Genomic DNA, 111,855 nt, shown 5'->3' with positions numbered 1-111,855 from the left:
TCCGGTCGCCAGGTGCCAGCGTCCCGCGGCCTCGGCGAGCGAGATCTTGACGAGGCAGCCGACGACGGCCGCCCACAGCAGGGTGTAGCCGAACCTGCCGCCCGCGATGAGCGTGGCCACGAGGTCGCCGGCGCCGACGCCGGTGGCCGCCACGACGATGCCGGGCCCGATGTACCGCCAGCTCGCCTTCCGCGGCGCGGGTGTCTGCCGGCCGTCGGGGCCGGGGCCGCCGGGGGCCGGGCCGCCGTGGTGCGGTCCCCCGCCGTCGCGGTCCGGCCGCCGGCCGGGCGTGGTGTCCGCGGTGTCCGCCATGCGCTGTCCGCCTTCCCCTCGTCCACTCGTGCCACGTCACGAAAGCGGGTGCGCGGTGATCGCGCAAGAGGGGTGGGCCTTCTGGCCGTGGCCGAAGGGGCGGTCCGCCCGTGACCGAAGGGCCATCTTGACGCGCTCATGCCATACGCGCATCCTGCGTCCCACGGGGACACCACCCCGACCCCCACCCAGGAGACAGCATGCGACTACGCATCAGAGGCGGACGGTCCGTCACCCTCGCGGCCGCCCTCGCCCTCGCCGTTGTGGCACCGCTCACCGCCGCCACGACCTCCGGCGCGGCCCCCACCCCGCCCGCCGCCCCGGCCGCCGCGGCGGAGGAGGTCATCCGCCAGTACGAGATCCACGGCCCCTCCACCCCCGCCGAGCGGTCCGCCGTCGCCGCCACCGGCGTCTCCGTCGACGAGGTCGACGACCACGCGGTCGTGGTGAGCGCCAACGCCGCCCAGGCCAAGCGCCTCCGCGCGCTCGGCCACACCCTGGAGCCGCTGCCCGGACCCCCGAACCGCACCGGCGGCGCCCCCGTCTCCCCCATGGACTTCCCCTCGGCGGACTCCCGCTACCACACCTACGCGGAGATGAACGCGGAGATCGCCCAGCGGCTCCAGCAGTATCCGAACATCATGAGCCGCCGCGTCATCGGCAAGTCGTACCAGGGCCGCGACATCGTGGCCATCAAGATCAGCGACAACGTGGCGACGGACGAGAACGAGCCGGAGGTCCTCTTCACGCACCACCAGCACGCCCGGGAGCACCTGACCGTCGAGATGGCGCTGTACCTGCTGCGCGAACTCGGGGCCGGCTACGGCTCCGACGCCCGCGTCACCAACGCCGTCAACAGCCGCGAGCTCTGGATCATCCCCGACCTCAACCCCGACGGCGGCGAGTACGACATCGCCACCGGCTCCTACCGCAGCTGGCGCAAGAACCGGCAGCCCAACACGGGCTCGTCCTACGTCGGCACCGACATGAACCGCAACTGGGACTACAAGTGGGGCTGCTGCGGCGGCTCCTCGAGCTCGCCGAGCTCGGACACCTACCGGGGCCGCGCCCCCGAGTCGGCGCCCGAGGTGAAGGTCGTCGCCGACTTCGTCCGCTCGCGGGCCGTCGGCGGGAAGCAGCAGATCCGGGCCGCCATCGACTTCCACACGTACAGCGAGCTGGTCCTGTGGCCGTTCGGCTACACGTACGCCGACACGGCCCCCGGCATGACCCAGGACGACCGGGACGCCTTCGCGGCGGTCGGCCGCAAGATGGCCGCGAGCAACGGCTACACCCCCCAGCAGTCGAGTGACCTGTACGTGACGGACGGGTCCATCGACGACTTCCTGTGGGGCACGCACAAGATCTTCGGCTACACCTTCGAGATGTACCCGCGCTCGGCCTCCGGCGGCGGTTTCTACCCGCCCGACGAGGTCATCGAGCGCGAGACCAGCCGCAACCGCGACGCGGTCCTCCAGCTCGTGGAGAACGCCGACTGCATGTACCGGTCGATCGGCAAGGAGCAGCAGTACTGCGCTGCCGCCTCCTGAGCACCGGCGCGCCTCCCGCGCCGGCCGTTTCCTGCTGAATCGTTCCTGCGGTGACACGGGGAACCGTGTCACCGCAGGGGCGGTCACGGACCGGTGTGCGGCGTCGCGTCGCGGGCTGCCCTGCTGCCGGGGGTCCGCGGGAGGGGACGGCGGTATGACGGGGGCAGGGCTGCCGCTGGTGCGCCCCTGCCTCGCCGTGGAGCCCTCGGACCGGCCGCGCCCGGCGGACGTGCTGGACCGGTTCCTGGCGGAGCTGCGCCGCCTGCCGACCCCGCGCGGCGGGAGCCGCCGGCTGCCGCCGCGCTGGACGGAGCCGATCGCCACGTACGAGCGGCGCGGCGAGGAGTGGCGGCGCGCCCTGCCCGCCGGCCCCGGGACGCCGCCGGCGGCGGACGACCGCGCGGCCCCGGTCCCGCCCCCCGGCCCGACGCGCGCCGACACCGGGCAACGGGAGCGGGAACGCGAGCGGCAGCGCGCGGAGGCGCAGCAGCGGGAGGCGGAGCAGGAGCGGGCCCGGCAACGGGAGGCGGAGCCCGGACGGCCGCGTCGACCGCGGGAACGACGGCGCCCGGTACGGGTACTGGGCGGTGGACGACGGGCGCGCCGTGGTCTGCGCGCGGGTGCGGTGAGGCCCCGGCGTCAGCCGAGGACCGCGAGGGCGTCGATCTCCACGAGGAGCCCGGTGGGCAGGCCGACGTAGACGGTGGTGCGGGCGGGCGGGACGGCGACGCCCGCGAGGTACTCGTCGTAGAGGGCGTTCAGCTCGGCGAAGTGGTCGGTGTGCGTGAGGTAGACGCGCGTCATCACCACGTCGTCCCAGGTGGCGCCGCCCTCCCGGAGGACGGCCTCGACGTTGGCGAGGGTCTGGAGGGTCTGCTCGCGCAGGGTCGGCCCGGCGACGGCGGGCGGCTCGCCGGGGGCGGCCGGGAGGAAGCCGACCTGGCCGGCGACCTGGAGCAGGCCGCCCTTGCGCACGCCGTGGGAGAAGCGGGCCGGAGGGGTGGTGTGGGTGGGCGGGGTGACGGCGGTCTTCTCGCTCATGCGGCGTCCTTCGGTGGGGTGGTGCCGGAGTGGTCGTGGCCGGCGGCCTCGGCGGTGCGGCGCACCAGGGGCAGGAGCGCGAGGAGTCCGTCGGCCGTGACGACCACGTTGGGCGCGGAGATCGACAGGGCGGCGGCGACACGCCCGTCGGGTCCCCGGACCGGTGCGGCGACGCAGTTGATGGACTCCTCGTGGCCGCCGAGGTCCGCGGCCCAGCCCTGCTCGCGGACGGTGGCCAGCTCGGTCCGGAAGGCGGCGGCGTTCGGCGTCGAACGCGGCGTGTACGGCGGGTAGTCGAGCCGGTCGGTGAGCGCGTGGCGCTCCGGCTCGGGCAGGTCGGCGAGGAGGACCTTCGCGACGGCGGCGACGGTGATCGCGACGGGGCGGCCGATCCGCGAGTACATGCGCACGGGGTACCGGCTGTCGATCTTGTCGACGTACACGACCTCGTCCCCCTCGCGCACCGCGAGGTGCACGGTGTGGCCGGTCTCCTCGTTGAGGCGTACGAGGTGCGGGCGGGCGCTCTCCCGGACGTCCAGGCTCTCCGCGGCCTCCTGGGCGAGCGCGAAGAGGCGGGCGCCGAGCCGGTACCGCTGGTCCTGCCGGCGGTGGACGAGTCCGTGCTCGTGGAGCGTGCGCAGCAGCCGCAGGGCGGTCGACTTGTGGACGCCGAGCCGCTCGGCGACCTGCCCGAGGTCGGCGGGGCCCCGGGCGAGCAGCGGCAGGATGCTCAAAGCCCGGTCGACGCTCTGGCTCATCGCGTGCGTACCTCCTCGTCGTCCGGTCCCGCGTCCGTCCAGCCGGGACCGAGACGCAGTCTCCCCCACGCGGTCCCGTCCAGCCCGGCCAGCCGGTCGACGAGGGCGCCGTCCGGGACGGGGGCGAGGTCGCCGGGGGCGGTGAGCGCGGCGGCGGCGGCCAGGTGGCCGTGGCGCAGCCGGGCGGCGAGCGGCAGCCCCCGCAGCGTCGCCCCCAGGAACCCGGCGGCGAACGCGTCGCTGGCGCCGGCGTACGAGACGACGTCGACACGGGGCGCGGGGACGGAGATCCGCACGTCGGGGATGCGGAGGGGGGCGCCCGCCGAGGTGGCCCGGCGCGTGGCGGCGCCACCCGCAGGGGCCTTGGCGGTGGCCCCGGGCACGGTGGCCCCGCGCGCGGTGGCTCCGGGCGCGGTGGCTCCGGGCGGGGCGGCCGTCACCGCGCGGGTGGGTGGGGGGCCGGTGGGCGGGGTGCGGGCGAAGAGGGTCGCGCCGCGGGCGCCCTCCTTGACGACCAGCACGTCCGGTTCGGGGAGCGCCGCGCGCAACGCGTCCGCGCCGCGCGGTCCGAGGGCTTGCGCGGCCTCGTCGGCCCCGGCGAAGACCAGGTCGGCGCCGCGGGCCGCCCCGCCCAGGGCGCGGCGGGCGGTCGCCGGGTCCGGCCACAGGGCCGGTCGGTGGTTGAGGTCGAAGGAGACCAGGGGCCGGGGCCGGCCGGGGCGGCGCGCGGTGAGGGCGGCCACCAGGGCGCGGCAGCCCGGCGAGAGCGCCGCGGTGATGCCGGACAGGTGCAGGACGCGACCCGCGGCGGCCTCCTCGTACGGGACCGTGTGCGGGGACATCGCCGACGCGGCCGAGCCGGCCCGGTGGTAGACGACCTCGTACGCGGGGTCGGCCCGGTCCGCGGCGGTGCGGAAGTAGACGCCGGTCGGGCGGTGGGGGTCCCGGCGGACGGCCGAGACGTCCACGCCGTGCGCGGCGACCGCGGCGAGCAGGTGGTCGCCGAAGCCGTCGGCGCCCACGCGGCTGATCCAGCGGACACGGTGTCCGGCGGCGGCCAGGGCGCAGGCGACGTTGGACTCGGCACCGCCGACGGACCGGGTGAAGGAGGGGGTGTCGGCGAGGCGGCCGGGACGGGACGGCAGGAGGGCCACCATGGACTCGCCCAGGCAGACCACGTCGACGTCGGGTGCTGCCGTCACGGTCGCCTCCTCCGGGGCCGGGGCCGTTGACCCCGCGCCGGCCGGGATGTTAGACACCGGTCAGCGACCGACGCAATGACCGTTGCGCGACACGCAACGGGGAGGGAGGCCGGATGGCCGCCGGACAGCCGGGCCCGGACGTGCTCGCCGCACGCTTGGCGGACGAGCGGCTGGATCACCGCTTCAAGGGGCTCCCGCCGGACGCCGACGGCCTCACGGTCGGCGAACTGGCCGCCCAGCGGCGCAACGTCTTCACCGACGGCTTCACCACGCCGGTCCTGACCCTCTCCGCCGGGGCGCTGGAGCACAACCTGGCCCTGCTCGGGGCGTACTCCGCCCGTCACGGCCTGGCCTTCGCGCCGCACGGCAAGACGACGATGGCTCCTGGGCTGTTCGCCCGTCAGCTGGCCCACGGGGCCTGGGGCATCACGGTGGCCGTCCCGCACCAGGTACGGGTGTGCCGGGCGTTCGGGGTGCGGCGGGTGTTCCTCGCCAACGAGCTGGTCGACGCGGCCGCCCTGCGCTGGATCACCGGGCAGCTGGCGGCCGACCCGGAGTTCCGGTTCGTCTGCTACGTCGACTCGGTGCGCGGCGTCGAGCTGATGGACCGCGCGCTGGCCGGGTCGCCGCGGCCGGTGGACGTCGTGGTGGAGCTGGCGGCGGGCGAGGGCGCGCGGACCGGGGTGCGCACGGAGGCGGAGGCCGTCGAGGTCGCCGGGGCGGTGGCGGGCGCGGCGGCGCTACGGCTGGTCGGCGTCGCCGGGTACGAGGCGCAGGTGCCGGGGGCGTCGCCGGAGACGGTGCGGGCGTGGCTGCGGCGGCTGACCGGGCTCGCGGTCCGGCTGGACGGCGCGGGGCTGTTCGCGGACGCGGGCGAGATCGTGGTGAGCGCGGGCGGCAGCGAGTGGTTCGACGCCGTCGCCGACGTCCTCGCCGAGCTGCCGCCGCTGTCGGCGCCCGTGCTGAGGCTGCTGCGTTCGGGCGCGTACGTCTCGCACGACCACGGGCACTACGAGCGGCTGACGCCGTTCAACCGGGTCCCGGAGGAGGGGGCGCTGGAGCCGGCGTTCCTGCTGTGGGCGCAGGTGGTGTCACGGCCGACGCCGGACGAGGCGTTCCTCAACGCCGGCAAGCGGGACGTGTCGTACGACCTGGCGCTGCCCGTGCCGCGGCGGGTGCGCTCCGGCCGGGACGGCACCGAGCGCGCGGCGGACGGGCTGACGGTGACCGCGCTGTCGGACCAGCACGCGTGGGTGCGCGCCGAGCCCGGGGGCGCGCTGCCGGAGGTCGGCGACTGGGTGGCCCTCGGGCTGGCCCACCCGTGCACGGTGTTCGAGAAGTGGCCGCTCATCCCCCTGGTGGAGGGCGACGGCACGGTCGTCGACTACGTCCGCACCTTCTTCTGACCACCACGGCGGACGCGGGACGCACGGCGCGGGAGGGGCGGCGGACGCGGGACGCACGGCGGGCACGAGGCACGGCGGTGACGCGCGGGGCGGCGGGAGGGGCGGCGGGCGGTGGAGCTGGTCATCAGGGACGCACGGGTCGTCGACGGCACCGGCGGCCGGGCCTACCGCGCGGACGTCGGCGTCGACCGGGGCCGGATCGCCGCGGTGCGCCGCGAGGGCGAGCCGGCGCTGTTCGGCGCACGCGTCCTGGACGCGGCGGGGCTCGCCCTCTCCCCCGGCTTCGTCGACATGCACGCCCACAGCGACCTGGCCCTGCTGCGCGATCCGGCGCACGAGGCGAAGGTCGCGCAGGGCGTGACGCTGGAGGTCCTGGGCCAGGACGGCCTGTCGTACGCGCCGGTGGACGACCGCACGCTCGACGAGGTCCGCGCGGCGATCGGCGGCTGGAACGGCGACGGCGCCGACGTCGACGTGGACTGGCGGACCGTCGGCGGGTACCTGGACCGGCTGGACCGGGGCTTCGACGGCGAGGGCGTCGCCGTGAACGCCGCCTACCTGGTGCCCCAGGGCACGGTCCGCGCGTACGCCGTCGGCTGGACGGACCGCCCGGCGACCGGCGCCGAGCTGGACCGGATGCGGCGGCTGGTCGCCGAGGGCCTGGCACAGGGCGCGGTCGGCATGTCGTCGGGGCTGACGTACCCGCCCGGCATGTACGCGGACGGCGCCGAACTGGCCGCGCTGTGCCGGGTCGTGGCCCGGCACGGCGGCTACTACTGCCCGCACCACCGCTCGTACGGGGCGGGCGCCCTGGCGGCGTACGCCGAGATGCTGGACCTGGCGCGGGCGACGGGCTGCCCGCTGCACCTGGCGCACGCGACGCTGAACTTCGGCGTCAACGAGGGCCGGGCGCCCGAGCTGCTGACGCTGCTGGACGCGGCGCTCGCGGACGGCGTCGACGTCTCGCTGGACACCTACCCGTACACGCCGGGCTGCACGACGCTCGCCGCGCTCCTGCCCGGCTGGGCCCACGAGGGCGGCCCGCGGGCGCTGCTGGCCCGGCTGCGGGACGACGCGACGGCCGAGCGGATCCGGTACGCCCTGGAGGTGACCGGCTCGGACGGCTGCCACGGCGTGCCGGTCGACTGGGCGTCCGTCGAGGTGTCGGGCGTGTCCGACCCGGCGCTGGCGGCGTACGTCGGCACGCGGTTGCCCGGCTGGGCGGCGGCCCGGCGGCTGCTGGTCGCCGACCGGCTCGGCACGGCGGTCCTCCAGCACGTCGGCCACGAGGGGAACGTACGGGCGATCATGCGCCACCGGGCGCACACCGGCGGCTCGGACGGCATCCTGCACGGCGCGAAGCCCCACCCGCGCGCCTACGGCACGTTCCCGCACTACCTGGGGCGGTACGTGCGGGAGCTGGCCGTGCTGTCGCTGGAGGAGGCCGTCGCCCACCTGACGTCCCGTCCGGCGGCGCGGCTGCGGCTGCCGGACCGGGGGCTCGTACGGGTCGGGTACCGCGCGGACCTGGTGCTGTTCGACCCGGACACGGTGGCGGCGGGTGCCACGTTCGCCGCGCCGCGCACCCTGCCGGTGGGGATCCCGCACGTCCTGGTCGACGGGCGGTTCGCGGTGCGCGACGGGCGGCGTACCGACGTGCTGGCGGGGCGCTCGGTCCGCCGCACGCCGTGACCGCGCCGCCGGGCGCCCCGGGCGGGGGTACGGGTACGGGCCGGGGTCAGGCGCGGGAGGGCTCGCGGTCCTCGGGGCGGCGCGGGGACGGCAGCCACACGCCGGCGGCGAAGTCGGAGCGGCGCAGCAGCAGCTGCCCGCCGATCACGCACGCCACGACGGCCAGGGCGAACCCGTAGGCGGGGGTGCGGCCGTCGGGCGCCGTCACGTACACGAGGGCCGCCGACAGGATGGCGAGCGCGCGGCCCGCGCGGCCGTTCCAGGCGGTCGCGGCGAGCAGCGGCACGGCCCACAGGACGTACCAGGGCTGCACCATCGGGGAGAGCGCGACCAGGGCGAGGAGGGCGAGGCCGAGCGCGTGCAGCGGGTCGAGCATGCGGCGGGCCGTGCACGAGGCGAGGTAGGCGATGAGGGCGAGGGCGAGCGTGAGGCCCATGGCCTGGACGGCGCGCTTGACGGGGTCCGTCTCGGCGCCGGACAGGAAGTACATGGTCTCGCCGAGGGCGACGCCGAGGTCGCTGGTGAGGGAGAGCGCGGTGTGGATGCTCCCGGCGACGCTCTGGGTGCGCAGCCAGCCGAAGCCGGTGCCGGCGCACAGCGTGGCGCCGACGGCGACGGCCGCGGCCACGGCGCCCGGCCCGAGGACGCCCTTGGCGGCCCTCCGTATGAGGGGGCCGGCCGTCTCCCGGCCGACGACGACGCCGATGAAGAGCAGCGCCAGCGCCGCCGGTGACTTGATCATCACGGCGAGGGCGACCAGGGCGCTCCCCGCGACCCAGCGGCCGCGGCGCACGGCGAGGGCGGTGCCGGCGAGGAGCAGGCCCACCATCAGGCCGTCGTTGTGCAGTCCGCCGACGACGTGGAGGAGGAGCAGGGGGTTGAGGACGCCGAGCCAGAGGGCCCCCGCGGTGGAGGCGCGCGGCGCGAGCCGCAGCACGGCCCAGAAGAGCAGGGCGAGCGCGGCGAGCGACAGCAGCCGCAGGGCCAGGACGGCGGGCAGCAGGTGTCCGGCGGTGGCCGCGGCGACCGCCTTGGCGAGGAGGAGGAAGACCGGCCCGTACGGGGCGGGCGTCTCGGTCCAGTGGCCGCCGACGCTCGCGGCCGCGGCCCCGCCGATGCCGTCGGGGGCGAGGACGGACGGGCCGTGGCGGTACACGTCGTGCCCCTCCAGGACCATGGCGCCCTGGGCGACGTAGCTGTACACGTCGGCGCTGTAGAGCGGCGGGGCGAGGAGGAGCGGGGCGGTCCACCACACGAGCGTGACGGCGGTGGACCGGACCCGGACGTCGGCGCCGTCGGCGACCAGCCGGCCGTACCGCCACCAGGCGACGACGAGGAGCGTCAGCCCGGCCAGGGCCAGCAGGACGCCGGGGCGGGCCGTGTCGGCGGCGCGCGGGAACCACAGGCCGAAGGGGTCGCGGGCCGGCATGGTGCCGGCCGCCCACCCGCCGAGGGCGACGGCCAGCGAGCCGACCGCGCCCAGGTGCCTGCAACCGGCGACGCTCCTCAAGGACCACATGACGTGTCAACCTACCCGGGCGCCGCCGGTCCCCTCCCGCCGTGTCCGGATCCGGCCGCCGTGACGCCGCTTACGGCTTGGGCAGGGCGCAGCCGGGGCGGCCGAGGTCGACGGCGTTGCCGGTGCCGACGCAGGCGGCGACGGTGTACGTCTGCTGGGCGTAGTTGATGCCGCGGCGCACGGTCACCGTGCCGTTCGCGTCGACCTCGCAGGGGTTGTTGAGGGTGCAGCGGCCGCCGGACTCGTTGCCGGTGTTGTTCACGGCGACGACCTTGCCCGTCGCGGTGTCGATCACCGGGGAGCCGGAGGTGCCGCCGACGGTGTCGCACGCGGCGGTGTACCGGACGGAGTCCTTCCAGGTCCAGTCGCCCTCCTGGAGGCGGTGGGCGAAGCCGTCGACGGCGCAGGTGTAGACGCGCTTCCAGTAGCCGGAGACGACCGCGATGCCGGCGCCCTGGGCGGGCCGGACGGTGTCGAGTTCGAGGGCGCGGACGCGGTGGCGGTCCTCTATCTGCCGGTAGGTGCTGGTCAGCTCGTACAGGGCGAGGTCGGTGTCGGTCATCGTGGCGTAGGCGATCCTGCCGGCCCGGAGGGTGGCGACGCGGGTGCCGGCGGCGTTCAGGAGGCTGAAGCTGCGGGTCGAGGGCCGGTTGACGACGACGACGCCGGGGCCGGGCATGCCGGACTCCAGGCAGTGGCCGTTGGAGAGCACCAGCGCGCGGTCGTCGGGGCGCGACTGGGGCAGCCGCACGACGGAGCCGGAGCAGTTGCTGAGCGCCACGGTGCCGGCGAAGTCGACGGCGGCGGCCGGGGCGGCGGCCGCGGCCGGGGCGGTGGGGGTGGTGGACGCGGTGGTGGCCGCGGGCGGTGCGGGGGGCCGCGGGCCCGCCGCCTCCGCCGGCGCGGAGCCGAGGCCGAGCAGTGCCAGGGCGAGCAGCGCACCGGCGAGGGGCTTCTTCATGTGGGGGGTCCCTCCTGCGACGGATGGTCACGCGCATTCTCAGGAATGGGCATGTCCGCGACAAGAGAGGGTTTTCGGCCGCACCCCCGGCCCGCCGCCCGTTCGGGCGAGCGGAAGGGGCCGCGCCCCGACGCCCCCCGCCCCGACCGGACGCCCGCCGGACGCCCGCCCAGGGCCCGCGCCGCACGCCCGCTCGGGCACGGCCGGACGTCCGCCGGCCACGTCCGCCGGGGAGGGACGTGGCACAAAACACGAGGCGCGCCCACCGCCGCGACCGTAAGCTCGCGGGCATGCAGGTCATCCAGTCCACGAAGCTCGCCAACGTCTGTTACGAAATCCGCGGCCCCGTGCTGGACGAGGCGATGCGGCTGGAGGCGGCGGGCCACCGCGTCCTGAAGCTGAACACCGGCAACCCCGCCGCCTTCGGCTTCGAGTGCCCGCCCGCCATCCTCGAGGACATGCTCCGCAACCTCGGCGACGCGCACGGCTACGGGGACGCCAAGGGCCTGCTCGCGGCGCGCCGCGCGGTCATGAGCCACTACGAGACGCGGGGCATCCCGCTCTCCGTCGAGGACGTCTACATCGGCAACGGCGTCTCCGAGCTCATCCAGATGGCGATGCAGGCGCTGCTCGACGACGGCGACGAGGTCCTCGTCCCGGCGCCGGACTACCCGCTGTGGACGGCCTCCGTGGCCCTGTCGGGCGGCACTCCGGTGCACTACCGGTGCGACGAGCAGTCGGACTGGATGCCGGACCTCGCCGACATCGAGCGCAAGATCACCGATCGCACCAAGGCGCTCGTCATCATCAACCCGAACAACCCGACGGGCGCCGTCTACGACGACGAGATGCTGCGCGACCTCACGGAGATCGCCCGCCGCCACAACCTCGTGGTCTGCTCGGACGAGATCTACGACAAGATCCTGTACGACGGCACCACCCACACGCCGACCGCCGCCATCGCCCCCGACCTGCTGTGCCTCACCTTCAACGGCATGTCGAAGAACTACCGGGTGGCGGGGTACCGCAGCGGCTGGCTGGCGGTCTGCGGCCCGAAGGGGCACGCCTCCTCGTACATCGAGGGGCTGACGATCCTCGCCAACATGCGACTGTGCGCCAACATGCCGGCGCAGCACGCCATCGCCGCCGCCCTCCAGGGCCGCCAGTCGATCGAGGCGCTGGTGGCGCCGGGCGGCCGCCTGCTGGAGCAGCGCGACGCGGCGTACGAGCGGCTGATCGACATCCCGGGCGTGAGCTGTGTGAAGCCGAAGGGCGCGCTGTACCTCTTCCCGCGCCTCGACCCGGCCGTCTACAAGATCAAGGACGACCGCCAGATGGTCCTCGACCTGCTGCGGGCCGAGAAGATCATGGTGGTCCACGGCACCGGCTTCAACTGGCGCGAGCCGGACCACTTCCGCATCGTGACGCTCCCCAACACCAAGGACCTCACCGACGCCGTGACCCGTATCGGCACCTTCCTGGACGGCTACGGCCAGCACTGACGGGCAGTGGCGACGCCACCTTGGGCCCGACTCAACTTTAGACTGGATCCAATGTAGGATGGTCTCCTGTCAGTCAGCAGGAGGCCGTCCCATGTACGAACCGATCCGCACCAAGTCGGTCCACCGGATGGCCGACGACGACCACGGCACCTTCCCGCACCGCTCGCGCGAGGAGGAGCTGGACATCCAGCTCGCCGGGCACCTGTCGGCGCTGCTGGCCGTCACCGACGAGCTCGGTGACCCGGCCGCGGAGCGCATCGCCCGGCAGGTGGCCCGACTGCGCGGCGCCCCGCCGGCCCGGCACGCCGGGCTGACCGGCGCCGACGCGTCCTCGCTGCACCGCCGCGCCCACGCGCTGGCCGGACGGGCCCTGGTCGTCGCGGCCTCCCGTGCCGACACCGCCGCCGCGATCCTCGCCGCCGAACGGATGGACGCGCACGCCGCCGCGTCCGGCGAGGGCAGCTTCGTCGGCGCCCCCTGACGGCCCCGGTCCGCGACCGACGAGGCACGCGGACCGGGTGCCACCCTCCCCGCCGCGCCCACCGGGCACCCGGCGGGCCCGCACGCCGCCCTGCCCGCGGCCCGGCCCGGCGCGGCGCGGACGGCGCCGGCGGCGTCCCGCGCCCGCGCCCGCACGCGAAAGACCCCCGGAACGACGCCGATGTCGTTCCGGGGGTCGTCAGCCGCGGCCGGCCGGGATGACTCCACAGGTCAGGGCGTTGTCGTACGGCCCGGCCGCGGGTCCGGGGTGGGCCGCGTCAGCCCAGGCGCGCGACGAGCGCGCGGTACTCGTCCCACAGCTCCTTCGGGGTGTGGTCGCCGAAGGTCTCCAGGTGCCCGGGGATCAGGGCGGCCTCCTCGCGCCAGACCTCGGGGTCGACCTTGAGCAGGAAGTCGAGGTCCTCCTCGGGCAGGTCGAGACCGGCGGTGTCCAGGGCCTCCCGGGTCGGCAGGACGCCGATCGGCGTCTCGACGCCCTCGGCGCGGCCGTCGAGACGCTCGACGATCCACTTCAGGACGCGGCTGTTCTCGCCGAAGCCGGGCCAGACGAACCGGCCCGCGTCGTCCTTGCGGAACCAGTTCACGTAGTAGATCTTCGGCAGCTTCGACGCGTCCGCGTCCTTGCCGACCTTGATCCAGTGGGCCATGTAGTCGCCCATGTTGTACCCGCAGAACGGCAGCATCGCGAAGGGGTCGCGGCGCAGCTCGCCGACCTTGCCCTCGGCGGCGGCGGTCTTCTCGGAGGCGACGTTCGCGCCGAGGAAGACGCCGTGCTGCCAGTCGAACGACTCGGTGACCAGCGGGACCGCGGAGGCGCGGCGGCCGCCGAAGAGGATCGCCGAGATCGGCACGCCCTTGGGGTCCTCCCACTCGGGCGCGATGATCGGGCACTGCGCGGCGGGCACGGTGAAGCGGGCGTTGGGGTGGGCGGCCGGCGTCGCGGACTCGGGCGTCCAGTCGTTGCCCTTCCAGTCCGTGAGGTGCTTCGGCGCCTCCTCGGTCATGCCCTCCCACCACACGTCGCCGTCGTCGGTGAGCGCGACGTTGGTGAAGACGGCGTTGCCCCACAGGGTCTTCATGGCGTTGGCGTTGGTGTGCTCGCCGGTGCCGGGCGCGACGCCGAAGAAGCCGGCCTCGGGGTTGATGGCATAGAGGCGGCCGTCCTCGCCGAAGCGCATCCAGGCGATGTCGTCGCCGATCGTCTCGACGGTCCAGCCGGAGATCGTGGGCTCCAGCATCGCGAGGTTCGTCTTGCCGCACGCGGACGGGAAGGCGGCGGCGACGTACTTCGACTCGCCCTGCGGCGGGGTCAGCTTCAGGATGAGCATGTGCTCGGCGAGCCAGCCCTCGTCGCGGGCCATGACGGACGCGATGCGCAGGGCGTAGCACTTCTTGCCGAGCAGGGCGTTGCCGCCGTAGCCGGAGCCGTAGGACCAGATCTCGCGGGTCTCGGGGAAGTGGGAGATGTACTTCGTGCTGTTGCACGGCCACGGCACGTCGGCCTGGCCGGGCTCCAGCGGGGCGCCGAGGGTGTGCACGGCCTTGACGAAGAAGCCGTCGTCGCCCAGCTCGTCCAGGACGTCCCGGCCCATGCGGGTCATGGTGCGCATCGAGACGGCGACGTACGCGGAGTCGGTGATCTCGACGCCGATCGCGGAGAGCGGCGAACCGACGGGGCCCATGCAGAACGGCACCACGTACATCGTGCGGCCGCGCATCGCGCCGCGGAAGATGCCCCGCTCGCCGGCGAAGAGCTCCTTCATCTCCGCCGGGGCCTTCCAGTGGTTGGTCGGGCCGGCGTCCTCCTCCTTCTCGGAGCAGATGAAGGTGCGGTCCTCGACGCGCGCGACGTCGGTCGGGTCGGACGCGGCGTAGTACGAGTTCGGGCGCAGCGTCGGGTCCAGCTTCCGGAAGGTGCCCTTGGCGACGAGCTCCTCGCACAGGCGCTCGTACTCGGCCTCGGACCCGTCGCACCACACGACTGCGTCGGGCTGGGTGATCGCTGCGATCTCGTCGACCCAGGCGACGAGCGCCTGGTGCTGGGTGGGGGCCGGGGTGCTGGGAGCCGCGTTGTCGCGCGCCACGGTTGCTCCTTGTTGAGGGGTTTGTGGTTGTTGCCCCGTGGGGGCTGCGACCCGGACGCTGCGCTGTTCTCGCTACCCCTTGCGCTCATCCGGTGCCGACCGCACTCATTTGATCATCCGACGTGAATGCGCATATGTCCAGAGGGCCTCTCACGTGAGCATCGCCACTTGTGTCCGCTGCCCCGTGCGGGCGGCTACTGGACCGTAGGTAGCATTTCGGCATGACCGCCGCCGCCGTGACCGACGAGACCGACTCCGACAGCGCGACGACCGCGTCCCTGCTGAAACCGCTGCTCCGGGGCTGGCTGCACGCCGCGATGTTCCCGGCCGTGCTGGTCGCCGGGCTCGCCCTCACGGCACTCGCCGACTCCGCGCGAGGCCGGCTCGCCTGCGCCGTCTACACGCTCACCGCCTGCCTCCTCTTCGGCATCAGCGCGCTGTACCACCGGGGCGACTGGGGGCCGCGCGCCACGGCGGTGCTGCGCCGACTGGACCACGCCAACATCTTCCTGATCATCGCGGGCACGTATACCCCGCTGACGCTGCTCCTGCTCCCCGGGTCCACCGGCCGGGTGCTGCTGTGGGCCGTCTGGGCGGCGGCGGTGGCGGGCATAGCCTTCCGCGTCTTCTGGGTCGGGGCGCCCCGCTGGCTGTACACGCCGTGCTACATCGCGATGGGGTGGGCGGCCGTCTTCTTCCTGCCGGACTTCCTGCGGACGGGCGGCGTCGCCGTCCTCGTCCTGGTCGTGGTCGGCGGGCTCCTCTACAGCGCCGGCGGCGTGGTGTACGGGATCAAGCGGCCGAACCCCTCGCCCCGCTGGTTCGGCTTCCACGAGGTGTTCCACCTGCTCACGCTGGCCGCGTTCGTCGTCCACTACGTGGGCATCTCGCTCGTGGCCTACCGCCACGCGTAGCCCCGCGCGGCGGCGGACCACGGCACAGCAGCAAGGCGCGGCACGGGCGTTACGGCACGAGCGGCACGAGCGGCACGAGCGGCACGAGCGGCACGAGCGGCACGGCGACGGCCCCCGGGGCGTCCCGGGGGCCGTCGCCGTGCGGTGCCGCGCGGTCAGCGGGAGAGCAGCTCCGCCAGCCGGTCCGGGTCGGTCGTCGGGGCGTCGCAGGTGAAGTGGCGGCACACGTACGCCGCGGGCCTGCCGTCCACCAGGGGCCGGTCGCGCAGCAGCGGGAACTCCTCACCGTCCGGCTCCCCCACGGCGACCACCGCGCCCGGGGCCGTGCCGAGCAGCGCGGCCCGGTGCAGCGCGCGCGTGGCGTCCTCGCCGCGCGGACCGGCGACCGCGACCTCTCGCGGGCCGTCCAGCACCGCCTCCGCCACCGCCAGCCCCCAGCCGACGAACCGGGGCGCGCGCGGCCCGAGCGCCTGCACCACGCCGAGCGCCCGCTCCGCGGCGGTGCGGTGGGGCTCCGACCCGGTCTGCGCCGCGTACGACAGCAGCGCCCCGGCCGCGGCGGTCCACCCGGACGGCGTGGCGTTGTCGGTGGGGTCCTGCGGGCGGCGGATCAGCGCCTCGGCGTCGTGGGCGGTGTCGTACAGCTGCCCGCCCTCGCCGGTGAAGCGGTCCAGCACGTGGTCCAGGAGGAAGCCGGCGAAGTCCAGCCAGACGCCCTCCCCGGTGACCGCCGCCAGCGCGAGGAAGCCCTCCGCGACGTCCCCGTAGTCCTCCAGCACCCCGGCGTTCGCGCCCCGCCGCCCGTCCTTCGACGTGCGCGCCAGTCGCCCCGCCTCGTCGAGGTGGAGCCGTACCAGCAGGTCGGCGGCCTCGGTGGCCCGCTCGACGAGGTCGGGCCGGTCGAAGTACGCGCCGGTCTCGGCGAGCGCGGCGACGGCCAGGCCGTTCCACGCGGCGACGACCTTGTCGTCCCGCCCGGGCCGGGCCCGCTCCGCCCGCGCGGCGAGCAGCCGCTCCCGGATCCGGCCGAGCCGCTCGGCGTCCGCCACCCCGGCGTCCTGCGGCAGCCGCAGCACGGAGGCACCCTCCTCGAAGGTGCCCTCCTCGGTGACGCCGTAGTGGTGCGCCGCGTACGCGGCGTCGTCGTCGCCCAGCACCTCGCGCAACCGGGCGGGGGTCCACACGTAGAAGGCGCCCTCGACGTGCCGGCCCGTGCCGTCGTCGGAGTCGGCGTCCAGCGCGGACGCGAAGCCGCCCTCGGCGGTGCGCAGCTCGCGCACCATGAAGTCGGCCGTCTCCAGGGCGACCCGCCGGGCGAGGTCGCTCCCGGTGGCCCGCCACAGATGGGCGTAGACCCGGCACAGCAGGGCGTTGTCGTAGAGCATCTTCTCGAAGTGGGGCACCACCCACTCGCGGTCCACGGAGTACCGGGCGAAGCCCCCGCCCAGCTGGTCGTAGATGCCGCCGCGCGCCATCGCCTCGCAGGTGTCGGCGGCCATCTGCAGGGCGCCCTCGGCGCCCGTGCGGGCGTGGTGGCGCAGCAGGAACTCCACGGTCATCGACGGCGGGAACTTCGGCGCCCCGCCGAAGCCGCCGTGCCGCTCGTCGTACTCGCGGGTGAGGCCGAGGAGGGCCTGCGCCAGCTCCTGCTCGCCGGGCACGCCCTTTCCGGCGACCGCGAGCGACCGGCCGGACAGCTCGCGCACGATGTTCCCCGCGACCTCGCCCACCTCGTCGCGCCGGTCCCGCCAGGCCACCGCGACGCCCTCCAGCACCTGCGGGAAGGACGGGGAGCCGTGGCGCGGCTCGGGCGGGAAGTAGGTACCGAAGTAGAAGGGCTCGGCGTCCGGGGTCATGAAGACCGTCATCGGCCAGCCCCCGTGCCCGGTGGCGGCCTGCACGGCCTCCATGTACACGGCGTCCACGTCCGGCCGCTCCTCGCGGTCGACCTTGACGGGGACGAAGTGCTCGTTGAGGTACGCCGCGGTCTTCTCGTCCTCGAAGGACTCGTGCGCCATGACGTGGCACCAGTGGCACGCCGAGTACCCGACCGACAAGAGAACGGGCACGTCACGCCGTCGCGCCTCCTCGAACGCTTCCGGCGTCCAGGGCCACCAGTCGACGGGATTGTCGGCATGCTGAAGCAGATACGGCGAGGTCACACCAGCCAACCGGTTCATGTGATCCAGCCTCTCACAACGCCCTACCGGGTCGGTGGGACCCGCACGGGCCCTTCCCGGATCCGCCGGTGCGCCGGGACGGGGGACGCGGCGCAGAGGGGGAGGCGAGCGCGCTCCTGCGGCATCGCGCGGCTCGGCGTCGCAGGCCGTTGGGCTGAAGCCCGGCAGCGCGGAACTGTCGAGGCTCCTCGAAGGAGGCACCATGACCGCCGAGATGGTGGCGCCCGCGTGGAGCACGCCCAGATCAGCGCGGAGCAGTACGACGCGTCGAGATCCCGCCCTTGACCTGCAGGGCCACGGAGTCCGCTGTCCGCCGGCCGTCCTGCACGAAGGTGACGTGCAGGTCCTCGCCGTGGTCGTTACCGCCGTCGATCTCCTGCACGATGTGCCCGTGCCGCTCCAGCAGCGCACGCACCTCGTTCACGGCCATGCGTCCGACCCGCCGGCTCTCGGGCACCTTCGGCATCCCGCCCCCTCGCTTGGCGGGGACAAGGCTGAGACGACCGCTGACGCCCGCCTGCCGTCGCGGGCGGGGGAGCCGGATCGGAGCCGCGCGGGTGTACCGCCGGGCGCCCGCGACGGGGTCTCGCGAGTCAGCCGCGTCCGGGCGCGCCGGGCCGGCGCGGGGGCGGGCGGGCCCCGGCGCCGGCCCGGCTGCGGCGGTCACGTCCGCGCGGCGGTCACTCCTGCGCGGCGGGCGCCTTGCCGGTGGTGGAGGCGCCCCGCTCGGGAGCCTCCTCGAAGTCGACCCGGTTCATGTGCCGGTTCATCGACTTCATCAGGGCCCACACCGCCACGGCCATGACGGCGAAGACGACGAAGCCGAGGACGCCGGGGGTCACCTTGTTCTTGTCCAGCTCGGCGGCGAGCGGGACGAGCTGGGTCAGTGCCTGGTGTGCGCTCATGTCAGGCATTGTCCCGGATGCCCGCGAAGAGGTCGCTCTCGGGGAGGGACGTACCGACGAGCGACTTCGCGAGCTCGTACTCCTCGGTCGGCCAGACCTCCTGCTGGAGGTCCATCGGGACGCGGAACCAGCCGCCGTCCGGGTCGATCTGCGTGCGGTGGGCGATCAGCGCCTTGTCGCGGGTCTCGAAGAACTCCGCGCACGGCACGTACGTGGTGAGGGTGCGCTCGGAGCGCTGGAACTCGTCCCACCGCTTGAGCCACTCCCCGTACGGCGACTCCAGGCCGCGCGCCTCCATCGCCTCGTGCAGGGCGACGGTGCGCGGGCGGTTGAAGCCCTGGTTGTAGTAGAGCTTCAGGGGCTGCCAGACCGGGCCGAACTCCTCCTCCGGGTACGCCTCCGCGTCGGCCGCGCCGTCGAACGCCACCATCGAGATCTTGTGGGTCATGATGTGGTCCGGATGCGGGTAGCCGCCGTTCTCGTCGTAGGTGGTGATCACCTGCGGGCGGAACGCGCGGATGGAGCGGACCAGGCGCCCGGCCGCCTCGTCGACGTCCTCCAGCGCGAAGCACCCCTGCGGCAGCGGGGGCAGCGGGTCGCCCTCGGGCAGACCGGAGTCGACGAAGCCGAGCCACTCCTGTGCCACGCCCAGGATCGCCCGCGCCTCGTCCATCTCCTTGCGGCGCACCTCGTGGATGTTCTCCTCGATGTACGGGTCGCCCTGGAGCTTGGGGTTGAGGACGGAGCCGCGCTCGCCGCCCGTGCACGTGACCACGAGCACGTCCACCCCCTCGGACACGTACTTGGCCATGGTGGCCGCGCCCTTGCTCGACTCGTCGTCGGGGTGCGCGTGCACTGCCATCAGTCGCAGCTGCTCAGTCAAGACGGGATCCTCAATGATTGGTCAGGGTCGCTCGGCTTCTATAGTGACGGAATCGACGCAGCGGATATTCCGTCGTTCGGCGCACGAGAGGAACGATCATGGGCGTGACGGGCGGGCGGCCCCCCGAGGGCCGGTACGGCCGCGCGGCGGAGGAGCGCACGGACCGCGGGCTCAGGATCGTCGGCGCGGTGCTGGGCGCCGGACTCGTCGCCTTGGTCGCCTGGTTCGGGTACGACTACGTGGCCGGCGAGAAGGTCAGCGCCGAGATGATCAAGTTCGACGTCGTCGACGCGGGCCGTGTGGACGTGCACCTGGAGGTGCGCAAGGACGACGGCGCGAAGGGCTTCTGCACGGTCCGGGCCCTCGCGGAGAGCGGTGCCGAGGTGGGGCGCAAGGAGGTCCGCTTCGACCAGCCGGCGTCCCGCGTCGACGAGGTGATCACCGTGCGCACCACGGAGCGCGCCACCGCCGCCGAGCTGCTCGGCTGCACCTCGGACTGACCCGCCCGCCCCGCCCCCGCGCCCGCGCCGCCGGGCGCACACGCCGGCGGCGGACGCCCGGCCGTCCGGGGTGACCTGCGGAGTCCTCGGTTCCATGACATTCGTCCTCCCCCTTTGGGCAGGTAATTGTTAGGCTCGTGGTTTCGCCCTCCGGTTCAGGCCGCATGCTTCTGGTAGGGCGATGCTTTGTATTCCCAGCACCGACGAGGAGCACCTGTGACCCAGACCAGCGACAACGTCACCTGGCTCACCCAGGAGGCGTACAACCAGCTCAGGGCCGAGCTGGAGTACCTGTCTGGTCCCGCGCGAACCGAGATCGCTGCCAAGATCGCGGCGGCGCGCGAGGAGGGCGACCTGCGGGAGAACGGCGGGTACCACGCGGCCAAGGAGGAGCAAGGCAAGCAGGAGCTGCGCGTCCGCCAGCTCACCCAGCTCCTGGAGCACGCGAAGGTGGGCGAGGCCCCCGCGGCGAGCGGCGTGGTCGCCCCCGGCATGGTCGTGACCATCGCCTTCGACGGCGACGAGGACGACACGCTGGTGTTCCTGCTCGCCTCCCGCGAGTACGCGAGCTCCGACATCGAGACGTACTCCCCGCAGTCCCCGCTGGGGTCGGGCGTGAACGGCAAGAAGGTCGGCGAGGACGCCGAGTACGAGCTGCCGAACGGGAAGAAGGCCTCGGTCCGGATCCTGGACGCGAAGCCGTACTCGGCCTGACGCCCGGAGCGGGTACGGACACCGGAGGGCCGGGTCGCGCGAGGTGCGCGGCCCGGCCCTCCGTCGTGTCCGGCCTCCCGCGGGTCAGGAGGCGGAGCGGTACTTGCGCACGGCCAGGGTGCGGAAGACCGCGATGATGAGCAGCGACCAGATGATCGACGCCCACACCGGGTGCTGCATGGGCCAGGCCGTCGACTCCGAGACGCCCGGGTTGCCGAACAGCTCGCGGCACGCCTGGACGGTGGCGCTGAACGGGTTCCACTCCGCGACGTGCCGCAGCCACGGCGTCATCCGGGACGAGTCCACGAACGCGTTGGACAGGAACGTCACGGGGAAGAGCCAGATCAGACCACCGGACGTGGCCGCCTCGGGCGTGCGCACGGAGAGGCCGATCAGCGCGCCGATCCAGGAGAAGGCGTAGCCGAGCAGGAGCAGCAGCACGAAGGCGCCGAGCGCCTTGGGCACGCCCTCGTGGATGCGCCAGCCGACGAGCAGGGCGACGACCGTGAGCACGACGACGGTGAGCGCGGTCTGCACGAGGTCCGCGAGGGTACGGCCGGTGAGGACCGCGCCGCGGGCCATGGGCAGCGACCGGAAGCGGTCGATGAGGCCCTTGTGCATGTCGTCGGCGATGCCCGCGCCCGCGCCGGCCGTGGCGAAGGTGACGGTCTGGGCGAAGATGCCGGCCATCAGGAAGTTGCGGTAGACGTCGGGGTCCGTGGTGCCGCCGATGTTCATCGAGCCGCCGAAGACGTAGCTGAACAGCACCACGAACATGATCGGCTGGATGAGCCCGAAGATGATCATCTCGGGGATCCGGGACATGCGGATGAGGTTGCGCCGGGCGATGACGAGGGAGTCGGCGACCGACTGCGCGATGCCGCCGCGCGGTGTGGGCGCGGCGAGGCGGGGGCCGGTCTCGGACACGGTGCTCACGCGACACCCTCCTTGCGGTCGGCGTCGCGGTCGGCGTCGCGGTCGTCCCGGGGGCCGCCGCTGCCACCGTCTCGCCGGCCGTCCCGCCGGCCGCGGCCGGGGGCGCCGCTCTCGGGGCCGCCCTCCTCGTCCCGCTCGGCGGCGTGGCCGGTGAGGGAGATGAACACGTCGTCGAGGGTGGGCCGGCGCAGGCCGATGTCGTCGATCCCGACGCCGCGCGAGTCCAGCTCGCGGATGACCTCGGCGAGCAGCTTGGCGCCGCCGGTCACCGGGACGGTGAGCTTGCGGGTGTGCGTCTCGACGGCTACCTCGCCCTTGCCGAAGCCGGTGAGGACGGCGCGGGCCGGCTCGATCTGCTCGGGCCGGTGGACGACGACCTCGACGCGCTCGCCGCCGGTGCGGACCTTCAGCTGGTCGGCGGTGCCGCGGGCGATGACCTTGCCGTGGTCGACGACGCAGATGTCGTGGGCGAGGTGGTCGGCCTCCTCCAGGTACTGCGTGGTGAGCAGCACGGTCGTGCCGCCCGCGACCAGTTCCTGGATGACGTCCCACAGCTGCTGCCGGTTGCGCGGGTCGAGGCCGGTGGTCGGCTCGTCCATGAACATCACGGGGGGCGACACCACGAGCGCGGCGGCGAGGTCGAGGCGGCGGCGCATGCCGCCGGAGTAGGTCTTGGCGGGGCGGTCGGCGGCGTCGGCGAGGTGGAAGCGGTCCAGCAGCTCCACCGCGCGGGCCTTCGCGGCCCGGCCGGACATCTGGTAGAGCTGGCCGACCATGTGGAGGTTCTCACGGCCGGTGAGGTACTCGTCGACGGCGGCGAACTGGCCGGACAGGCCGATCGCCCGGCGGACCTCGTTGGGGTGCTTGAGGACGTCGATCCCCGCGACGACCGCCTTGCCGCTGTCCGGCCTGAGCAGCGTGGTGAGGACGCGCACGGTGGTGGTCTTCCCCGCGCCGTTGGGGCCGAGCAGCCCCAGGACGGTCCCTTCGGGGACGTCGAGGTCCACGCCGTCCAGAGCCCGTACGTCGCCGAAGGTCTTCACCAGACCTTCGGCGTGGATTGCGCCTGGCATGTGGGTTCTCCCGTTGATGGGGTGAATCGCTACCCGAAGCCTAGGGACGGGGGGCCGGACGCGCGCGCGAATATGTGGGCGCGGCCACAGGCGCGCGGGACCGCGCGGTCCCGCGCGGTCCCGCGCCCTGGGGTCGTCAGGACATCACCGTGTGGCCCGCCTCCCGCAGGGCCGCGGCGACCTCCTCGCAGTGTTCGGGGCCCTTGGTCTCCAGGTGGAGCTCCACCTCCACCTCCGTCAGGCCCAGCCGCGGGTCCGTACGGACGTGGCCGACGTCCAGGACGTTCGCGTCGACCCCGGTCAGCACGCCCAGCAGGTTCGCCAGGGCGCCCGGCCGGTCCGGCAGGCGCAGCCGCAGGCTCAGGTAGCGGCCCGCGGCGGCCATGCCGTGGCGCAGGGTCCGCTGGAGGACCAGCGGGTCGATGTTGCCGCCCGACAACACGGCCACGACCGGGCCGTCGAACGCCTCCGGGTCGGCGAGGAGCGCGGCGACCGGGCTCGCTCCCGCCGGCTCGACGACCAGCTTGGCCCGCTCCAGGCAGAGCAGCAGCGCGGCGGACAGGGCGTCCTCGGAGACCGTGCGCACCTCGTCCACCACGTCCTGGACCAGCGCGAACGGCACGTCGCCCGGCCGCCCCACCATGATCCCGTCCGCCATGGTCGGCCCGCAGTCCACGGCGACCGGGCGGCCCGCCGCGAGCGACCCGGGGTAGGCGGCCGCGGCCCGCGCCTGCACGCCGACCACGCGGACGTCGGGCCGCAGCGCCTTCACCGCGACGCCGATCCCCGCCGCGAGCCCGCCGCCGCCCATGCCGACGACAATCGTCCGCACCTCCGGACACTGCTCCAGGATCTCCAGGCCGACCGTGCCCTGACCGGCGATGACGTCGGGGTGGTCGAAGGGGTGGATGAAGACGGCGCCCGTGTCGCGCGCGTACGCCTGGGCCGCGGCCAGCGTCTCGTCCACGACCTGCCCGCGCAGCCGCACCTCGGCGCCGTACTCGCGGGTCGCGGCGACCTTCGGCAGCGGGGCGCCGACCGGCATGAAGACCGTCGAGCGCACGCCGAGGAGGGAGGAGGCCAGCGCCACGCCCTGGGCGTGGTTGCCGGCGGACGCCGCGACCACCCCGGCCGCCCGCTCCTCCGGCCGCAGCCCGGAGATCCGCACGTACGCGCCGCGGAGCTTGAACGAGCCGGTCCGCTGGAGGTTCTCGCACTTGAGGTGCACCGGGGCGCCGACCAGCGCCGACAGGTGCCGGCTGCCTTCCAGCGCGGTCGTCCGCGCGACCCCGGAGAGCATCTTCTGCGCACCCCTGACGTCATCGAGCAGGACGGTGTGCAAGGGGCGAGTGGTGCGGAAGCTCATGACAGCAAGTCTCGCAGCTCGGGAAGTGCTCCATATCGTTTCCGCAGCGCCGGTACGGAGGCGCGGCGGGCCGCGTACTCTGTCCCCCACCACCACACCGACCGCCGCACGAGAGAGCCCCAGCCATGCCCACTTCACAGGACATGACGACTGATCTTGACTCCGGTCTCCTCGATGCCCTCCAGCACCAGGTGGCCGTCTTCGCCCGGCGGGCCGAGCAGACCCGCCTCGGTGGGACCGGTCAGCTCCGCAACTCGATGGACCGGGCCGCGTACCTGCTGCTCAACCGGCTCGACCAGGAAGGCCCGATGGGCGTCAAGGCGCTCGCGGCCGGGATGGGCATCGACTCCTCGACGGTCACCCGCCAGGTCGCGCCGCTGGTCGACACCGGCCTGGTGAAGCGGACCTCGCACCCGGAGGACGGGCGTGCTGTCGTGCTCCAGTTGTCGCCGCGCGGCCAGGCCCGCCTGGAGGAGGTGCGCAGTTCCCGCCGCGACCTGATGGCCCGGGTGACGGAGGGCTGGACCCCCGACGAGCGGGAGTCGTTCTGCACCCTGCTCACCCGCTTCAACTCCGCGCTCTCCGCCCGCCAGCTGGGGCTGCCCCCGGCCGACCCGGAGACGGACCAGCCCTCCTGACGGGGGCGCACGCCTCCTGACGGGCGCACGCGCGTGATCGACGGGGCCCACGGCCCTGCCGAAGGGTGCGCGCCCTTGAGGGACGGGGTCCACGCCCCCGGCGCACAGGGTTCCGCCCCCCTGGTGCACGGGGTTCCGCCCCCCCTGGTGCACGGGGTTCCGCGTCCCTGGTGGACAGGGAGCGTCCTCGGCGGACGGGTGCCCGCCCCTGGCGGAGGGGTGGGTGCGGGAGTCTTGACCGCGCCGGACCGCTGGACTCTGATGAGGACGTGGTCGCACAGGACTTCGGGTTCGGGGCGTTCGTGGCCGGGACGGCGGGCCGGCTGCTGCACGTCGCCACGCTCCTGACGAGCGAGCCCGCCCGGCCCTCCGGCGCCAACCCGCACGCCCAGCGGCTCGTGGCGGCCGCGTTCGGGGCGACGTACGCCCACTGGGACCGGATGCGCGACGAGGACCCGTACGTGTACGCCCGGCGTGAGCTCGCGGTGCGGTTCGCACGCGCGGCCCGGCGGTTCCGGCGCGGGCGGGGCGGCCCGCTCTCGGCGCTCACGCCGCGCGAGCGGCTCGCCGTGGTGCTGCGGCTGTACGAGGGGCTCTACGAGGAACAGGTCGCCGCGCTGCTCGGGCTGTCCGTGGAACGGGTGCGCGCCTTGTGCGAGCACGCCGTCGGGACGCTGCGCAGCACCCCGCGCCGGGCGGTGGCCCGGTGAGCCCGGCGGACGGGACCGGTACGGGCGCCGGCGCGGGGACGCCCGGCATGGGCGCGGGCGCCGCCGACCCGACCGGCGCGGGCGCGGACGGCGCCGGGGGCGGGGCGGTGGTCGGCGGCGGGGACCGCAAGGAGCAGGAGGTGCGCCGCCTGCTCGCCGCGGCGGCCCGCCCGCGCGTACCGCCCGACCTGCTCGCCCGGGCGCTCGCCCACGGCGGCCGCGCCCGCCGCCACGAGCGGTGGCGGCGCCTGCTGCTGTGGCTGGTGCTGACCGCCGCGGCCGTGGCGTTCACGGTGTGGGCCTGGACCGTGGAGCCCTGGGAGGCGCCCCCCATGCGGACGACGCCGCCCCTGGAGCCCTGGTGATCCCGGCCGGTGATCCACGGGGCGGCCCCGGCCGGCGGGATCCGGCCGGTGGTCCGTGGCCGGTGGCGCGTGGCTCAGCCCAGCGCCTGGCGCAGGTCGGCGAGGAGGTCGTCGACGTTCTCGATGCCGACGGAGAGCCGCACGAGGTCCGCCGGGACCTCCAGCAGCGACCCGGCGACGCTCGCGTGCGTCATCCGGCCCGGGTGCTCGATCAGCGACTCCACGCCGCCCAGCGACTCACCGAGCGTGAAGAGCCGCGCGCGGTTGCAGACCTCGACGGCCGCCTCCTCGCCGCCCTCCACCCGGAACGAGACCATGCCGCCGAAGGACCGCATCTGCTTGGCGGCCACCTCGTGGCCCGGGTGCTCGGGCAGGCCCGGGTAGAGGACCTGCGTGACCTTCGGGTGCGAGGTCAGCATCTCGGCCACGCGCGAGGCGTTCTCGCCGTGCCGGTCCATGCGCACGGCGAGGGTCTTGATGCCGCGCAGCACGATCCACGAGTCGAACGGGCCGGCGACCGCGCCCATGGCGTTCTGGTGGTACGCGAGCTGCTCGCCGAGCGTCTCGTCCGCGGTGACCAGCGCGCCGCCCACCACGTCCGAGTGGCCGCCCATGTACTTGGTCAGCGAGTGCACCACGACGTCCGCGCCCAGCGCCAGCGGCTGCTGGAGGTACGGCGAGGCGAAGGTGTTGTCGACGACCAGCTTGACGCCCGCCGTGCGGGCCACGTCCGCGAGGGCCGCGATGTCGGTGATGCCGAGCAGCGGGTTCGAGGGCGTCTCGACCCAGATCAGCTTCGTGCGGTCGGTGAGCGCGTCCCGCACCGCCGCCGGGTCGGAGGTGTCGGCGACCGACCACTCCACGCCCCAGCGGGAGACGACCTGCGCGAAGAGGCGGAAGGTGCCGCCGTAGGCGTCGTTGGGGATCACGACGTGGTCGCCGGGGACCAGCAGCGCGCGCAGCAGGCAGTCCTCGGCGGCGAGCCCCGACGCGAAGGCCAGACCGCGGCGACCGCCCTCCAGCGCCGCGAGGTTCTCCTCCAGCGCCGTGCGGGTCGGGTTCGCGCTGCGGCTGTACTCGTAACCGCCGCGCAGCCCGCCCACGCCGTCCTGCTTGTAGGTGGACACCTGGTAGATCGGCGGGACGACCGCGCCGGTCAGCGGGTCGGCGGTGTTGCCCGCGTGGATGGCGCGGGTCTCGAAGTTCTGGTGGATGTGCTCGTCGCTCATGGTGCGAGCGTAGTGCGAGCGGTCCGCCCGGCGCCTTCCGGCGGCCGTCCGGGACAATGGGCGCATGGTGGAGATTCTCTGGTTCCTGTTCGCCGTCGGCCTGATCGCCGCGGTCGTCGCGCCGTGGCTGCTGCGCCGCCGCTCCGGCGGCATCCGCCTGGCCGAGCCCGGCGCGCCCGACGCGGCCGACCCGCTCGCGTACGGCTTCGTGCGGCAGGAACTGCTCGACGTCCGCATGCCGGGTCCGGACGAGGACCTGGTGGAGGTGCTGGACGTCGTGCAGCGCACCCAGGACTGGCGGGCCGCCTCGCAGCTGCTGGCGGGCACGCCCAAGGAGGGCGAGGCGCGCTGGCAGCGGGTGCAGGCGTTCGCCGGGGCGGCGTCGCTGGAACTCCGGCAGCGGCCCGGCGTCGGCGGCGCGTGGCTGCGGTCGTGGCGGGCGGAGGCCCCGAAGGACGCGGGGGGCGCGGCGGTGCACGCCGAGTTCCTGGTGCAGCAGGCGTGGCGGACGGCGACGGTCGGGACGGACGAGTTCCGGATCATCCTGGAGGAGGCGCGGACGGTGTGCGGCGAGGCCGCGCTGCTGGCGCCCGGCGACCCCGTGCCGTACATCGTCGAACTGGCCGTCGCCCGCGGCCTCGGCTACCCGCACGAGCGGTTCGACCAGGTGTGGGCGAAGGTGATGGACCGCGACCCCGGGCACATGGGCGCGCACATCGCGGCGCTGCACTACTGGTGCGAGAAGTGGCACGGTACGCGGCAGGACGCCGACCGGTTCGCCACGTCCGCCGCGGCGCGCGCCCCGCAGGGCTCGCTGCTGGCGGCGCTGCCGCTGTTCGCCGTGTGGGAGCACCTGCCCGACCTGGCGCTGGTGCGTGACTTCTACGGGACGCGCGTGGTGTCGCAGGCGATGGAGGGCGCGCTGTACGCCGTGCACTCGGCGCGGCCCGACGACCCGATGCTGGCCCACGTGCGGCACCTGCTGATCCACTTCCTGGTGGGCGCACAGCGCTGGAGTGAGGCGATGCACCAGATCGTCCAGGTCGACGGGCACGTCGGGGCCCTGCCGTGGACGATGAGCGAGGACCCGGCGGCCGAGTACGCGGTGTACCGGGCGCTCGCGGTCGCCGGGTACGAGGCGAACGGCGGCAGCCCGGCGACACTGCCCCGCTGAGGCGCGGCCCGCGGCGCCGGTCCCGCCCGTACCGCGGCCCGGGCCCACGGGCGGGAACGCGTTTGCGAAGTGACCCTCTGCCAGGTGATACTCCGCTTCCCCCCACGCCGCTTCGCCATGCCGTTTTCGGCTCCGCATTCTTTCTCATCCCGTGGGGGGACCCTGCCCGATGGGCGCTTTCCTGCGCGCGCTGCGCGCCTCCGTGCTGCTCGCCGGCTTCTATCTGCTCGGCCTCGGCCTGCTCGCCGCGCTGGCCGTCGCCGACTGGGCCGCGTACACCTGGACTCCCAGCAGCCTCGCCCTGAAGCTGTACGTCGTCAGCGCGCTGCTGGCCGTGCCGATCGTCCGCGGCATGTTCATGCTCCGCACGCCGAAGGGCGACGAGGCGCACGGCGTCCTCGTCACCGAGGAGCGGGAGCCCCGGCTGTGGCGGGCCGTGCGCGACCTCGCCGACGGGGTCGGCACGCGCGCTCCCGACGAGATCCGGCTGACCGCGGACATGAACGCCGCCGTCAGCGAGGACGCCCGCTTCCTCGGCCTCCTCGGCGGCACCCGCCGCCTCTACCTGGGCCTGCCGCTGATGGCGGGCCTCACCGAGGCGCAGCTGCGGGCCGTCCTCGCCCACGAGATGGGCCACTACGGCAACGCCGACACCCGGCTGTCCGCCATCACCGTCCGCGGCCGCGTCCAGGTCGCCCGCACCATCGCCCACTTCGAGGAGCGGGCCGGTGGCAAGGTCGCCAAGGAGCGGGCCAAGCAGGAGAAGAGGAACGCCAGGAAACTCGCCCGGGGCAAGGACGCCAAGGAGGTCGACACCACCGGCGTCGGCCTCACCTACCGGGCCATGGCCCGGATCTACCGCGCGTACGGCCACTTCTACCTGCGCGCCACCCTGGCCGCCTCGCGCCGCCAGGAGCTGGCCGCCGACCTGGCCGCCGCCCGGATCGCCGGCCGGGACGCCACCGCGGCGGCCCTGCGCGGACTCCCCGCCCTGGACGCCGCGCACGGCTTCTACATGAGCTCGTACGCGACGCTGGGCGTCGGCGCCGGGCTGCTGCCGCCGCGCGGCGAGGTCTTCGGCGGCGTCCGCCACCTGCTGGCCGCCCGCGCGGACGAACTGGCGGCCATGCGCCGCGACCTGCCGACCGAGCCTGCGTCCCCGTACGACTCGCACCCGCCGGTCGCCGAGCGGGTCGCCCGCCTGGAGTCCCTGCCCGACGACGGCCGCGCCTCCGAGCCGGCGCTGCCCGCGCTGGGCCTGCTCGGCGACGCGCACGCGGCGCTGGCCGCCGTGGAGGACGTCTCGCTCACCCCGGAGGCGCTGCGGATGCGCCGCGTCGAGTGGCCCGAGCTGGTCCACGAGTCGATGACCGCGCACTTCGCGCGGGAGGCCGAGCCGCTGCGGCGGGCGACCGCCGAGGTGACCGGCGGCGAGGGCTCACTGACGTCGCTGCTGAACGCGCTCGACCTGGGCGTCGGCTGGGAGATCGCCGACCACCTGCCGAAGTCGGAGCAGGCCGGCGCGGCGAAGGGGCGCGCGGCCCGCGAGTTCGCCCGTCCCGTGCTGCGCAGGGGCCTGGCCCGGCTCGTCGCCGGCGAGCTGATCGCCCGGGGGGTCGCCCGCTGGGAGCTGTCCTGGTCGGAGCCCGCGGCGCTGGTCATGCCGGACGCGTACGAGGAGCGGCTGCCGGACGCCCTGGACGCGGCGGTCGCCGACCGCCCCGACACGGCGCCGCTGCGCGCCCTGCTCGCCACCCCCGCCTGACCAGCGGGCGGCCGGGACGCCGGTGGCTCCCCACCGCCACCCCAGGCACCACGGGCACCCCCGGGCACGCAGGCCCGCAGGCACACAGGCACACAGGCACACAGGCACACAGGCACACAGGCACACAGGCACACAGGCACCAGAAGACCAGTACCAGCACCACAGTCACGACCCACACCACTCGCACCGCCCACCTCCCACACCCCCGAGGCCACCCACCGTGAAGATCCTGCTCTGGGTCGTCCTGACCCCCGTCGTCCTCCTGGTCCTGGGGGTCGGCGTCTACTTCCTCAAGGCGATCGTGCAGGGCGCGATCGAGGGGTGGCGCTCCGACCCCGACGCCGAGGAGGCGACCGCGCGGGCCGCCGAACGCGTCGCCGCGCTCGGCCTGCTGCCGCCCGAGCGGCAGCACACCAAGCTCGCCGCACCGCAGCCGCAGGCCCTGACCGTCGCCGTCGCCGCCGCTCGCGCCGGCGACTGGGAGCCCGCCGCCGCCCTCTTCGAGGAGACGGCCGCCGCCCGTGACTGGGAGCGCCGCACCGCGTACTGCGAGAAGCTCGCCGACGTCGCCGCCGAGGACGACACCTGGCTGCTCGCCTGGGAGGCGGCCCACCCCGACGACCCGGGCGCGGCGCTCGTACGGGCCCGCAGCTCGGTCTTCCTGGCGTGGCGGATCCGCGGCGCGAAGCGCGCCCAGTACACGACGTCCGAGCAGTTCGAGGGCTTCCACCGCACCCTGGCCCGCACCCGTGGCGAGCACGCGCGCGCGGCGGAGCTGGCCCCGCACGACGACCCCTCCCCGTACGTGGGCGAGATCTGGACGGCGATCGGCCTCGGCTACCCGCACGAGGAGATGCACCGCATCTGGCGGGACATCACCAGCCGCGCCCCGCACCACTACGAGGCGCACTTCTCCGCGCTCCAGTACTGGTGCGGCAAGTGGCACGGCTCGGAGGAGCTGGCGCGGGCGTTCGCCGTGCGCGCGGCGGCGCAGGCGCCCCCCGGCACGCTGATGCGGGCGTTCCCGCTGATCGCGCACTTCGAGCACGACGAGTCGGACTCCGCCGACGTGGACCGCACCCCGGAGATGTACGCGGCCGTGGACGCCGCCCTCGCCGACGCGGCCGCCGCCGACCCCGACCACCCCCGCCTGGCGGAGGTCCGCCACCTCCTCGCGTACTACCTGTACCTCCAGGACCGGTGGGAGCCGGCCCTGGAGCAGTTCCGCCTGGTCGACGGCTACGTCGACGCGCTCCCGTGGCGGTACAAGGGCGACCCGGCGGGCGAGTTCTGCCGGATGCGCGACGAGTCCGCGGTGAACGCCGCCGACGGGCGGGCCGCCGCGTGACCGTGGAGATCGCCCGCGTCCTCGCCCTCGTCCTCGCGGTCGCGGTGGGCGTCGTGGTGTACCGGCGGGTCGTCGGCCCCTCCGAGCGCCCGGCGTCGACCGGCGTGGCGGAGGAGCTGGGCCTCCTCCCCCGCTCCCGGCAGAACACGCTCCTGTCGACCCCCGCGCCCGCCCTGGAGCGCGCCCTGGCCGCCGCCGCCCACGGCGGCTGGGAACCGGCCGCCCGTCTGATGGCGGCGACCCGGGAGGACCGCGACTGGTCGCTGCGCTGCGGCTACGCCCGCGCCCTCGGCGACGCGGCCGCCGAGGGCGACGGGGCGTGGCTGGAGACCTGGACGCACGTCGCCGGGCCCGACGACCCGGACGTCGCGGTGGTCCGCGCCCACGCGACGGTCTCCGTGGCGTGGCGCCTGCGGGGCGCGGCATACGCGAAGGACACCAGCCGGGAGCAGTTCGCCGGTTTCCACCGCACGCTCGCCCAGGCACCGGCGGAGATCGAGTGCGCCGCCGAGCTGAACCCGGCGGACCCCACCCCGTACGTCGCGGAGCTCCACACCGCCCGCGGCCTGGGCTACCCGCACGCGCGGGTGCACCGGATCTGGGCGGAGGTCACGGCCCGGGACCCGTACCACTTCGACGCCCACACCTCGGCGCTCCAGTACTGGTGCGCCAAGTGGCACGGCTCCGCCGAGCTGGCGGAGTCCTTCGCGCGCTCGGCGGCCGCGGCGGCCCCGGCCGGCAGCCTCCTGGCGGTACTGCCGCTGGTGGCCTGGTGGGAGCACCACGACGACGGCGCGAAGGCCGGCGACTACCGGACCCCGCAGCTCGTCGCGCTGGTCGACGCGGCCCTGGCGGACGTCGCGGCCGCCCCGCCCGGCCACCCGCGGGCGGCGACCGTGCGGCACGTCCTGGCGTACTTCCTGACGCGGCAGGGCCGCCACGAGGCCGCGCTCGAGCAGTTCCGCCTGGTCGACGGCCACGTCGGGGCCTTCCCGTGGGCGTACCACGGCGACCCGGCGGCGGCGTACTGCCGGTGGCGGGAGGAGGCGGCCAAGGGGGCGCGCCGGCGCTGAGGAATCCCCGGCCGGGCGCGGGCGTTCCCCCCACGAGCCCCTCTGGAGGAGACGCGATGTTCTCGTACCGCCGTACGCCCGAGATGCCCACGCCCGAGCAGGCGCCGAAGGGCCGCCCGGACCCGGAGTTCACCCTCCCCGACCGCCACACCGTCCTGGGCAACCCCCTGCGGGGCCCCTACCCGGACGGCCTGGAGGTCGCGGACTTCGCCCTGGGCTGCTTCTGGGGCGCGGAGCGCGTCTTCTGGCGGACGCCCGGCGTGTGGACCACCCTCGTCGGCTACCAGGGCGGCATCACGCCGAACCCGTCGTACGAGGAGGTCTGCTCGGGCCTGACCGGCCACACGGAGGCCGTCCGGGTGGTCTTCGACCCGTCCGTCGTCCCGTACGAGCGGCTCCTCAAGGTCTTCTGGGAGGCCCACGACCCCACGCAGGGCCACCGCCAGGGCAACGACGTGGGCACCCAGTACCGCTCCGCCGTCTTCACCCACACCCCGGCGCAGGCCGAGGCCGCCGCGGCGTCCCGCGACGCGTACCAGCACGTCCTGACGTCCGCCGGCCACGGGGCGATCACCACGGAACTGCGGCCGGCGACCGCCCACCCCTTCCACCCGGCCGAGCCGTACCACCAGCAGTACCTGGACAAGAACCCGGCGGGCTACTGCGGCATCGGCGGCACGGGCGTCTCCTGCCCGGTCGGCGTCGCGAAGGCTGACGGCTGACCCGCTCCCGCCGGGCGCGGCACTGACGCCGGGCGCGTTCCTCGCCGGCCCCGCCCCCGTGAGCGGCGCCGGGCGGGGCGGCTCAGCGCGGGGTCAGGGGAGCTGGGCCAGGCGGAGCGCCGCGGCCGTCGTCGCCGGGTCGTAGTCCGGGGCTAGGCCGTCGATGAGCAGGACGTCGCCGTCCATGTGGCGGGTGCGCAGCGGCAGCAGGGCCTGATAGGCCTCCGATGCGTACCAGTCGCGGGCGTGGACCAGGGACGGGAAGCCGATGATCACCAGGGCTTCCGGCCAGTCGCCCTCCAGGACCTCGCGCGCGGGTGCGCCGTGCACCAGGAAGCGGCCGTCGAACGGGTCCAGCGTGGACTGGATCCGTTCCATGTAGGTGAGGACCTCCTCGTGGAGCGTCCTGGGCGGGCGCAGCCTGGCTATCGCGTACGCGGGCATGGAGTCCCCTCTCCTCGATCCGCCTGCCGCCAGGCGGAGTCGATCCACCAGACTGCCCGACGGCGGGGGTGAGGGGAAGGGCCGTCGATCATCGGGGACGGGCGGCCGGCACCCCTCGGGGGAGGCGCCGGCCGCCCGCGCGGCAGGGGACGCCGCGCCGTCAGATCGTCGCGGTGTCGATGACGAAGCGGTAGCGGACGTCGCTCGCGAGGACGCGCTCGTACGCCTCGTTGATCCGGTCGGCGCTGATCACCTCGACCTCGGCGCCCAGGCCGTGCTCGGCGCAGAAGTCCAGCATCTTCTGGGTCTCCGCGATGCCGCCGATCATGGAGCCGGCGAGCGTCCTGCGGCCGTTGATGAGGGAGAAGAGGTTGAGGGAGACGGGCTCCTCCGGGGCGCCGACGTTCACGAGCGCGCCGTCCGTCTTCAGCAGTCCGAGGTAGGCGCCGAAGTCCAGCGGGGCGGAGACCGTGGAGACGATCAGGTCGAAGGTGCCGGCCAGCCGCTCGAAGGTGGCGGGGTCGCTCGTCGCGTGGAAGTGGTCGGCGCCGAGCTTGCGGCCGTCCGCCTCCTTGCGGAGGGTCTGGCTGAGGACGGTCACCTCGGCGCCCATGGCGTGGGCGATCTTCACGCCCATGTGGCCCAGGCCGCCCAGGCCGACGATGGCGACCTTCTTGCCGGGGCCCGCCTGCCAGCGCGCGAGCGGCGAGTACAGGGTGATGCCGGCGCACAGCAGGGGCGCGGCCTCGTCGAGGGGGAGCGCGTCGGGGATGCGGACGGTGTAGTTCTCGTCGACGACGATGTGCGTCGAGTAGCCGCCGTAGGTGGGCTCGCCGTTCTTGTCGAGGGCGTTGTAGGTGCCGGTCATGCCGCGCACGCAGTACTGCTCCAGGCCCTGGCGGCAGTACGCGCACTCGCGGCAGGAGTCGACGAAGCAGCCGACGCCGACGCGGTCGCCGACGCGGAACCGCGTCACGGACGGGCCGACCCCGGTCACCACGCCGGCTATCTCGTGGCCGGGCACCATCGGGTAGATGCCCTGGCCCCACCCGTCGCGGGCCTGGTGGATGTCGGAGTGGCAGATGCCCGCGTACCGGATCTCGATGAGGACGTCGTGCTCCCCCACCGCGCGGCGCGGCACGGTGGTGCGCTCCAGCGGGGCCTTGGGGGCGGGGGCGGCGTATGCGGGTACGTTCGTGGTCATACCGTCGATCCTGCCTCCCACCTGCGGATCCACCCAGCCCTCTGCTGTTCGTACCACCGGCGTTCCTACCACTGGCGGGGACAGGGACAGGGAGCCGACCGGGCCGGGCGGCCGGGATACTGGGGGTATGGACCAGCGTGCCGAGCTCAGCGAGTTCCTCCGCTCCCGGCGTGCCCGGTTGAAGCCCGAGGACGTCGGACTGCCCGCCGTGGGGCGGCTGCGGCGCGTGCCGGGGCTGCGCCGGGAGGAGCTGGCGCTGCTGGCCGGGGTGTCCGTCGCGTACTACACGCGGCTGGAGCAGGGGAACGGGCAGAACGTCTCCACCGAGGTGCTGGACGCCATCGCCCGCGCGCTGCGCCTGACGGACGCCGAGCGGGACCACCTGCTGCACCTGGCGAAGCCCGCGCACAAGAAGCGGAAGCGGTCGCGCAGCTTCCGACAGCAGACCGTACGGCCCGCCGTGCGCCATCTGCTGGACTCCATGGACTCGGTGCCCGCCCTCGTCCTGGGGCAGCGGCTGGACGTGCTCGCGTGGAACCGGCTCGCCCAGGCCCTGTTCGGCGACTTCGCCGCGCTGGAACCGCAGGAGCGGAACATGGCCCGGCACGTCTTCCTCTCCCCCGTCGCGCGCGACCTGTACGTGGACTGGGAGGCGAAGGCGACCGAGGTGGTGAGCGTGCTGCGGATGTACGCCGGGTGCTCCGCCGACGACCCGCAGCTCGCGACGCTGGTCGGGGACCTGTCCGTGCGGAGCCCCGAGTTCCGGTCGTTGTGGGCCGCGCACACGGTGCAGGAGAAGGGGCACGGGGTGAAGCGGCTGCGCCACCCGCTGGTCGGGGAGCTGACCCTGTCGTACGAGACGCTGCGGATCCCCGGCGACCACGACCAGAGCCTGCTGGCGTACACGGCCGAGCCGGGCTCCCCCGCCGCGGAGTCGCTGCGGCTGCTGGCGAACTGGGGCGTGGACGCCTCCGCCGCAGCGGACGCCTCGACCACCACGCACGTCACGTCCACCTCCGTGGCCCCGGCCGACCCGCGCGACCCCTGAGCCCCCTGCCCCACTCCGGCCCGGTCCCGTCCGGACGGACAGGACTGGGCGGGGCGGGGCGGGACAGGACGTGCCGGCGACGCGCGGAGGGTGGAACGGCGGGAGGGCGGACTACCGGCGGTACCGAGCGGCGCGGGCGGTGCCGGCGGTGCGCCACGGGTGGTAGTGGTCCGGACGGTCGGGCCGGCGCGTGGACGACGGAGGCGGCGGTGCCCTCCCGGGGTGCACCGCCGCCTCCGTCATGCCGTGGCCCGGACCCCGCGTGCGCCGAAAGCGCCGGGGCGTCGGACGGGCGCGGGTCAGAGCGCCGAGCCGGCCTTCCAGTCGGCCCAGTTCATGTTCCAGCCGTTGAGGCCGTTGTCCGGCTTGATCGTCTTGTCCTTGGAGTTCTTGACGATCACCACGTCGCCGATGAGCGAGTTGTCGTAGAACCACGCACCGGGCTGGTTCGGGTCGCCGGCGCCCTTCACGTCGTTGAGGCCCACGCAGCCGTGGCTGGTGTTGACGTTGCCGAAGACGGAGTCGGAGCCCCAGTAGTTGCCGTGGATGAAGGTGCCCGACGTGGACAGCCGCATGGCGTGCGGCACGTCCTTGATGTCGTACTCGCCCTCGCCGTCGTCGTCCGTGAACCCGACGGTCGCACCGTTCATCCGGGTCTCCTTGAACTTCTCGGAGATCACCATCTGACCGTTGTAGGTCGGGTTGTCCGGGGAGCCGGCGGAGATCGGGATCGTCTTGATCGTCTTGCCGTCCTGCTGGACGGTCATCTTCTTGGTGGCGACGTCCACCGTCGAGACCTGGTTGCGGCCGACCTTGAAGGTGACGGTCTTCTGCTGGACGCCGATGACGCCGTCCGCGCCCTCGACCCCGTCGAGCTTGAGCTTCAGCGTGACCGTGGAGCCCTCGTTCCAGTACTGCTCGGGGCGGAAGTCGACGCGCTGGTTGTTGAACCAGTGGCCGACGACCTCCTGGCCGCTGGAGGAGGACACCTCGATGGCCGACTGCACGGCCTTGCGGTCGGTGATCGGCTTGTTGAAGGTGATCGAGACCGGCATGCCGACGCCGACGGTGGAGCCGTCCTCCGGCGTGAAGTTGCCGATGAAGCTGTTGTCCTTGGAGACGGTGGTGAAGGAGGAGTTCTCGTGGGCCTCCCGGCCCTCGGAGTCCTTCGCCGTCGCGGCGATCTTGTACGTCGTCGCGCGTTCCAGCTGCTCGGAGGGGGCCCAGCTCTTGCCGTCGGCGGACATCTCGCCCTTGACCGGCTCGCCCCCGGGGGAGGTCATGACGACGGAGGTGAGCGTCCCGTCGGCGACGGTGACCTTGGCGTCGTTGTTGATCGACGCGTTGTTCGCGCCGTTCTTCGGGGTGATCGTTATTCGGGCCTGCGAGGTCTTCTGCGCGGCTGCCTCGTCGACCTGGGCCTGTGAGCTGTCCGGACTCCCGCTGCTTCCGTTGGCGGCGTCGGCCTTGTCACCGTCGTTGCAGGCCGTGAGCGCCAGCACGCCGCTCAGCAGTGCGGACGCGGCCACCAGGCCCCTGCGCCGCTTACCGTCCGTCATCACACGCTTCTCCATCGTCGCGGATATCCTGCTCGCCTCTTCACCAGAACACCCTTATCACCCTGCCCCGTTCCCCCCTCGGGCAAGGTGTGGGGAACACCACTGATCGACGCACGAGCGGGCGGGTCGGTTCCCGGCAGGGTGTGGCCCCGGCCACACGCGCCGGGGGCGCGGTTTGCCGGGGCCCGCAGGATGTCACGCCGACGGCTCAGCCGCGCCGCCCGTCCACGATGCGACCGTCGCCGGCGCGGCTGTCGCCCCGCCCCTCGCCGGGCCCGCCCTGGTCGGCGTCGCCGTCACCGTCGTCGTCGAAGTCGAAGTCCTCGTCGTCGACGAGGAAGGCGTCCACGTCGGGGTCGTACGCGGTCTGCTCGCTGCTCCACGACGCCTGGACGAGCTCCACCCCGGGCACCTCGCCGACGAGCTGGAAGGGCTCGACGAGGTACGCGAGCGCTTCCGCTTCGTCCTCGCGGACGGTCGTTCCGGCGTGCGCCCGCTCCTCGTCGGGCATGTACTCGTCGTCGCCGATCCGTCGCAGTGCGGCGTCGGTCAGCTCGTCCCGTTCGGTCACCTCCAGCACCAGGTCCACGCGAAGCCGTACATATCGTGAGGTCTCAGAAGAGGTCATATGACGGAGGGTAAGCCGCCCGAGCCCGCGACTTTTCTGCGACCCGCTGTGTTCACTAGCATCTGCGCAACACCCAATTCTCGGTTCCGCAAGGGGATCTGAATCTGTGTCCGTCGCACGCCGACCTCTGCTGACCGCCACCGCCGCCGGGACGCTGCTCGGCGCCCTGTGGTTCGTGCCCTCGGCCAACGCCACCGGCGAGGAGCCGGGCGCCTCGGAGTCCACCCGGCGGAAGGCGGCGGACGCCTCCGACGTGCGCGCCGCGGCGGCCGGCGGCGCGCCGGGCGCCGGGTCCGGGACGGCCGCGCAGCAGCTGCGGCTGGCCGACACGGGCACCGGCGTCGACGCCTCGCCGTACCTGCTCGGCGGCACGGCGTTCCTCGCCGTCGGCGTCGGCCTGGTGACCTTCGCGGTACGGCGCGGGGCACCGGCGTCGTCCTGACGCGTACGCCCGGCACCCGCACCGCCCGCCGGGCGCGTGGGCCCCGACCGGACGGCGCCGCTCCGGCCGGAGACGAACCCTGGGAGGCTGCCCCCTGGAGACGAACCCCCAGGAGGCGAACGCCCGGGAGTCGCCCCCCGGAGGCGAATCGCCGGGAGGCGTACCCCCCCCCCCGGAGGCGAACCCCCGGGAGGCGGGACCCGGGAGCCGGCCCCGGAGGCGAACCCCCGCAGGCGCCCCCCGGGAGGCAGGCCCTTCGGACGCGCGGCCCGAAGTCGCCCCGGAGGCGGGCCGCCCCCTCCGGGACGGTCCCGCCTCCAGGGGTGTCAGGCGAGCGGCCCGGTGACCTGCTCGGCGGCCGCGACGACCCCGCCCGCCCGGACGAACGCGTCGGCGGCCTCCAGGTCGGGCGCCAGGAACCGGTCCGGGCCGGGGCCCTCGACGCCGGCGGCGCGCAGCGCGTGGATGACGGCGCGGGAGGCCGGGGCCGGGGTCAGGCCGTGGCGCAGCTCGATCGCGCGGGTCGCCGCGTACAGCTCGACGGCGAGGATCCGGTTGAGGTTGCCGATGGCCGTGCGCAGCTTGCGGGCCGCGGACCAGCCCATGGAGACGTGGTCCTCCTGCATGGCCGACGACGGGATGGAGTCGGCGGAGGCCGGGACGGCGAGCCGCTTCATCTCGCTGACCAGCGCGGCCTGCGTGTACTGGGCGATCATGAGACCGGAGTCGACGCCCGCGTCGTCGGCGAGGAACGGCGGCAGGCCGTGGCTGCGGTTCTTGTCGAGGAGCCGGTCGGTGCGCCGCTCGGCGATGGAGCCGAGGTCGGCGGCGGCGACGGCGAGGAAGTCGAGGACGTACGCGACCGGGGCGCCGTGGAAGTTGCCGTTGGACTCGACGCGGCCGTCGGACAGGACGACGGGGTTGTCGACGGCGGAGGCGAGCTCGCGCTCGGCGACGAGCCGGGCGTGCGCCAGGGTGTCCCGGCCCGCGCCGGCGACCTGGGGGGCGCAGCGCACCGAGTAGGCGTCCTGCACACGGGGCGCCTCGTCGGCCTGGTAGTGCCCGACGAGGCCGGAGCCGTCGAGGACGGCGAGCATGTTGGCGGCGGCCGCGCCCTGTCCGGGGTGCGGGCGGATGGCGTGCAGCTCGGGCCGCAGGACCCTGTCGGTGCCGAGCAGGGCCTCCAGGGAGAGCGCGGCGGTGACGTCGGCCGTCTTGTACAGGGTGTCCAGGTCGGCCAGGGCCATGACGAGCATGCCGAGCATGCCGTCGGTGCCGTTGAGGAGGGCGAGCCCCTCCTTCTCCCGCAGCTCGACGGGGGTGATGCCGTGGGCGGCGAGCAGCTCGGCGGCGGGGCGGACCTCGCCGTCGGGACCCTCGGCGTCGCCCTCGCCCATGAGGGTGAGCGCGCAGTGGGAGAGCGGCGCGAGGTCGCCGGAGCAGCCGAGCGAGCCGTACTCGTGGACGACGGGGGTGATGCCGGCGTTGAGGACGTCGGCCATGGTCCGGGCGACGTGCGGGCGCACGCCGGTGTGCCCGGAGGCGACGGTCTTCAGACGCAGGAACATCAGGGCCCGGACGACCTCCCGCTCGACGCGCGGGCCCATGCCGGCGGCGTGCGAGCGGACGATGTTGCGCTGGAGCCGGCCGCGCAGGTCCTGGTCGATGTGCCGCGTGGCGAGCGCCCCGAACCCGGTCGAGACGCCGTAGACCGGCTCCGGCTTGGCGGCGAGGGCGTCCACGATCTCCCGGGCGCGGGCGAGGGCGTCGAGGGCCTCCTGGGACAGCTCGACGCGGGCGTTGCCGCGGGCGACGGCGATGACGTCGGCGGCGGTGGTACCGGACGTCCCCACCACGACAGTGTGCATATCCATATTCAGCACCCTACGGACTGAATCCCAACGTGTCACTACCCTGCGGCGAGGCAGCCCCTTACCCCCGACCGCCCCTCACCCCCGAGCCTGCCCCCCACCACCGGGCGCACCCCACCCGGACGGCGGCGCCCCCCACCCGCCCACACACCCGCCGGGCGGGCCCCCGGTCAGCCACCCGGGCGGGCGTCGCGGAAGCGCCGGCGGTCGCGGTGGCCGGCCGGCGGGGCGTCGGCGAGCCGTACGACGGAGCCGTCCCGCCCGGCGACCACCGGCTTCGGCGACCGGGCGGCCTTCGCGCGGTACTGGGCGGCGTCGGCGAGCCGGAACAGCCGCCGGGCGGACCGCACGGGCCCGATCGGGTCGCCCGTCGACGCCACCCCGCACGCCACGCCCTCGCCGAACTCCAGTTCGCCGGCGCGTACGCACAACTCGTCGGCGGCCGCGACCACCTCGTCGGCCTCCGGCCCCACCGCGAGCAGGCAGAACTCGTCCCCGCCGAGACGCGCGGCCAGCGCCCCGGGCAGCCGCGCCCCGCAGCAGGAGAGCAGCGACCCGAAGCGCTCCAGGAGGCGGTCGCCGACGGCGTGCCCGTGGGTGTCGTTGACGTGCTTGAGCCCGTTCAGGTCGCACACGACGAGGCTGACGACGGCCCCGTCGGTGAGGAAGCGGTCGACCGCCTCGTCCAGGCGGGTGTCGACGGCCCTGCGGTTGGCCAGCCCGGTCAGCGGGTCGGTGAAGGCCAGCTTCCTGACCTCCTCCAGCCGTTCGGTCTGGGCGATGCCGGCGGCCACCACGGAGGCCAGCACGGTCGCGAAGTCGGCGTCGTCCCGGTCGAAGGCCGGCGCCCCGACCGGGCGGGCGACGTACAGCTCGCCCCACGCCCGTCCGTGCAGCACGATCGGCGCGACCACGCAGCTGCCGCGCCCGCGCCGGCGCAGCGCCGCCACCCGGCCCCAGGACCGCGGTTCCGCCCGGCCGGGGAGGCCGCCGGGCCGGACGGGGCCGCCGCCCGGGCCGCCGACGGAACCGCCCCGGCCGTACGCGCCCGGCGCGGGGTCGCCGTCGTCGGCGGTCTCCACCCAGGCGTTCGGCTCGCCCCCGCCCGCCCACCGGTCGTGCAGGAACTCGGTGATCTCGGAGAACTGGTGCACGGGGTACGTCTCGGAGTCGGGGAACTCCTCCTCGTCGGGCGTCCGCCGACCGGCGTTCACGAGGACCTTCAGCCGGCCCAGGTCCCGCTGCCAGGTGGACAGCGCCGCGAACGTTCCGCCGAGCGCGTCGCACGCGCCCAGCGCCGCGGCCCGCCAGCACTCCCGCGGCGTGTGCGCCGCCGCCATGGCCTGCGCCAGCGCCACCACGGCCTGCAGTCGGACATCCTCACGCATTCCTCAAGCTTAGGGAGGTGTCCGAACTTTTCACCCAAGGGCCCCACTGGTTACTCCAGGTGACCACGCGCCCCGCGGCACCCGCCGGGCCGGGAGCCCACGCGGGGGCCCGAAACCCACGCCAAAGCCGCGGCCGGGGCGGGACCCGGGGCCGACCCCCGCGCCCGCGCCGGAACCCACGCCGGATCCGGGCCGGGCCGGGAGCCGGCCCCCGCGCCCGCCCCCGGACCCCGGCCGCGGGCCCCGGGCCGAGGCCCGAGCCGGCGGCGTCCTACTCCCCCGGCCAGCTCGGCGGGCGCTTCTCGTTGAAGGCGGCGACGCCCTCCTTGCGGTCGCCGGAGAAGGCGACGGACCGCCACGCCGCGTCCTCGACCTCCAGCCCGGCCCGCAGGTCCAGCCCCTGCCCCAGCCGCAGGGCGCGCTTGGCGGCGCGCAGCCCGACGGGCGAGTTCGCCGCGATGCGGGCGCCCAGCTCCAGCGCGGCGCCGCGCGCGTCGTCCTCGACCAGCTCGTCGACCAGGCCGAGGGCGGCCGCCTCGGCGGCGGCCACGCGGCGGGCCGTGAAGACCAGCTCGGCGGCGCGGGCGGCGCCCACGCGGCGCGGCAGCAGCTGCGTGCCCCCGCCGCCGGGAATGACGCCGACGGACACCTCGGGCAGCCCGACGACCGCGGTGGCGTCGGCGACGATCAGGTCGCAGGCGAGCGCCAGCTCGAAGCCGCCGCCCAGCGCGAAGCCGCGCACGGCGGCGACGGTCGGCATCGGCAGCTCCAGCACGCCCGTGTAGGCGGCGCGCGCGGTGGGCCGCTGGCGCAGCAGCTCGGCGTCGGTGAAGGAGTTGCGCTCCTTCAGGTCGGCGCCGACGCAGAAGGCCCGGTCATGGGTGGAGGTCAGCACCGTGACGCGCACCGACGGGTCGGCGGCGAGCGCGTCGCAGGCGGCGCCGATGGAGCGGGCCATGGCGGTGGAGACGGCGTTCATGGCCTGCGGCCGGTCGAGGACCAGCTCGGCCGTGAAGCCGTGCCGCCGGACGGCGACGAACTCGCCGTACCGCTCCTCCTCCGCCGCGCCGGCGGCTCCCCCCGGCGCCCCGGCTCCGGCCCGGTCCTCGGTCTGCTGCTCGGACATGTGGCGCCCACCCTCCCGGTTAACGAGCGTTATCGCGTCTCACCGGGGATCTTAGGCTCCCGCCGCGACAGCAGCCAGGGTTCGATGACGCCGAGGCCGCGGACCGGCCGCTGCCACATGGGCTGGAGGGCGAAGCGGTACGGGGCCGGGGCCCGGCCCTCCTTCTCCGCGCGGGCCGCCTCCTCCGCCGCCTGCGCCTCGGACACGGGCGCCTCGCCCGTACGGGCCAGCTCCTCCGCCAGGGCCCCGTCGACCAGCACGGCGTCCTTCGGCGCTATCGACGTGAGCCGGCTCGCGAGGTTCACCGTCGTGCCGAAGACGTCGCCCATGCGGGTGGTGACCGTGCCGAAGGCGATGCCGACGCGGAGGGCGGGCATGGTGTCGTCGCCCCGCAGCGTCTCGATGAGCCGCAGGGAGATCTCGGCGGCGGTCCCCGCGTCGTCGGCGGCGAAGAGCACCTCGTCCCCGAGGGTCTTGATCAGCCGGCCGCCGTGCGCGGCGACGAGGTCGGCGCAGGTGGTCTCGAACGCCTCGACCAGCTCGCCGAGCTCCTCCTCCTCCAGCCGGCGCGTCAGCCGGGTGAAGCCGACGAGGTCCGCGAAGCCCACGGCGAGCCGCCGGTCGACCATCTCGTCGTCGTCACCCGCCTGGACGACCCGGCCGGTCGCCGCGGCGAGCTGCCGCCGCCACACGTACACCAGGAACTCCTGGAGTTCCGGCAGCAGCAGCTCCACCAGGGGGTACGTGACCTCGGTGCGGGTCATCCCCGGCTCGGGCGGCTCGGTCAGCCCCTCCAGGAAGGAGTCGATCTGCCATTCGGCGAGCCGCGCCGTGGTCTGCCCCGTCGACCGGGCCACCTGGACGGCCATCGGCTCGCTGAGCAGCCCCGCCTCGACCAGGCCGGCCAGCCGCCGCAGGGCCAGGACGTCCGCCTCGGTGAGCGCCTTGGCCTGCCCGATGTCCGCGAAGCCCATCGCCCGCCAGAAGCGGGAGGCGAGGTCCATGGAGACGCCGGCCGTGCGGGCCGCCTGAAAGGGGGTGTAGCGCCGCTCGGCGCCGAGGATCAGCTGCTCCAGGCGGATGGCCAGGGGGTTGTCGGTCGGCTCCGCCGTGTGGTCGACGACATGGTGGGGGGTGGGATGTTCCGCTCCGCCCGCGTTCGCGTCGTCGACGGTCACCGGCCGCCTCCTGCCCGATCCGTACGCACTGCCCTGCCTGCCGTTCTGTCGCGACCCGCCAGGTCGACGCCCTCGTCGACCGCCTCGGCGAACCCGGTCGGCGAATCGCCTCAACGATACGGCAGGTGTGCCCTGGCTCACGTCCGCACGGGCCTGCGCGTTCAGCCGGCCGGGCGCAGGTGGACGACGTCGCCCGCCCCGACCGCCTCGCGGGAGCCGTCGGCGGTGGCCACGACGAGCCGCCCGTCGCCGTCGACGGCGACGGCCTCACCGGTCAGCTCGCGGTCGCCGGGCAGCTCCGCCCGGACGGTCCTGCCGAGCGTCGCGCAGCCGGCCGCGTAGGCCGCCTGGAGCCCGCTCGCCGCCGGGTCGCCGCCGGCCGCGGTCCAGCGGCGGTACCACTCCTCCACCGAGCGGAGCACGGCCCGCAGCAGCGGGTCCCGGTCGGTGCAGACGGCGTCGGCCAGCGCGAGGGACCCGGCGGTGGGCACGGGCAGCTCGTCGGCACGGAGGGTGACGTTGAGGCCGATGCCGACCACGACCCCGTGGTCGCCGGCCCGCTCGGCGAGGATGCCGCCGGCCTTGCGCTCCTCCCCGCCCACCCGGACGAGCAGGTCGTTGGGCCACTTCAGGGCCGTGTCGACGCCGGCCGCCCGGGCGAGGCCGGTGGCGACCGCGACGCCGGTGAGGAGCGGCAGCCAGGCCAGCCGTCCGACCGGCACGTCCGGGGTGAGGAGGACGGAGAGGAAGAGGCCCGAGCGGGCCGGCGCCGACCAGGCCCGGTCGAGCCGGCCGCGCCCCGCGGTCTGCTCCTCGGCGACCAGGACGGCGCCCTCCGGCAGCCCGGCGGCGCGGGCGACCAGGTCGGAGTTGGTCGAGCCGGTCGCGCCCACGACGTCGAGCGAGGTCCACAGCGCTCCGGGGCGGACCAGGGCCCGGCGCAGCGCGGGGGCGTTCAGCGGGGGTCGTTCGAGGTCGCTCCAGCGGCCGGCCGAGCCGGTGACTGGACCAAGTGGGGGCGTCATGCAACCCAGCCTAGGTGTGGCAAAGACCGCACTGCCGAACGGCATCCCCGCCGATACGCTACGGGCCAGTAGCCACCGTACCCGTGACCACACGTGACCAGGCAGGGAGCCGCATCCCGATGTCCGAGCGTCAAGAGATCGACATTCACACGACCGCGGGGAAGCTCGCGGATCTGCAGCGCCGAATCGAGGAGGCGACGCACGCGAGTTCCGAGCGTGCCGTCGAGAAGCAGCACGCGAAGGGCAAGTTGACGGCCCGCGAACGGATCGCCCTCCTCCTGGACGAGGACTCCTTCGTCGAGCTGGACGAGTTCGCCAGGCACCGCTCCACCAACTTCGGGCTGGAGCGCAACCGCCCCTACGGCGACGGTGTGGTGACCGGGTACGGGACGGTCGACGGCCGCCCGGTGGCGGTGTTCTCGCAGGACTTCACCGTGTTCGGCGGCGCGCTCGGCGAGACCTTCGGCCAGAAGATCATCAAGGTGATGGACTTCGCGTTGAAGACGGGCTGCCCCGTGATCGGCATCAACGACTCCGGCGGCGCCCGCATCCAGGAGGGCGTCAGCGCGCTCGGCATGTACGGCGAGATCTTCCGCCGCAACACCCACGCCTCCGGGGTGATCCCGCAGATCAGCCTGGTGGTGGGCCCGTGCGCGGGCGGCGCCGTGTACTCCCCCGCGATCACCGACTTCACGGTCATGGTGGACCGGACGTCGCACATGTTCATCACCGGGCCCGACGTCATCAAGACGGTGACCGGCGAGGACGTCGGCTTCGAGGAGCTCGGCGGCGCCCGGACGCACAACACGACGTCGGGCGTGGCCCACCACATGGCGGCGGACGAGAAGGACGCGATCGAGTACGTCAAGTCGCTGCTGTCCTACCTGCCGTCGAACAACCTCTCCGAGCCGCCCGCCTTCCCGGAGGAGGCGGACCTCGACGTGACGGACGAGGACCGCGAGCTCGACACGCTCGTCCCGGACTCGGCGAACCAGCCGTACGACATCCACACGGTCATCGAGCACGTCGTGGACGACGGCGAGTTCCTGGAGGTCCAGGGGCTGTTCGCGCCGAACATCGTCACCGGCTTCGGCCGCGTCGAGGGCTTCCCGGTCGGCGTCGTCGCCAACCAGCCGATGCAGTTCGCCGGGTGCCTGGACATCAACGCCAGCGAGAAGGCCGCGCGCTTCGTCCGCACCTGCGACGCGTTCAACATCCCGGTCCTGACCTTCGTCGACGTCCCCGGCTTCCTGCCCGGCGTGGACCAGGAGTACGGCGGCATCATCCGGCGCGGCGCCAAGCTGATCTACGCGTACGCGGAGGCCACGGTCCCGCTGATCACGGTGATCACGCGCAAGGCGTTCGGCGGCGCGTACGACGTCATGGGCTCCAAGCACCTCGGCGCGGACCTCAACCTCGCCTGGCCGACCGCGCAGATCGCGGTGATGGGCGCCCAGGGCGCGGTCAACATCCTGCACCGCCGGGCCATCGCCGCCGCCCCGGAGGACGAGCGGGAGGCGCTGCGCGCCCGGCTGATCCAGGAGTACGAGGACACGCTGCTCAACCCCTACACGGCGGCGGAGCGCGGGTACGTGGACGGCGTGGTCATGCCGTCGGAGACCCGGACGCAGATCGTCAAGGGCCTGCGTCAGCTGCGCACGAAGCGGGAAAACCTGCCCCCGAAGAAGCACGGCAACATCCCCCTGTAGAGGAGCCTCGATGATCAAGGTCGTACGGGGGAACCCGACCCCCGAGGAGCTGGCCGCCGCCCTCGCGGTGGTCCGGGCCCGCGCCGCCGCCGTGGCGGCCGCCGGGGGCGGTGACGCCCCCCGCGTGCCGGAGGCGTGGTCCGCGCCCACCCGCATCGCCCGGACGGCGACGCCGCCCCCGGGCCCGCGCTCCTGGACCCGCACCTACTGGCCGGCGTAGGGAGCGCGCGCGGAGCGGCCCCCGCTCCGGAGGAACGCGCGGGGCGCCCCCGGGCCGGTGCGGACCGGCCCGGGGGCGCCTGCTGCGGTGGGACCGCCGGGATCAGAACTTGCCGGAGCCGTAGAAGGTCGCCTCCTGGCACAGGACGGGACCGACCAGGCACAGGGCGTTGGCGTACTTACGGGTGTAGACGTTGGTGACCTTGCCGCCGTTGTAGATGTAGACGTGGTGGTTGGGCATCAGGCGGTGCTTGCCGCTGAAGATGGAGTAGTTGCCGCTGGTGGTGAGGTGCATGGAGAAGGCGCCGTCGATGGCCCCGAACTTGCAGAACGGGTTGGAGGCGTGCGTGACCATGCGCACGTCCACGTAGTTGGAGCCCGAGCCCATCTTCTTGGCGTAGGTGTTCTTGCCGGAGGCCGTCTTGGTGGCGACGAGCTTGCCGGTCTTCTTGTTGTAGACGTGCGTGGCGTGGATGCTCTTGTTGCCGGTCACCGACTTCCTGCTCCAGTCGACCGTGCCGTGCACGGCCGTGCGGTACTTCGAGGACTTCCAGTCGAAGTTCGAGCGGCCGTCGCCGGCGAACTGGTAGCCCTTGCCGTAGTCGCAGCCGGCGGAGGGCGCGTCGATGCGCTTCTGCGGGATGAACGCGACCCAGCTGACGGTGGTGGTCTTGGCGGCCGCCGCCGCGGTGGCCCGGGCCGTGGCCTGGGCGCGCATCGCGCTGACCGCGCTCTCGCCCTTCCCGACGGCCGGGACGGTGACCTGCATGCTCCACATGCGGGCGCCGGGCGCGGTGGCGCCGTCGGGCAACACGGGCGCGACGTCGTAGCGGTAGGTCGCGCCCGGCGTGAGCGCCGTGTCGCGGAAGGCGCCGGCGCCCGGCGCGGTGGTGGCGACGGTACGGCCGTCGCGGCTGACGGTGTAGCGGGCGTCGTCGGCGTACGGCTTCCAGGAGACGTCGACGAAGTCCGGGGCGGCGGCGGTGGTGATGCCCTGGTCGGCCATGGAGGTGTCGACGACGGCCGTCTGGCCGGAGGCGGCCCGCAGGACGCTGAACCCGTGGGTCTTCATCGCCCGGCCCTGCGGGGTCGCCGCGGCGACGCCGGTGACGTCGGCGAACCGCTGCTGGTCGATGCCGGAGAGGGAGAACGCCGCGGTCCCGCCGGCCGGCGCCGGGTGGGGGGCCGCGGTGGCGGTGTGGCCCACCAGGAGCGCCGGAGCGATCGCCACGGCTATGACTCGGCTGGTCTTGCGCATGCGTCCCATCGAGTGGAGCACCTTCCGTCGCTGTGTCATGTTCGCAACGACATTAGGGATCCGGGGAGTTGGCCGACATTGTCTCTTCGGGCAATGCCCGCCGAGGCAGTACGCGGCCGGTGCGCCGGGTCGCGCGCCGGGTCGCCCGCCGGCCCGGTGGCCCGGAACCACCCCTGCCCCGCCGGTGTCACCGCCGGCGGCTAGGTTGGGATCCGATCGCCGCACACCCAGGGCACGGGGCTCTGCTGGGAGCAGCGGCGACAGGAAGGACCCGCCATGACCAAGCGGTCCGACACGGGGAACACGGCCTGCGCCTACCGGCGCGCCGGGACCGACCCGGTGCACGGGATCTGGGGCCTGAAGCGGCTGACGGAGCGGGAGAGGGAGGTGCTCCTCCTGCTGGGCACCGGCCTCGGCAACCGCGAGCTCGCCAGGGAGCTGGGCATCGCCGAGCGGACGGTGAAGGCGCACGTGGCGCGGATCGTGGAGAAGCTCGGGCAGCAGACGCGGCTCCAGGCCGCGGTGCTGTCGGTGCTCGCCCACGACGCGCTGTGCGCCGACCCGCGCTGCCCCCGCCGCCACGCCGTCCCGCCGGCGGCGCTGCTGCGCCCGTCCGCCGCGTGACGGGCGGCGGCCCCCGGGACACCGTCCAGGGCCTGTCTTTCGGATCAGGCCGGATCGGGGAGCGGCGTCCGGTGCGTGCGATCGCACGGCGGAGGAGGGAGTCATGGCGGAGCCATGGCGACCGACGACAACGCGGCGAGCGTGCGTGCCGGACACCGCCAGCCCGGCAAGGTCCGCGAGACCGTCCCTAGTCCCTTCGTACGGCCCCGCTTGAGTACGCGTACTCAGGCGGGGCCGTACCCGGGGCGCGCAGGATCGAAGGATGCTGTGGTCCGATCCCGACGACGAACCGCCCGAGGAGATGAGGGCCATGCAGGCCATGCTCCGCCGGGCCGGCGTCCTCCTCGCCCTCGCGATGGTGGTGGCGATGTTCGCCGCGGGACTGCGCTGAGGTTGCCTACGATGGCGGTATGACTGCTCAGCGCCGCCGCCTCGTGCTCGCCTCCGCGTCCCCCGCCCGCCTCGGACTGCTGCGTCAGGCCGGCATGGCGCCGGAAGTCATCGTCAGCGGCTTCGACGAGAGCAAGGTGACGGCGCCGACCCCCGCCGAGCTGGCCCTGGCGCTCGCCGAGGCGAAGTCGTCCCTCGTGGCGGCCCGCCCGGAGGCGTCGGGCGCGCTCGTCGTCGGCTGCGACTCGGTGCTCGAACTGGACGGCCGGGCACTCGGCAAGCCCGCCGACGCCGAGGAGGCCGTCGCCCGCTGGAAGGCCATGCGCGGCCGCGTCGGGGTGCTCCAGACCGGTCACTGCGTCCACGACACGGCGGCGAAGCGGTACGCGTCGGCCACGGCGTCGACGGTGGTCCGCTTCGGCGAGCCCACGGACGAGGAGATCGCCGCCTACGTGGCGAGCGGCGAACCGCTGAACGTGGCGGGGGCGTTCACCCTGGACGGCCGCTCGGCGCCCTTCATCGACGGCGTGGACGGCGACCCGGGCAACGTCATCGGCCTCTCCCTGCCCCTCCTGCGGCGTCTCCTGGCCGAGCTGGGCGTCTCCGTCACCGACCTCTGGTCGTAGCCGCGGGGGCGGCGCGCCGGTGCGAAGCGGGGCTCAGACGGGCTGGACGCCCTCCTCCCGGGCACCGGGGCCGCCGCCCTCCCCGCCGACGGGCCCCCCGGGCGTCATGGGCCCTCCGGCTACCCCGGGCTCCACGGGCGCGTACGCCACGAGGGTGAGCACCACCAGCCCCATCACCACCATCATCCAGGCGAAGGCGCCCCACCCCACGAGGCCGACGACCACGGCGCCCAGGACGGCGTGGGTGAGGGCGCAGGTGACCAGGAGGATGCGGGCCCACCGGCCGGGCGGCACCCCGCGCACGGCGACGCGCAGCAGCACGGCGCCGCACAGGGCGAGGTAGGCGCCGAAGACGCCGCCCATCACCCATGTGCCGGTGATCATCGCGTCGGGATCGAGGCCGGCCAGGGACATCCGCTGGCCCCCCAGGACGGCCGCGAGGACGCCGTGCAGCAGGACGACGCCGACGGCCTCGGCGAGGAGCACGACAGCCGTCGTGAGGGCGATCGGTCTGCGGGTCACACGGGTACCCCCTGCCTGTTACCAGCAGTACGGACGACACCGCGCAGGCTACTCACGAGTAAACCTCTGGGCAAGGGTAGGGACACAGCAGCAAAGAATCATTCGCCCATTCGTAGGGACTCCACAAAGAAACAGGACGCCCCGCTGGCCCCCAGCACAGAGACCTTGACCACACCACAGGGTTACTGTGCAGTGTGGAAACCCTGCGTACCGAGGCGGGACAAGGGGTTTCGGGGTCTGAGCGAACCCCGTATCACGCTCCGTGTGGGCAACCTCACGACTGGGGAACAGTCGAAACGTCGTGTCGGCAGTCCCTAAACTCAGCGTGTTTTGGGAATGGAGGGAGCCATCGTGCGCAAGGTGCTCATCGCCAACCGTGGCGAAATCGCTGTCCGTGTCGCCCGTGCCTGCCGGGACGCCGGGATCGCCAGCGTAGCCGTCTACGCAGATCCGGACCGGGACGCCCTGCACGTCCGTGCGGCGGACGAGGCGTTCGCCCTGGGCGGTGACACCCCGGCGGCCAGCTATCTGGACATCGCGAAGGTGCTCCAGGCAGCCGAGGACTCGGGGGCGGACGCCGTCCATCCGGGGTACGGCTTCCTGTCGGAGAACGCCGAGTTCGCCCAGGCCGTCATCGACGCCGGTCTCATCTGGATCGGCCCGCCGCCGCAGGCCATCCGCGACCTCGGCGACAAGGTGGCGGCCCGTCACATCGCCCAGCGCGCCGGCGCGCCGCTGGTGGCCGGTACGCCCGACCCGGTGTCCGGCGCGGACGAGGTCGTGGCGTTCGCCCGGGAGCACGGCCTGCCGATCGCCATCAAGGCGGCGTTCGGCGGTGGCGGCCGCGGCCTGAAGGTCGCCCGCACCCTGGAGGAGGTCCCCGAGCTGTACGACTCGGCGGTCCGCGAGGCCGTCGCGGCGTTCGGCCGGGGCGAGTGCTTCGTCGAGCGGTACCTGGACCGGCCGCGGCACGTGGAGACCCAGTGCCTGGCGGACCAGCACGGCAACGTCGTCGTCGTGTCGACGCGTGACTGCTCCCTGCAGCGCCGTCACCAGAAGCTGGTCGAGGAGGCCCCCGCGCCGTTCCTGACCGACGAGCAGAACGCGCAGCTGTACCGGGCGTCGAAGGCCATCCTCAAGGAGGCCGGGTACGTCGGCGCCGGCACGGTCGAGTTCCTCGTCGGCAACGACGGCACGATCTCCTTCCTGGAGGTCAACACCCGCCTCCAGGTCGAGCACCCGGTGACCGAGGAGGTCACCGGCATCGACCTGGTCCGCGAAATGTTCCGCATCGCCGACGGCGAGGAGCTGGGCTACGACGACCCGCCGGTGCGCGGCCACTCGTTCGAGTTCCGCATCAACGGCGAGGACCCGGGCCGGGGCTTCCTGCCCGCCCCCGGCACGGTCACGCGGTTCTCGCCGCCGTCCGGCCCGGGCGTCCGGCTCGACGCGGGCGTGGAGTCGGGCAGCGTCATCGGCCCCGCCTGGGACTCGCTCCTGGCGAAGCTGGTCGTGACGGGCGCGACGCGCCGGCAGGCGCTGGAGCGGGCGCGGCGCGCGCTGGCCGAGTTCCACGTGGAGGGCATGGCCACGGCCATCCCGTTCCACCGGGCGGTCGTCGCCGACCCGGCCTTCGCGCCGGAAGAGGGCCCGTTCACGGTGCACACGCGCTGGATCGAGACCCAGTTCGTCAACGAGATCCCGCCCTTCACCGCCCCGGCCGACACCGAGGCGGAGGACGAGGAGACCACCGGGCGCGAGACGGTCGTCGTCGAGGTGGGCGGCAAGCGCCTGGAGGTGTCGCTGCCGTCGTCGCTCGGCATGAGCCTGGCCCGTACGGGTCTGGCGGCGGGCGCGAAGCCCAAGCGCCGCGCGAAGCGGAAGTCCGCGGCGGCCGCCTCCGGCGACACCCTGGCCTCCCCGATGCAGGGCACCATCGTGAAGGTGGCCGTCGAGGAGGGCCAGGAGGTCAAGGAGGGCGACCTGATCGTCGTCCTGGAGGCCATGAAGATGGAGCAGCCGCTGAACGCGCACCGCGCGGGCACGGTGAAGGGCCTGTCGGCGGAGGTCGGCGCGTCCGTCACGTCGGGCGCCCCGATCTGCGAGATCAAGGACTGACGTCCCGCCGCCCGCGGTGAGACGGGGTGAGGGCCCGCCGGTGTGACCGGCGGGCCCTCACGCATGGGCGCGATGGCATCCTGGAGGGACGAGGGAGGACCCGCGATGACGACGACCCGGCCGATGCGCGCCGACGCCCGCCGCAACCACGAGCGCCTGCTGGACGTGGCGCGCGCGGCCTTCGCGGAGCACGGCACGGACGCGGCACTGGAGGACATCGCGCGGCGGGCGGGCGTCGGCATCGGCACGCTGTACCGCCACTTCCCGAACCGCCACGCCCTGATGAACGCGGTGTTCCAGGACGCCGTGACGGCCCTGCTCGCCCGGTCGCGCGAGCTGGCGGAGGCGGACGAGCCGTGTACGGCGCTGGTGGCGTGGCTGCGCGCGATCGTCACCCACGCTGGCGAGTACCGGGGCCTGGCGCGGGCGCTGCTGGCGGTGTCGTCCGACCCGGGCTCGGCGCTGTCGGGGTGCAGCGTGCCGCTGCGGGAGGCGGGCGCGCGCCTCCTGGTCCGCGCGCAGGAGGCGGGCGCGGTACGGCGGGACGTCTCGATCGGCGACCTGATGCAGCTGACGAACGCGATCGCCCTGGCGGCGGAGCAGGCGCCGACGGACCCGGACCTCGCGGACCGCCTCCTGACCCTGACCCTACGGGGCCTCAAGCCCTGACCCGCCGGGCCGCCCTGACGCCCGGCCCCGCGCCCGTCCCGGGGAGCGGCACGCCGGCGGGTGCACGGCCGCCGCGCCCGCGGCCGGTCCCACGCACGGGACACCCGGCCGTCGCGAACCGCCGACGACCCCGGACGCGGGTCCATCGCCACCCGCACCCCCGGGGGCCCGTAGCGCGCGGCGGACGGTCGTCGACGAGCGGCACCACGGCGACGCGCCGCGGCCGGCCCCCGCCCGGGTCCCCGTCGGCTCGCGGCCGGCCACCAGGAGCCTCCCGTACGCCCCGGGCCCGTCCCGCCGGCCGGACCCGCGCATCTCCCCCGGCCCGCAGCGCCGCGCTTGACGCGGACGGGGTCAGCGGCGGCGCAGGTCCGCGACGCGGGCCTGGCGGTCCTGGGGGTCGCCCGTCAGGGGGGCGCTGCGGAGCTGCTGGCCGGGGTGGCGGCTGCCGCGCTGGCCCGGGAGGGGCACGTCCCCGCGCCGGGGCTGGCGTCCCCGCGGGGCGGCTTCGGCGCCCGCCGTGCCCGGGCCCGAGCCGGCGACGGTGATGTGGACGCCCTGGTCGGCGAGGGCCTGGAGTTCCATCGCGGCCCGGTCGTCGTGGCCGGGCGGCTCGTCCGTGACGAGCCGGGTGATGACGTCCGTCGGCACGGTCTGGAACATCGTGTCCGTGCCGAGCTTGGTGTGGTCGGCGAGGACGACGACCTCCGCGGCCGCCTGGACGAGCGCCCGGTCGACGCTCGCCGACAGCATGTTGGAGGTGGACAGGCCGCGCTCGGCGGTGAGCCCGGAGCCCGACAGGAACGCCCGCGACACCCGCAGCCCCTGGAGGGACTGTTCCGCGCCGCTGCCGACCAGGGCGTAGTTGGAGCCGCGCAGCGTGCCGCCGGTCATGACGACCTCGACGCGGTTGGCGTGCGCCAGGGCCTGGGCGACCAGCAGCGAGTTGGTCACGACGGTCAGCCCGGGGACGCGGGCGAGGCGGCGGGCCAGCTCCTGCGTCGTCGTACCGGCTCCGACGACGATCGCCTCGCCCTCCTGGACGAGGCCCGCGGCGACGTCGGCGATGGCCGTCTTCTCCGCGGTCGCGAGGTGGGATTTCTGCGGGAAGCCGGACTCACGCGTGAAACCGCCCGGCAGCACCGCACCGCCGTGCCGGCGGTCGAGGAGTCCTTCGGCCTCGAGCGCCCGCACGTCCCGCCGTACGGTCACTTCGGAGGTCTGGACGACGCGGGCGAGCTCCCGGAGCGAGACCGCCCCGTTGGCACGCACCATTTCAAGGATCAACTGGCGACGTTCTGCAGCGAACACGGAACTGACAGTAACCCCAGCGCCCGAGAGTTTGCAGCCGTATGCACCGAATCCGAGAAGTTGCGAACAGACGGGGCCGCCGGGTGCTATGGGCGGTCCCGTCCGTGTGCGTACCCTGACCGCTCGGTGTCCCGACTTGCCGGGGGTTGCCGGGGGTTGTCCCCCCGACTCACGCCTCCGCGGTCGTCTTCCGGGTGTGCAACTGTCGTGCCACTTCCGCGATCGATCCCGACAGCGACGGGTACACGGTGAACGCGTTCGCGATCTGCTCGACCGTCAGGTTGTTGTCGACCGCGATCGAGATGGGGTGGATCAGCTCGCTCGCCCGCGGCGCCACGACGCAGCCGCCGACGACGATGCCGGTGCCCGGGCGGCAGAAGATCTTCACGAAGCCGTCCCGGATGCCCTGCATCTTGGCGCGCGGGTTGCGCAGCAGCGGCAGCTTGACGACCCGGGCGTCGATCTTGCCGGCGTCGACGTCGGCCTGGGTGTAACCGACCGTGGCGATCTCGGGGTCGGTGAAGACGTTCGACGAGACGGTCTTCAGGTTCAGCGGCGTGACCGTCTCGCCGAGGAAGTGGTACATCGCGATGCGGCCCTGCTGGGCGGCGACGGACGCGAGGGCGAACACACCCGTCACGTCACCCGCCGCGTACACGCCGGGCGCGGACGTACGGGACACCTTGTCGGTGAGGATGTGGCCCGAGTCGCGGAGCCGGACGCCCGCCTCCTCCAGGCCCATGCCGGCCGTGTTCGGGATGGCGCCGACCGCCATGAGGCAGTGCGTGCCGGAGATGACGCGCCCGTCGGCCAGGGTGACCTCCACCCGGTCGCCGACGCGCTTCGCGGACTGGGCGCGCGAGCGGGCCATGACGTTCATGCCGCGGCGCCGGAAGACGTCCTCCAGGACCGCCGCCGCGTCGGGGTCCTCGCCGGGCAGCACCCGGTCGCGGGACGAGACGAGCGTGACGCGGGAGCCGAGCGCCTGGTACGCGCCGGCGAACTCGGCGCCGGTCACGCCGGAGCCGACCACGATGAGCTCCTCGGGCAGCTCGTCCAGGTCGTAGACCTGCGTCCAGTTCAGGATGCGCTCGCCGTCGGGCTGGGCGTCGGGGATCTCGCGCGGGTGGCCGCCGGTCGCGATCAGCACGGCGTCGGCGGTGAGGGTCTCCTCCGTGCCGTCGGCGGCCGTGACGACCACGCGGCGCGACCCGCCGAGGTCCTGCGGCCCGTCGAGGCGGCCGCGGCCGCGCATCACACGGGCGCCGGCGCGGGTGACGGAGGCGGTGATGTCGTGCGACTGGGCCAGGGCGAGCCGCTTCACGCGGCGGTTGACCTTGCCGAGGTCGACGCCGACCACCCGGGCGGCCTGCTCCTTGTGCGGGGTGTCGTCGGCGACGATGATCCCCAGCTCCTCGTAGGACGAGTCGAAGGTCGTCATGACCTCGGCCGTCGCGATGAGCGTCTTCGAAGGGACGCAGTCCGTCAGGACGGACGCTCCGCCGAGGCCGTCGCGGTCGACGACGGTCACCTCCGCGCCGAGCTGGGCGCCCACCAGGGCCGCCTCGTATCCGCCGGGTCCGCCACCGATGATCACGATCCGGGTCACTGGGGTTACGCCTCGCGCTCTCGTCACGGCGACCCCGCCGTCGGGTTGGCCAAGGGGTCGGGGTCGTCCTCATGGGAAGGGAGTACGTACGTCATTGTCCCGCACTGTTCGATCCGGCTTCATTCTCCCGCACCGGGCGGGCGCGCTCGGCCCCGGGGCCACCTTCGGCGCACGTGGGACCGCGCCCACCCCCACCCCTCCCGTACCCTCGATCCCATGTCGCTCTACGCCGCGTACGCCGGCAACCTCGACGCGCGGCTGATGACCCGCCGCGCACCGCACTCCCCGCTGCGCGGCACGGGCTGGCTGAACGGCTGGCGGCTGACCTTCGGCGGCGAGCAGATGGGGTGGGAGGGGGCGCTCGCCACCATCGTGGAGGCCCCCCGCTCGCAGGTCTTCGTCGCCCTCTACGACATCGCCCCGATGGACGAGGACTCGATGGACCGCTGGGAGGGCGTCGGGCTCGACATCTACCGGCGCATGCGCCTGCGGGTGCACACCCTCGACGGCGAGGAGCCCGCGTGGGTGTACGTCCTGAACGGGTACGAGGGCGGGCTGCCCTCCGCCCGCTACCTCGGGGAGATCGCCGACGCCGCCGAGTCCGCCGGCGCGCCCCACGACTACGTCATGGAACTGCGCAAACGCCCCTGCTGACCGGGCGGCCCGCCGGTTCGTCGGAAGCGACAAGACAACGAAACGAACACCGTAGGCCCTGTCATCTACGCGCGTAGGCCCAGACGGGTTACCCTCGTCCGCGTGAACGCAACTGTTACCCCGGACCACCGCCAGGACGACCCCCACGCCGCCGCCGAGGCCGCCGCCGCGCGCCTGCGCGAGCTGACGGGTGCCGAGACCCACGACGTCGCCCTCGTGATGGGCTCCGGCTGGGCCCCGGCCGCCGACGCCCTCGGCGCCCCCGAGGCCGAGTACCCCGTCACCGAGCTGCCGGGCTTCCCCCCGCCGGCCGTCGAGGGCCACGGCGGCAAGATCCGCTCGTACCGCATCGGTGACAAGCGCGCCCTGGTCTTCCTGGGCCGCACGCACTTCTACGAGGGCCGCGGCGTCGCCTCCGTCGCCCACGGCGTGCGCACGGCCGTCGCCGCCGGCTGCAAGACCGTCGTCCTGACCAACGGCTGCGGCGGTCTGCGCGAGGGCATGCGCCCCGGCCAGCCGGTCCTGATCAGCGACCACCTGAACCTCACCGCGGCCTCCCCGATCGTCGGCGCCAACTTCGTCGACCTGACGGACCTGTACTCGCCGCGCCTGCGCGCCCTGTGCAAGGAGGTGGACCCCACCCTGGAGGAGGGCGTCTACGTCCAGTTCCCCGGCCCGCACTACGAGACCCCGGCCGAGATCAACATGGTCCGCGTGCTCGGCGGCGACCTGGTCGGCATGTCCACCGTCCTGGAGGCCATCGCGGCCCGCGAGGCGGGCGCCGAGGTCCTCGGCATCTCCCTCGTCACCAACCTGGCCGCGGGCCTTTCGGGTGAGCCGCTGAACCACGAGGAGGTCCTCCAGGCCGGCCGCGACTCGGCCGCGCGGATGGGCGAGCTGCTCACCCGCGTCCTGGAGCGCATCTGACCCCGGACCCGGGGGCCGGGGCCCGGCGCACCCCCTGAGGGGCGGCCACGGCCGTAACGGAGGGGGTCTGCGCCCGACCGGCATCGGGTAACGGATCCACACCCCCGACGACGCGACGCGACGCGTACGACTTCAGCAGAGAGGCAGACCCCGTGCAGCAGAACCTGCGGCCCGACCAGCCGGACCTCATCGCGCAGGCCGAGGCGTGGCTGGCCGAGGACCCGGACGCCGAGACCCGCGACGAACTCGCGCGGCTCCTCGCCGACCGCGACCTGGACGAGCTCGCCGGCCGCTTCGCCGGCACGCTGCAGTTCGGTACGGCCGGGCTGCGCGGCGAGCTGGGCGCGGGCCCGATGCGGATGAACCGCTCGGTGGTCATCCGCGCCGCGGCCGGCCTGGCCGCCTACCTGAAGGACCAGGGGCAGGCCGGCGGGCTCGTGGTCATCGGCTACGACGCCCGGTACAAGTCGGCCGACTTCGCCCGGGACACGGCCGCCGTGATGGTCGGCGCGGGGCTGCGCGCCGCGCTCCTGCCGCGCCCGCTGCCGACGCCGGTCCTCGCGTACGCCATAAGGCACCTGGGCGCGGTCGCCGGCGTCGAGGTGACCGCCAGCCACAACCCGCCGCGCGACAACGGCTACAAGGTCTACCTGGGCGACGGCTCGCAGATCGTGCCCCCGGCGGACGCGGAGATCGCGGCCCGCATCGCCGACGTCCGGTCGCTGGCGGACGTCGAGCGCGCGGAGGAAGGCTGGGACGTCCTCGGCGACGAGGTGCTCGACGCGTACCTGGAGCGCACCGACAAGGTCCTCACCCCGGGCACCTCCCGCTCGGCGCGGGTCGTCTACACGGCCATGCACGGCGTGGGCAAGGACGTGCTCCTGGCCGCGTTCGCGCGCGCGGGCTTCCCCACGCCGGTGCTCGTCGAGGCGCAGGCGGAGCCGGACCCGGCGTTCCCGACGGTCGCCTTCCCCAACCCGGAGGAGCCGGGCGCCATGGACCTGGCGTTCGCGACGGCCCGCGAGGCCCGACCCGACCTCGTCATCGCCAACGACCCCGACGCCGACCGCTGCGCCGTGGCCGTACCCGACGACTCGGCGGCGGGCGGCTGGCGGATGCTGCGCGGCGACGAGGTGGGCGCGCTGCTGGCGGCGCACCTGGTCGACAAGGGCGCGAAGGGCGTGTTCGCGGAGTCGATCGTGTCGTCGTCGCTGCTGGGCCGGATCGCCGCGGCGGCCGGCGTGGGCCACGAGGAGACCCTGACGGGCTTCAAGTGGATCGCCCGCGTGGAGGGCCTGCGGTACGGCTACGAGGAGGCCCTCGGCTACTGCGTCGACCCGGAGGGCGTCCGCGACAAGGACGGCATCACGGCGGCGCTGGCCGTCACGGAGCTGGCCTCGGAGCTGAAGGAGCGCGGCCGGACCCTCACCGACCTGCTGGACGACCTGGCCGTCGCCCACGGCCTGCACGCCACCGACCAGCTGTCGGTCCGCGTCCAGGACCTGACGGTGATCGCCGACGCGATGCGCCGCCTGCGCCAGGCCCCGCCGACGTCGCTGGCCGGGCTGACGGTCGCGCGCGCCGAGGACCTCACGCACGGCTCGGAGGCGCTGCCGCCCACCGACGGGCTGCGGTACTACCTGGAGGGCGAGTACCGGGCGCGGGTCATCGTCCGCCCGAGCGGCACCGAGCCGAAGCTGAAGTGCTACCTGGAGGTCGTCGTCCCCGTGGCGGACGCCGCCGCCCTCCCGGAGGCCCGCACCCGGGCGTCCGGCGTCCTGGCCGCGATCAAGCAGGACCTCGCCGCGGCAGCCGGCATCTGACGCACCTCACCCCGACGGCCCCGCCGCTCCCCCGGGAGCGACGGGGCCGTCGCCGTGGGCGACTCCCGTCACTGACCCACCCTCCCGTCGACGCACTCGCGCAGCAGGTCGGCGTGGCCGCAGTGCCGGGCGTACTCCTCGATCCGGTGCACCAGCAGCTCCCGGACCGCGATCCGCTCCTCGCCGACGCGCTCGCCCAGGTCCGCGTACGCGGCCAGCGCGGCGTCGGTCGCGGCCTGCTCACGCTCCAGGTCGGCGTACGCGGCGTCGACCACGGCCTGCTCGGCGACGGCGCCGTGGAAGTCCGCGTCGCGCCGCCCGTAGAGCTTCGGCAAGGGCTCGCCGTCGCTGATCCAGTTGCGCCAGTCCCGCTCCACCTCGGCGAGGTGCCGGACCAGGCCGAGCAGCGACATCGTCGACGGCGGCACCGACCGCCGGGCCAGCTGGTCCGCGTCCAGGCCCTCGCACTTCATCCGCAGGGTCAGGCGGTACCCCGCCAGGAAGTCCTCCAGCGTCGCGAGCTCACCGTCCGGACCGGCACCCTCCTTGTCACGGGGGTCGTCGTCCGGGTCGGCCCACATGTCGGGGTGGACGGTCGCCTGGGTCCATCGCTCGGGTTGCTCGCTCATCCGGGCATGGTGCCGCCCCGCCCCCGGCTCCGGCCACCGCTTTTCCGTGACGGCCCCCGCCAGCGCCCCTAGCGCAACGCGAGCGACATCACCAAGGCCACGGATCCGACGGCGGCGGGGGCGATCACCTCGTACGCCCAGCGGACCTGCGGCTCCCCCTTCGCCGACGGCCGCACGGCGTTCTGCTCGGCCAGCTGCCGCAGCTCGCTGAGGGTGCTCTCGGCGCCGACCAGCACCTTGCCCCCGGTACGGACGGCCAGCTTCCGCTGCCGCATCGAGACGGGCACGGCCCACAGCTGGTACTTCTCGCCGCCGCGCGTCACGACCTCGGTCGAGTACGTCGCCCGCAGCGCCTCGACGGCAGCCCAGGGCACGTCGACCGTGCGGAACGGGTTGCGGACCCGCATCCGGTCGTCGTTCGCGTACACGGCGGGCCGGAAGGTGAACGCCACCACGAGCGGCACACCGGCCAGCAGCGCCGCGAGCGCGACCCAGCGCGTCATCCCCTCGCCCCGCACGAGGGCGTCGCCGCCCATCCACAGCCCGATGCCCAGCAGCAGCACACCACCCGCCATGGCCAGCGGCGACCGGTAGACCCGCTCCGCGTAGGGGGTCTGCGAAGGTGTACCCGACGTACCGGGCTGCTCAGGGCTCGTCATGCGGCAGATTGTGCCTCACACCCCCCGAGAACCCCACGCACCGGGTCCCCACACCCCCGCAGCGGCGGAACGATCAGCTCCGCGACGCGTACGCGACGAAGACGGCGAACGCCTCCGGCCCGACCGCGAGGCGCGAACCGTCGATGTTCTTGGAGTCGCGCACGTGGACGACGGCGGGGGACATCGCGACCTCGACGCAGTCGTTCGGGTTGCTGCTGTCGCTGTAGCTGCTCTTGAACCAGACAAGTCCGTCACGTTCACGCACGGTCTTGCGCATCATGTCTCTCCCAGCACTTCCTCGATGAGGGCCAGCGACTCCCGGGGGGTGAGAGCCTGAGCTCGGATGATTCCATAGCGCAGTTCGAGCACTCTTACGTGCTTCGGGGTCGATACGGGACGCCCCCCGAACTCCTCGTCGGCACGCCCCACCGCCGCGCCATCGTCGAACTTGAGCACCTGGATCCGCCCGCCCGTACCGGGGTGGTCCCATCGGTCGGTCGGCATGACCTGGATGTCGACGTTGGGCAACCGCCCGAGCTCCAGCAGTTGTTCGAGTTGCCGATGCTGCACGATTGTCCCCCCGATGGGGCGGCGCAGGGTCACCTCTTCCAGGACAAAGCTCATGTCAGGCGGAGGTGTTCGACTGAAGATGCCCTGCCGGGCCATCCGAGCCGCGAGCGCCCGCTCCAGCTCGTCGCAGGTGAGGGTGGGACGCCGAGTGCCCAACAGCGCCCGCGCGTACTCCTCGGTCTGCAACAGGCCGTGCAGGTTGTGATTGCCGTACGACAGCAACTCGACGGCGCGTGCCTCCAGCTTCGCCAGGTCCCGCACCTTCTTCGGGTACCGGACCTCCTCCACGTCCTTCTTCATCGCGGCGATCAACCCGCTCGCCTTCAGGACCCTGTCGACCTTGTCCAGGTACTCCGGCCGGGGAATCCGCTTGCCCGCCTCCACCTTGTAGACCAGGTCCTCGCCGTACCCGATCAGGTCTCCGAGCTCCGCCGCCCTCAGGCCGGCGGCCTCCCGGCGCAGCTTGAGCTGGCGCCCCACCGTCGCGACGACCGCGGCACCGGACTCGTCGTCCGGGTCCACCTCCCAGCCCGGCTCGTCCGCGTCTCCCTTGAGTCGCTCCGCCCCGCTCACTTCCGCCGTCAACCGCGCCACCTCCCGCGTACCGCCACAGTCGTGCACCCCTTGCCCACCCGCCCCTCCGCACAGGCCGGACACGAGCCGACAAGGTCCGGACAGTGACTGTACGCATGCGGCGGATCACTGGCCGCCACAGATCCTCCACCTCCAGGATCTGTGACATGAGCCACAACGCCACCCAACCCCTCTCCCAGCAGGGGGTCTTCACCGTGCAGCCACACCCGTCCCGAGCGGGTGCGCGGCTCGCGCGGGACCTGGCCGCCGTATGGCTGCGCGGCGGCGCGGTCACCCGCCCGGTGGCCGACGACGCCCTCCAGGTGGTCGCCGAACTCGCCGCGAACGCCGCCGTCCACGGCCGGGTCCCGGGACGGGCCTTCCTCCTCACTCTCCGCCTCACCTCCGCCGGCAGCGTCCTGCGCATCGAAGCGACGGACACCCGCTGCGACCGACTGCCCACCCCGCAGGCACCCACGGCCGACGGCGAGAGCGGACGCGGGCTGCTGATCGTCGAAGCGCTGGCGGACCGGTGGGGCGTCACGGAGGGCCCGACCCCCCGCAAGACGGTCTGGGCCGAACTGGACCTCACACCGGACCGGGACCATGCCCGCAGGTCGGCCGCCGGCCAGGCGCGGCAAAGGACGAGCCCCGACCGGACACCCTGACCCGCCGAGACGCGGGGGGCACACCGCTCGCCGCTGTCGGTCGGAAAGCCCGTTGGCGGGCCGCCACCGAGCTGCGAGGATGCCTCTGTTTCCCAGGCGGAGGATCGGTGTTCGTTTTCGTGTGTGCGGGGTGCGGCGTCGAGTTGACCGCCCCGTTGTCCCAGGTCTGCCTTCCGGTTCACGCCCATCAGGTCTACGGGAACGGTGCCCAGCTGCCGGTGCTCATGGAGACCGGGACCTTCGCCGTCGACCCGGAGCCTTGGGGGCCGCCGTGGCGCAAGTGGGAGCACATCCATCCGCACGAGGCAGCCGTCCGCGGTGTCCACGCACCGGTCCACGCCCCTCCGACGGCGCGCCCGACGCGATCGTGATCGCACCCGGAGACGTCCGCGGCGTTCTGCTGGTCCCCGAGGAGCGGGGTGGCGCCTGCTGCGGCCTGGACGGGACCGGCGGCCCCAACATGGCCTGCGAGGCGTGCGGCCTGCTCGTGGCGACCAGGATGGACGACTGTTCGCTCTGGCAGGCGGTGTGGCTCGCCCCCGACGCCGTACAGCGCCTCCCTCTCGACGGTGTCGACACCGAACCCCTCTCGTGGGAGGGGCTGATGGAGGAGGGGCGGAGCACACCCCCATGCGAGCCGGTCGCCACATGGGCGTCTCGGCTCGGGTCGAGCCGCCATTGGACATGGAGCCCGCAGTGGGAGGCAGCAGCCGGCCGGGCGCTCGCCCACCTCCTCGTGGCCTCCGGAGGGCAGCCGGTGACCGTCCCGGACGGCCTGGCCGAGGAGGTGTTCCAACGCGCCCTCGACGCACTCCTGCCCGCAGGTCCGCAGAAGCGGCGCGCCGCCCTGACCGGACCAGGACTGCCCACCCCGGAGGCGGGCGTCGACATCCAGCTCGTACCGGTCCATCCGCAGACGGGACAGACCTGGGCCCCCGGCGGCGCGGCCACATCGGCATACCCGGTGCCGCTGCCGTTCGGGGTGTGGCTGTGGATGGCCTTCCCTCCGCCGCATCCACCAGTTCCCGCGTCGGGCCGCGTACCCGACGACGTCCTCCGCGAGCCGGTCGGCCGCCGCCTGGGCGGCGGCAGCGGCTGGCGGCCGGACTTCGACGACTCGCACCCGCCGCGCCCTCCCCACCTGTTCCGGATCGACCGCCGAACGTTCCACCACACCCTGGCCCGGCTGTCGGCCGTCCGCAGCCCGTGGCTGCGCGAGATCCTCGACAACCTCACCCACCACAGGTACATCGGCCTCTTCTAGCCGGCAGAAGGCGCCGACGCCCGGTCTCCCGTCCGGTGAGCACGCTGCCCCGAAGCGAAGCGCGGACGCACTCCGTACCAACGGGCCCGGCTCGGCACGTACAGCCCGGCGGTCGCCGCGGTCGCCGACGGCCGGAGGCGGGGCCGTGGCGGGTTGCCCCCGCAGGGGTTGGCGGCGTCAGCGGGGTGACTTCCGCGGTACCCGAGGCCGCCGACCCCGAGGAGGTGACCCGCCGCGGCCCCGCCCCACCCACCGGCCTCGGGCGCCCCACGCGTCGCCCAGCCGCCGAACACCGCCCGCCCCCACCGACCCCACGCGCCGCACCGCACCGCGCGACACCGCACCGCACCGCACCGCGCGACACCGCACCGCGCGACACCGCACCGCACCCGGCCGCACCGCATCACCACCCCACGTGACCCGCCTCACAGCGCGCCGCTCACCTGTGCGTTCCCCGTCACTTCTGCGCCCTCGCACTCCCGGGGGCTGTACAGGACGCTACGCGCGTAGATATGCTCCCCTGGTGACCATGCCCACCAATGCACTCGCTGACGTGACCGCGTCCGACAGCACACTGCGCCGCTTCCTCCACGGGCTGCCCGGCGTCGACGCCGTCGGTCTCGAAGCGCGCGCCGCGTCCCTCGGAACCCGTTCGATCAAGACCACGTCCAAGGCGTACGCCATCGACCTGGCCATCTCGATGATCGACCTGACGACGCTCGAAGGCGCGGACACCCCGGGCAAGGTCCGGGCGCTCGCCGCCAAGGCCGTCCACCCCGATCCCACCGACCGCACCACGCCGCGCACGGCCGCCGTGTGCGTCTACCCCGACATGGTGGCCACCGCCAAGGCCGGCCTGGCGGGTACGGACGTGAAGGTCGCCTCCGTCGCGACCGCCTTCCCGGCCGGCCGCGCCGCCCTCGACGTCAAGCTCGCGGACACGCGTGACGCCGTCGCCGCCGGGGCGGACGAGATCGACATGGTGATCGACCGCGGCGCGTTCCTCGCGGGCCACTACCTCAAGGTTTACGACGAGATCCGCGCCGTGAAGGAGGCCGCCGGCCCCGCCCGGCTGAAGGTCATCTTCGAGACCGGCGAGCTCTCCACGTACGACAACATCCGCCGCGCCTCCTGGCTCGGCATGATCGCCGGGGCGGACTTCATCAAGACCTCGACCGGCAAGGTCGGCGTCAACGCCACCCCCGCGAACACCCTCCTCATGCTGGAGGCCGTGCGCGACTTCCGCGCCCAGACCGGGGTACAGATCGGGGTGAAGCCCGCGGGCGGCATCCGGACCACCAAGGACGCCCTCAAGTTCCTGGTCCTGGTCAACGAGACCGTCGGCGAGGACTGGCTGGACAACCACTGGTTCCGCTTCGGCGCGTCGAGCCTGCTGAACGACCTCCTCATGCAGCGTCAGAAGCTGGCCACCGGACGCTACTCCGGTCCCGACTACGTGACGGTGGACTGATCACGATGACCAAGTTCGAGTACGCCCCCGCCCCCGAGTCCCGCTCGGTCGTGGACATCGCGCCGTCCTACGGCCTGTTCATCGACGGCGAGTTCACCGACGCCGCGGACGGCAAGGTCTTCAAGACCGTCTCCCCCTCCAGCGAAGAGGTCCTCTCCGAGGTCGCCCAGGCCGGCGCCGAGGACGTGGACCGGGCCGTGCGGGCCGCCCGCAAGGCGTTCGAGAAGTGGTCGGCGCTGCCCGGCTCCGAGCGCGCCAAGTACCTGTTCCGCATCGCGCGGATCATCCAGGAGCGCTCCCGCGAGCTGGCTGTCCTGGAGACGCTGGACAACGGCAAGCCGATCAAGGAGACGCGCGACCACGACCTCCCCCTGGTCGCCGGGCACTTCTTCTACTACGCGGGCTGGGCGGACAAGCTGTCCCACGCCGGCTTCGGCGCCGACCCGCGCCCGCTGGGCGTGGCCGGCCAGGTCATCCCGTGGAACTTCCCCCTGCTGATGCTCGCGTGGAAGATCGCCCCGGCGCTCGCCGCGGGCAACACCGTCGTCCTGAAGCCCGCCGAGACGACCCCGCTCTCCGCGCTGTTCTTCGCGGACATCTGCCGCCAGGCGGGCCTGCCGAAGGGCGTCGTCAACATCCTCCCCGGCTACGGTGACGCCGGTGCCGCGCTGGTGCAGCACCCGGACGTCGACAAGGTCGCCTTCACGGGCTCGACCGCCGTCGGCAAGGCCATCGCGCGCCAGGTCGCGGGCACGCGCAAGAAGCTCACGCTGGAGCTGGGCGGCAAGGGCGCGAACATCGTCTTCGACGACGCCCCGATCGACCAGGCCGTCGAGGGCATCGTCACGGGCATCTTCTTCAACCAGGGCCAGGTCTGCTGCGCCGGATCGCGTCTGCTGGTGCAGGAGTCCATCCAGGACGAGCTGCTGGACTCCCTCAAGCGCCGACTGTCGACGCTGCGCCTCGGCGACCCGCTGGACAAGAACACCGACATCGGCGCGATCAACTCCGCCGAGCAGCTGGCCCGCATCACGGCGCTGGCGGACACCGGCGAGGCGGAGGGCGCCGAGCGCTGGTCGGCGCCGTGCGAGCTGCCGTCCACCGGCTACTGGTTCGCGCCGACGCTCTTCACGGGCGTCACGCAGGCCCACACCGTCGCCCGCGACGAGATCTTCGGCCCGGTGCTGTCGGTACTGACGTTCCGCACGCCGGACGAGGCCGTCGCCAAGGCCAACAACAGCCAGTACGGCCTGTCGGCGGGCGTCTGGACGGAGAAGGGCTCCCGCATGCTCGCGGTCGCCGACCGGCTCCGCGCGGGCGTCGTGTGGGCCAACACGTTCAACAAGCTGGACCCGGCCTCGCCGTTCGGCGGGTACAAGGAGTCGGGCTTCGGCCGCGAAGGCGGCCGCCACGGTCTGGAGGCGTACCTCGATGTCTGAGACGGCGACGCGGCTGAGCGTCTTCAAGACCTACAAGCTGTACGTGGGGGGCAAGTTCCCCCGCAGCGAGAGCGGCCGGGTGTACGAAGTGACCGACGACAAGGGCAAGTGGCTGGCGAACGCGCCGCTCTCCTCCCGCAAGGACGCCCGTGACGCGGTGGTCGCCGCGCGCAAGGCGTTCGGCGGCTGGGCCGGCTCGACGGCGTACCTGCGCGGCCAGATCCTGTACCGGGTCGCCGAGATGATGGAGGGCCGCCGCGGCCAGTTCGTCCGCGAGGTGGCCGACGCCGAGGGCCTGTCGAAGTCGAAGGCGGCGGAGGTCGTCGAGGCGGCGGTGGACCGCTGGGTCTGGTACGCGGGCTGGACGGACAAGATCAGCCAGGTCGTCGGCGGCGCCAACCCGGTCTCCGGGCCGTACTTCAACCTGTCCACGCCGGAGCCGACGGGTGTCGTCGCCGTGCTGGCGCCGCAGGAGTCGTCGCTGCTCGGTCTGGTGTCGGTCGTCGCCCCGGTGATCGCGACCGGCAACACCGTGGTGGTCGTGGCGAGCGAGCGGGCCCCGCTGCCGGCGCTGTCGCTGGCCGAGGTGCTGGCCACGTCGGACGTGCCGGGCGGCGTCGTGAACGTGCTGTCGGGCCGTACGGCGGAGATCGCCGCGCCGCTCGCCGCGCACCAGGACGTCAACGCCATCGACCTGACGGGCGCGGACGCCGAGCTGGCGCGGGACCTGGAGGTCGCGGCCGCCGACAACCTCAAGCGCGTCCTGCGTCCACAGGCTGTGGACGGCGGCGCCGACTGGACGGCCGACCCGGGTACGCGTCGGCTGACGGCGTTCCTGGAGACGAAGACGGTCTGGCACCCGACGGGCTCCCTGGGCGCGTCCGGCTCGGCGTACTGAGCCGCACGCCGCCCGCACGACCACGGCCCCGCCTTCCCTCCGTCCGGGGGAGGCGGGGCCGTTCCGTGCTCGGGTCGCGTGCCTGCCGCGGCACGTCACCGGGCGCCGGTCGGTGGGTGGGTCGTTCGCGCGTGCCGTGCCTGCCGGCCTGCCGCGGCACGTCACGGGGCGCCGGTCGGTGGGTGGGGTCGTTCGCGCGTGCCGTGCCTGCCGCGGCACGTCACGGGGCGCCGGTCGGTGGGTGGGGTCGGGGCCGCGGTGGGTCACCTCCTCGGGGTCGGCGGCCTCGGGTACCGCGGAAGTGAACCCGCTGACGCCGCCAACCCCTGCGGGGGCAACCCACCACGGCCCCTCCCGACCGCCGTGGGCCCGTGCGGGAAGTGTCGGGATCGGCTGAGTACGGGCCTTCCACGGCCGCCGTGGGCCCGTGCGGGGAGTGTCGGGATCGGCTCAGTACGGACCCTCACGGCCGCCGTGGGCCCGTGCGGGGAGTCTCGGGCCGCGTACGGGCCCTCGGGTGGGGTGAGTTGCGCTCCGGCTGGGGGCGGTGGTCAGCCCGGGATGAGGCCGCCGAGCAGCGGGCCGGCTACGGGGAGGTTGGGCGCGTTGGTGAGGGAGCCGGTCGCGGACGTCGTGGAGACCGGCCGGAAGTCCGACACCTGCGTGCCGACACCGTTGTTCAGCGGGTCGACGCCCGTCTCCGCCAGCGGGTTGACCTTGAGGTTCTTCACCGGGGCCGTCGCGTGGGGCACGGCGGCCGTCACGGCCTGCAGGGCCGCCTGGGCGTCGACCTCGTGCAGGTCCGCCGCCTGGGCCGTGCCGGCGGCGGCGCCGAGGGCGGCGCCCACGGCCGTGACGGCGAGTCCGGCCTTCAGCAAGGGGTTCATGGGAGTTCCTGCCTGGTGGGTGATCGGTCGGGCACTCACCGTAGTGGAGGTGTGATGCTCGATACCAACGGGTCCCCGACGGGGTCCCCCTACCGGGGCAATGGTTCACACTGGTGTCCCGTGAGCTCCCAACCCATCCCGACCCGCGTCGTGCTGCTCGCGGGCCCCTCAGGCTCCGGCAAGTCGTCCCTCGCCGCCCGTGCCGGTCTTCCCGTGCTCCGGCTCGACGACTTCTACAAGGAGGGCGACGACCCGACGTTGCCCCTCGTCCCCGGCAGCACGGACATCGACTGGGACTCGCCCGGGTCCTGGGACGCGGAGGCGGCCGTGTCCGCCATCGTCGAGCTCTGCGCCACCGGCCGCACCTCGGTCCCGGTGTACGACATCTCCACCAGCTCCCGCGTCTCCCGCGAGACCCTGGACATCGGCCGCACACCGCTGTTCGTCGCGGAAGGCATCTTCGCCGCCGACGTGGTGCGGCACTGCGAGGAGCTCGGGGTGCTCGCCGACGCCCTGTGCCTGCGCGGCCGGCCGTCCACGACGTTCCGCCGGCGGCTGCTGCGGGACCTGCGCGAGGGCCGCAAGTCGGTGCCGTTCCTGCTGCGCCGCGGCTGGCGGCTGATGCGCGCGGAGCGGTCGATCGTGGCCCGGCAGACGGAGCTGGGCGCCCACCCCTGCGGCAAGGAGGAGGCCCTGGGGCGTCTGGCCGCAGCGGCGACCGGCCGTCACCGCACGCCGAGGACGCCCGAGCCGGCGTAGGGCCCCGTCCCCCGCACACGCGTGCGCCGGACAAGCCCCCCAGCTTGTCCGGCGCAGGTGTTTCCCCCGTGCGCGGTCCGTGGTCCCCCCGGGCCCCGGACCGCCCCCCTGCCTTCAGGCCACGAGCTGCCCGAAGGACTCCTCCTGGTCACGGCCGAAGCTGAGGACCTCGTCCTCGCGCAGCCGGCGGAGCGACCGCCAGATGCTCGACTTCACCGTGCCGACGCTGATGTCCAGGATCTCCGCGATCTCCGGATCCGTGCGGCCCTCGTAGTAGCGCAGCACCAGCATGGTGCGCTGCAGTTCGGGCAGTCGGGCGAGCGCCTGCCAGAGCACCGCGCGCAGCTCCGTGCCGCGCATCGCGTCGGAGTCGCCGACCGTCTCCGGCAGTTCCTCCGTCGGGTACTCGTTGAGCTTGCGGCGCCGCCAGGCGCTGATGTGCAGGTTGGTCATCGTGCGGCGCAGGTAGCCGCCGACGGCCGCCTTGTCGCTGATGCGGTCCCAGGCGCGGTACGTCGAGAACAGCGCGCTCTGGAGCAGGTCCTCCGCCTCGTGGCGGTCACCGGTGAGGTGGTAGGCGGTGGCGTACAGGGAGGCGCGGCGCTCCTGGACGTAGGCGGTGAACGCGATGTCCGCGCTCCCCCGCTTCGCCGGGGCCTGCCGCTCCCCCTTGACCTCCCCGTACGCGCTTCCCCCGTCAGACAGGGCGACCATGTAGGGCGCCTTGTGCTGACGCCCGGCGCCGCGAACGCACCCCCGCCCGTTCACGGCGCCGGACTTCTCCGTGCTCCTGGCGACGTCGTGGAGACGCGTGACTACTGCGTTCGAGGTGGTGCTGTGCTGCACTGCGTTCATCACGCCCCCCTGTCGTCGTGGAGTCGGCTGATCCGTGTGAAAAAAAGCTTGCCCAGGCCAGTTCATGACGGTGTCCGTCGACTGTCACAGCCGTGTCACAGGGGCGGTTGACATACCGGTCCGGTACCGGACGAGCCGTGGGAGCGCTCCATGTGTCGAACTCGTCTCCCCCCATGGGACAGAATGACGCCGTGCCTTTCCTGTTGCTGATCGAGGACGACGACGCCATCCGCACGGCCCTCGAACTCTCGCTGTCCCGCCAGGGCCACCGCGTGGCCACCGCGGCGACGGGTGAGGACGGCCTGAAACTGCTGCGCGAGCAGCGGCCCGACCTGATCGTCCTGGACGTGATGCTGCCGGGGATCGACGGTTTCGAGGTGTGCCGGCGGATCCGGCGGACGGACCAGCTGCCGATCATCCTGTTGACCGCGCGCAGCGACGACATCGACGTGGTCGTCGGGCTGGAGTCGGGCGCGGACGACTACGTCGTCAAGCCGGTGCAGGGGCGTGTCCTGGACGCGCGGATCCGTGCCGTGCTGCGCCGCGGCGAGCGGGAGACGACGGACTCGGCGACGTTCGGCTCGCTGGTCATCGACCGGTCGGCGATGACGGTGACGAAGAACGGCGAGGAGCTCCAGCTCACGCCGACGGAGCTGCGGCTGCTGCTGGAGCTGAGCCGCCGCCCGGGCCAGGCGCTGTCGCGGCAGCAGCTGCTGCGGCTGGTGTGGGAGCACGACTACCTCGGCGACTCGCGTCTGGTCGACGCGTGCGTGCAGCGGTTGCGGGCGAAGGTGGAGGACGTTCCGTCGTCGCCGACGCTCATCCGCACGGTGCGCGGCGTCGGTTACCGGCTCGACAGCCCCGCGTGAGGATTCGTGAAGGACGGGGCAGCACATTGAGCGGGGCCGCGAAGGGCGCGCAGCGGGCGCTGAGTGCGGGCAAGCGGTGGACGAGCCTGCGCGTCCGGCTGATCATCGTGTTCGGCCTGGTGGCGCTGACGGCCGCCGTGTCGGCGTCGGGGATCGCGTACTGGCTGAACCGCGAGGCGGTGCTGAAGCGTACGCAGGACGCGGCGCTCGGGGACTTCAAGCAGGAGATGCAGAACCGGGCGGCGGCGCTGCCGCTGCGGCCGACGGAGGAGGAGCTGCGGCGGACGGCCGAGCTGATGGCCGTCGGCGGGGGCGGGTACAGCGTGGTGCTGCTCGGTGAGCGGGACGCGGGGAAGCCCATCGTCGGCGTGTCCGACGCGGACCGGTTCACGCTGAGCGACGTGCCGCCGTCGCTGCGGGCCGCCGTGGACGAGGAGCAGGAGCTCACGTCCGGCAACCGGCACTCGTACCACGTGTTCTGGCTGCGGACGACGCTGCGCGGGAAGCCGTACCTGGTGGGCGGGACGCGGATCATCGGCGGCGGCCCGACCGGGTACATGCTGAAGTCGCTGGAGCCGGAGCGGCAGGACCTGAACTCGCTGGGCTGGTCGCTGGGGGTGGCGACGCTGCTGGCGCTGCTGGGGTCGGCGCTGCTGGCACAGGTGGCGGCGACGACGGTGCTGAAGCCGGTGCACCGGCTGGGCGAGGCGGCGCGGCGGCTCGGCGAGGGGAAGCTGGACACGCGGCTGCGCGTGTCGGGCACCGACGAACTGGCTGAGCTGGCCCGGACGTTCAACGACGCCGCGGAGAGCCTGCAGAAGAAGGTCGCGGACATGAGCGCGCGGGAGGAGTCCAGCCGCCGGTTCGTGGCCGACATGTCGCACGAGCTGCGCACGCCGATGACCGCGCTGACGGCGGTCACGGAGGTGCTGGAGGAGGAGCAGGACGGTCTCGACCCGATGGTGGCGCCGGCCGTGTCGCTGGTGATCAGCGAGACGCGGCGGCTGAACACCCTGGTGGAGAACCTGATGGAGGTCACCCGGTTCGACGCCGGCACGGCCCGTCTGGTCCTGGACGACGTGGATGTGGCCGACCAGGTGACGGCGTGCATCGACGCGCGGGCGTGGCTGGACGCGGTGGAGCTGGACGCCGAGCGGGGCACCATGGCGCGGCTGGACCCGCGGCGCCTGGACGTGATCCTGGCGAACCTCATCGGCAACGCGCTGAAGCACGGCGGTTCGCCGGTGCGGGTGTCGGTGCGGACGACGGGCGACGACCTGATCGTGCGGGTGCGGGACCACGGGCCGGGCATCCCCGAGGACGTCCTGCCGCACGTCTTCGACCGGTTCTACAAGGCGAGCGCGTCCCGTCCCCGTTCGGAGGGCAGCGGTCTCGGGCTGTCGATCGCCATGGAGAACGCGCTGATCCACGGCGGTGACATCACGGCGGCCAACTCCCCGGACGGGGACGGCGCGGTGTTCACGCTGCGCCTGCCGCGCGACGGTTCGGCGGTCGCGGCGGGTGAGGACGCCGGGGAGGACGGCCCGGCGCGGAGCGGGACGGGCGACGGCGGCCGCGGACGGAGCGGGCGAGGGAACGGTGGTCCGGGGAACGGCGGCCGAGGGAACGGCGGTCCAGGGGATGAGGGACAGCGGAGTGACGAGCGGGATGCGGGTGCCTGAGGCCGGCGGCGGACGGTCCCGTCCGGGCGGCGTCCGGGGCGCGCGGGCCGGCCGGCGCGGACCGCGCCCCGCCCGCGGCGGCAGGCGCGTGCTCGCCGGTGCGGCCGCGCTGGCGGCGGTGGCGGCGCTGACCGCCGGGTGCGGGATCCGCACGACGTCGGTGCCGGTCGACGCGGGCGGGGCGCCCTCGCGGGTGCCGTGCAGCCTGTCGGAGGCGGCCACGGGGTCGCGGACGCCGGACGGGGGCACGACCGCGCGGGTGTACCTGGTCTGCGCGTCGGGGCTGGAGCCGGTGGACCGCACCCTGCCGCCGTCGGACGCGGCGACCGGCGAGGCGGGGCGCGTGGCCGTCGCCCGGGCACTGGTGGAGGCGATGCGGGAGCGGCCGTCGCAGGACGAGCGGCAGGCGGGCTTCACCACGTACGTCGAGGAGCCGTTGACGGTGTCGGCGGGCCGGGAGGGCGACCCGGAGGGCGCGCTGCGCCTCAGCCGGCAGCCGGAGGACCTGCCGCCGGCGGCGCTGGCGCAGATCGTGTGCACGTACGCCGGTGCGGACGCGACGTCGGTGGGCGGCACGGTGGTGCTGGGCGGGCCGGGGAAGTACCCGGTGCGGCGGTACGTGTGCGACGAGGGTGTGAAGGAGCGGCCGGAGTCGGCCGTGCCGACGCGGAGCCCCTGATTCGGCTGCGGTGCTGCGGGGCTGCGGCTTGCGGTGATGCGGGGTGGCTGTGGCGCTGCGGGTGCGGTGGTGCGGGGGTGGCTGTGGGGCTGCGGTGGTGTGGCTGCGGCTTGCGGTGGTGCGGGGGTGGCTGTGGCTGCGGGTCCGGCCGGTGGTCGGGTGTGGCTGTGGCGCTGTGGCTGGTGGGCCGGACGCCGAGCCCCGTTCCGGGTGTGGTGCGGCTGGTGTGGCGGATGGGGGACCGCTGTTCCGGGTGCGGCGCTGCGCCGCGGATGTGACTGCGGGCGCGGCCCGTGGGTCGGACGTGGAGCCCTCTGATCCGGGTGCGGGTGCGGCCCGTGGGCCGCACGCGGAACCGATCCCGCCGGTCCCCGCGTCTTGGGGGGCGTGCAGCGTCAAGGTTCGGGCGGCAGCGCCGCCCTCCGCTACCGCGTGGCGGGGCTCGTCCTCCTCTTCGTCCATCTGGTGTTCGTGGGGTGGCTGACGCTGCGGCCGCTGGACGTGATGTGGGTGACGGCGGCCAATCTGGAGCCGCTGGCCGGGATCAGGGCCGACCTGGCGCTGGGCCCGGTGGAGGCGGCGCGGCGGATCGGCGAGTCCCTCCTCCTGCTGGCGCCGCTGGGGGTGCTGCTGCCGCTCGCGGACGCGCGCCTCGACGTGGCGCCGTGGGCGTCCCTGGTGCGGACGGTGTCGGCGGGCGCCCTGCTGTCCCTGGGGATCGAGCTGCTGCAGACGGCCGTGCCGGGCCGGGTGGTGGACGTCGACGCGGTGCTCCTCAACGCCGCCGGCGTGGCGCTGGCGCACCTGGCGGTGGTGCCGGCCTGGCGGGCGAGGCTGCGGCGCAGGCTGTACGGGCCGGGCGGCGGGGGCGCGGGCGGCCCGCGGGCCGGGATCGGGGCCCGGGTCGGCGCCGGTGCGGGCGGCTGGTCCTCCCCCGGGCGGAGCCGCGGGCCCGGTGGGACCCTGCGCCGGGAGGACGGCCCCCAGGGGGCGACCCCGAGGATTCCCAGGGTCGGGACCGCCCCGTAGCCTGACGTTTTGTCCGGTGGGTGCGGGCAGGATGGAGTCATCGGGAGCCGACGAGAGGCTTCCGCGACACAGCTCACGAAGGAGCCCACCATGGCCGCACTGACCCGCCCCCGTGACGGACGCGTGATCGGCGGAGTGTGCGCGGCGCTGGCACGGCGCTTCGGCACCTCGGCGACGACGATGCGCGTGATCTTCGTGGTGTCCTGCCTGCTGCCGGGCCCGCAGTTCCTGCTGTACCTGGCACTGTGGATGCTGCTGCCGGTGGAGCGGGGCGCGAAGCCGGCCTGGTAGCCCGCCGGAGCCGGGGCGTCACGTACGTACGGCGGTGGGCGCGCATCCTTCCCGGATGCGCGCCCACCGCCTCGCCGTGCGTGTCGCCTCGTCGTGCGTGTCGGCTCAGAGGCCGGCCGCCGGGAGGGCGCCGCCGACCGGGAGGCCGCCGAGGAGCCCGACCACCGGGTCGGCCGGGGTGTTGACCGGCACCGCGGGGGCGGCGTCGGTGAGGGAGTCCAGGACGCCCTGCGTGACCGTGGCGGTCTCGCCGGCGCCGCCGGGCAGCTGCGCGACGGTCTCGGCGACGGGGAGCATCGAGGTGACGGTCTGGAGGGCCGGGCCGGTGGGGACGGAGGTGAGCGCGGAGGCGCTGCCGGCGGCGGAGGCGGCGAAGGCGGCACCGAGGGCGGCGACGCCGAGGGTCTTGGCAGCGGACTGCTTCATCGGATTTCGTCCTTGGGGTGACTCGGGGGGTGGAGCGGCTCTGCAACGTAGCCACGGGCCGCCGGACCCCGCAAACACCCGACGGTGGGCCGTTCGGCGGCGCCCGCGTCCCCCGCACCGGCCGGGAGCGGCGCGGCGTCAGGCGTCCTGGGCGGGAGAACCGCTGGTGGGGCCGGTCGACCCGAACAGCCAAGCGGATCTCAGCGCGGCGAAGCCCGGCTTGATCACGTCATTGATCATCGCCAGTCGTTCATCGAAAGGGATGAACGCCGACTTCATCGCGTTGACCGTGAACCACTGGACGTCGTCGAGCGTGTAGCCGAACGCCTCGGTCAGGTGCGCGAACTCCCGGCTCAGGGTGGTGCCCGACATCAGCCGGTTGTCGGTGTTGACCGTGGCCCGGAAGTGCAGGCGGCGCAGCAGGCCGATGGGGTGCTCCGCGTACGAGGTGGCGGCGCCGGTCTGGAGGTTGGAGGTCGGGCACATCTCCAGCGGGACGCGCTTGTCGCGCACGTACGCGGCGAGGCGGCCCAGCGTGACCGTCCCGTCGTCGGCGATCCCGATGTCGTCGATGATGCGGACGCCGTGGCCGAGGCGGTCCGCGCCGCACCACTGGAGGGCCTGCCAGATCGACGGCAGCCCGAACGCCTCACCGGCGTGGATGGTGAAGTGGTTGTTCTCGCGCTTCAGGTACTCGAAGGCGTCGAGGTGCCGGGTGGGCGGGAAGCCCGCCTCGGCGCCGGCGATGTCGAAGCCGACGACACCGGCGTCCCGGTGGGCGTTGGCCAGTTCGGCGATCTCCAGGGAGCGCGCGGCGTGCCGCATCGCGGTGAGGAGGGCGCCGACACGGATGCGGTGGCCGTTCGCGCGGGCGCGGCGCTCCCCCTCGCGGAAGCCCTCGTTGACGGCGTCCACGACCTCGTTCAGGGTGAGGCCGGCCTCCAGATGCTGCTCGGGGGCGTAGCGCACCTCGGCGTAGACGACGCCGTCCTCCGCGAGGTCCTCGGCGCACTCGGCGGCGACGCGGAAGAGGGCGTCGCGGGTCTGCATGACGGCGCAGGTGTGCGCGAAGGTCTCCAGGTACCGCTCCAGCGAACCGGAGTCGGCGGCCTCGCGGAACCAGGTGCCGAGCCGTGCGGGGTCGGTCTCGGGGAGGCCGGCGTAGCCGCCGTCGCGGGCGAGGTCGACGACCGTGCCGGGCCGCAGGCCCCCGTCGAGGTGGTCGTGGAGCAGGACCTTCGGCGCGCGGCGGAGCTGGTCCGCGGTCGGGGTGGTGAGGCTCTGGCTCGTCATTCCGGCACTGTAGTCCCTACGCGCGTAGAGGGACCGGTGGTGGCGCGAACCGGCCGTGGGCCGGTCCGGGGGCGGGCAGGGGCGGGCTGGGGGCGCGTGGTTCGCGGGGGTCACCCGATACGGAACGGTGACCGCGTGTACGAGTGGCGTACACCTCCTCTTCTGAGACTGTTCTGCCATGGCACACCACGCACTCGTAGGCCCGGGCACCGCCCGGGAGGCGCGCCTGGGGCGGGCGGTCGGGGGTTCGGGAACGGCGGCGGTCGGCGGGGTGGTGCTGCTGCTGCCGGACGGCTGCGCCGAGTCGGTGCGCCGCGCCTCGCCGCTGCACCGCGCCGCGCTGGCGCCGCTGGCCCGACGGCTCGCCCGGGCGGGCCGCGACGACGGAATGGCCGCGCACGTCGTGCGGTACGGGTGCCGCGGCTGGAACGGCGCCGACGAGCGGCTCGCCGTGGACGCGCGGTGGGCGGTCGCCGAGGTGGTGCGGCGCCACGGCGACGTACCCGTCTGCCTCGTCGGCCACGGGATGGGCGGCCGCGCGGCGCTGCGGGCGGCGGGGCACGCGGCCGTCGTGTCCGTGCTGGCGCTGGCGCCGTGGCTGCCGGAGGACGACGTGGCCGCCGAGCCGGAGCCGGTCGGGCAGCTGGTGGGGCGTCAGGTGATGTTCGTGCACGGGACGAACGACGCGGCGGCGCACCCGGACCTGTCGTACCGGCTGGCGGTGCGGGCGAAGAAGGCGAACCGGGCGACGTGCCGGTTCGAGGTGCACTCCGACGGGCACGCGCTGCGCCAGCACCACGGCGAGGTCCTGGCGCTCGCCGAGGACTTCGTGCTGGGCTCGCTCTTCGGACGCCCCCACTCCCGCCCCGTGGTGGACGCCTTCGCCGCGCCGCCCCCGCTGGGCCTGCGCATGCCGCTGGCGGCGGGCTTCGGCCGGTCCCTGCGGCACTGAGGCGCCTACCGGCCGGGCGTCGGCGGGCGGGCGTCGGGGCGGCCGGGGCGAGCGCCGGGGCGGCGTGGGTGGTGCGCGTACCGGCCGGAATCCGCCGTGCGGGCGGACGCCAGGGCGGACCTGCCCGGGCGGTGTGTCCGGGCTCGGCGGGCGTCAGTCCTGGTCGGTCCTGCGGCGCGGGTCGGGCTCGCCGCCCGCGATCGTGTCGGCGTACTCGGCCGGGTCGATGGTCCCCCTCCGGTCGGGCGCGATGCCCGGGCTGCCGCCGGGCTGTCCGCCAACCGGTGGCGCCGTGACCGCCCGGGACGCCGGGGACGCTGTCGGCGTCCGCGCGCTCCCGGTCGATGCGGCGGGTCGCGCGGACACCCGGGCGGCGCTCCGGGTACGGGTAACCGAACGGCTGCGACGCCGCCCGCTCCTCCTCGGCCTTCCGGGCCGCCTCCGCCGCCTCGGCCTGGTGGCCGGCGCGGTGGTCCACGGGGTCTACGGGGTCCACGCGGTCCACGGAGTGGTTCTCGTCGTGGTGCGTCGTGCCCGTCGGGTACCCGGCCCCGCCGCCCGATGCAGGCCGGACCCGGTCCTCGGTGGCCCCCGCGGGTGCCTTGTCGACCAGGTCGCGTCGGGGAGTGCCGGCGCCGCGCGCCCGACCTGACCGGCGCGACCCCCTAGTGCTCCGCCTCGCCGAGGAGCTTGCCGCGGCGGGACAGGAGGAACCGCTTGAACGCCGCCACCGGGGGCGTGTCCGGGCGGCCCGCCTGCCAGGCGACGCCGATCTCGCGGGCCGCGCGCGGTGCCGTCACCGTCAGTTCGACGACCCCCGGGCGCCGCACGGCCGGCGGCGGGAGCAGCGCGACGCCGAGGCCGGCCGCGACGAGGCCCCGCAGGGTCTCCGCCTCCTCGCCCTCGAACGCCACGCGCGGCCGGAACCCGGCCTCCGCGCACAGGTCGTCGGTGATGCGGCGCAGCCCGTACCCCGGTTCGAGGGTCACGAACGCCTCGTCGGCCGCCTCCGCCAGGCGGACGCGCTTGCGGCCGGCCAGCCGGTGGTCGTCCGGTACGACGAGCCGCAGCCGCTGCTCGTCCAGCCGCCGGGCGACCAGGTCGGGGGCGTCCGGCACCGGGGAGGTCAGGCACAGGTCGAGCTCACCGGCGCGCAGGCGTTCGAGCATCGCCTCGCCGTAGTTCTGCACGAGGGTGAAGCGGACCTTCGGGTGGTCGACGCGGAACGCCCGCAGCAGGCCCGGGACGGTCTCCGAGCCCATCGTGTGCAGGAAGCCGAACGCGACGCGCCCCGCCGTCGGGTCGACGTCCGCGCGCACCGCCTCCGCGGCCCGCTCCACCTCGCCGAGGGCCCGCTGCACGGAGAGGAGGAACGTGCGGCCCGCCGGGGTCAGGGACAGCGCGCGGCCCCGGCGCGCGAAGAGCGTGACGCCGAGGTCCTCCTCCAGCCGCGCCATCGCGCGCGACAGGGTCGACTGCGGCACTCCGGTCTCCCGCGCCGCCCGGGTCACGTGCTCGTGGCGGGCGACCGCCGCGAAGTACGCCAGGCGAGGGGCAAGCAGCAGGCCCATTTCTTCTTCGTTACTGTTCAGTGACAGCCGTGGCTGTGGCCTGTACTCATGCACCATGGGAACGATTAAAGCCGTTCCGTGCATTGGACGCATGAACGGCCGTCTCCGTACGGTCGAGGCATGTCTCCCGCCAGTACCGAGGCGTCCACGGCTCCCGTGGACGCCGACACGCGCCTCGCCCCCGGACGACCCGGCCACCGCCGCATGAGCCTCGCCCTCTTCGCCGCCGGCGTCGCGACGTTCGCCCTCCTCTACTCGACGCAGGCCCTGCTGCCCGCCGTCTCCGCCGACTTCGCGGTCTCCGCGTCGGCCGCCAGCTGGACCGTCTCCGCCGCGACGGGCGCGCTCGCCCTGTGCGTCCTGCCGCTCAGCGCGCTGTCGGAGCGGTTCGGGCGGCGGGCCCTGATGACGGCCTCCCTCGTGGTCGCCTCCGCCGTGGGACTGCTGGTGCCGTTCGCGCCGGACCTGGAGTGGCTGGTCGCGCTGCGCGCCGTGCAGGGCGCGGCGCTGGCCGGGGTGCCGGCGTCGGCGATGGCGTACTTGGCGGAGGAGGTGCGTCCGAAGGCGCTGGTCGGTGCGATCGGGCTGTTCGTCGCGGGCAACAGCGTCGGCGGCATGAGCGGGCGGATCGTGACCGGCTGGACCGCACAGCTGTGGGGCTGGCGGGCCGGGCTGGCCGCCGTCGGCGTGCTGGCGGTGGTGTGCGCGGTGGCGTACCGGCTGCTGCTTCCCCCCGCCCGCCACTTCCGGCCGGGCACCCTCGACCCGCGCGCCCTGGCGCGCACGGTGCGCACGCACCTGTCGGACCCGCTGCTGATGCGGCTGTACGCCATCGGCGCGCTGTTCATGACGGTGTTCGGCGCGGTGTACACGGTCATCGGCTACCGGCTCGTGGAGGCCCCCTTCTCGCTGCCGCAGGGCGTCGTCGGTTCGGTGTTCCTCGTGTACCTGGTGGGCACGGCCGCCTCGGCCGCGGCCGGGCGGCTCGTCGGCCGCATGGGGCGGCGCGGGGCGCTGTACCTGGCCGTCGCCACGACGGCGGCCGGTCTGCTGCTGTCGCTGTCCGGGTCGCTGACCGCCGTGCTGGGCGGGCTCGTCCTGATCACCGCGGGGTTCTTCGCCGGCCACGCCGTCGCCTCGTCGTCGGTGAGCCGGGCCGCGACCACCGGCCGCGCCCAGGCGTCCGCCCTGTACCAGTCGGCGTACTACCTCGGCAGCAGCGTCGGCGGCACCCTCGGCGCCGTCGCCTACCACCGGGCCGGTTGGGGCGGCACGGTCCTGCTCGGGCTGGTCGCGGTCCTCGGCGTCGTCTCCCTCACCCTGTACGGCACGCACCGGGCGCGGGTGGCGGCGCGGCGCGTCGGCCCCCGGCCGGCACCGGAGCGGAGCGTGCTCGTCGCGGCCGGCGGAACGCGCTGACCCCTTCGCGCGGACGGGTGGGTCACGAGGACGCATCGCGCGCATTTTCGGTACAACCGCGAGGCGGTCACGAGCGTCCTACGGGTACGACAACCTCATCGGAGGCAAGGGGAGTGGCTATGGGGGTCAAGGGCGGGGCATGGCGGCGGCGCACCGGAGTGGTGCTCGGCGCCACCGGGCTCGTCGTGCCGCTGGCACTGACCGTGGGCGCGGGTTCCGCGCACGCGGCCACGGCGTGCACGGCGGGGACGGGACCGTACCAGAAGCAGGTGGAGAAGTTCCTCGGCAGGACCGTGGACGGCAAGCAGTCCACGGGTGACTGCCAGGCGATCCGCTCGTTCCAGCAGACGCACGGCATCACGCCGAGCGCCGGTTACGCGGGGCCGCTGACCTGGCGGACCATGGACACGATGCTGCAGCAGCGGGCCGCGGGGAAGACGCCGAACAAGGCGGGCAAGTGCCCGGTCAACAAGGGCCGCATCGCCTGCGTCGACCTGACCAGGCAGCTCAGCTGGGTCCAGGACGGGTCGAAGCTCGTGTACGGGCCGGTGCCGGTCCGCACGGGCCGTGACGGCGCCGAGACGCGCACCGGCGCGAAGAAGGTCTACCAGCGCACGCTCAACCACTGGTCGACCCTCTACAAGGTGTGGATGCCGTACTCGCAGTTCTTCGACGGCGGGCAGGCGTTCCACTCGACGACCAAGTCGATGTGGAACCCGCCGGGTTCCGGGGGCTGCGTCAACATGCGGCCCAACGACGCGAAGGCATACTGGAACCTGCTGAAGAACGGCGACGACGTGTTCGTGTACGGGCGCAAGCCCGGCACGTGAACGCGCGATCCGGTCCGCGTTGTCAGTGCCCTCCGGTAACTTCCGGAGGGACGGCGGTGACAGCGGCGCGACAGGGGTGGACGCGATGGCGGACGTGGCGGCTCCGGAGGATCCGGAGACCCGGCTGGAGGAGTACCGGACGGAGCTGACCGGTTACTGCTACCGGATGCTCGGTTCGGCCTTCGAGGCGGAGGACGCCGTACAGGACACGATGGTCCGCGCGTGGCGGAGCATCGACCGGTTCGAGGGCCGCTCGTCGCTGCGCTCCTGGCTCTACCGCATCGCGACGAACGTCTGCCTGGACGCGCTCAACGCGGGCAACCGCCGCGCCCGCCCCATGGACCTGACGGCGGCCACGCCCGTCGCCCAGGCCCAGCTCACGGCCCGTCCCGAGGTCACCTGGCTGGAGCCGGTGCCCGACGGGCGGGTGCTCCCCCAGAGCGCCGACCCGGCGGAGGCGGCGCTCGCCCGCGAGTCCGTGCGCCTGGCGTTCGTTGCGGCGCTCCAGCACCTGCCGGCGAAGCAGCGGGCGGTGCTCATCCTGCGCGAGGTGCTCGCCTGGAAGGCGAGCGAGGTCGCGGAGCTCCTGGACACCTCGGTCGCCTCGGTGAACAGCGCGCTCCAGCGCGCGCGGGCCACCCTCGCCGCGTCCGACCCGGCGCGGACGGACGCGGCGGACCCGCTCGACGAGGAGCAGCGCGGCCTCCTCGACCGGTACGTGGCGGCCTTCGAGGCGTACGACATGGCGGCGCTGACGGCGCTGCTCCACGAGGACGCGACGCTCTCCATGCCGCCCTACGACCTGTGGCTGCGCGGCCACGACGACATCGTCGGCTGGATGCTCGGCGTCGGTGAGGTGTGCCGGGGCTCGCGCCTGGTGCCGGTGGTGGCCAACGGCACGCCGGCGTTCGCCCACTACCACCCGGACCCGGAGGGCGGGTTCAGTCCGTGGGCGCTCATGGTCATCGAGATCGTGGACGGGAAGGTCTCGGGGATCACGTCGTTCCTGGACGTGAAGCGCTGGTTCCCCCTCTTCGACCTGCCGGACCGGCTGGAGGGCTGAGAATCCCGGCCAGACCGACCAGTTCCAGCAGCAGCCGCAGGTCGGGCCCGGCGCCGCGCACGGCCATCCGGTGGCCGAGGCGCCGGGCGGTCAGGTGCAGCCGGGCCAGCGCGTCGACGGTGGCGAGGCCCGGCCGGCCCACCCCGCCGACCTCGCAGACGACCTCGCCGCCGGCGGCCGTGCCCTCGCGGAGCAGCGCGCTCAGCTCCTCGCAGAGGCGCGGGACGTCGGCCGGCTCGACGGGGCCGGCGACGTGGAAGACTTTCGGATCGGTGGCGTCCACACGGGGGGAGACCCGTGCGCGCCCCGGAACTCATCGGTACGCGGCACGGCGGGCCGCCGGCCCCCGGCAGGGCGGCCGGTACCAATGGTGGCAGCCGTCAGGCGCCGGGGAACTCGCCGGTGTCGAGGACGAGGTCGAAGGGGGCGGGGAGCCGCAGCTCCTCGCCGTACTTGACGGTGTCGAGCACGCGGTACATGCCGTTCCTCGGCTCTCCGTACAGGGTCGCGGTGGGGCGACCCGAGTGCCAGCTGTCGAGCAGCAGGTAGAGCGGCACGCCCGCCGTGGCGTAGCCGTGGAGCTTCTCGACACGGTCGTGGTTCGCGTTCGATCTCGACGTGATCTCGACGATCAGTTCGGCGACGGCGAGGGGGACATAGTGGCCGTGCTCCTTCAGGGCCGCCCGGGGCGCCACAAGCAGGTCGGGAATGAACATCCCCTGTCGCGAGGGGATGGCCACGGTCTGCGTTTGGTAGATTCCCCAATCCTCTGGGATCACCCCGTACAAACGGCGTTGGACCAAGTCGGCAGTGTCGTTGTGGCTGTTGGCAGGCCCAGGTGTCACGGTGACGACCCCTTCGATGATCTCCACCTTGCACCCCTCGGGCGCGTCCGTCGCCTCCCAGATACGGACGAGCTCGTCCCAGCCGTCGCCACAGGGGGGCTCCGGCTCGATGGCGAGTGCGCTCATGGCGGTCTCCTCAAATTCGGTGCGTCACCGATCCCAGCATGCCGAACGGGACCGACGGAGGTCCATCGGTCCCGTTAGGCCGTACGGGCGAGGGGTCAGGCGATGCGCTCCAGGACGACCGGGGTCGGCTCGTACGACGTGCCCGCCGGGGCGACGTCGTAGGTGCCGTCCAGGGACTTCAGGGCGTAGTCGAACTTCTCCGGGGTGTCCGTGTGCAGCGTCATCAGCGGCTGGCCCGCCGTGACCGTGTCGCCCGGTTTGGCGTGCAGTTCGACGCCCGCGCCGGCCTGCACGGGGTCCTCCTTGCGGGCGCGGCCCGCGCCGAGGCGCCAGGCGGCGACGCCGACACCGTACGCGTCGAGGCGGGTGAGCACGCCGGACGACGGGGCCGTGACGACGTGCTGCTCGCGGGCGACCGGGAGGGTGGCGTCCGGGTCGCCGCCCTGCGCGGCGATCATGCGGCGCCACACGTCCATGGCGGAGCCGTCGGCGAGGGCCTTCGCCGGGTCGGCGTCCTTGATGCCGGCCGCGTCGAGCATCTCGCGGGCGAGCGCGACGGTGAGCTCCACGACGTCGGCGGGGCCGCCGCCGGCGAGGACCTCGACGGACTCGCGGACCTCCAGGGCGTTGCCCGCGGTCAGGCCGAGCGGGGTCGACATGTCGGTGAGGAGGGCGACGGTCCTCACGCCGTGGTCGGTGCCCAGGCCCACCATGGTGGAGGCCAGCTCGCGGGCGTCCTCGATGGTCTTCATGAAGGCGCCGGAGCCGACCTTCACGTCGAGGACCAGCGAACCGGTGCCCTCGGCGATCTTCTTCGACATGATCGAGGAGGCGATCAGCGGGATCGCCTCGACCGTGCCGGTGACGTCGCGCAGCGCGTACAGCTTCTTGTCGGCCGGGGCCAGCCCGTCACCGGCCGCGCAGATCACGGCGCCGGTGGTGTCGAGGACGTGCAGCATCTCCTCGTTGGAGAGCAGCGCGCGCCAGCCGGGGATGGACTCCAGCTTGTCGAGGGTGCCGCCGGTGTGGCCGAGGCCGCGGCCCGACAGCTGCGGCACGGCGGCGCCGCACGCGGCGACGAGCGGGGCGAGCGGCAGGGTGATCTTGTCGCCGACGCCGCCGGTGGAGTGCTTGTCCGCCGTGGGGCGGGAGAGGGAGGAGAAGTCCATCCGCTCGCCGGAGGCGATCATCGCGGCGGTCCAGCGGGCGATCTCCGAGCGGTTCATGCCGTTGAGCAGGATCGCCATGGCGAGGGCGGACATCTGCTCGTCGGCGACCTCGCCGCGCGTGTACGCGTCGATGACCCAGTCGATCTGCTCGGGGGTCAGCTCGCCTCGGTCCCGCTTCGTGCGGATGACGGAAATCGCGTCCATGGGCTCAGTGTTCCTTCCAGCGGGGCGAAACGCGGTGTCTACGCGCATAGAGATGGTAAAGCGGCGCGGCCCTTCCACCCCGGGGGCGGAAGGGCCGCGTCGGTCAGGTGAGGTGCTTCGGGCCGAACGCCTGCGGCAGCATCTCGTCCAGCGTGCGGATCCCGTCGGGGGTGTCCACCAGCAGCTCGCCGCCGCCGAACTCGAAGAGGAGCTGCCGGCAGCGCCCGCAGGGCACGAGCGTCTCGCCGCGCCCGTCCACGCACGCGAAGTGCGTGAGCCGGCCGCCGCCCGTGACCTGGAGCTGGGAGACGAGCCCGCACTCGGCGCACAGGCCGATGCCGTACGAGGCGTTCTCGACGTTGCAGCCGGTGACCGTGCGGCCGTCGTCGACCACGGCGGCCGCCCCGACCGGGTAGCCCGAGTACGGCGCGTACGCGCGGGACATGGCGTCCCGGGCGGCGGCGCGCAGGGTCTCCCAGTCGAAGGACGACCGCCCGGCCGGGGTCACTTGCCCTGGCCCTTCTTGTACGGCATGCCGTTCGCCTTGGGCATCCTCAACCGCTGCGCCGACAACGCCAGTACCAGCAGGGTGGTGACGTAGGGCGCCGCGTCGACGAACTGGCTGGGCAGGATGTCGGTGGCGGAGTACCAGAGGAACAGCACGGCGGAGAAGACGGCGGAGACCACCGCGGCCGTGTACTTCTTCTTGTACAGGGTCCAGGCGCACGCGAAGACCAGCAGGATCGCCAGCAGGAGCAGCATCGCGTGGACGTTCTCGGCGCCGCCGCGCAGCTTGAGGCTGTCGGTGAAGCCGAAGAGGCCGGCGCCGAGGGCGAGGCCGCCGGGCATCCAGTTGCCGAAGATCATCGCGGCGAGGCCGATGTAACCGCGGCCGCCGGTCTGGCCCTCCTGGTAGATGCCGGTGGAGACGATCGCGAGGAAGGCGCCGCCGAGGCCGGCGAGGGCGCCGGAGACGAGGACCGCGATGTACTTGTACTTGTAGACGTTCACGCCCAGGGACTCGGCCGCGACCGGGTTCTCACCGCAGGAGCGCAGCCGCAGGCCGAAGCCGGTGCGCCACAGGACCCACCAGGTGCCGGGGACGAGGAGCAGGGCGACGACGGTGAGCACGGACAGGTTCGTGACCAGGCCGCCGAGCAGGCCCGCCAGGTCCGAGACGAAGAACCAGTGCTTCTCCTGGAGGTCGCCGAGCCAGTCCGACAACCCCGGGACGGTGATGCGGTCGATGCCCTCGACGCGCGGGGACTGCTTGGAGGAGCCGCCCGGGGCCTCGGCGAACGTGAAGTTCGACAGGTAGCGGGTGGCGCCGGTCGCCAGGATGGTGATGGCCACACCGGAGACGATGTGGTTGACGTTGAACGTGACGGTCATGATCGCGTGGATCAGGCCGCCCAGCGCGCCGCCGAGGATGCCGACGGCCACACCGGTCCACGGGCCCCACTGGTAACCGGCCCAGGCACCGAACCAGGTGCCGAGGATCATCATGCCCTCGAGGCCGATGTTGACCACGCCGGCCCGCTCGGCCCACAGGCCGCCGAGTCCGGCGAGGCCGATCGGCACGGCGAGCTGGAGGGCGCCGGACACCTGGCCCACGGAGGTCAGGTCGTCGGCGCCGCTGACCGCGCGGACCAGCGAGAACAGGAGCAGACCGCCCGCGACGAACAGCAGGATGACCGGCAGGGTCAGCTTGCGGCGCCCCCCGCCCTTGGCCGGCGCGGTGGCGCCCGCGGCGGTCACCGTGCTCGTGGATTCGATCTCGCTCATGCCGCCACGTCCTCCTTGTTCTTGCGGGCCTGGGCGGCAAGTTCCTCGCCGACCTTCTGCTGCTGCCGGCGGAGCCCGTACTGCCGGACGACCTCGTACGACACGACGACCGAGATCACGATGAGGCCCTGCATGATCGTGGCGATCTCCTTCTCGAAGTCCGCGTCGATCACCGATCCGGACGCCTTCTCCAGGAAGGAGATGAGCAGGGCGGCGAAGAAGATGCCGATCGGGCTGTTGCGCCCGAGCAGGGCGACGGTGATGCCCACGAAGCCGACGCCGGCGGGGAAGCTCAGGCTGTACGTGTGGGTCTGGCCGAGCAGCAGCGGCAGGCCGGTCAGACCGGCGACGCCGCCGGAGAGCAGCATCGCGGTGAGGACCATCTTCTTGGCGTCGACGCCGCTCGCCTGCGCGGCGGTCGAGCTGGCGCCCGTGGCGCGCAGGTCGAAGCCGAAGCGGGTGCGGTTGAGGACGAACCAGTAGACGACGCCGAGGGCGAACGCGACGAAGGTGAAGCCGTAGATGTTGCCGCCCTCGACGGCGAGGCCGGTCAGCCAGCCGGACTCGGCGATCACACCGGTGGTGAGGTCGTTCGAGCCGGGGGGCTGGACGCCGAGGTTGGCCGGCAGGATCATCCAGGCGATCAGGCTGGTCGCGATGGCGTTCAGCATGATCGTGGAGACGACCTCGCTGACCCCGCGGGTGGTCTTCAGGAAGCCGGCGATGCCGGCCCAGAAGGCGCCGACGAGCACGGCGACGAGCACGATCAGCAGCAGGTGCAGCGGCCCGGGCAGCTCGACGGAGGCACCGACGACGGCGGCGAGCATCGCCGCGAGGCGGTACTGGCCGTCGACGCCGATGTTGAACAGGTTCATCCGGAAGCCGATGGCGACGGCCAGGGCTGCCAGGTAGTACGTGCCGGTCTGGTTGATGATGAGGACCTGGACGTCCGGGAACTCCGCGGTCTCCATCATCAGGACGTACGGCTGGATCGGGTCGCGGCCCGAGGCCAGCAGCACGATCGAGGTCAGGACGAAGGCCACGGCCAGGGCGAGCGCCGGGCCCGCCAGACCCAGCAGCACCTTGTCCTTGTCGAACTTCTTCATCGGCCCTCACCGTCCGCGTCGTGGTTGTGCTCGAGGTGACCGGTGGCGGCGCCCGTCATGGCAGAGCCCAGCTCCTCGGGGGTGATCGTGGCGGGGTCGGCGTCCGCGACCAGGCGGCCGCGGTACATCACCCGCAGGGTGTCGGAGAGCCCGATCAGCTCGTCCAGGTCGGCGGAGATCAGCAGTACCGCGAGGCCCTCCCGCCGGGCCTCCCGGATCTGGTCCCAGATCTGCGCCTGCGCGCCCACGTCCACACCGCGGGTGGGGTGGGCGGCGATCAGCAGCTTCGGCTGGTGGCTCATCTCGCGGCCGACGATCAGCTTCTGCTGGTTGCCGCCGGACAGGGAGGCCGCGGTGACCTCGATGCCGGGGGTGCGCACGTCGTACTCGCGCACGATCCGCTCGGTGTCCTGGCGCGCGGCCTTCAGGTCGAGGACGCCGCGCTTGCTGTTGGGGGCCTCGGTGACGTGACCGAGGATGCGGTTCTCCCACAGCGGGGACTCCAGCAGCAGGCCGTGGCGGTGCCGGTCCTCGGGGATGTAGCCGATGCCGCCCTCCCGGCGCCTGCGCGTCGGGGCGTGGGAGATGTCTGCGCCGTCGAGGGTGATGACGCCGCCGTCGGGGTCGCGCATGCCCATGAGGGCTTCGATCAGCTCGGTCTGGCCGTTGCCCTCCACGCCAGCGATGCCCATGACCTCGCCCTTGTGGATGGTGAACCCGATCCCGCCGAGGACCTCGCGGACGACGCCGTCGGGGTCGGTCTGGGCGAGCCGCAGGTTTTCGACCGTGAGCATCGGGACGTCGGTGACCGTGGACTCGCGGGTCTCCGGGGAGGGCAGCTCGGCGCCGACCATCAGCTCGGCGAGCTGCTTGGTGGTGGTCGTCCTCGGGTCGGCGGTGCCGACGGTCGTACCGCGCCGGATGACGGTGATGTCGTCGGCGACGGACAGCACCTCGCCCAGCTTGTGGGAGATGAAGATGACGGTGAGGCCCTCGGCCTTGAGCTCCCGCAGGTTGTCGAAGAGCGCCTCGACCTCCTGGGGCACGAGCACGGCGGTCGGCTCGTCCAGGATGAGCGTGCGGGCGCCGCGGTAGAGGACCTTGAGGATCTCCACGCGCTGGCGGTCGGCGACGCCGAGGTGCTCGACGAGCACGTCCGGGCGGATGTTCAGCCCGTACGCGTCGGAGATCTCCTTGATCTTGTCGCGGGCCTTGGCGCCGATGCCGTACAGCTTCTCGCCGCCGAGGACGACGTTCTCCAGGACGGTGAGGTTGTCCGCCAGCATGAAGTGCTGGTGGACCATGCCGATGCCGGTGGCGATGGCGTCGGCCGGGCTGCTGAAGGTGACGTCTCGGCCGTCGATGGTGATCGTGCCCTCGTCCGGCTTCTGCATGCCGTAGAGGATCTTCATGAGGGTCGACTTGCCGGCGCCGTTCTCACCGCAGAGGGCGTGGACCGTGCCCTTGCGGACGGTGAGGTGGATGTCGTGGTTGGCGACGACACCGGGGAAGCGCTTGGTGATGCCGCGCAGTTCGACGGCGGGGGGGCTGGACGCGTTGATGACGCACTCTCCTTGGCGAGAAAGGAGCGAAGAAGCGGGGGACGGGCGGGCACGCTGGGCACGGTGGGGGCTCGGTGTGGCCGAAGTTATCGCGCCGGAGAGTTTTCTACGCGCGTAGCGATCCCTAATGCCAAAACCCATGGCCAGGACGTGACCCGGGGTCCGGAGAACGGTGTGGTGCACCGTCCTCCGGACCCCCGGGTCGGGGCCCCGGCCCCGTGGCTGCGGGTTACGGAGCGGTCTTGACCTTGATCTTGCCGGCGGTGATGCCGGCCTTGGCCTGGTCCACCGCGGTCATGACGTCGGTCATCTTGGTGAAGGCCGGGTTGGAGCGGGCCAGGCCCACGCCGTCCTTGTCCAGGCCGTAGCGGATCTCACCGCTCTGCGGCTTGCCGTCCTTGACGGACTTGATCAGGTTGTAGACCGAGCCGGAGACGTCCTTGGTCACCGAGGTGAGGATGTACTCCTTGTACGCGGCGAGGCCGGACTGGTTGTACTGGTCCGAGTCGACGCCGATGGCCCACTTCTTCGCCTTCGCCGCGGCCTCGATGGAGCCGGAGCCGGCGAGGCCGGCGGCGGCGTAGACCACGTCGGCGCCCGCGTCGATCTGGCCCTGCGCGGCGGCCTTGCCCAGGTCGGGCTTGGAGAAGCCACCGAAGTCCGGCGGCTGCGTCAGGTACTGGACCTTGACGTTGACGTTCTTGTTGGTGTCCTTGACGCCCTGGACGAAGCCCGCCTCGAACTTCTTGATGAGCGGGGTCTCGACGCCGCCGATGAAGCCGACGGTGTTGGACTTGGTCACCTTGGCGGCGGCGACGCCGGCCAGGTAGGAGCCCTGCTCCTCGTTGAAGACCAGGTTGGCGATGTTCTTGCCGGTCTTCGACGTGTCGTCGATGAGGCCGAACGTGGTGTTCGGGAACTTCGGCGCGACCTCGGCGATGGCGGGCGCGTACGCGAAGCCCACGCCGATCACCGGGTTGTTGCCGGCGCGGGCGAGGGAGGTGAGGCGCTGGACCTTGTCCGGGTCGCCCTCGCCCTCGCTGGGCTCGGCCTCCGTGCCCTTGACGCCGAAGTCCTTCTCGGCCTTGGCGAGACCGGCGTAGGCGGCGTCGTTGAACGACTGGTCGCCGCGACCACCGATGTCGTACGCGATGGCGGCCGTGCCGCCCTTCGAGTCGGCACCGGCGTCCGACTTCTTGTCTCCACCACAGGCGGTGACACTGAGGGCGAGGGCCGCGGACGCGATACCCGCGGTGGCGATCCTGGTGATCCGGCGCAAGGGGGGCTCCTTCGACCTACCGAAGCGCCTCTTCCGGCGCTGGTTTCGCGGGCGATCGTAACGCGCGTAGATGTCTAATAAAGCCCTGTACGGAAGCCGTTATCGATTCGTCGCGTACAGGCTGCCCGCAGGCCGCCTCCCGGCCGCCCGCACCGAGTAAGAGGCTGCCTCAGCGTGTCGACCCGTGCACGCGGGGTCCGCCCGGAACACCCGGGAGGGGGCGGCGGTGCGGCCGGATGGCGGAGGGGGCCCGGTACGCGGGCGCGCCGGGTTGGCGGGGGTGGTCTTTCGGCCACGGCCGGGGAGTTCGGGGACTCTCGGGTGGGGAGTTCGGGGGTGCGGGGACGGCGGCGGTCGAGGGGCTCGGGGGGGGCGGGCCGCCGGGGCGCGGGGCGTTCCGGGGGCGGCGTTCGGAGGGGCGGGCCGCCGGCGCCGCGTTCGGAGGGCGGACCGTCGGGGCGGGGAGTACCGCTCTCGGGCAGCCGGGCCGGGGGCGATCGAGGGGGCCGGGGCGCGGGCCGATCGAGGGGCGGGCCGCCGAGGCAGGGAGTACCGCTCTCCGGGCGGCCGGGCCGCGTGGGGAGGGAAGCGGCGGGGCGGGGGGTGACGCTGCGGGGACGCGCGGAGTCGGTGCGGGTGGTGCACGGTCGGTGCGCGTGCACCGGGGCCCCACGCGAGGGACCCGGCGCGGGTGGGGGCCCGGCCCCCCGTCGGGCGGGGGCCGGGGGTGGGAGGTGTCAGGCGGCGCCCGCGTCGATCAGGGCCGCGGCGGTGAACAGCTCCACACCGACCTTGATCGCGGCCTCGTCGACGTCGAAGTCGCCGCGGTGCAGGTCATGGCGGGCCGGGTCGCCGGGGCGCCGGACGCCGAGGCGGGCCATCGCGCCGGGGACGTGCTCCAGGTACCAGGAGAAGTCCTCGCCGCCGAGGGACTGCTCGGTGTCCTCCACGGAGTACGGGCCGCAGCGGCGCTCCATGGCCTCGCGCAGGAGCTCGGCGATGACCGGGTCGTTCACCACGGGCGGCACCCCGCGTACGTAGTTGATCTGGGACTTGGCGCCGTGCAGGGTCGCGACCTCGTCGATCGCGGCGTACACCTGGTCCGGGGCGCCGCGCCACGCCTCCAGGTCGAGGCAGCGGACCGTGCCGCCCAGCTCGGCGTGCTGGGGGATGACGTTCGGCGCGTGGCCGGCCTCGATGCGGCCCCAGGTCAGGACCAGGCCGGAACGGGCGTCCACGCGGCGGGCGAGCAGCGCGGGGACGTCCGTCGCGACCCGGGCCACGGCGGTGACCATGTCCGTCGTCAGGTGCGGGCGGGCGGTGTGGCCGCCGGGGCCGTCGAGGGTGACCTCCAGGCGGTCGCACGCCGAGGTGATGGGGCCGACGCGCAGGCCGATCCGGCCGGCGTCGACGCGCGGGTCGCAGTGGACCGCGATGATCCGGCCGACGCCGTCCAGGACGCCCGCCTCGACGGCCTCCACGGCTCCGCCGGGCAGGACCTCCTCGGCGGGCTGGAAGAGGAGGCGGACCGGGCGCGGCAGCAGGCCCTGGCGGTGCAGGTCGGCGAGGACGAGGCCGGCGCCCAGCACCGTGGTGGTGTGGACGTCGTGGCCGCAGGCGTGCGCGCGGTCGGGGACGGTGGAGCGGTAGGCGCAGTCCACCTTGGTGTCCGGGATGGGCAGGGCGTCGATGTCCGCGCGGATCGCGAGCATGGCGCGGTGCCCGTCCCACGTGCCGATGTCGCAGGTGAGCCCGGTGCCGCTGGGCAGGACCCGGGGGCGGAGGCCGGCGGCCTCCAGCCGGGCCTTGAGCGCCGCGGTGGTGCGAAACTCCTGGTTGCCCAGCTCCGGGTGCATGTGCAAATCCCGGCGGAAAGCGATCAGCTCGGTACGGAGTGACTCCGGCAGCGTACCGAGGAGGGGCGTTTCGCCGGGAACGTCGGCTTCGGGATCGCGGGACATCAACTTGTTCACCCATCAAAGGGTAGGCGTCTTTACCCCTCAACTGACGTGTGATCTACAAAACTTCAGCCCGATAGGGGAAAGAAACCACGCTGACCGGGCTTGAGTCGGGTTCGAAGTGGGTAAGCTCACGCGATTTGGGGGTTGTCTTGGGCTTTTCGGGTACCCTGACTCTCCGCCGTTAACACTCGTTCACGCTCCGGTGAGCGTCAGCCCGTGCGCGGTGCGCGCCGTCTCGGCCACCGCGGCCAGGAAACCGCGCGCCCGGGGCGGGGCGCTCGCGCGCAGCCACTCCGGGGCCACGTCGCACACCGTGATCGTCACACCGCTGCCCGCGAGGGCCGTCGGGAGGGTGTGCACGACGGTCGAGGGGAAGCTCACCACCGTACGCCCGATCGGGCCGCGCCGCGCGGTCATCTCCAGTGGCAGCTCGGAGCGGACCACCTCCAGGCCGGTCGCGGTGGCGATGCGGTGCAGCTTGGTGACGTCCTCCCGGTGGTGGGCGAAGTAGCGGGTGACGCCGTGCGCCGCGGCCAGGGCGGCGACGGCGTCCACGTACCGGTCGGGGTCGACCACGCCGGTCTCCACGAGCGACGTGCCGACCAGGTCGGCACCGCCGGTGATCCGGGGCGGGCCGTAGCGGGCCCGGGTCCAGGCGAAGGCGTTGCGGCTGACCTCGGCGCCGTCGGGCGCCTCGACCGGCAGGGCGCTGAAGATCTCCAGGGCGCGCCGGCGGCCGGGCGACAGCCGGCGCCGGGCGAGCGCGCCGACCGGGGCGAGGGCCAGCTCGCGCGGGGAGCGGACGCCGCCGCGGTGCCAGCGCGCCAGCCGCTCGCCGCTGACCAGCTGGGCCGCGTACTCCATGGTGGCCGTGCCGTCGTCGACGATGGTGACGCGGCGCGGCCGGAAGAGGCCCAGCAGCAGCTGCACGTAGCGGGAGAAGGGGTCGCCGACGAGGACCCGGTCCGCGTGGCGCAGCAGCGGCGCGAGCTCCCGCAGGGTGCGGGGCAGGCCGCCGCGGTGCCCGCGGGCCTCCTGCCAGCGGACGGTGGCGTCCTCGTCCCGGGCGATCCCCGCCATGCGGCGGAGCTGGCCGCGGGACATGGGGTCGGTCGGTGGGAGGACGACGACGGTGAGCCGGCCGGGGCCGCCGCCCCGCGCGCACGCCCACTCCAGGGCGTTCAGGACCTGGACGGGACTCTCGACGAGGGCGACGTTCCGGCGGCTTGCGTGGCTCGGGCGGCTTTGGGGGCTCGGGGGGCTTTGAGGGCTCGGGCGGCTCTGGGGGCTTGGCGGCCCTGTGGGGTGCACGCGGTTTACGGGATCTGTGGAATGCATGGGCTTCCTGTGTTTCCTGTGCTTCTTGGGGCTCGTGCGGGGGCCGGGAGCCTGCGGAGCTTCCTCCTGGGCGCGAGCTCGGACTCGTACACCCGTTTCACACCGTCGGCGAGGGCGTCTCGATGGTGCGGATGTCCCGGACGAGACGGGTGAGGCCCTGCGGTTCGACGGAGGAGGCCTGACCCCCGCATCGCGCTGTCGAGGGTGGTGTGCCGCTCTCGACGAAGACCGCGCCGAGGGTGAGGGCGGGCCAGGGTGGCGACCGTGCGGCCGGTGGCCCGCAGGAACTCGGCGCCGGTGACCTCGCGGGGCGTGTCCTGCCCGGCCTCGGCGAGCTGCCGGGCGGTCGGGGTGGCGCGACCGCGCAGCACGTACCCGGTGACGGGGGACCCGGAATCCGCGACGACCGCGATCCGGTGCGTGGGGGAAGGCACGTCGAGGACGTTAGGAATCCCTTCCGGTGCGCGGCCCAACGCGACCGCAACAAAGGGTGAACAGCGCCGGGCGGCCGTCCGGTCAACCACCCCGCCGCCGAGCGTTCACCACGCCTCTTCTTCCCGGTGGTGAGGAATGCCGGGTGCGGCGCCTCGTCTCCGGGCCATGGCCGTCGTCGTGCCCTTCTGCAGCGTGCAGCGGTACGCGCCCGACGCTCTCCGAAGCCTCCGAAACCTCCGGACCGATGCCGGGAGGACTGCGCGTTCCTCCCCGTGGACGGCTGCTCCACCGACGGCACGCCGGAGGTCCTGCGGCGTGCCGTGCGGGAGGTGCCCGGCGCGGTGCCGCTGCGGCACGAACCCGACGCCGGCCTGGCGACCGCCCGCAGCACCGGGCTGGACGCGGCGCGCGGCGCGTACCTCGCCTTCCTGGACGGCGACGGCTGGCCGGCGCCGGGGCGCCTCGCCCGGGCGCCGGCCGCCGTCGAACGGTCGGGGTGCGACTTCGTGCGCACGGACCACGTCCGGTGCACCGGCCGGGAGCGCGTGCTGCGGCGCGTCCCGGCGGGCCGGCGCGGCGAGGTCCTGCGGGCCCCGCGACGCCATCCTGCCCGCCGACCGATCGACGTCGGTGGACTGTCCGTACGCCTGGGCGGGGACGCACCACCGGCGGCTGTACGGAAGGGGGATCCTGCGCCGCACGGACGGGGTGCGCACGGCCGAGGACCGCCCGTGGATCCGGCGGTTGCGCCGCGAGGCGGCCGGCCGGGGCCGGCGGACCGGGCGGGACCGGCACGGACTGCCCGCCCGTCCCGGCCCCCGACCACCCCGCGGCCCGGCGGCCCGCCTACTCGACCGGCGCGGCCTGCTCGACCGGCTCGACCGGTTCCTGGAGCTCCGTCACCCAGTCCGCCGGGTCCTCCGACCACTCCAGGTACAGCTCGCGGGAGTACCCCACCGAGCGGTAGCCGTTGGCGTCGACCCAGGTCGCCAGGGTCTGGATGGTGGGCAGCAGTTCCTCCATCGCCCCCCGGTGGACGACCGTCGCCGCCCGCTCGAGCCCGGGCAGGTCGACGATCCGGACGCCCGGTACGTCGACGACCCCCGCGGGAACGGTCATCCCCGCGTGGACGACGATCGAGCCGTCGCCCTCCGGGGCGTCCTCGTAGTAGGCGATGCCCGGGCCGGAGGCGGTGACCCCGGCGGCTTCCAGCCGGGCGCACAGCTCCTGGTACAGAGGGGTGATGACCGGGCCGATCTCGCCCGGTCCGAACCCCGCGGCGACTCCGGTCAGCTCGGCCAGCCGGGCTGCCGGCACGCTCTTCACGACGACGTCCTGCGTGGACATGTGTCCCTCGCTCTCGATGGCTCGGAGCCTCGCCGCGACCCGCGCCAGCCGCGCGGCCGCCTCGCTGACGGCCGACTCCAGCTCGGCCTGCCGCAGCCGCAGCATCCCGCGCAGTTCCTCGGGCCCGACCTCCTCGTCGAGGATCGACCGCACCTGGTCGAGGGTGAACCCGAGGTCCTTGAGCGCGATGACGCGGTTGAGCCGGGCGAGCTGACCGGCCCCGTAGAAGCGGTAGCCGCTGTGCGGGTCGACACGGGCGGGGCGCAGCAGTCCGACGGCGTCGTAGTGGCGCAGCATCCGGACCGACACCCGGCCGTGCCTGGCGAAGTCTCCGATGGTGAACATGACGCCTCCTACGACACGGCCTCACACGGTGTCAGGGTCAAGGCCGGATCGAGCGCGCCGGATCACCGGAGGGGGCGAGGGGTGCTCAGAACGCGTCCGTCGGGACGTACGTGCCCCACACCTCGCGCAGCGCGTTGCAGACCTCGCCGACCGTGGCCCGGGCCTTCAGTGCGTCCTTCATCGGGTACAGGACGTTGTCGCTGCCCTCCGCGGCCTTCTTCAGCTCCGCGAGGGCCGCGTCGACCGCCGCCTGGTCCCGCTCGGCCCGCAGCCTGGCGAGGCGCTCGGCCTGCTGGGCCTCGATGGCCGGGTCGACGCGCAGGGGCTCGTACGGCTCCTCCGTGTCGAGGGTGTAGCGGTTGACGCCGACGACGACGCGCTCGCCGCTGTCGGTCTCCTGCGCGATGCGGTAGGCGGAGCGCTCGATCTCGTTCTTCTGGAAGCCGCGTTCGATGGCGCTGACGGCGCCGCCGAGCTCCTCGACCTTCGTCATGAGTTCGAGGGCGGCGGCCTCCACGTCGTCCGTCATCTTCTCGACCACGTAGGACCCGGCGAACGGGTCGACGGTGGCGGTGACGTCCGTCTCGTACGCCAGGACCTGCTGGGTGCGCAGGGCCAGGCGGGCGCTCTTGTCGGTGGGGAGCGCGATGGCCTCGTCGAAGGAGTTGGTGTGCAGCGACTGCGTGCCGCCGAGGACCGCGGCGAGGCCCTGCACGGCGACGCGGACGAGGTTGACCTCGGGCTGCTGGGCGGTGAGCTGGACGCCCGCGGTCTGGGTGTGGAAGCGCAGCATCCACGACTTGGGGTTCTTCGCGCCGAACTCCTCGCGCATGACGCGGGCCCAGATGCGGCGGGCCGCGCGGAACTTGGCGACCTCCTCCAGGATCGTCGTGCGGGCGACGAAGAAGAAGGAGAGGCGGGGCGCGAAGTCGTCGACGTCCATGCCCGCGGCCACGGCCGTGCGGACGTACTCGATGCCGTCGGCGAGGGTGAAGGCGATCTCCTGCGCGGGCGAGGCACCGGCCTCCGCCATGTGGTAGCCGGAGATCGAGATGGTGTTCCACTTCGGGATCTCGGCCTTGCAGTACTTGAAGATGTCGGCGATGAGCCGGAGGGACGGCTTCGGCGGGAAGATGTACGTGCCGCGGGCGATGTACTCCTTCAGCACGTCGTTCTGGATGGTGCCGGTCAGCTTGTCGGCGCTGACGCCCTGCTCCTCCGCGACGAGTTGGTAGAGCAGGAGCAGCAGCGCGGCGGGCGCGTTGATCGTCATCGAGGTGGAGACCTTGTCCAGCGGGATCCCGCCGAACAGGACGCGCATGTCGTCGACGGAGTCGATCGCCACGCCGACCTTGCCGACCTCGCCGTGCGCGATGGCGGCGTCCGAGTCGTGGCCCATCTGGGTGGGCAGGTCGAAGGCGACGGACAGGCCCATGGTGCCGTTGGCGATCAGCTGCTTGTAGCGGGCGTTGGACTCGACGGCGGTGCCGAAGCCGGCGTACTGCCGCATGGTCCAGGGGCGGCCCGTGTACATCGTCGGGTAGACGCCCCGCGTGAAGGGGTACGAGCCCGGCTCGCCCAGCTTCTCGCCGGGCTCCCAGCCGGACAGCGCGTCCGGCCCGTACACCGGCTCGATGGGCAGTCCCGACTCCGACTCGCGCGCCATGTGCTGTGCCTTCCGATAGACCTACTCGCAGGTACCGACCCTCGCGACGGACTGTAGCGGCGGGCGTGCGGCCGGTGGAGGGCCGCACGCTGGGACCTTGCTCACAGCATTCCCCGGGGCCTTCGTCACAGCATCGTCACACCACTCCGGTGGGGGGCAACCGCCGCCGGGTGCCGACGATCCCTACGTACACACGAACCAGACCCGGGGGGCCACCATGTACCGACGTTCGACCGCGATAGGCAGAGGGCTGCTGGCCGCCGTGGCGGTGGCGCTGGCCGCGGGCTGCACCGCCCAGGCGGCGGGGCCGGCCGGGTCGTCGGCCGCTCCGGCGACCGGGTCGCCGGCCCCCGCCGCGTCGGCGCCGGGCACGGCCTCGCCGTCGGCGGAGTCCTCGGGGGCGCCGTCCTCCTCGCCGACCGGGTCGGCCTCGCCGTCCGGGTCCTCCGGGCCCGCCTCGCCGTCCGCGTCGGGCAGTGACGGGCCGTCCACGTCCGCCTCACCGGCCGTGCTGGCCAAGGGCACCGAGAACGAGCAGGTCCGCGAGGCGCAGGCGCGGCTGCGCCAGCTCGGCCACTTCCACCGCAGCCCCACGGCCTTCTACGGCGCCATGACCGCCGAGGCCGTCTCCGCCTTCCAGGGGACGAAGGGCCTCACGGCGACCGGCGAGGTGGACGCGGCGACCTGGCGAGCGCTGGTCGCGGCGACGCGGAAGCCGACCGGCGACGAGCTGCGGCCGTCCACCACCAACGAGGTGGACACGCCGGACCAGCGCTGCATGACGGGTCGGGTGCTCTGCATCAGCAAGGAGAGCAGGACCCTCGCCTGGATGGTCGACGGGAAGGTCGTCTCGGCGATGGACGTCCGCTTCGGCGCGGTGAACACGCCCACGCGGGAGGGCACCTTCAAGGTGGACCGCAAGGAGGTCGAGTGGAAGTCGACGCTCTACCACTCCGACATGCCGTACTCGATGTTCTTCAGCGGCGGGCAGGCGGTGCACTACTCCGCCGACTTCGCGGCGCGCGGCTACGACGGCGGCTCGCACGGCTGCGTCAACGTCCGGGACAAGGATCGGCTCGCGACGGTGTTCTCGCAGGTGAAGGTGGGGGACAAGGTCGTCGTCCACTGGTGACCCGCCGGTGTCCGCAGGGCCGTCGGGCGGCGGGACCGTCCGGCGGCGGGCTGCCGGGGGGCGTGTGCGCCGGGGGGCCGTGTGGGCCGGGTACCGGTGGACCGGGCGGCGGGGGCCGCGAGGACGGGCGGCCGGGTTCCCGGAGCTCCCGGGCCCGGCGCGGGGGCCGGGCGGTGGAGATGGGCGCGGGCGGGACCGGGGGAACGTGTCCCGCCCGCGCCATGTGCGCTGAGCCGTAGGTACGGGGGGAACCCCGGCTCGTGCGCCGCCGATGACCAGTCGGCTCACTCATTACTGCGTCACCGGCTCGAAAAGTGTCACACCTTGGCCGCACTGCTGTGAAAGCGCAGGTCAGAGGGGTGAATGGGGCGCGAGGGTCAGAGGGTGGCGCGGGGCGCGGAGGTCAGGGGAACGGTCCACGAGACCGCCGAGGCGGAACCGCCCGCGCCCCCCGACGACTTCCCGCCCGACGCCTTGCCCCCGGACGGCTGACCACCGGAAGCCTGGCCACCGGACGCCTTGCCGCCCGAGGTGGTGCCGACGGACGTCCTCCCGCCCGACGACGTGCCGCCCGACGACGTGCCGCCCGAGGTCGTACCGCCGGACGCGCCACCGCCCGGCTTGCCGCCGGCGGTACCGCCGCTGCCACCGCCGCCGCCGTCGGACTCCGGGTCGCCGGTGGCGCCGGTGGCGCCGATGGAGGTGCCGCCGGAGACGCGCCCGGACAGGACCTGGTCGCAGAAGCGCTCGATCCCGCCGTCGGCCTTCGCCGACAGCTCCAGCTGCTGCCGCCGCGCCGTGTCGAGGTGGCCGTCGCGGTAGTCGCGGCACGCCTGCGTGGTGCGGTCGGGCCAGGCGCCGCCCGGGGCGCGCTTGTCGCCACCGGCCCAGTACTCGTCGTCGGCGTGCCCGCGGTCGGCGCCATCGTTGTCAGCGGTCCCGTCGGAGCCGGCCGTCGCGTCCGGGCCGCCGGTGGCGGGGAGCGACGCGCCGGGGGGCGTCGGGCCGTCCGGGTGCGGCGGCGTCACCGGGCGGGTCGACCCGCGCGGGGTGGCCACGCCGTCCGGCGCGTCGAGCTCCATGGGCGCGGACGCCGAGGCGGCCGGCACGGGGGCGGCGTCCCGGCCGAAGTCGGGCAGGACGCCCGTGCCGGCGGCGACGGCGACGCCGCCGACGGCCAGTCCGGCGACGGAGGCGGCCAGGCCCCAGCGGGCGGGGCGGGTCCAGGCGCGGGCCCGGCCGGCGGGACGGGGGGAGCCCCCGATGCGCACGGCGCCCAGGTCTCTGCCCGCGCCCGGCGCCCGGCCGTCGACGCGCGTCGACCTGGCCGCGCGGAACGCCGTGAGCGCCGCCTCCTCGCCGGGCAGCGCGCCCGCGGGGCCGGTACGGGTGCGCGCCGCGTCGGCCCGGGCCGACTCCAGCGCCTCCGCGAGGCGTTCGGCCTGCAACCGTGTGTAGTCGTCGTCGGCGTCGACCGGCTCACCACGCAGCAGTCGCTCCGCCGCCTCGTGGTCGAGCCACTCATACCGCTCGTCGGCCATCACATGTCCTTCTGCGTCCGCGAGCGCGAATGCGTCACTGCACGGCGCACGGCAGCGGCCCGTGCGCCGGTCCTCGTCCGGGGGCCCGGCTGCGGCGGTACGGCGCTCAGCGCGACGCCGGTCGGGTCGGCGGCCCCCAGCAGCTCGGCCAACCGCTTCAGCCCCCGGTGGGCGGCGGTGCGGACCGCGCCGGGGCGCTTGCCCAGGGCCTCGGCCGCGCTCTTGGCGTCGAGGCCGACGACGACCCGGAGGATCACGGCCTCGGCCTGGTCCTGCGGGAGCTGGGCGATCAGGTCCATGGTGTGGCCGGTGGCGAGCGCCTCCATGGCCTCGACGGCCGTGTCGGCGTCGGCGGGCTTGTCCGTCAGCTCCGTCTCGTCGCCGCCCTGCGCGGGGCGGCGGCCGCGCATGCGCAGGTGGTCGAGGGCGCGGTTGCGGGCGATGCGCGCCGCCCATCCGCGGAAGCGGTCGGCGTCCCCGCTGAAACGGTCGAGGTCGCGGGCGATCTGGAGCCAGGACTCGGAGGCCACGTCCTCGGCGTCCACCTCGCCGACGAGCGTGCGTATGTACCCGAGCAGCCGCGGGTGCACGGCGCGGTACACAGTACGGAAGGCGTCCTCGTCCCCGTCCTGCGCCGCGAGCACTGCGGCGGTCAGCTCCGCGTCGTCCCCCAGCACTCCACAACCCGTTCGTCTCGCGGCCGGCAAAGCCGGGCCGCTCCGCCCAGCGCGCAGGAGCACGCTACGTGCTCCTGCCGTATCTCGTCCATGTTTGTACAACATGCAACGGCATACGCCGGCGGGTGGTGTGACAGAAAACGCACCCCGGGCGCTGATAGGAGTACGGGGCCGTCCTACGGACCCGCGGACGGCGACCGGGGCCTCTCCTGTGGGGGGTGGCGGCCCCGGTCGTCCTCCGGACCGGCCCGCCCGTCCGCCTCTTGGCCTGATCCGGGCGCCCGTTCCTCCGCCTCCCGCGCCATCCCCGCCCCCGCCTCCTCCCGCAGCCGGCCCGCGAGCCTTCGGAGACCCCGGTGCGCGGCGGTGCGCACCGCGCCGGGGCGCTTGCCCAGCAACCGCGCGGCCGCCGGGGCGTCCAGGCCGACCACCACCCGTAACAGCACCGCCTCCGCCTGGTCGCGGGGCAGTTCGCGGACGAGGGCGAGCGCCTCCCCCGTGGCGAGGGACTCCAGCGCGACCAGGGCCGTGTCCCGGCCGTCGGGGAGGTCGAGCACGTCCTCGTCGAGCGCGGCGGTACGCGGTCGGCGGCGCTGCCGGCGCAGGTGGTCCAAGGCCCGGTGGCGCGCGATCGTCGCCGCCCAGCCGCGGAAGCCGCCGCCGTCCCCGCGGAACCGGCCGAGGTCGCGGGCGATCTCCAGCCACGCCTCCGCGGCCACGTCCTCGGCGTCGTCCCCGACGAGGCCGCGCACGTACGTGAGGAGCTGCGGCTGTACCAGGCGGTACACCCGGGCGAAGGCCGCCTCGTCGCCGTGCTGCGCCTGCCGGACCGCGGCGCCGAGTTCCGCATCGTGTCCCCCCATACCTCAGCCTGCGTGCGCCCGCGGGGAAGTGTCACAGGGCCGGGGGGAGGGAGCCGGTCCGGAACGGGCGTGAGAGTGACCGGGATCACCTCTCATCAAGTTTGACTAGCCCGCCCGACCGGGCATACCGTCCGTGTAGTCAAACTTGACGAGACGGGCGAGACGCCCACCGAGGAGACCGCGTGACCTTCCTGCCCGACACCGGATACGCCCCGACACCCGAGGACCGCGCGAGCCTGGACGCCTGGTTCGCGGAGTACGACGCGCGCAGCGCCCGGCGCGACGTGGAGGGCATGGCCGACCTGGCGGTCTTCCCGCTGAACCTGGTCAGCGACGACAGCGCGGGCGACGGCCGGTCCGCCCAGTGGGACCGGGAGCAGTTCGTCGCCACGATGACGCACGTGATGGGGGACGGCGGCGACGACATCACGTTCGAGTCGACGCGCACCCCGGTCTTCCTGTCGCCCGCCATGGCCGTCGTCTTCACCGACTCCACCATGACCGCGGGCGGCACGACCCGCCGGCTGCGCTACGCGGACGTCCTCGTGCGGCGGCGGGGCGCGTGGGCGTTCCAGACCATGATCCAGGGCGGGTGGGGCGACAACCTCTGACCCCGGCCCCGTGTGCGGGGCCCGGCGGCCGCCGTCCGGTGGCGGGCCGTCCGGCGGCGGGCCGTCCGGCGGCGGGCCGTCCGATGCCGGCCGCACCCCCGTCACCGCCCCGTGGCGGCCGCCGGGCCCGGCGGCCGCCGCCCGGTGGCGGGTACCGGCGGTCCTCCGCCGGGCCGTCGCGATAATGCGCGGGTGACCACCGCACCCGTACCGCTCCCCGCCGACCACATACCGCCCGGTGCCGCCGAGTGGCGTTCGGCCGACGCGCACCGCTGGCTGACCGCCTCGCCCGCCGCGTGGGCGCACCCCCTGTGGGCCGTCCTCGCCCTGGTCGCCGGGACCGTGTGGCAGGTGGCGGCGGGCCCCGCGGCCCCCTGCACCACCGCGTCCCCCTGCGGGGCGGACTGGCTGGGCGTGGGCTTCGCCGCGCTGCTGCTGCTCACCCTGTACTGGGTGGCGCGCCAACCCCGGCTCGCGCTGGCGGGCCTGGTGCTGCTGCTCGCCGGGCACGTCACGGACGGCGGCACCCAGGCCCTCGGCACGCCGCCGTGGCTCGCCTTCGTCGTGGCGGCCGGCTTCGCCGCCGCCGGGCTGCTGCACCGGCTGTCCGTCGCGGCCCGGCAGCGGGCGCTGGCCGGCGAGGCGGCCGGGCCCGCCGCGCACCCGGTCCCCGCCGCCGCGCTCACCTTCCGCCGCGGGCGCCTCTCCACCTACGTCGCCGCGCTGCTGCTGGCCGTCGCGGCCTTCGGCTGCCGGCAGGGCCAGGTGGTCGCGGACGCGTACGAGGAACGGGCCGCGCGCCTCACGCCCGTGACCGGGACGGTCGTCCGGTCGGACGAGGACGGACTGCGCGTGTCGGTGCCGTCCCTGGAACGCGCGTACGACATCGAGGCCGTGTTCCCGGAGGACTTCCCCGTCGACAGCGAGGTCGACCTCCTCGTGGACGGCGACTGGGTGCGGCTCGTGGCCGAGCCGTACGACATCGCCGGGTGGGAGCTGCTCGTGCTCGGCGCGCTGGTCGGCGGGTTCGCCTTCCTCGCCAACGCGGTCGACGGGCGCACCCGCTCGCGGTGGGCGCACCACGGTCCGCTGCCCGTCCTGCGGGTGCTGGTGCGGGAGGGCCACGACGACGGCAGGACGTGGGTGTACGCCGCCGACGACCTCGCGGGCGAGCGGCCCCTGCTCCACTTCCACTCCCTGTACGCCGTCGAGGACGAGGACGAGGGCGCCGCGCCGTTCGGGGCAGGGGGCGGCGCGGGCGGTCCGGAGGACGACGACGAGGGCGCGTGGGGGCGCGAGGACGACCTGGTCGAGGAGTTGCGCAAGGTCGGCGCCATCCTCAAGGGCGAGGACCCGCCGCCTCCGCTGCGCGAGGCCGTGCTGTACGGGCTGCCGTACGCGGGCGCCGAACTGGTCTTCGCCGCCCGCGACGACGAGGACAGCCCCGAGGTCTCCGTGGAGTGCAGCGTCACCGCCGTGAAGCCGGCCGTGCCCGGCCCGTTCGGTGGTGGGGGCCCCGGGCCCACCGCGAGCGGGCAGCGGCTGCCGCGGGGCCGGTCCGTCGACGAGGTCGCCGCGACGCTGGCGCCGTCCACGGCGCCCCGCGTCTGGGGGGCGAACGGCGTGTCCCGGGCGGTCGGGGTCTTCCTGCTCCTGGTGCAGGGCGGCGGCGTGTGGGCGCTGCTCGACGACGAGTTCACCTGGACGTCGGTGGTCCCGCTGGTCGGCCTGTTCTTCGTCGTGTCGTCCGCGTCGACCGCGCTCGGCTGGCGCCTCACCGCGGACCGGGACGGCCTGTGGGTCGCCGGGGCGTGGCGGGTGCGGCACGTGCCGTGGGACCGGGTCCTGACGGTCCGCCACCGCAGCGGCGGCGACATCGTCATCGCCCGCGAGGAGGCCACCGAGCTGACCCTCTCCCCCGTCGGCTGGGCGTGGCTGGAGCGGCGGTCGGGCCGCGAACCGGCCGGGCCGCGCGCCGCCGAGGAGGCGTACGCGCTGCTGCGCCGGCCCGAGCTGCGCCCGGTGGAGGCGGCCGGCCCCGGCGAACAGGGCATGCCGGTCGGCCCGCTCCTCGCGGCGGCGTCGGTCCTGTGGGGGGCGGCCGTCCTGCTCCTGCTCTGACCATGCGGCGTGCGCGGTGCGGCGGGGCGCTACGGCGCGGGGCTGCGCGCCCCTGCCGGTGCGCGCCCCGGCGGGGGCGGTACGGCGCGCCGGTACCGCGGGCCGGTACGCGGGTGGCTCAGGATTCGCTCAAGTGCGTGACCCGCGGCCCGCCCCACGCGTCTCCCCCGGTGACATCCGCAGGTCCGCGGACCCCGGCGTCCGCGGGCCCGTGCACGAGGGAGCCGCACATGGCCATCAGCAAGCCGCCCCTGGTCCTGTTCCGCGACGGGGACGACATCCGCCGCGACCTGCGCCTGGCGCTCGCGTCGGCGACCGACGCCGAGCGGCCCGGACTGGAACGGGCCCTCGCCCTCGTCGAGGCGCAGTGCGCGCGCGGCGACGACGACGTGCTCGCCCAGTGGACGCGCGGCGTCCTCGAGGCCGCCGGGGTCGACCCGGCCCGCGACCACGTGAAGGCCGTGACCGCCGTGCGCGGCGCCGTACCGGAACTGAGCCTCCTCGCCGCGCACCGGCTGGTGAAGGGCGCGGCGGGCGAGCTGTAGCGGCGGCCCCCACAGACGGTACGGGCCCAGGGGCACGGGCCCTCGCGGCGCGGCTCCACGACAGTGCGCCACGACGACGCGGGTCCACGACGACGCGGGCCCTGAGCGGGACGGGCCCGGGCAACGCGCGCCCGGGGCCTGCGCGACGGCCCGGGGCGCACGCGACGGCGCGCGGGGCCCTACGCGATGCGGGCGCGCCGGGAGACGACCGCCTGGAGGATCCGGCGGCCCTCGGCGGAGAGCTCCAGGACGCGGCGCAGCCCGTACGCCCCGCCCTCGGCCAGGATCTCCAGGGCCCGCACCTGGCGGCGCAGCTCGCCGCCGGCCAGGGGGCCGACCGCGTCGAGGTCCCCCGCGCGGCAGCGGTCCAGCGCCCGCGCGAGCTCCGGGGTGGCGGCGGCGCCGAGCCGCTGGTGCAGCTCCAGCGCGGTCAGCGAGCAGGTGTCGGCCCACGCCCGCAGGGACCCGGGCGCCCACCCGGCGGGAGCCGCGTCCAGCATGGAGCGGACCAGCGCGGCCTCCTCGTCGCCGACCGGGGCCGGACGGGCGTCCTCCAGCACCGCCGTCGTCTCGGCGAGGCGGCGGGACCAGCCGGCCCCGCCGCGGGCCACGCCCAGCCACAGGGGACGCAGCTGGTCGGTCGCCTCGGGGACGAGCAGCGGCATGCAGCGGTCGAGGCAGGCCAGCGCGGCGGCGGCGAGGCCGCGCTCGTCGGCCCGCCCGATCAGCTCCACCAGGCTCGGGGTCGTGCTCGGACTCATGGACGTCTCCCGTCGCTGACGCGGTACTCCCCTTTCTGCGCCGCCCGGGGGCAAAGCGTCACTCACGGTCGCGGGAACGTCACATCTCCCCCCGCCGGACGGAACCGCTCACCCGCCCCCGCAGCCCGTCCTGTCGACCCACCGGTGCACCGGTGCACCGGCTCACCGACCCGCCGACCCGCCGCCCCACCAGTGCACCGACCCACCGCCGGCCCAGGCACCCACCACTCCACTCACCCACCGGGTCACAGACGCCGGGAGAGGGCCGCGAAGTCCTGCCAGGGCAGGGCCGGCCGGCGGGGGTCCCACACCTTCTGCGCCACGGCGCGCAGCGGCGTGCGGATGCCCGCGGCCACCTGGGCCTGTGTCTGGGCGTTCGCGAGGTCGCACCACACCGCGAACCGGCCGCCCAGGATCTGGCGGGAGTACCGCTCGGGCACCGGCTGCGTGCCGCGCAGCACCAGCGGGGTCCACTTCTCGTAGATCTCGCGGCCGGTCGGGTAGGTGAACTGGTTGGGCTGGCCCAGGACGTAGTAGAGGTACCGGTCGTTGACGTTGACGACCCGGCGGCCCTCGGCCAGGTACTCGGCCGGCGGGCGGGCGCCCAGCTCGCGGCCGGTCCAGTACTCGACCTCCACGTCCTCGTCGGCCTTCACCACGCCGCCGCGGAAGATGCCGTCGTTCCACGCCTTGGGCTGCTTCCCGGCCGCGCGCACCACGGCGGCCCGGTCGTTCAGCCACTCGGTCGCCAGGTCCTGCACCCGGCCCGCCGCGCCGTACCGGCGGCGGGCCTCGGCCGCCAGCGCCGGGTACGACGCCTCGGGGTCCTGGGCCATCAGCGCGCGGTACTCGTCGGCGCCGACGTGGAAGTACCGCCCGGGGAAGAGCGCCGCGTACTCGCGCAGCAGGTCGTCGACGATGCGCGCCGACTGCGGCCGGGCGATGTCGATCGCACCGCGCGCCACGGTGCCGCGGGCGTCGCGCAGCCGCAGCGAGGGGTGGGCGGCGAGGACGGCGCCGAGGTGCCCGGGCGAGTCGATCTCCGGGACGACCGTGACGTGCAGGCTCGCCGCGAGGGCGACGATCCGCCGCACCTCCGCCTTGGTCAGGTGCTGCGGGGACACCACCTCGGGGTGACTGTCGGACGCGATGCGGAACGCCTGGTCGTCGGAGAAGTGCAGGCCGAGCTGGTTCAGCTTGAGGTCGGCCGCCTCGCGGACGCGGGCCTCCAGCCAGGCCGCGGTGAAGTGCTTGCGGGCGATGTCGACCATCAGCCCGCGCTGCGGCCGGTCGGGCCGGTCGCGGACGACGCCCTCGGGGACGGCCCCACCGGAGCGGACGGCCTGCTTCACGGTCCGCGTCCCGTAGAAGACGCCCGCCTGGTCGGGTCCGGAGATCCGCACGCGGCCGTCGCGGACGGTCATCGTGTACGACTCGGGCGTCGCGGCGCCCGACCCCCCCGGGGCGAGTGCCAGCTCGACGTCGCCGGCGCGGGGCCGGGCCTCGCCCCGGGTCGGGATGCCCAGCTCCCGGGCGAGCAGCCGCGCCTCGTCGGCCAGCCCGTCGCTGCCCGGCGCGACCACGACGGCGCTCCCGGGGCCGGGCCGCCAGCCGGGGCCCCGCGCCGGGACGTGCTCCCGCACGGCGGGGATGGTGCGCGGCGCGGTGGACAGCGGGTACGTCCGGGTGGGGCTCGGGGTGGGCGTGGGGCTGGCGGCGGACGGCGGGGCCGTCGTCGAGGCGGGCCCGGCACCCACCCCGGCATCGTCACCGCCCCCGCACCCGACGAGCCCGAACCCGAGCACGAACACCAGGCCGAGCCCCACCCCGCGCCCGCCGCGCCGCCGCCACAGCGACCGGACCGCGCCGCTCGGGACCGGCGCGCCCGCAGGGGCCCCCGCGGCCGGCGGCGGGGCCGCCGGGCCGCCCCCGGGGGCGTCGGGGGCGGCCCGGCGGGCGTCGGGGGCGGCCCGGTGGGGGGTTTCCGGGCCGTCGGAGGGGCCCGGGCGTGGGGGCGCGGGCGCTATCGGTGCCTCACCTGTGCGTTCGTGTCGTGCGTTCACGCCTCCGCCTCCTCCTTCGGGGTCCTCGGGCCCCGGTCCCGACGCGCCGAGTGCGTCCATCCACTGTGCTGAAACTCTGCCTTCCGAGTGAAATACGGAAAGCCTTGAGACCACACTTGCTCACCCTGGGTAACGTTGTGTCCCTTCCCTCACACGTTTCGCACGACTTCCGCATACCGCCTCCGCCGTTTCGTCCGAGGAGCCCACGCTGTCCCGCGAACCCGCCTCCGGAACTCCGCAGACCCTCGGCACGGCCGCCGCCGTCCCGGTACAGGCCCGCGGCCTCCCGGCGGACGCCCTGGCGGTGTTCAACGCCGCCCCCTCCCCCGCCGCGGAAGCCTCCCTGCTGGCCTGCTGCGGCAGCGTCCGCTGGGCGCACCGCGTGGCCGCGCACCGCCCCTACCCGACGCTCGACGCGCTGCTCGCGGCCGCCGACGAGGCGGGGTACGACCTGTCCGGCGCGGACCTCGACGAGGCGCTGGGCGACGAGGCGGCGCCCGTGCTCCCACCCGGCACACCCGCCGCCGCGCACACCGCGCTGTGCGCCGCGCACGACGCGTACGAGGCGCGCTTCGGCCACGCCTTCGTCGTCTGCCTCGACGCCGACCGGCCCGAGGAGCACCTCGACCGGGTGCTGGGCGGGATCCGGGCCCGGCTCGGGAACGAGCCGGAGGAGGAGCGGGCCGTGGCCGCCGACGAGCTGCGGCGGCTGGCGAGGACGCGACTCGCCCGGCTCATTCGAGAATGTGCCGGTTCGGGTGGTTTCGGTAGGCCGTCCGTGCCTGTTTGATTGCCTGTTTGATCACACATACGGACCCCGCGCGAGGGAACCGACAAGTCGTCGCTACCATGACCGGGGCCGGTGGACCGTACCCGGCCGGGTCTGACCGACAGAGAAGCCGGCCGACCCTGATCCCCGCTCCCGGAGGGTTTTTCCGTGCCGGCTGGAACGCTGTACCGCGGCCGGGAAGGCATGTGGTCGTGGGTGGCTCATCGAGTCACCGGCGTCCTCATCTTCTTCTTCCTGTTCGTACACGTGTTGGACACCGCTCTCGTCCGCGTCTCGCCCGAGGCCTACGACGAGGTCGTGGCGACGTACAAGACCCCGATCGTCGCGCTGCTGGAGTACGGCCTTGTGGCCGCCATCCTCTTCCACGCGCTCAACGGCCTGCGTGTGATCGCCGTGGACTTCTGGTCCAAGGGCGCGCGCTACCAGAAGCACATGCTCTGGACCGTCATGGGCATCTGGATCGTGCTGATGGCGGGGTCCGTCTACCCGGTCCTCGGCCACGCCGCACGTGAACTGTTCGGGAGCTGACGCCAGACATGTCCGCTGACCTCACCAAGTCCACCGTCGGCCCGGTCGAGGGCGTGAGCCTCTACGACGTCGACAACCCGGCCCCGCTCATCGAGCCGCCGCGCAAGCGCACCAAGAAGACGCCGAAGTCGACCCGCGGCAACTTCGAGCTCGCCGCCTGGCTCTTCATGCGCCTCTCCGGCGTCGTGCTCGTCGTCCTCGTCATCGGCCACCTGCTGATCCAGCTCGTGCTGGACGGCGGCGTCTCCAAGATCGGCTTCGCCTTCGTGGCGGGCCGCTGGGCGTCCCCGTTCTGGCAGGTCTGGGACCTGCTGATGCTGTGGCTCGCGATGCTGCACGGCGCGAACGGCCTGCGCACCGTCATCAACGACTACGCCGAGCGCCCGAACACGCGCCTGTGGCTCAAGGGCCTGCTCTACACCGCCACGGTGTTCACGATCCTCCTGGGCACGCTGGTGATCTTCACCTTCGACCCGAACATCCGCTAGGCACGGGCTGGGGTAATCCACACCATGAAGATCCACAAGTACGACACCGTCATCGTCGGCGCCGGCGGCGCGGGCATGCGCGCCGCCATCGAGGCGACGAAGCGCAGCCGCACCGCCGTGCTGACGAAGCTCTACCCCACCCGCTCCCACACGGGCGCCGCGCAGGGCGGCATGGCCGCCGCGCTGGCCAACGTGGAGGAGGACAACTGGGAGTGGCACACCTTCGACACGGTCAAGGGCGGTGACTACCTGGTCGACCAGGACGCCGCGGAGATCCTGGCGAAGGAGGCCATCGACGCCGTCCTCGACCTGGAGAAGATGGGCCTGCCGTTCAACCGGACCCCGGACGGCACCATCGACCAGCGCCGCTTCGGCGGCCACAGCCGCAACCACGGCGAGGCCCCGGTCCGCCGGTCCTGCTACGCCGCGGACCGCACCGGCCACATGATCCTCCAGACGCTGTACCAGAACTGCGTCAAGGAGGGCGTGGAGTTCTTCAACGAGTTCTACGTCCTGGACCAGCTGATCACCGAGGTCGACGGCGTCAAGAAGTCCGCCGGCGTGGTCGCCTTCGAGCTGGCCACCGGCGAGATCCACATCTTCCAGGCGAAGGCCGTGATCTACGCGTCCGGCGGCACCGGCAAGTTCTTCAAGGTGACCTCGAACGCGCACACCCTGACCGGTGACGGCCAGGCCGCCTGCTACCGGCGCGGCCTGCCGCTGGAGGACATGGAGTTCTTCCAGTTCCACCCGACGGGCATCTGGCGCATGGGCATCCTGCTGACGGAGGGCGCCCGCGGCGAGGGCGGCATCCTCCGCAACAAGGACGGCGAGCGCTTCATGGAGAAGTACGCGCCCGTCATGAAGGACCTCGCCTCGCGTGACGTCGTCTCGCGCTCCATCTACACGGAGATCCGCGAGGGCCGCGGCTGCGGTCCCGAGGGCGACCACGTCTACCTGGACCTGACGCACCTGCCGCCGGAGCAGCTGGACGCCAAGCTGCCCGACATCACCGAGTTCGCGCGGACGTACCTGGGCATCGAGCCGTACACGGACCCGATCCCGATCCAGCCGACCGCGCACTACGCCATGGGTGGCATCCCGACCAACGTGATGGGTGAGGTCCTCCTCGACAACACCACCGTCGTGCCGGGCCTGTACGCCGCGGGCGAGGTCGCCTGCGTGTCGGTGCACGGCGCCAACCGCCTGGGCACCAACTCGCTGCTCGACATCAACGTCTTCGGCAAGCGCGCCGGCATCGCCGCCGCCGAGTACTCGGCGACGGCCGACTACGTCGAGCTGCCGGAGGACCCGGCGGCCTTCGTGGCGGAGCAGGTCGAGCGGCTGCGGAACTCCACCGGCACCGAGCGCGTGGCGGAGCTGCGGCGCGAGCTGCAGGAGACCATGGACGCCAACGTCATGGTGTTCCGCACCGAGCAGACGATCAAGACCGCGGTCGAGAAGATCGGCGAGCTGCGCGAGCGCTACCGCAACGTCGCCATCCAGGACAAGGGCAAGCGGTACAACACGGACCTGCTGGAGGCCATCGAGCTGGGCAACCTGCTCGACCTGGCCGAGGTCATGGCCGTCTCGGCGCTCGCGCGCAAGGAGTCCCGCGGCGGTCACTACCGCGAGGACTACCCGAACCGCGACGACGTCAACTTCATGCGCCACACCATGGCGTACCGCGAGGTCGGCGACGACGGCACCGAGACCGTCCGCCTCGACTACAAGCCGGTCGTCCAGACCCGCTACCAGCCGATGGAGCGTAAGTACTGATGGCTACCCCCGTACTGGACAAGGTGGAGAAGGACTCCGCCGCCTCGCCGTACATCACGGTCACGTTCCGGATCCGCCGGTTCAACCCGGAGGTCACCGACGAGGCGCAGTGGCAGGACTTCACGATCGAGATCGACCCGAAGGAGCGCGTGCTCGACGGTCTCCACAAGATCAAGTGGGACGTCGACGGCTCGCTCACCTTCCGGCGCTCCTGCGCGCACGGCATCTGCGGCTCCGACGCGATGCGGATCAACGGCAAGAACAGGCTCGCCTGCAAGACGCTGATCAAGGACATCAACCCGGAGAAGCCGATCACGGTCGAGCCCATCAAGGGCATGACGGTCCTCAAGGACCTCGTGGTCGACATGGAGCCGTTCTTCCAGGCGTACCGGGACGTCATGCCGTTCCTGGTCACGTCCGGCAACGAGCCGACGCGTGAGCGCCTGCAGTCGGCCGAGGACCGGGAGCGCTTCGACGACACGACGAAGTGCATCCTGTGCGCCGCCTGCACGTCCTCCTGCCCGGTGTTCTGGAACGACGGCCAGTACTTCGGTCCGGCCGCGATCGTGAACGCCCACCGCTTCATCTTCGACTCGCGTGACGAGGCCGGCGAGCAG

Annotated in this window: 107 protein-coding genes and 2 pseudogenes (2 of these 109 cut by a window edge); 54 read left to right on the top strand and 55 right to left on the bottom strand. The window is 73.9% G+C overall.

Annotated elements, in window-relative coordinates; translation table 11 throughout:
- Window positions 1-312 carry the start of an Nramp family divalent metal transporter gene (locus NRO40_RS19150; protein WP_058941514.1) on the bottom strand. Its footprint begins 1,053 nt before the window's first position, so 312 of the gene's 1,365 nt are visible here — the first part of the coding sequence; the start codon lies at window positions 310-312; its stop codon lies off the left edge, out of view.
- Between the two features lie 200 nt (window positions 313-512).
- Between NRO40_RS19150 and NRO40_RS19145 the strand changes: the two genes are divergently transcribed.
- Complete coding sequence (locus NRO40_RS19145) at window positions 513-1,862, top strand: M14 family metallopeptidase (protein ID WP_058941513.1); 1,350 nt, start codon at window positions 513-515, stop codon at window positions 1,860-1,862.
- A gap of 154 nt (window positions 1,863-2,016) precedes the next feature.
- Window positions 2,017-2,562 (top strand): hypothetical protein, encoded by a 546-nt coding sequence (locus NRO40_RS19140; protein ID WP_058941512.1) that lies wholly within the window; start codon window positions 2,017-2,019, stop codon window positions 2,560-2,562.
- Here the strand turns inward: NRO40_RS19140 and NRO40_RS19135 are convergent.
- From NRO40_RS19135 to NRO40_RS19125, 3 genes are read right to left on the bottom strand one after another with little or no spacing between them, the layout of a single operon-like run.
- Window positions 2,502-2,903, bottom strand: a complete 402-nt coding sequence (locus NRO40_RS19135) for a RidA family protein (RefSeq protein WP_058941511.1) — start codon at window positions 2,901-2,903, stop codon at window positions 2,502-2,504. The two genes, NRO40_RS19140 and NRO40_RS19135, sit on opposite strands and share 61 nt — an antisense overlap.
- Window positions 2,900-3,661 carry an IclR family transcriptional regulator gene (locus tag NRO40_RS19130; RefSeq protein ID WP_058941510.1) on the bottom strand — a complete coding sequence of 254 codons (762 nt, stop codon included), beginning with the start codon at window positions 3,659-3,661 and terminating at the stop codon, window positions 2,900-2,902. The genes NRO40_RS19135 and NRO40_RS19130 overlap by 4 nt, the downstream gene beginning before the upstream one ends.
- On the bottom strand, window positions 3,658-4,863 hold the full coding sequence (locus NRO40_RS19125) for a sugar kinase (RefSeq protein ID WP_306674880.1): 1,206 nt from the start codon (window positions 4,861-4,863) through the stop codon (window positions 3,658-3,660). The genes NRO40_RS19130 and NRO40_RS19125 overlap by 4 nt, the downstream gene beginning before the upstream one ends.
- 113 nt (window positions 4,864-4,976) lie before the next feature.
- On the opposite strand from NRO40_RS19125, the gene NRO40_RS19120 reads away from it, so the two are divergent.
- The gene (locus tag NRO40_RS19120; RefSeq protein WP_058941509.1) at window positions 4,977-6,269 is read left to right on the top strand and encodes an alanine racemase; all 1,293 of its coding nucleotides are present in this window, start codon (window positions 4,977-4,979) and stop codon (window positions 6,267-6,269) included.
- A gap of 111 nt (window positions 6,270-6,380) precedes the next feature.
- Window positions 6,381-7,961 carry an N-acyl-D-amino-acid deacylase family protein gene (locus tag NRO40_RS19115; RefSeq protein ID WP_058941508.1) on the top strand — a complete coding sequence of 527 codons (1,581 nt, stop codon included), beginning with the start codon at window positions 6,381-6,383 and terminating at the stop codon, window positions 7,959-7,961.
- Between the two features lie 46 nt (window positions 7,962-8,007).
- Here the strand turns inward: NRO40_RS19115 and mptB are convergent, their stop codons facing one another.
- Window positions 8,008-9,480: a polyprenol phosphomannose-dependent alpha 1,6 mannosyltransferase MptB gene (gene mptB / locus NRO40_RS19110; RefSeq protein WP_058941507.1), complete on the bottom strand. Its 1,473-nt coding sequence runs from the start codon at window positions 9,478-9,480 to the stop codon at window positions 8,008-8,010.
- A 70-nt stretch (window positions 9,481-9,550) separates the two neighbouring features.
- Entirely contained in the window at window positions 9,551-10,441 is an 891-nt protein-coding gene (locus NRO40_RS19105; RefSeq protein ID WP_058941506.1) for a S1 family peptidase, read from the bottom strand.
- Between the two features lie 290 nt (window positions 10,442-10,731).
- Between NRO40_RS19105 and NRO40_RS19100 the strand changes: the two genes are divergently transcribed.
- On the top strand, window positions 10,732-11,943 hold the full coding sequence (locus tag NRO40_RS19100; RefSeq protein ID WP_058941505.1) for a pyridoxal phosphate-dependent aminotransferase: 1,212 nt from the start codon (window positions 10,732-10,734) through the stop codon (window positions 11,941-11,943).
- A gap of 91 nt (window positions 11,944-12,034) precedes the next feature.
- Window positions 12,035-12,424 (top strand): SCO4983 family protein, encoded by a 390-nt coding sequence (locus NRO40_RS19095; protein WP_058941504.1) that lies wholly within the window; start codon window positions 12,035-12,037, stop codon window positions 12,422-12,424.
- A gap of 277 nt (window positions 12,425-12,701) precedes the next feature.
- Here the strand turns inward: NRO40_RS19095 and NRO40_RS19090 are convergent, their stop codons facing one another.
- Entirely contained in the window at window positions 12,702-14,528 is a 1,827-nt protein-coding gene (locus tag NRO40_RS19090) for a phosphoenolpyruvate carboxykinase (GTP) (protein WP_058941503.1), read from the bottom strand.
- A gap of 221 nt (window positions 14,529-14,749) precedes the next feature.
- On the opposite strand from NRO40_RS19090, the gene trhA reads away from it, so the two are divergent.
- On the top strand, window positions 14,750-15,442 hold the full coding sequence (gene trhA / locus NRO40_RS19085; RefSeq protein ID WP_058941502.1) for a PAQR family membrane homeostasis protein TrhA: 693 nt from the start codon (window positions 14,750-14,752) through the stop codon (window positions 15,440-15,442).
- A gap of 155 nt (window positions 15,443-15,597) precedes the next feature.
- Here the strand turns inward: trhA and NRO40_RS19080 are convergent, their stop codons facing one another.
- The 4 genes from NRO40_RS19080 to mca all read right to left on the bottom strand — a co-directional run bounded on the left by NRO40_RS19080 (window position 15,598) and on the right by mca (window position 19,410).
- Window positions 15,598-17,622, bottom strand: a complete 2,025-nt coding sequence (locus NRO40_RS19080; protein WP_058941501.1) for a thioredoxin domain-containing protein — start codon at window positions 17,620-17,622, stop codon at window positions 15,598-15,600.
- A 244-nt stretch (window positions 17,623-17,866) separates the two neighbouring features.
- A complete protein-coding gene (locus NRO40_RS19075; RefSeq protein WP_058941500.1) occupies window positions 17,867-18,088 on the bottom strand; it encodes a DUF4365 domain-containing protein in 222 nt (73 codons plus the stop codon).
- A gap of 214 nt (window positions 18,089-18,302) precedes the next feature.
- Window positions 18,303-18,536 carry a hypothetical protein gene (locus NRO40_RS19070; RefSeq protein WP_079046949.1) on the bottom strand — a complete coding sequence of 78 codons (234 nt, stop codon included), beginning with the start codon at window positions 18,534-18,536 and terminating at the stop codon, window positions 18,303-18,305.
- Window positions 18,529-19,410 carry a mycothiol conjugate amidase Mca gene (gene mca, locus NRO40_RS19065; RefSeq protein WP_058941498.1) on the bottom strand — a complete coding sequence of 294 codons (882 nt, stop codon included), beginning with the start codon at window positions 19,408-19,410 and terminating at the stop codon, window positions 18,529-18,531. Before mca ends, NRO40_RS19070 begins: the two co-directional genes overlap by 8 nt.
- Before the next feature lie 98 nt (window positions 19,411-19,508).
- Here mca and NRO40_RS19060 point away from each other — a divergent pair, with 98 nt between their 5' ends.
- Both NRO40_RS19060 and greA read left to right on the top strand, forming a co-directional pair.
- Window positions 19,509-19,910 carry a DUF4307 domain-containing protein gene (locus tag NRO40_RS19060; protein ID WP_058941497.1) on the top strand — a complete coding sequence of 134 codons (402 nt, stop codon included), beginning with the start codon at window positions 19,509-19,511 and terminating at the stop codon, window positions 19,908-19,910.
- 216 nt (window positions 19,911-20,126) lie between these two features.
- Entirely contained in the window at window positions 20,127-20,624 is a 498-nt protein-coding gene (gene greA / locus NRO40_RS19055) for a transcription elongation factor GreA (RefSeq protein WP_058941496.1), read from the top strand.
- 84 nt (window positions 20,625-20,708) lie between these two features.
- Here greA and NRO40_RS19050 read toward each other — a convergent pair whose 3' ends face one another.
- From NRO40_RS19050 to ilvA, 3 genes are all read right to left on the bottom strand, one after another.
- Window positions 20,709-21,560: an ABC transporter permease gene (locus NRO40_RS19050; protein ID WP_058941495.1), complete on the bottom strand. Its 852-nt coding sequence runs from the start codon at window positions 21,558-21,560 to the stop codon at window positions 20,709-20,711.
- Window positions 21,557-22,633 carry an ATP-binding cassette domain-containing protein gene (locus NRO40_RS19045; RefSeq protein WP_058941494.1) on the bottom strand — a complete coding sequence of 359 codons (1,077 nt, stop codon included), beginning with the start codon at window positions 22,631-22,633 and terminating at the stop codon, window positions 21,557-21,559. The genes NRO40_RS19050 and NRO40_RS19045 overlap by 4 nt, the downstream gene beginning before the upstream one ends.
- A gap of 136 nt (window positions 22,634-22,769) precedes the next feature.
- Window positions 22,770-23,999, bottom strand: coding sequence for a threonine ammonia-lyase (gene ilvA / locus NRO40_RS19040; RefSeq protein WP_058941493.1), 1,230 nt, complete (start codon window positions 23,997-23,999; stop codon window positions 22,770-22,772).
- Window positions 24,000-24,124: 125 nt separating this feature from the next.
- Here ilvA and NRO40_RS19035 point away from each other — a divergent pair, with 125 nt between their 5' ends.
- From NRO40_RS19035 to NRO40_RS19025, 3 genes are all read left to right on the top strand, one after another.
- Window positions 24,125-24,637, top strand: coding sequence for a MarR family winged helix-turn-helix transcriptional regulator (locus tag NRO40_RS19035; protein WP_198549302.1), 513 nt, complete (start codon window positions 24,125-24,127; stop codon window positions 24,635-24,637).
- A gap of 269 nt (window positions 24,638-24,906) precedes the next feature.
- Window positions 24,907-25,347 carry a sigma factor-like helix-turn-helix DNA-binding protein gene (locus NRO40_RS19030; RefSeq protein ID WP_232791010.1) on the top strand — a complete coding sequence of 147 codons (441 nt, stop codon included), beginning with the start codon at window positions 24,907-24,909 and terminating at the stop codon, window positions 25,345-25,347.
- The gene (locus NRO40_RS19025; RefSeq protein ID WP_306674879.1) at window positions 25,344-25,712 is read left to right on the top strand and encodes a hypothetical protein; all 369 of its coding nucleotides are present in this window, start codon (window positions 25,344-25,346) and stop codon (window positions 25,710-25,712) included. The genes NRO40_RS19030 and NRO40_RS19025 overlap by 4 nt, the downstream gene beginning before the upstream one ends.
- A 74-nt stretch (window positions 25,713-25,786) precedes the next feature.
- Here NRO40_RS19025 and NRO40_RS19020 read toward each other — a convergent pair whose 3' ends face one another.
- The gene (locus NRO40_RS19020) at window positions 25,787-26,941 is read right to left on the bottom strand and encodes a cystathionine gamma-synthase (RefSeq protein ID WP_058941491.1); all 1,155 of its coding nucleotides are present in this window, start codon (window positions 26,939-26,941) and stop codon (window positions 25,787-25,789) included.
- Window positions 26,942-27,008: 67 nt separating this feature from the next.
- On the opposite strand from NRO40_RS19020, the gene NRO40_RS19015 reads away from it, so the two are divergent.
- The 5 genes from NRO40_RS19015 (at window position 27,009) to msrA (ending at window position 33,023) form a co-directional block, all read left to right on the top strand.
- Window positions 27,009-28,115 (top strand): hypothetical protein, encoded by a 1,107-nt coding sequence (locus NRO40_RS19015; protein WP_058941537.1) that lies wholly within the window; start codon window positions 27,009-27,011, stop codon window positions 28,113-28,115.
- A 169-nt stretch (window positions 28,116-28,284) separates the two neighbouring features.
- Window positions 28,285-29,880 carry a M48 family metalloprotease gene (locus NRO40_RS19010; RefSeq protein WP_058941490.1) on the top strand — a complete coding sequence of 532 codons (1,596 nt, stop codon included), beginning with the start codon at window positions 28,285-28,287 and terminating at the stop codon, window positions 29,878-29,880.
- Window positions 29,881-30,100: 220 nt separating this feature from the next.
- Window positions 30,101-31,228 carry a hypothetical protein gene (locus NRO40_RS19005; RefSeq protein WP_198549301.1) on the top strand — a complete coding sequence of 376 codons (1,128 nt, stop codon included), beginning with the start codon at window positions 30,101-30,103 and terminating at the stop codon, window positions 31,226-31,228.
- A complete protein-coding gene (locus NRO40_RS19000) occupies window positions 31,225-32,301 on the top strand; it encodes a hypothetical protein (protein ID WP_058941489.1) in 1,077 nt (358 codons plus the stop codon). The genes NRO40_RS19005 and NRO40_RS19000 overlap by 4 nt, the downstream gene beginning before the upstream one ends.
- A gap of 56 nt (window positions 32,302-32,357) precedes the next feature.
- Complete coding sequence (gene msrA / locus NRO40_RS18995; protein ID WP_058941488.1) at window positions 32,358-33,023, top strand: peptide-methionine (S)-S-oxide reductase MsrA; 666 nt, start codon at window positions 32,358-32,360, stop codon at window positions 33,021-33,023.
- Between the two features lie 93 nt (window positions 33,024-33,116).
- Here msrA and NRO40_RS18990 read toward each other — a convergent pair whose 3' ends face one another.
- Window positions 33,117-33,467 carry a DUF1330 domain-containing protein gene (locus NRO40_RS18990; protein ID WP_058941487.1) on the bottom strand — a complete coding sequence of 117 codons (351 nt, stop codon included), beginning with the start codon at window positions 33,465-33,467 and terminating at the stop codon, window positions 33,117-33,119.
- A 160-nt stretch (window positions 33,468-33,627) separates the two neighbouring features.
- On the bottom strand, window positions 33,628-34,671 hold the full coding sequence (locus tag NRO40_RS18985) for an NAD(P)-dependent alcohol dehydrogenase (protein ID WP_058941486.1): 1,044 nt from the start codon (window positions 34,669-34,671) through the stop codon (window positions 33,628-33,630).
- Between the two features lie 127 nt (window positions 34,672-34,798).
- Here NRO40_RS18985 and NRO40_RS18980 point away from each other — a divergent pair, with 127 nt between their 5' ends.
- On the top strand, window positions 34,799-35,719 hold the full coding sequence (locus tag NRO40_RS18980) for a helix-turn-helix domain-containing protein (protein ID WP_058941485.1): 921 nt from the start codon (window positions 34,799-34,801) through the stop codon (window positions 35,717-35,719).
- A gap of 299 nt (window positions 35,720-36,018) precedes the next feature.
- Here NRO40_RS18980 and NRO40_RS18975 read toward each other — a convergent pair whose 3' ends face one another.
- Window positions 36,019-37,293 carry a L,D-transpeptidase gene (locus tag NRO40_RS18975; protein ID WP_058941484.1) on the bottom strand — a complete coding sequence of 425 codons (1,275 nt, stop codon included), beginning with the start codon at window positions 37,291-37,293 and terminating at the stop codon, window positions 36,019-36,021.
- Between the two features lie 193 nt (window positions 37,294-37,486).
- Entirely contained in the window at window positions 37,487-37,906 is a 420-nt protein-coding gene (locus NRO40_RS18970; protein WP_232791009.1) for a hypothetical protein, read from the bottom strand.
- Window positions 37,907-38,012: 106 nt separating this feature from the next.
- Here NRO40_RS18970 and NRO40_RS18965 point away from each other — a divergent pair, with 106 nt between their 5' ends.
- Window positions 38,013-38,348 (top strand): hypothetical protein, encoded by a 336-nt coding sequence (locus tag NRO40_RS18965; protein ID WP_058941482.1) that lies wholly within the window; start codon window positions 38,013-38,015, stop codon window positions 38,346-38,348.
- Window positions 38,349-38,674: 326 nt separating this feature from the next.
- On the opposite strand, the gene hutH is transcribed toward NRO40_RS18965, so the two are convergent.
- From hutH to NRO40_RS18940, 5 genes are all read right to left on the bottom strand, one after another.
- Window positions 38,675-40,216 carry a histidine ammonia-lyase gene (gene hutH / locus NRO40_RS18960; protein ID WP_058941481.1) on the bottom strand — a complete coding sequence of 514 codons (1,542 nt, stop codon included), beginning with the start codon at window positions 40,214-40,216 and terminating at the stop codon, window positions 38,675-38,677.
- 173 nt (window positions 40,217-40,389) lie between these two features.
- Window positions 40,390-41,607, bottom strand: a complete 1,218-nt coding sequence (locus NRO40_RS18955) for a GGDEF domain-containing protein (RefSeq protein ID WP_058941480.1) — start codon at window positions 41,605-41,607, stop codon at window positions 40,390-40,392.
- Window positions 41,608-41,878: 271 nt separating this feature from the next.
- Window positions 41,879-42,733, bottom strand: coding sequence for an enoyl-CoA hydratase/isomerase family protein (locus NRO40_RS18950; protein ID WP_058941479.1), 855 nt, complete (start codon window positions 42,731-42,733; stop codon window positions 41,879-41,881).
- 29 nt (window positions 42,734-42,762) lie between these two features.
- Window positions 42,763-43,911 (bottom strand): adenylate/guanylate cyclase domain-containing protein, encoded by a 1,149-nt coding sequence (locus NRO40_RS18945; protein ID WP_058941478.1) that lies wholly within the window; start codon window positions 43,909-43,911, stop codon window positions 42,763-42,765.
- Between the two features lie 161 nt (window positions 43,912-44,072).
- Window positions 44,073-44,936, bottom strand: coding sequence for a biotin--[acetyl-CoA-carboxylase] ligase (locus NRO40_RS18940; protein ID WP_058941477.1), 864 nt, complete (start codon window positions 44,934-44,936; stop codon window positions 44,073-44,075).
- Between the two features lie 119 nt (window positions 44,937-45,055).
- On the opposite strand from NRO40_RS18940, the gene NRO40_RS18935 reads away from it, so the two are divergent.
- The gene (locus tag NRO40_RS18935; RefSeq protein WP_058941476.1) at window positions 45,056-46,645 is read left to right on the top strand and encodes an acyl-CoA carboxylase subunit beta; all 1,590 of its coding nucleotides are present in this window, start codon (window positions 45,056-45,058) and stop codon (window positions 46,643-46,645) included.
- 10 nt (window positions 46,646-46,655) lie between these two features.
- Window positions 46,656-46,865, top strand: coding sequence for an acyl-CoA carboxylase epsilon subunit (locus NRO40_RS18930; protein WP_058941475.1), 210 nt, complete (start codon window positions 46,656-46,658; stop codon window positions 46,863-46,865).
- Window positions 46,866-46,967: 102 nt separating this feature from the next.
- On the opposite strand, the gene NRO40_RS18925 is transcribed toward NRO40_RS18930, so the two are convergent.
- Entirely contained in the window at window positions 46,968-48,161 is a 1,194-nt protein-coding gene (locus NRO40_RS18925; RefSeq protein WP_257375452.1) for a hypothetical protein, read from the bottom strand.
- A 237-nt stretch (window positions 48,162-48,398) separates the two neighbouring features.
- Here NRO40_RS18925 and NRO40_RS18920 point away from each other — a divergent pair, with 237 nt between their 5' ends.
- From NRO40_RS18920 to NRO40_RS18910, 3 genes are all read left to right on the top strand, one after another.
- Entirely contained in the window at window positions 48,399-48,746 is a 348-nt protein-coding gene (locus NRO40_RS18920) for a helix-turn-helix domain-containing protein (protein ID WP_058941473.1), read from the top strand.
- A 262-nt stretch (window positions 48,747-49,008) separates the two neighbouring features.
- On the top strand, window positions 49,009-49,137 hold the full coding sequence (mmpB, locus tag NRO40_RS18915; RefSeq protein WP_257375451.1) for a morphogenic membrane protein MmpB: 129 nt from the start codon (window positions 49,009-49,011) through the stop codon (window positions 49,135-49,137).
- A 19-nt stretch (window positions 49,138-49,156) separates the two neighbouring features.
- Window positions 49,157-49,762 (top strand): Maf family protein, encoded by a 606-nt coding sequence (locus NRO40_RS18910; protein WP_079046948.1) that lies wholly within the window; start codon window positions 49,157-49,159, stop codon window positions 49,760-49,762.
- 33 nt (window positions 49,763-49,795) lie between these two features.
- Here the strand turns inward: NRO40_RS18910 and NRO40_RS18905 are convergent, their stop codons facing one another.
- The gene (locus NRO40_RS18905) at window positions 49,796-50,284 is read right to left on the bottom strand and encodes a hypothetical protein (RefSeq protein ID WP_058941471.1); all 489 of its coding nucleotides are present in this window, start codon (window positions 50,282-50,284) and stop codon (window positions 49,796-49,798) included.
- A gap of 351 nt (window positions 50,285-50,635) precedes the next feature.
- On the opposite strand from NRO40_RS18905, the gene NRO40_RS18900 reads away from it, so the two are divergent.
- Both NRO40_RS18900 and NRO40_RS18895 read left to right on the top strand, forming a co-directional pair.
- On the top strand, window positions 50,636-52,402 hold the full coding sequence (locus NRO40_RS18900; protein WP_058941535.1) for an acetyl/propionyl/methylcrotonyl-CoA carboxylase subunit alpha: 1,767 nt from the start codon (window positions 50,636-50,638) through the stop codon (window positions 52,400-52,402).
- A gap of 105 nt (window positions 52,403-52,507) precedes the next feature.
- The gene (locus NRO40_RS18895; RefSeq protein ID WP_198549300.1) at window positions 52,508-53,071 is read left to right on the top strand and encodes a TetR/AcrR family transcriptional regulator; all 564 of its coding nucleotides are present in this window, start codon (window positions 52,508-52,510) and stop codon (window positions 53,069-53,071) included.
- 354 nt (window positions 53,072-53,425) lie between these two features.
- Here NRO40_RS18895 and NRO40_RS18890 read toward each other — a convergent pair whose 3' ends face one another.
- Window positions 53,426-54,382: a DeoR/GlpR family DNA-binding transcription regulator gene (locus NRO40_RS18890; protein WP_079046947.1), complete on the bottom strand. Its 957-nt coding sequence runs from the start codon at window positions 54,380-54,382 to the stop codon at window positions 53,426-53,428.
- A gap of 169 nt (window positions 54,383-54,551) precedes the next feature.
- Window positions 54,552-55,991, bottom strand: coding sequence for an NAD(P)H-quinone dehydrogenase (locus tag NRO40_RS18885; protein ID WP_058941469.1), 1,440 nt, complete (start codon window positions 55,989-55,991; stop codon window positions 54,552-54,554).
- 216 nt (window positions 55,992-56,207) lie between these two features.
- Between NRO40_RS18885 and NRO40_RS18880 the strand changes: the two genes are divergently transcribed.
- The 3 genes from NRO40_RS18880 to NRO40_RS18870 all read left to right on the top strand — a co-directional run bounded on the left by NRO40_RS18880 (window position 56,208) and on the right by NRO40_RS18870 (window position 59,395).
- Window positions 56,208-56,645 (top strand): gamma-glutamylcyclotransferase, encoded by a 438-nt coding sequence (locus NRO40_RS18880; protein WP_058941468.1) that lies wholly within the window; start codon window positions 56,208-56,210, stop codon window positions 56,643-56,645.
- 102 nt (window positions 56,646-56,747) lie between these two features.
- Window positions 56,748-57,572, top strand: a complete 825-nt coding sequence (locus tag NRO40_RS18875; RefSeq protein ID WP_058941467.1) for a purine-nucleoside phosphorylase — start codon at window positions 56,748-56,750, stop codon at window positions 57,570-57,572.
- A gap of 164 nt (window positions 57,573-57,736) precedes the next feature.
- Window positions 57,737-59,395: a phospho-sugar mutase gene (locus NRO40_RS18870; RefSeq protein WP_058941533.1), complete on the top strand. Its 1,659-nt coding sequence runs from the start codon at window positions 57,737-57,739 to the stop codon at window positions 59,393-59,395.
- Window positions 59,396-59,463: 68 nt separating this feature from the next.
- Here NRO40_RS18870 and NRO40_RS18865 read toward each other — a convergent pair whose 3' ends face one another.
- The 4 genes from NRO40_RS18865 to NRO40_RS18850 all read right to left on the bottom strand — a co-directional run bounded on the left by NRO40_RS18865 (window position 59,464) and on the right by NRO40_RS18850 (window position 61,838).
- Window positions 59,464-60,024: a mycothiol transferase gene (locus NRO40_RS18865; RefSeq protein WP_058941466.1), complete on the bottom strand. Its 561-nt coding sequence runs from the start codon at window positions 60,022-60,024 to the stop codon at window positions 59,464-59,466.
- Between the two features lie 68 nt (window positions 60,025-60,092).
- Window positions 60,093-60,683 carry a PH domain-containing protein gene (locus NRO40_RS18860; protein WP_058941465.1) on the bottom strand — a complete coding sequence of 197 codons (591 nt, stop codon included), beginning with the start codon at window positions 60,681-60,683 and terminating at the stop codon, window positions 60,093-60,095.
- Window positions 60,684-60,756: 73 nt separating this feature from the next.
- Window positions 60,757-60,963 (bottom strand): DUF397 domain-containing protein, encoded by a 207-nt coding sequence (locus NRO40_RS18855; RefSeq protein WP_058941464.1) that lies wholly within the window; start codon window positions 60,961-60,963, stop codon window positions 60,757-60,759.
- On the bottom strand, window positions 60,960-61,838 hold the full coding sequence (locus NRO40_RS18850) for a helix-turn-helix domain-containing protein (protein WP_257375450.1): 879 nt from the start codon (window positions 61,836-61,838) through the stop codon (window positions 60,960-60,962). The genes NRO40_RS18855 and NRO40_RS18850 overlap by 4 nt, the downstream gene beginning before the upstream one ends.
- Window positions 61,839-61,993: 155 nt before the next feature.
- Between NRO40_RS18850 and NRO40_RS18845 the strand changes: the two genes are divergently transcribed.
- The 5 genes and pseudogenes from NRO40_RS18845 (at window position 61,994) to NRO40_RS18825 (ending at window position 67,566) form a co-directional block, all read left to right on the top strand.
- A complete protein-coding gene (locus NRO40_RS18845) occupies window positions 61,994-62,494 on the top strand; it encodes an ATP-binding protein (RefSeq protein WP_079046946.1) in 501 nt (166 codons plus the stop codon).
- A gap of 107 nt (window positions 62,495-62,601) precedes the next feature.
- Window positions 62,602-63,758, top strand: a pseudogene (locus tag NRO40_RS18840) (hypothetical protein).
- 523 nt (window positions 63,759-64,281) lie between these two features.
- Complete coding sequence (gene deoC / locus NRO40_RS18835) at window positions 64,282-65,229, top strand: deoxyribose-phosphate aldolase (RefSeq protein WP_079046945.1); 948 nt, start codon at window positions 64,282-64,284, stop codon at window positions 65,227-65,229.
- Window positions 65,230-65,234: 5 nt separating this feature from the next.
- The gene (locus NRO40_RS18830; protein WP_058941462.1) at window positions 65,235-66,668 is read left to right on the top strand and encodes an aldehyde dehydrogenase family protein; all 1,434 of its coding nucleotides are present in this window, start codon (window positions 65,235-65,237) and stop codon (window positions 66,666-66,668) included.
- Complete coding sequence (locus NRO40_RS18825; protein WP_058941461.1) at window positions 66,661-67,566, top strand: aldehyde dehydrogenase family protein; 906 nt, start codon at window positions 66,661-66,663, stop codon at window positions 67,564-67,566. Before NRO40_RS18830 ends, NRO40_RS18825 begins: the two co-directional genes overlap by 8 nt.
- Window positions 67,567-68,117: 551 nt before the next feature.
- Here the strand turns inward: NRO40_RS18825 and NRO40_RS18820 are convergent.
- The gene (locus NRO40_RS18820) at window positions 68,118-68,453 is read right to left on the bottom strand and encodes a hypothetical protein (RefSeq protein ID WP_058941460.1); all 336 of its coding nucleotides are present in this window, start codon (window positions 68,451-68,453) and stop codon (window positions 68,118-68,120) included.
- A 54-nt stretch (window positions 68,454-68,507) separates the two neighbouring features.
- Between NRO40_RS18820 and NRO40_RS18815 the strand changes: the two genes are divergently transcribed.
- Window positions 68,508-69,212: a uridine kinase family protein gene (locus NRO40_RS18815; protein ID WP_079046944.1), complete on the top strand. Its 705-nt coding sequence runs from the start codon at window positions 68,508-68,510 to the stop codon at window positions 69,210-69,212.
- 114 nt (window positions 69,213-69,326) lie between these two features.
- Here NRO40_RS18815 and NRO40_RS18810 read toward each other — a convergent pair whose 3' ends face one another.
- Window positions 69,327-70,067, bottom strand: coding sequence for a SigE family RNA polymerase sigma factor (locus NRO40_RS18810; RefSeq protein ID WP_058941458.1), 741 nt, complete (start codon window positions 70,065-70,067; stop codon window positions 69,327-69,329).
- Window positions 70,068-70,258: 191 nt separating this feature from the next.
- On the opposite strand from NRO40_RS18810, the gene afsQ1 reads away from it, so the two are divergent.
- The 5 genes from afsQ1 to NRO40_RS18785 all read left to right on the top strand — a co-directional run bounded on the left by afsQ1 (window position 70,259) and on the right by NRO40_RS18785 (window position 74,617).
- Window positions 70,259-70,936 carry a two-component system response regulator AfsQ1 gene (afsQ1, locus tag NRO40_RS18805; RefSeq protein WP_198549299.1) on the top strand — a complete coding sequence of 226 codons (678 nt, stop codon included), beginning with the start codon at window positions 70,259-70,261 and terminating at the stop codon, window positions 70,934-70,936.
- Window positions 70,937-70,938: 2 nt separating this feature from the next.
- Window positions 70,939-72,618 (top strand): sensor histidine kinase, encoded by a 1,680-nt coding sequence (locus NRO40_RS18800; RefSeq protein ID WP_198549304.1) that lies wholly within the window; start codon window positions 70,939-70,941, stop codon window positions 72,616-72,618.
- 88 nt (window positions 72,619-72,706) lie between these two features.
- Window positions 72,707-73,297: a hypothetical protein gene (locus tag NRO40_RS18795; protein WP_257375449.1), complete on the top strand. Its 591-nt coding sequence runs from the start codon at window positions 72,707-72,709 to the stop codon at window positions 73,295-73,297.
- A 387-nt stretch (window positions 73,298-73,684) separates the two neighbouring features.
- On the top strand, window positions 73,685-74,326 hold the full coding sequence (locus tag NRO40_RS18790; RefSeq protein ID WP_058944085.1) for a VanZ family protein: 642 nt from the start codon (window positions 73,685-73,687) through the stop codon (window positions 74,324-74,326).
- Window positions 74,327-74,416: 90 nt separating this feature from the next.
- Window positions 74,417-74,617, top strand: a complete 201-nt coding sequence (locus NRO40_RS18785; protein ID WP_058944084.1) for a PspC domain-containing protein — start codon at window positions 74,417-74,419, stop codon at window positions 74,615-74,617.
- Between the two features lie 105 nt (window positions 74,618-74,722).
- On the opposite strand, the gene NRO40_RS18780 is transcribed toward NRO40_RS18785, so the two are convergent.
- Window positions 74,723-75,043 (bottom strand): hypothetical protein, encoded by a 321-nt coding sequence (locus NRO40_RS18780; RefSeq protein WP_058944083.1) that lies wholly within the window; start codon window positions 75,041-75,043, stop codon window positions 74,723-74,725.
- 138 nt (window positions 75,044-75,181) lie between these two features.
- Window positions 75,182-76,336: an adenosine deaminase gene (locus NRO40_RS18775; protein ID WP_058944082.1), complete on the bottom strand. Its 1,155-nt coding sequence runs from the start codon at window positions 76,334-76,336 to the stop codon at window positions 75,182-75,184.
- 178 nt (window positions 76,337-76,514) lie between these two features.
- On the opposite strand from NRO40_RS18775, the gene NRO40_RS18770 reads away from it, so the two are divergent.
- Entirely contained in the window at window positions 76,515-77,288 is a 774-nt protein-coding gene (locus NRO40_RS18770) for a dienelactone hydrolase (protein ID WP_058944081.1), read from the top strand.
- A gap of 665 nt (window positions 77,289-77,953) precedes the next feature.
- Here NRO40_RS18770 and NRO40_RS18765 read toward each other — a convergent pair.
- Window positions 77,954-78,916 carry a LysR family transcriptional regulator gene (locus NRO40_RS18765; RefSeq protein WP_079047340.1) on the bottom strand — a complete coding sequence of 321 codons (963 nt, stop codon included), beginning with the start codon at window positions 78,914-78,916 and terminating at the stop codon, window positions 77,954-77,956.
- Between the two features lie 63 nt (window positions 78,917-78,979).
- Here NRO40_RS18765 and NRO40_RS18760 point away from each other — a divergent pair, with 63 nt between their 5' ends.
- The 3 genes from NRO40_RS18760 to NRO40_RS18750 all read left to right on the top strand — a co-directional run bounded on the left by NRO40_RS18760 (window position 78,980) and on the right by NRO40_RS18750 (window position 82,171).
- Window positions 78,980-80,278, top strand: a complete 1,299-nt coding sequence (locus NRO40_RS18760; protein ID WP_058944078.1) for an MFS transporter — start codon at window positions 78,980-78,982, stop codon at window positions 80,276-80,278.
- Window positions 80,279-80,397: 119 nt separating this feature from the next.
- Window positions 80,398-81,108: a L,D-transpeptidase family protein gene (locus NRO40_RS18755; protein ID WP_058944077.1), complete on the top strand. Its 711-nt coding sequence runs from the start codon at window positions 80,398-80,400 to the stop codon at window positions 81,106-81,108.
- Between the two features lie 85 nt (window positions 81,109-81,193).
- A complete protein-coding gene (locus tag NRO40_RS18750; protein ID WP_058944090.1) occupies window positions 81,194-82,171 on the top strand; it encodes a sigma-70 family RNA polymerase sigma factor in 978 nt (325 codons plus the stop codon).
- On the opposite strand, the gene NRO40_RS18745 is transcribed toward NRO40_RS18750, so the two are convergent.
- The 10 genes from NRO40_RS18745 to NRO40_RS18700 all read right to left on the bottom strand — a co-directional run bounded on the left by NRO40_RS18745 (window position 82,104) and on the right by NRO40_RS18700 (window position 93,546).
- Window positions 82,104-82,454, bottom strand: coding sequence for an STAS domain-containing protein (locus tag NRO40_RS18745; RefSeq protein ID WP_058944076.1), 351 nt, complete (start codon window positions 82,452-82,454; stop codon window positions 82,104-82,106). The two genes, NRO40_RS18750 and NRO40_RS18745, sit on opposite strands and share 68 nt — an antisense overlap.
- A gap of 97 nt (window positions 82,455-82,551) precedes the next feature.
- On the bottom strand, window positions 82,552-83,142 hold the full coding sequence (locus tag NRO40_RS18740; RefSeq protein WP_058944075.1) for a Uma2 family endonuclease: 591 nt from the start codon (window positions 83,140-83,142) through the stop codon (window positions 82,552-82,554).
- Between the two features lie 95 nt (window positions 83,143-83,237).
- Window positions 83,238-84,515, bottom strand: coding sequence for a thymidine phosphorylase (locus NRO40_RS18735; RefSeq protein ID WP_058944074.1), 1,278 nt, complete (start codon window positions 84,513-84,515; stop codon window positions 83,238-83,240).
- Between the two features lie 103 nt (window positions 84,516-84,618).
- Window positions 84,619-85,023 (bottom strand): cytidine deaminase, encoded by a 405-nt coding sequence (locus NRO40_RS18730; RefSeq protein ID WP_058944073.1) that lies wholly within the window; start codon window positions 85,021-85,023, stop codon window positions 84,619-84,621.
- Window positions 85,020-86,300 (bottom strand): ABC transporter permease, encoded by a 1,281-nt coding sequence (locus NRO40_RS18725; RefSeq protein ID WP_058944072.1) that lies wholly within the window; start codon window positions 86,298-86,300, stop codon window positions 85,020-85,022. The genes NRO40_RS18730 and NRO40_RS18725 overlap by 4 nt, the downstream gene beginning before the upstream one ends.
- Window positions 86,297-87,406 (bottom strand): ABC transporter permease, encoded by a 1,110-nt coding sequence (locus NRO40_RS18720; RefSeq protein WP_058944071.1) that lies wholly within the window; start codon window positions 87,404-87,406, stop codon window positions 86,297-86,299. The genes NRO40_RS18725 and NRO40_RS18720 overlap by 4 nt, the downstream gene beginning before the upstream one ends.
- Complete coding sequence (locus NRO40_RS18715) at window positions 87,403-89,109, bottom strand: ABC transporter ATP-binding protein (RefSeq protein ID WP_232791192.1); 1,707 nt, start codon at window positions 89,107-89,109, stop codon at window positions 87,403-87,405. The genes NRO40_RS18720 and NRO40_RS18715 overlap by 4 nt, the downstream gene beginning before the upstream one ends.
- Window positions 89,110-89,197: 88 nt before the next feature.
- A complete protein-coding gene (locus NRO40_RS18710) occupies window positions 89,198-90,247 on the bottom strand; it encodes a BMP family lipoprotein (protein WP_058944069.1) in 1,050 nt (349 codons plus the stop codon).
- A gap of 737 nt (window positions 90,248-90,984) precedes the next feature.
- Window positions 90,985-92,208: an amidohydrolase gene (locus tag NRO40_RS18705; protein ID WP_058944068.1), complete on the bottom strand. Its 1,224-nt coding sequence runs from the start codon at window positions 92,206-92,208 to the stop codon at window positions 90,985-90,987.
- A 192-nt stretch (window positions 92,209-92,400) separates the two neighbouring features.
- Entirely contained in the window at window positions 92,401-93,546 is a 1,146-nt protein-coding gene (locus tag NRO40_RS18700) for a P-loop NTPase family protein (RefSeq protein ID WP_232791193.1), read from the bottom strand.
- A 570-nt stretch (window positions 93,547-94,116) separates the two neighbouring features.
- Here NRO40_RS18700 and NRO40_RS18690 point away from each other — a divergent pair.
- A pseudogene (locus NRO40_RS18690) lies at window positions 94,117-94,740 on the top strand (glycosyltransferase family 2 protein); the annotation flags it as partial.
- Between the two features lie 87 nt (window positions 94,741-94,827).
- Here NRO40_RS18690 and NRO40_RS18685 read toward each other — a convergent pair.
- The 3 genes from NRO40_RS18685 to NRO40_RS30600 form a co-directional block, all read right to left on the bottom strand.
- The gene (locus NRO40_RS18685) at window positions 94,828-95,673 is read right to left on the bottom strand and encodes a MerR family transcriptional regulator (RefSeq protein ID WP_058944067.1); all 846 of its coding nucleotides are present in this window, start codon (window positions 95,671-95,673) and stop codon (window positions 94,828-94,830) included.
- An 85-nt stretch (window positions 95,674-95,758) separates the two neighbouring features.
- The gene (locus NRO40_RS18680; protein ID WP_058944066.1) at window positions 95,759-97,339 is read right to left on the bottom strand and encodes an acyl-CoA mutase large subunit family protein; all 1,581 of its coding nucleotides are present in this window, start codon (window positions 97,337-97,339) and stop codon (window positions 95,759-95,761) included.
- Between the two features lie 183 nt (window positions 97,340-97,522).
- Window positions 97,523-97,858 (bottom strand): hypothetical protein, encoded by a 336-nt coding sequence (locus tag NRO40_RS30600; RefSeq protein ID WP_306674878.1) that lies wholly within the window; start codon window positions 97,856-97,858, stop codon window positions 97,523-97,525.
- Between NRO40_RS30600 and NRO40_RS18675 the strand changes: the two genes are divergently transcribed.
- A complete protein-coding gene (locus tag NRO40_RS18675; RefSeq protein WP_306674877.1) occupies window positions 97,848-98,471 on the top strand; it encodes a L,D-transpeptidase family protein in 624 nt (207 codons plus the stop codon). The two genes, NRO40_RS30600 and NRO40_RS18675, sit on opposite strands and share 11 nt — an antisense overlap.
- A gap of 377 nt (window positions 98,472-98,848) precedes the next feature.
- Here NRO40_RS18675 and NRO40_RS18670 read toward each other — a convergent pair whose 3' ends face one another.
- The 3 genes from NRO40_RS18670 to NRO40_RS18660 all read right to left on the bottom strand — a co-directional run bounded on the left by NRO40_RS18670 (window position 98,849) and on the right by NRO40_RS18660 (window position 101,552).
- Window positions 98,849-100,012 carry a hypothetical protein gene (locus NRO40_RS18670; RefSeq protein ID WP_058944064.1) on the bottom strand — a complete coding sequence of 388 codons (1,164 nt, stop codon included), beginning with the start codon at window positions 100,010-100,012 and terminating at the stop codon, window positions 98,849-98,851.
- Complete coding sequence (locus NRO40_RS18665; RefSeq protein ID WP_058944063.1) at window positions 100,012-100,689, bottom strand: RNA polymerase sigma factor; 678 nt, start codon at window positions 100,687-100,689, stop codon at window positions 100,012-100,014. Before NRO40_RS18665 ends, NRO40_RS18670 begins: the two co-directional genes overlap by 1 nt.
- Window positions 100,690-100,865: 176 nt before the next feature.
- Window positions 100,866-101,552 (bottom strand): RNA polymerase sigma factor, encoded by a 687-nt coding sequence (locus NRO40_RS18660; RefSeq protein WP_079047338.1) that lies wholly within the window; start codon window positions 101,550-101,552, stop codon window positions 100,866-100,868.
- 182 nt (window positions 101,553-101,734) lie between these two features.
- Between NRO40_RS18660 and NRO40_RS18655 the strand changes: the two genes are divergently transcribed.
- The 3 genes from NRO40_RS18655 to NRO40_RS18645 all read left to right on the top strand — a co-directional run bounded on the left by NRO40_RS18655 (window position 101,735) and on the right by NRO40_RS18645 (window position 104,829).
- Complete coding sequence (locus NRO40_RS18655; protein ID WP_058944062.1) at window positions 101,735-102,163, top strand: DUF4440 domain-containing protein; 429 nt, start codon at window positions 101,735-101,737, stop codon at window positions 102,161-102,163.
- Between the two features lie 192 nt (window positions 102,164-102,355).
- Window positions 102,356-104,284, top strand: a complete 1,929-nt coding sequence (locus NRO40_RS18650) for a hypothetical protein (protein ID WP_079047337.1) — start codon at window positions 102,356-102,358, stop codon at window positions 104,282-104,284.
- Window positions 104,285-104,514: 230 nt separating this feature from the next.
- Complete coding sequence (locus NRO40_RS18645; RefSeq protein ID WP_058944061.1) at window positions 104,515-104,829, top strand: hypothetical protein; 315 nt, start codon at window positions 104,515-104,517, stop codon at window positions 104,827-104,829.
- A gap of 179 nt (window positions 104,830-105,008) precedes the next feature.
- Here the strand turns inward: NRO40_RS18645 and NRO40_RS18640 are convergent, their stop codons facing one another.
- Entirely contained in the window at window positions 105,009-105,590 is a 582-nt protein-coding gene (locus NRO40_RS18640; protein ID WP_058944060.1) for a hypothetical protein, read from the bottom strand.
- Window positions 105,591-105,835: 245 nt separating this feature from the next.
- Window positions 105,836-107,347, bottom strand: coding sequence for a beta-N-acetylhexosaminidase (locus tag NRO40_RS18635; protein ID WP_257375448.1), 1,512 nt, complete (start codon window positions 107,345-107,347; stop codon window positions 105,836-105,838).
- Between the two features lie 610 nt (window positions 107,348-107,957).
- On the opposite strand from NRO40_RS18635, the gene NRO40_RS18630 reads away from it, so the two are divergent.
- The 5 genes from NRO40_RS18630 to NRO40_RS18610 form a co-directional block, all read left to right on the top strand.
- On the top strand, window positions 107,958-108,443 hold the full coding sequence (locus NRO40_RS18630) for a 2-oxo-4-hydroxy-4-carboxy-5-ureidoimidazoline decarboxylase (protein ID WP_408057024.1): 486 nt from the start codon (window positions 107,958-107,960) through the stop codon (window positions 108,441-108,443).
- Between the two features lie 147 nt (window positions 108,444-108,590).
- Window positions 108,591-108,971 carry a succinate dehydrogenase, cytochrome b556 subunit gene (sdhC, locus tag NRO40_RS18625; protein ID WP_079047448.1) on the top strand — a complete coding sequence of 127 codons (381 nt, stop codon included), beginning with the start codon at window positions 108,591-108,593 and terminating at the stop codon, window positions 108,969-108,971.
- Between the two features lie 8 nt (window positions 108,972-108,979).
- On the top strand, window positions 108,980-109,459 hold the full coding sequence (locus NRO40_RS18620; RefSeq protein WP_058944756.1) for a succinate dehydrogenase hydrophobic membrane anchor subunit: 480 nt from the start codon (window positions 108,980-108,982) through the stop codon (window positions 109,457-109,459).
- A gap of 24 nt (window positions 109,460-109,483) precedes the next feature.
- Window positions 109,484-111,238, top strand: a complete 1,755-nt coding sequence (gene sdhA, locus NRO40_RS18615; protein WP_058944755.1) for a succinate dehydrogenase flavoprotein subunit — start codon at window positions 109,484-109,486, stop codon at window positions 111,236-111,238.
- Window positions 111,238-111,855: the 5' portion of a succinate dehydrogenase iron-sulfur subunit gene (locus tag NRO40_RS18610; protein WP_058944754.1), read on the top strand. Its footprint extends 141 nt past the window's final position; the window shows 618 of its 759 coding nt (coding positions 1-618); the start codon lies at window positions 111,238-111,240; its stop codon lies off the right edge, out of view. The genes sdhA and NRO40_RS18610 overlap by 1 nt, the downstream gene beginning before the upstream one ends.

The sequence above is a fragment of the Streptomyces changanensis genome, assembly GCF_024600715.1.
Lineage (GTDB): Bacteria > Actinomycetota > Actinomycetes > Streptomycetales > Streptomycetaceae > Streptomyces > Streptomyces changanensis.
The sequence above is the reverse complement of the archived record's forward strand: the minus strand, read 5'-3'. Positions and strand labels throughout refer to the sequence as shown.

Coding starts and splice junctions, on each gene's coding strand:
- NRO40_RS19145 (WP_058941513.1), top strand. CDS start 513: ATGCGACTACGCATCAGAGGCGGACGGTCCGTCACCCTCGCGGCCGCC.
- NRO40_RS19140 (WP_058941512.1), top strand. CDS start 2,017: ATGACGGGGGCAGGGCTGCCGCTGGTGCGCCCCTGCCTCGCCGTGGAG.
- NRO40_RS19135 (WP_058941511.1), bottom strand. CDS start 2,903: ATGAGCGAGAAGACCGCCGTCACCCCGCCCACCCACACCACCCCTCCG.
- NRO40_RS19130 (WP_058941510.1), bottom strand. CDS start 3,661: ATGAGCCAGAGCGTCGACCGGGCTTTGAGCATCCTGCCGCTGCTCGCC.
- NRO40_RS19120 (WP_058941509.1), top strand. CDS start 4,977: ATGGCCGCCGGACAGCCGGGCCCGGACGTGCTCGCCGCACGCTTGGCG.
- mptB (WP_058941507.1), bottom strand. CDS start 9,480: ATGTGGTCCTTGAGGAGCGTCGCCGGTTGCAGGCACCTGGGCGCGGTC.
- NRO40_RS19105 (WP_058941506.1), bottom strand. CDS start 10,441: ATGAAGAAGCCCCTCGCCGGTGCGCTGCTCGCCCTGGCACTGCTCGGC.
- NRO40_RS19100 (WP_058941505.1), top strand. CDS start 10,732: ATGCAGGTCATCCAGTCCACGAAGCTCGCCAACGTCTGTTACGAAATC.
- NRO40_RS19095 (WP_058941504.1), top strand. CDS start 12,035: ATGTACGAACCGATCCGCACCAAGTCGGTCCACCGGATGGCCGACGAC.
- trhA (WP_058941502.1), top strand. CDS start 14,750: ATGACCGCCGCCGCCGTGACCGACGAGACCGACTCCGACAGCGCGACG.
- NRO40_RS19080 (WP_058941501.1), bottom strand. CDS start 17,622: ATGAACCGGTTGGCTGGTGTGACCTCGCCGTATCTGCTTCAGCATGCC.
- NRO40_RS19075 (WP_058941500.1), bottom strand. CDS start 18,088: ATGCCGAAGGTGCCCGAGAGCCGGCGGGTCGGACGCATGGCCGTGAAC.
- NRO40_RS19070 (WP_079046949.1), bottom strand. CDS start 18,536: ATGCCTGACATGAGCGCACACCAGGCACTGACCCAGCTCGTCCCGCTC.
- NRO40_RS19060 (WP_058941497.1), top strand. CDS start 19,509: ATGGGCGTGACGGGCGGGCGGCCCCCCGAGGGCCGGTACGGCCGCGCG.
- NRO40_RS19045 (WP_058941494.1), bottom strand. CDS start 22,633: ATGCCAGGCGCAATCCACGCCGAAGGTCTGGTGAAGACCTTCGGCGAC.
- ilvA (WP_058941493.1), bottom strand. CDS start 23,999: ATGAGCTTCCGCACCACTCGCCCCTTGCACACCGTCCTGCTCGATGAC.
- NRO40_RS19035 (WP_198549302.1), top strand. CDS start 24,125: ATGCCCACTTCACAGGACATGACGACTGATCTTGACTCCGGTCTCCTC.
- NRO40_RS19020 (WP_058941491.1), bottom strand. CDS start 26,941: ATGAGCGACGAGCACATCCACCAGAACTTCGAGACCCGCGCCATCCAC.
- NRO40_RS19010 (WP_058941490.1), top strand. CDS start 28,285: ATGGGCGCTTTCCTGCGCGCGCTGCGCGCCTCCGTGCTGCTCGCCGGC.
- msrA (WP_058941488.1), top strand. CDS start 32,358: ATGTTCTCGTACCGCCGTACGCCCGAGATGCCCACGCCCGAGCAGGCG.
- NRO40_RS18990 (WP_058941487.1), bottom strand. CDS start 33,467: ATGCCCGCGTACGCGATAGCCAGGCTGCGCCCGCCCAGGACGCTCCAC.
- NRO40_RS18985 (WP_058941486.1), bottom strand. CDS start 34,671: ATGACCACGAACGTACCCGCATACGCCGCCCCCGCCCCCAAGGCCCCG.
- NRO40_RS18980 (WP_058941485.1), top strand. CDS start 34,799: ATGGACCAGCGTGCCGAGCTCAGCGAGTTCCTCCGCTCCCGGCGTGCC.
- NRO40_RS18975 (WP_058941484.1), bottom strand. CDS start 37,293: ATGGAGAAGCGTGTGATGACGGACGGTAAGCGGCGCAGGGGCCTGGTG.
- NRO40_RS18970 (WP_232791009.1), bottom strand. CDS start 37,906: ATGACCTCTTCTGAGACCTCACGATATGTACGGCTTCGCGTGGACCTG.
- hutH (WP_058941481.1), bottom strand. CDS start 40,216: ATGCACACTGTCGTGGTGGGGACGTCCGGTACCACCGCCGCCGACGTC.
- NRO40_RS18955 (WP_058941480.1), bottom strand. CDS start 41,607: ATGCGTGAGGATGTCCGACTGCAGGCCGTGGTGGCGCTGGCGCAGGCC.
- NRO40_RS18950 (WP_058941479.1), bottom strand. CDS start 42,733: ATGTCCGAGCAGCAGACCGAGGACCGGGCCGGAGCCGGGGCGCCGGGG.
- NRO40_RS18940 (WP_058941477.1), bottom strand. CDS start 44,936: ATGACGCCCCCACTTGGTCCAGTCACCGGCTCGGCCGGCCGCTGGAGC.
- NRO40_RS18935 (WP_058941476.1), top strand. CDS start 45,056: ATGTCCGAGCGTCAAGAGATCGACATTCACACGACCGCGGGGAAGCTC.
- NRO40_RS18930 (WP_058941475.1), top strand. CDS start 46,656: ATGATCAAGGTCGTACGGGGGAACCCGACCCCCGAGGAGCTGGCCGCC.
- NRO40_RS18925 (WP_257375452.1), bottom strand. CDS start 48,161: ATGACACAGCGACGGAAGGTGCTCCACTCGATGGGACGCATGCGCAAG.
- NRO40_RS18920 (WP_058941473.1), top strand. CDS start 48,399: ATGACCAAGCGGTCCGACACGGGGAACACGGCCTGCGCCTACCGGCGC.
- mmpB (WP_257375451.1), top strand. CDS start 49,009: ATGCTGTGGTCCGATCCCGACGACGAACCGCCCGAGGAGATGAGGGCC.
- NRO40_RS18910 (WP_079046948.1), top strand. CDS start 49,157: ATGACTGCTCAGCGCCGCCGCCTCGTGCTCGCCTCCGCGTCCCCCGCC.
- NRO40_RS18895 (WP_198549300.1), top strand. CDS start 52,508: ATGACGACGACCCGGCCGATGCGCGCCGACGCCCGCCGCAACCACGAG.
- NRO40_RS18880 (WP_058941468.1), top strand. CDS start 56,208: ATGTCGCTCTACGCCGCGTACGCCGGCAACCTCGACGCGCGGCTGATG.
- NRO40_RS18865 (WP_058941466.1), bottom strand. CDS start 60,024: ATGAGCGAGCAACCCGAGCGATGGACCCAGGCGACCGTCCACCCCGAC.
- NRO40_RS18860 (WP_058941465.1), bottom strand. CDS start 60,683: ATGACGAGCCCTGAGCAGCCCGGTACGTCGGGTACACCTTCGCAGACC.
- NRO40_RS18855 (WP_058941464.1), bottom strand. CDS start 60,963: ATGATGCGCAAGACCGTGCGTGAACGTGACGGACTTGTCTGGTTCAAG.
- NRO40_RS18845 (WP_079046946.1), top strand. CDS start 61,994: ATGAGCCACAACGCCACCCAACCCCTCTCCCAGCAGGGGGTCTTCACC.
- NRO40_RS18830 (WP_058941462.1), top strand. CDS start 65,235: ATGACCAAGTTCGAGTACGCCCCCGCCCCCGAGTCCCGCTCGGTCGTG.
- NRO40_RS18825 (WP_058941461.1), top strand. CDS start 66,661: ATGTCTGAGACGGCGACGCGGCTGAGCGTCTTCAAGACCTACAAGCTG.
- NRO40_RS18820 (WP_058941460.1), bottom strand. CDS start 68,453: ATGAACCCCTTGCTGAAGGCCGGACTCGCCGTCACGGCCGTGGGCGCC.
- NRO40_RS18815 (WP_079046944.1), top strand. CDS start 68,508: ATGCTCGATACCAACGGGTCCCCGACGGGGTCCCCCTACCGGGGCAAT.
- NRO40_RS18810 (WP_058941458.1), bottom strand. CDS start 70,067: ATGAACGCAGTGCAGCACAGCACCACCTCGAACGCAGTAGTCACGCGT.
- NRO40_RS18785 (WP_058944084.1), top strand. CDS start 74,417: ATGGCCGCACTGACCCGCCCCCGTGACGGACGCGTGATCGGCGGAGTG.
- NRO40_RS18780 (WP_058944083.1), bottom strand. CDS start 75,043: ATGAAGCAGTCCGCTGCCAAGACCCTCGGCGTCGCCGCCCTCGGTGCC.
- NRO40_RS18775 (WP_058944082.1), bottom strand. CDS start 76,336: ATGACGAGCCAGAGCCTCACCACCCCGACCGCGGACCAGCTCCGCCGC.
- NRO40_RS18770 (WP_058944081.1), top strand. CDS start 76,515: ATGGCACACCACGCACTCGTAGGCCCGGGCACCGCCCGGGAGGCGCGC.
- NRO40_RS18765 (WP_079047340.1), bottom strand. CDS start 78,916: ATGGTGCATGAGTACAGGCCACAGCCACGGCTGTCACTGAACAGTAAC.
- NRO40_RS18760 (WP_058944078.1), top strand. CDS start 78,980: ATGTCTCCCGCCAGTACCGAGGCGTCCACGGCTCCCGTGGACGCCGAC.
- NRO40_RS18755 (WP_058944077.1), top strand. CDS start 80,398: ATGGGGGTCAAGGGCGGGGCATGGCGGCGGCGCACCGGAGTGGTGCTC.
- NRO40_RS18750 (WP_058944090.1), top strand. CDS start 81,194: ATGGCGGACGTGGCGGCTCCGGAGGATCCGGAGACCCGGCTGGAGGAG.
- NRO40_RS18740 (WP_058944075.1), bottom strand. CDS start 83,142: ATGAGCGCACTCGCCATCGAGCCGGAGCCCCCCTGTGGCGACGGCTGG.
- NRO40_RS18735 (WP_058944074.1), bottom strand. CDS start 84,515: ATGGACGCGATTTCCGTCATCCGCACGAAGCGGGACCGAGGCGAGCTG.
- NRO40_RS18725 (WP_058944072.1), bottom strand. CDS start 86,300: ATGAGCGAGATCGAATCCACGAGCACGGTGACCGCCGCGGGCGCCACC.
- NRO40_RS18720 (WP_058944071.1), bottom strand. CDS start 87,406: ATGAAGAAGTTCGACAAGGACAAGGTGCTGCTGGGTCTGGCGGGCCCG.
- NRO40_RS18715 (WP_232791192.1), bottom strand. CDS start 89,109: ATGGGTTTTGGCATTAGGGATCGCTACGCGCGTAGAAAACTCTCCGGC.
- NRO40_RS18705 (WP_058944068.1), bottom strand. CDS start 92,208: ATGTCCCGCGATCCCGAAGCCGACGTTCCCGGCGAAACGCCCCTCCTC.
- NRO40_RS18700 (WP_232791193.1), bottom strand. CDS start 93,546: ATGCATTCCACAGATCCCGTAAACCGCGTGCACCCCACAGGGCCGCCA.
- NRO40_RS18685 (WP_058944067.1), bottom strand. CDS start 95,673: ATGTTCACCATCGGAGACTTCGCCAGGCACGGCCGGGTGTCGGTCCGG.
- NRO40_RS18680 (WP_058944066.1), bottom strand. CDS start 97,339: ATGGCGCGCGAGTCGGAGTCGGGACTGCCCATCGAGCCGGTGTACGGG.
- NRO40_RS18670 (WP_058944064.1), bottom strand. CDS start 100,012: ATGGCCGACGAGCGGTATGAGTGGCTCGACCACGAGGCGGCGGAGCGA.
- NRO40_RS18660 (WP_079047338.1), bottom strand. CDS start 101,552: ATGGGGGGACACGATGCGGAACTCGGCGCCGCGGTCCGGCAGGCGCAG.
- NRO40_RS18645 (WP_058944061.1), top strand. CDS start 104,515: ATGGCCATCAGCAAGCCGCCCCTGGTCCTGTTCCGCGACGGGGACGAC.
- NRO40_RS18640 (WP_058944060.1), bottom strand. CDS start 105,590: ATGAGTCCGAGCACGACCCCGAGCCTGGTGGAGCTGATCGGGCGGGCC.
- NRO40_RS18620 (WP_058944756.1), top strand. CDS start 108,980: ATGTCCGCTGACCTCACCAAGTCCACCGTCGGCCCGGTCGAGGGCGTG.
- sdhA (WP_058944755.1), top strand. CDS start 109,484: ATGAAGATCCACAAGTACGACACCGTCATCGTCGGCGCCGGCGGCGCG.